Genomic DNA, 115,343 nt, shown 5'->3' on the forward strand with positions numbered 1-115,343 from the left:
GATCCGCCAGACCTTCACCACATGCGTGCCTGCCGAAACGCCTGGGAAGCGCACAGTGAGGGTGCGGGCATTGTCCTCAACCGCCCGGCTCCAATCCCGCTTGGCCTGGGTGTCGGGCGCATTGGGAGCTGGCGTGAGCAAATCGGTGAGGATTTGCACCGGCTGGTCATCGATCGACACGCCAACCCGCAACTTGCCATCCGCGCCCGTCCCCAGTGTCGGCACCAGGATCAGCCGCACGCCTAGATCTCGCGCTTTCGCCACCGGCACGGCATATTCCACGCGAACGCCATCCTCCGGCGTGGTCGCGGGTCGCCCCTGCGGCAGCGCTAGCACTGCGCCCTTGGTCCGCCCCAGATGCGGAATGGCACGCCAGGCCAGCCCCTCGCCGCCCACCGCTCGGACATAGTCGCTCGCCTCGATCGCCGCCGCATCGCCGGCACCCGGCCTTCCCGCGAAGCGGAGCACACCCGCGGTGCCGGCCACCCGCTTCACCTCGGGCATCGCCTGCGCCTCCGGCTGCTGCCAATTGGTGTAGCCGATATGGGTCTGGAGCATCATCCCGTCCCATTTGCCGCCGGCTATGGCGTGATAGCGGTCGCTGAGCGCCTGGTCCTGCGTGAACGCGGCCTCGGCCTGGTCCGCAAATGCATTGGCGCGCGCATCCCCCGCCACGGCAAGGCGGCGGTTCCAGGCCACCGCGTAGTAGAGTCGGTACAGGTTCGCCATTGCTGCGATCGGATGCTCGGCCAGCTGGAAGAAGGCGTCTTGCCCTTCGGCCGGCACGCGCGCCCTGGCCTTGCGCATCGCCGCCTCCAACACGTCCCATTCGGCCACCATCGCGCCGAACTCGCCACCGTCGAGCCGGGGTCCTGTCCCCGCGCCCAACGCAAAGCTGCCCGCATCGATCAGCTCGGGCTTCCGCCGCGTCGCCAGCTGCGAATAGCGCGTCAGCAGCGCTCCGATCGCCTTGCCCTGCGCCGGACCGAACTGTTCCGCGGCCCACGCTGCCGGATAGGCCGCCAGCGCCTCGGGCGTCATCGCCTCGGGGTCCCAGGCCTGCTTCAGGAAGAAGCTCAGCGGATATTCCATCGGCTTCAGGTCGCCGACATTGACGATCCACAGCGCCCTGGCCCCGCGCTGCCAGGCGAGATCCATCTGCTGCCAGCTCTTCTCGATCTGGTTGGTGTTGAGCCACTTGTAGTTGCGCGGCCCACCGACATAATCGAAGTGGTAATAGACCCCGTAGCCGCCCTTCCGGGCTGCGCTGCCGGGATCGGGAAGCCGGCGGACCTGCCCCCAATTATCGTCGGCGAACAGCAGGATCACATCGTCGGGCACCTGCATGCCGTGGTCGTAATACTCCTGCACTTCCTTGTAGAGCGCCCAGACCTGCGGGGTCGCCGCGGCTGGCTTGCCGGTCACCTCGGCGATGATCTTGCGCTGGTCGGCGACGATGCCCTCGAGCAGCATGGTCGCGGTGCCCTCCGCCATCGGCTCGTCGCCATCGCCGCGCATGCCGACGGTGACCAGGCTTTCATAGCCCTGGCCGTCGCCCTTCGACATCATCCGCTCGATCCCGCCCCGCCAGAAAGTGCGCAGGTTCGCCGCGTTGCTCGAATAGTCCCACTTGCCCCCGGTCACCCCGCCGGCGGTGTTCCGGTGCCATTCGTCCTGGGCGCGCGTCATCGGCTCGTGATGCGAGGTGCCCATGACGATCCCCATCTCGTCGGCGAGGACCTTGTTCTGCGGGTCGTCGTCGTTGAACGCGCGCGGCGCCCACATCGCCGGCCACAGGTAATTGCCCTTTAGCCGCAGCTCGAGCTCGAAGATGTGCGCATAGGCCCTGGCATTCGCCCCGCCGAACTGCTTCTGCGCCCAGGTCGAGAAGGCCGGCGCCTCGTCATTGATGAAGAAGCCGCGATAGCGGACCTTTGGCTGGTCGCGCCGAGTGCCAGCAGTGATGTAGACATTCGCCCGCCTCGCCACCGGCACATCGGCGAACCAGTGCCAGGGCGAGACGCCGATCTTCTCCGAGATGTCATAGGCGCCATAGACCGCGCCGCGCCGGTCCGATCCGACGATCACCAGCGCGCGGGCCACGCCGGGTGCCGGATTATCGACTACGATCTGGCGGAAGGCTTCCCACTCGCCGGCGATGTCTCGCGCCGTGATCTTGCCCGAAGCCACCAGCGCGTCGATCGCCGGGCTCTGGCCGAGCACGCCGATCAGCACCACCGGGCCTTTCACGCCGCCCAGCGCCTGTATCCGCGCCGCCTTCGATCGGCTCACGCGTTCGAGATCGCCCGCGAATCCGTCGCCAGCATGGCGGACCGCCGGATCGGCCCCAGGATCGACCAGTATGCTCGCCGGCCTGCCGCCCTGGATCAGCGCGAAGCTAGCCTTGCTGGCGCTTGGGCAAACCGTCACGGCGCCTTCGCATGCCAGCGCCGGTATCGTGACGAACATCGCACCCATCATCGCCGCAACCGCAAGCCGGACCATCGCCCTCTCCGCTCTATTGTCTGTGTTATGCGCACATACACAGCTTCCCGCAAGCCGGACCGACAAGCAGCTTGCCCCGGCGCGCGCTTCCGGCGAAAACCTCGCCATGATCCTTTCAGACCGCTGGATTCGCGAACACGCCCTTGCCACCGGGATGATCGAGCCCTTTGTCGAGGCGCAACGCCGCGAAGGCTGCATCAGCTACGGCCTCAGCTCCTATGGCTATGACGCGCGCGTCGCCGACGAGTTCAAGATCTTCACCAATGTCGACTCGGCAGTGGTGGATCCGAAGGACTTCGCCGCGAACAGCTTCGTCGATCGCAAGACCGATGTGTGCATCATCCCGCCCAACAGCTTCGCGCTGGCCCGCACGGTCGAATATTTCCGCATTCCGCGCGACACGCTGGTCATCTGCCTGGGCAAGTCGACCTATGCGCGCTGCGGGATCATCGTGAACGTGACCCCGCTCGAGCCCGAGTGGGAAGGCCATGTCACGCTGGAATTCTCGAACACCACGCCGCTCCCCGCCAAGATCTATGCGAACGAGGGCGCGTGCCAGTTCCTGTTCCTGAAGGGCGACCAGCCTTGCGAGACCAGCTATGCCGATCGCGCGGGCAAATATATGGGCCAGCGCGGCGTCACCCTGCCCCGGCTCTGATTTCCTGATCCAAAGGAAAAGGCGTCGGAGGCTCCGGCGCCCTGTCTGTCGCTGTCGGCCGCGCCTGGACGCGGCCGTGCGGCGTTGCGCGCTTAGCGCGAGGTCAGCTGGAACGCGTTGACGCGTTGAAGCCCCTGGCTCGCGATCGCGTGCGACATGCTGACGCGATTGGCAGCGACATCCATCTCGACATCCTTCTGCGTCAGCACCTGGCGATAGAGGGTGCGGGCATCGGCGGTGCGCCCGGTCTGCGCATAGATAGCGGCGAGGTTGAGCAGCAGTTCGGGTGCGCCCGGATTGCTGCGCAGTTCGGCGGTGAGCTGGCGTTCCGCCTGATCAAGGTCGCCGCGGACGATCGCGGCACTGGCGACGGGGTCCCCGTTGTCACGCTGGGCCTGCGCGGGAAGCGCGGCGAGCGCGAACGGGGCGGCGACAAGGACAAAGAGCGCGGTGCGCATGACGCTTACTCCTTCTGTTACGTCACGGAGACTCTTTTGTGACGCTTCGAAGGCACTAGTGTTACACTTCCGTGACTCCTTCACAAGCGGAGATATGTTACAGTCAGGAGGGGTCGCCGATGCCGTGGCGCAAAAGAAAAGGCGGCCCCGAAGGACCGCCTTTCCTGTTTCCGTATCCGGCCCCGAAGGGCAGCAGATCAGAAGTCGTTGCGATACTGCTCGTTGCCGACAAAGCCGAGCTTGTTCACGTTCGAGCGCTTGATGATCGCAAGAACGCGGTCGACGACTTCGTAGCGCGCCTGCGGGTCGGGCTGGAAGTGCAGCTCCGGCTCGGGCGAGATTTGCAGCGTCTGATCCAGATACTGGCGAAGCGTCACGTCGTCGATCGGCGCGCTGTTCCAGTAAACCTGGCCCTGCGCATCGATATAGACCTTGTTCTTCTCCGGCTCGACCGGATTGTTCGTCGGCTGGTTCGACTGAGGAAGGTCGACCTTAACCGCGTGCGTCTGGATCGGGATGGTGATGATGAACATGATGAGGAGAACGAGCAGGACGTCGATAAGCGGCGTCGTGTTCAGTTCCATCATCGGTTCGCCGTCGTCGCGGCCACCGCTCATTGCCATTTATGTGACTCCTTACAAACGGTGCGCGTTAGACGTGGCCATTCGAACCCGGTTCGGGCTCGGAGATGAAGCCCACCTTCACGAAACCCGCCATCTGCATGGCGAAGATCGTGCCGCCGATGCAGCGATACGGGGTGTTCACGTCACCGCGGATATGCACTTCGGGAAGCTCGAGGCCAGCAGCGTTGACGCCGCCCTGCTTCTCGATTTCCTTCTTGAGCTTCTCCACCGCACGATCGACCAGCTCCTTGCTCGTCACCGGGGTCATGCCCCAGAAGACCTTGCACTGTCCGCCTTCGGCAGTGACCGAGAGCGAAACGTTCTCGGGCTTGGTGGTGGTCGGCTCGAACGCGACCTTAGGGAGCTGCAGCTTGACCGACTGAATCACCACGGGAACCGCGATGAGGAAGATGATCAGGAGCACCAGCATCACGTCCACGAGAGGCGTGGTGTTGATGTCCGAGATCGCGGAGCCTTCGTCACCGCCACCTGTGCTCATCGCCATTGTGGGTTATCCTATCCTTATCCGCTCCCGGGAAAACCCCGGGAGGAAGCGGGCCGCGCACCGATCCGGCACGCGGCCCAGTCCTTAAACTCAGGCGCGCGGCGCAGTCGTGGCGGTAGCAGCCGGCTTGGCAGCAGCGCCCTTCTTGGCGACGACCGGACGGACGCGGCCGTCCGAAGCCAGGTAGCCGAGCACATCGTTCGAGAACGCATTCAGCGATTCCGCGATCGACTTGTTACGACGCTGCAGGAAGTTGTAGCCGAGCACCGCCGGAACGGCGACGACCAGACCGAGCGCGGTCATGATCAGTGCTTCACCGACAGGGCCGGCAACGGCGTCGATCGAGGCCTGACCGGCAGCGCCGATCTTGATGAGCGCGCGGTAGATGCCGATAACCGTACCGAACAGACCGATGAACGGTGCGGTGGCGCCGACGGTCGCGAGGAAGGCCAGGCCGCCGTTGAGCGCCGAGTTGATGGTCGCTTCCGAGCGCGACAGCGAACCGTGCAGCCAGTCATGGGCTTCAACCGGATCGGTGAGCTCCTTGTACTGGTCCTGGGCGGTGAGGCCGTCGTCGACGATCTGGCGATAGGCCGAGTTCTTCTCGAGCTTCGCCGCGCCTTCGCGCAGGCTGTTAGCCGACCAGAAGCCGGCGCGCACGCGCTTGGCCTGGTTGATGATCTTCTGCTGCTCGAAAATCTTGGTGAAGAAGATGTAGAGCGAGACGAAGAGCATCAGCACCAGGATCGCGAACACGGTCTGCGAGATCAGGCCGCCTTCCTTGAGCGCCGGGATGAGGCCGTACGGGTTATCGCCCTTGGGCGCCGCTGCGGCGAGAATGGTCGTGAGCATTTCGGTTCTTTCCTCTAACTAAATAGCGCTTTTCCACAGGTGCCGGCGCGCCCGCGGGGAGCGCCAGCCAAACACACGGCCTTAGGACGGAATCTTCCAGGTGAAGCTGCCGTTATAGGGAGCCGGGATCTTGTTGCCTTCAGCATCCTCGGCCGGATTGAACCGGGCGCGGCGCTTGAGAAGGTTGCAAGCCGTGGTGTCGAGCACGGACGTGCCGCTCGAACCCGTCACGGTGCAGTTGGTCACCTTGCCCGACGCATCGACATCGAGGCGGAAGCGAACGGTACCGGCCTGCTCGGCGCGCAGCGCGGCGGCAGGATAGTCATCGTCCGTGACCCAGCTCTGCGGCGAACCGCGCGGCGTGAGCTTCTTGGCGACCGCAGGCGGCCTGGGCGGCTGCGGCGGAACCTGCGGAGCAGGCGGGGCCGGCGGAGCCGTGGTGGGCGGATTCGGCGGGATAGTCGGCGACGTCGGGAACGTCGCCTGCTGGGGCGGCGTCGGAACCAACGATGGCGGCGCCACGATCTGCGTCGGCGGCGGCGGCACCGGGGTATCCGGCGGCGGCGGCGGCGGCGGGATCTCCTCCGGCGGAGGCGGCGGTTCCTGCACGTCGAACGTGTTCAGCTTCTCAGCCTGCTTCTTGATATATTGATAAGCAAGGCCGGTGACGAAGGCATATCCCATGCCAGCCACAATCACCGCGACCAAAACGATCGCGACGACCCGACTGCCACTTACATTCCGGTCAGCGTAAGCCATTCGGCAACGTCACTCCTCTAATCCTGACATGCATCCTCATGCGACCGGATACGCGACCCGTGCACAAGTCTGCCCGCCGTGCGCTAATTGCGTCCTAGTCGGCAGCGGGCGAGTCTCTATCGCGCGGACCGGGGGGACGCAAACCCTTTGTCGGACAAACAGGGCGTACAATCGGGCGATGGCAGAATTATTTCTATATCGTTCATCTACAATCCGGTAATCCGAACGGCATGAACCGGACCCCTTCAGCCATATTTTATTGCGCGATTGCGCTGGCCGCACCCTTAGGTGCAGCCGCTAAACCCCAGCAAACACAGGCACAAACCGTCGCTGTCTTACCCAGCTACGCCACCCTGGCGAAGCAAGTGACGACGGCCCCGCTCATTATCGATGCCCGCATCCGCAAAGCGGATCGCCTGAGCGCCGAAGAATCACCCGGCCTGGCCGCCGGCATGGCCCGTTTCCTTGTCGAGGCAGACGTTTCCGCCCTGATTCGGGGCACCCAGGCGATGGCCTCGCGCATCACCTACACGGCCGATGTACCGCTCAATACCAAGGGCAAGGCGCCCAAGCTCGCCAAGCAGCGCGTGCTGCTGTTCGCCCGCCCCGTGCCGAGCCGGCCCAGCATGGTGCAGCTCACCGGATCGCAGAGCCAGATGCCCTGGGCGCCCGAACTCGACGCACAGGTCCGCGCGATCACGAAGGACGCACTGGCCTCCAATGCGCCGCCGGCGATCACGGGCATCGGCAATGCCTTCCACGTCCCCGGCACGCTGCCCGGCGAAGGCGAAACCCAGGTCTTCCTGCAGACCGCCGGCGGCGTGCCGGTGTCGCTCCAGGTCCTGCGCCGCCCGGGCGAGACGCCGCGCTGGAGTGTCTCATTGGGAGACATTGTCGACGATTCGGCCGGCGCGCCGAGCGCGAACACCTTCCTCTGGTATCGCCTGGCCTGCGGCTTGCCGCGCAGCCTGCCGGCGGAAGCTGTCGAGTCGGATGATGCCCAGAACGCCGCGCGGGCGCGGGAGGACTATTCCTATGTCCTGCGCGCGCTGGGGCCGTGTGCCTGACTTTCAATAATCCTCCCCGAGCGTGCTCGGGGAGGATTTAAGGTCAGCCCTTTCGCCCGCGCACCAGCGTGATCCCGATCGATTCGCCCTGCTCCGCGATCGCCAGCTTGACGATTCGCACCTCGACGAGGCGCACGCGCGGGTCGCCGACGAACAGCGTGTCGCAGATATGCTCGGCCACCGCTTCCACCAGCGTGAAGTGCACGTCCTTGGGCAGCGCGTCGGTCGCGGCGTGCTTCACGTCCATATAGTTCTTGGACGCCTTGAGCGGCGTGTCCGGCTCGAAGCGCTCGGGCAGGTCGATATCCACCGTCACCGAGATGCGCAGCGGCTGCGGCAGGTGCGTCTCTTCCGAATAGACGCCGGTGAGGAGTTCGACTTCCAGGTCGTGCACCTGGAGCTGCAGGGAATCGGGCAAGTGGCCTGGGCCTTTCAGGGGAAACAGGCCGCGGCCAATAGCAGATGCGTGCGCCTGCGAAACCCCGCCCCTCCCTCATGGGGCCCGCCGCATTATATTCAGTGTTGCGAAAGCGCCGATCGACGCTATTTCGCGCGGCCCCGATCCGCCGGTCGGGCGTTATGAAGGGAATGTATGAAGTGATCGCATTGCTGCCGCTCGAAACCGTGGATCCCCAGGCCGTCGAGACGCTTCTCGACCGTGCTTTCGGACCCAGCCGGCGCGCGCGCACTGCGTACAAGGTCCGCCTTGGCACTTCGCCGGTTCCCGAACTCAGCTTCGCCGCAGTGGCGGAGGATGGCAGCCTGCTCGGCTCGATCCAGTGCTGGCCGGTCGCGCTCGAATGCGATGGCGGAGGCAGCGTGCCGATGGTGATGGTCGGCCCCGTGGCGGTCCAGCCCGATCGCCAGCAGGGCGGCATCGGCCGGATGCTGATGGAGCGCATGCTCGAAGCGGCCGATGGCTCGTCCCTTCCGGGCGCCGATGCGCTGATGCTGATCGGCGATCCGGAATATTATGGCCGCTTCTTCGATTTCACTGCGGACAAGACCGGTTGCTGGCGCCTGCCGGGCCCGTTCGAATCCCACCGCCTGCTCGCCCGCGGCACTGGCGTCCCCGCCGGCCCGGGCATGGTCGGAGCCCGTCTTCGACGGGCGGCCTGAATAAAGCCGGGCTTCCCGGCCTTTGCCGGGAACAGATAAGCGGCAGCCCCTTCCAATGTAGGATTTTGTCTGCTTGGGTTTTCGGCATGGCCGATCGCGCGCAGCCTTTCCTTCGCATCCTTCGTTCGCAGGGACTGTCAGGAACCGGAAAACGGGCCCCCCGTAGCGTATGTTTCGTAAACTTCCGCGGCCCCGCCGCGCTGGCAGACTGAGGCGAATCGATGCCCTCCCCGCCCCCGCCCGACTTCGCCAGCCTGTCGCTCGCCGAGATCGCCCGACTCGCCGAGGCGAATCGCCTGCCCCCGGTCGAAAGCTGGAATCCCAGCCATTGTGGGCATAGCGACATGCGCATCGCCCGCGACGGCACCTGGTTCCATCAGGGCTCGCCGATCGGCCGTCTGCCGATGGTCCGCCTGTTCTCGACGATTCTTCGCCGCGAACCCGATGGCCGATTCGTGCTGGTCACGCCGGTCGAGAAGCTCGACATCGAGATCGAGGACGCGCCTTTCGTCGCGGTGGAGATGAAGCGCGAGGGCGAAGGCGAGGCGATGAAGCTGGCCTTCCGCCTCAACACCGGCGACCTGGTCACCGCCGGCCCCGAGCACGGGTTGCGATTCGAGGAGCGCGAGGATGGCCCCCGTCCCTATCTCCATGTCCGCGCCGGCCTGGAGGCGCTGGTCAACCGCAGTGTCTATTATGAACTGGCCGAGATCGCCCTCGCCAATGGCAGCGTGCCGCCGGGCGTGTGGAGCAACGGCGCCTTCTTCGCGCTGGAACCCGCCGCATGAGCCTGGCCGATCGGCTGCGCACCGCTCTCGCTGCGGATCATTCGCCGTTGCTGCTTCCCGGCGACCATTATGACTTCGATCCCGCAGTGATCGGCAATCCTGCCGCGGTGCTGATCGCCGTCACCGATCGCGCCGCGCCCGGCGTGATCCTCACCCAGCGCACCGAGACGCTGCGCCGCCACGCCGGCCAGGTCGCCTTCCCGGGCGGACGCATCGACCCCGAGGACGACGGCCCGATCGGCGCGGCGCTACGCGAGGCCCATGAGGAGATCGCGCTGCCGCCCAGCGCCGTGCAGGTCGTCGGCACGACCGACAGCTATCGCACCGTCACCAACTATGTCGTCACCCCGGTAATCGGCGTGGTCCCACCCGACCTGCAGCTCACCCCGTCCGAGGCCGAAGTCGCCAGCGTTTTCGAAGTGCCGCTGGACTTCCTGCTCGACACCACCAACCAGCGCCAGCAAGTCGCGCAATATCAGGGCCACGAGCGGCGCTACTACGAGATACTCTGGCAGGATCGCCGGATATGGGGGGCAACGGCGGCGATGCTGGTCAATCTGTCACGGCGGTTGCGATGGGCGGCATGATCCTGCCCGATGCCGAATGGCGCCACCGCGAAGGGCTGGCACAGCTGGTCGAAGTGCTGGGCGATGCGCGATTCGTCGGAGGGTCGGTGCGCGACACGTTGCTCGGCATTCCCGTTTCCGACGTCGATGTCGCGACGCCGCTTAGTCCACAGCGCGTGGTCGAGTTGCTCAAGGCCGCCCGCATCCGCGCCGTGCCGACCGGGATCGAGCACGGTACGATCACCGCGGTGCTGGAAAGCGGTCCGGTCGAAGTCACCACGCTGCGCCGCGACGTCTCCACCGACGGCCGCCGCGCCACCGTCGCCTTCACCGACGATTGGCGCGAGGATGCCGCGCGGCGCGATTTCACGATGAATGCGCTTTATGCCGATCCCGAGACGGGCGAGATCTTCGATTATTTCGGCGGCCTGGCCGACCTCCAGGCGCGCCACGTCCGCTTCATCGGCGATCCTCTGCAGCGGATCGCCGAGGATCACCTGCGCATCCTGCGCTTCTTCCGCTTCCTGGCGCGCTTCGGCGATCATGCCGATTCGGCGGCGCTCGAAGCCTGCACGGCGCGCTCGAAGGACCTGATGGCGCTCAGCCGGGAGCGCATCGCCGACGAGCTGCTCAAGCTGTTGGTTACCAGGGACGCCGTGGATGTCGTGGCGCTGATGATCGAGCGCGGCATTTTCGCGCCAGTGCTGCCCGAGATCGCCTCGGCTGACCGCTTTGCCCATCTCGCCGCGCGTGAGGCCGAGGCGGACGCTCCGCCCAGTGCGATTCGCCGCCTCGCCGCGCTTCTACCGCCGGATCCCGAGATTTCCGACGGGATCGCCGCGCGGCTCAAATTGTCAAACGCCCAGCGCAGGCGCCTCGTCGCTGCTGCGGTCGGGCCCGAAGGTGCGCCCCGCCCCGTCGCCTATCGCGTCGGTGCGGAAACTGCGCTCGACCAGCTGCTTTTGTCGGATCGCCCGATCGCCGATGCCCTGGAGATCCGCGACTGGCAGCCCCCGCGTTTCCCGCTCAACGGCGGCGCGATCGTCGCGCGCGGCGTCAAGGCAGGACCCGAAGTGGCGCGGCTGATGAAGCAGGTCGAACGGGATTGGATCGCCGAGGGCTTTCCGGACGAGGATCGCGTGTCGGTCCTGGCCGACCAGGCCGTGGCTCAGGCGCTACGCTCGGCGAACAGCGCATAGGCTGCCTCGCGCTCCAGCGCGCGCGAATAGAGGAAGCCCTGGCCATAGGTGCAGCCCAGCGCCGCAAGGGTCTGGGCGAGTTCGTTGGTCTCGATGCCCTCGGCGGTGGTCTGCATGCCGAGCGCCTGGGCGAGGCTGAGGATGGCGCGGACGATCGCGACCTTGTCGCGGTCGGCCAGCATGCCGGAGACGAAGCTGCGGTCGATCTTGAGCAGGTCGATCGGCAGCTTCTGGAGGTAGGCGAGATTGGAATAGCCCGTGCCGAAATCGTCCATCGCCAGCGTGGCGCCCAGGTCCTTCAATGCATTCATCGTCTGGGCGATGCGGTCCGGATCGGTGACGATGGCGCTCTCGGTGAGTTCCAGAGTGAGGCGCCGGCCCTCCACCCCGTGCCGGTCGAGCGCGCTCTTTACCATCGCCGGGATATGATCGCGCTGCAGCTGGATCGCCGAGAGGTTGACCGCGACCTTGAGGCCGCAATCGCCGCCCGCTGCCCGGTCCCAGGCGGCAATCGTTTGCGCCGCCTCTTCCATCGCCCAGCGGCCGAGCGGAATGATCAGGCCCGATTCCTCGGCGACCGGGATGAAGTCGTTGGGAGAAAGGGCTACGCCCTCCTCGTTGGTCCAGCGGGCCAGCGCCTCGAACGAAGTGATCTTGCCGGTCGCGAGGTCGCAGATCGGCTGGTAGCAGAGCGTCATCTGCCCATTCTCGATGGCTCGGCGCAGCTCCGTCTCGATGCCGAACTGCTCGCGGGCAATGTCGAAGGTGTGCACCTGGTAGATCTCGGTGCGGCCGCTCTTCTTCGCCCGCTTGACGGCGAACTGGGCGCTGCGGACCAGGTCTTCGGGATCGCCGTCATTGTCCGAACCGAGCGCAATGCCGATCGAGCAATCGACGCGGATCTCGAAGTCGGAGAGGCGGAACGGGTTGGCGAGCGCCGCCTGGATGCGCTTGGCGACGTGGAGCGCGTCGCTCGGCCCCTCGTCGAGGGTGAGCAGCACGCCGAACTCGTCGCCGCCCATCCGGGCCAGCGTGTCGCGGCTGCGCAGCGCGCCCTTCACCCGGCGGGCCACGGTGATCAGCAGCTCGTCGCCGGCGAGGCCGCCCATGCAGGCATTGACCCGGCTGAACCGGTCGAGATTGACCACCAGCACGGCGAAATCGGTGATGTTGTCGGGCGAAATGGCGTGCTCGAGCGCGTCGGAGAAGCCGGCGCGGTTGGGCAGGCCGGTCAGGCTGTCGGTCGCCATCTCGCGGCGCAGGCTGTACTCGGTGCGCAGCTCGGAGGTGTGGTCGACCAGCGTGACCATGCAGCGGGGAAAGGCGCGGCGGTCGGCGCGCTTGGCGAGCATCACCCGGAAGTGGCGGCAATCGACTTCCTCGCCGAACTGCCAGCTGATCTCGCACTGCATGTCGTTGGATTCGAGGAACTTGCGCAGCCGCGGCCCGAGCAGGCGGATCAGCGGCGATTCGCTGGCGACGGTGCCCAGCCCGGCGAGGCGGAAGGGGCGGTTGACCGCGTCGAAGACGAAGCCGTGCTCCTGCAGCTCGATCAGCGCCGCCGGCACCGGCAGCATGTCGAGCATCATCGCCGAGGCGCCCGGGCCGAAGACGAGCGGGTCCGGCTGCTGCGGCACGGGCAGCGGCGCCTCCACTCGGCTCTTTCTCGACCTGGCGAACATCGTCACCCTTCGGCCCTAGCCCGGATTGGTTAAAACCGCCTGAAACAACAGCGGTTTAGTGCCGCATCAGAAACGATTGTCCCTCGGAAAGCCATTCGGTGCCATCCGCCCCGCCGCACCGCGCGTCGCGCGCCAGGGCGTGAGGTCGGTCTCGGTACGCGTCCGGCCGCTCTCGCCGCCCATCGCCCAGCTCAACCCCTCGACCATCTTGAAGGTCCGCACGTCGCTCAACCCGCCGTCGCGGTAGCGCTGGAGCTGCACCCCCTGCCCGCGCGCCAGCTCGGCGACTTCGGAGAGCGGGAAGACCAGCAGCTTGCGATTGTCGCCGACCGCCGCCACCGCATCGTCCTCCGCGCCGATCGGCCGGACCAGCTTGAGATGCGCACCGGCACGCGGCGTCACCACCTGCTTGCCCTTGCGCGTCTCGGCGATCACATCCTCGGCCTTGACCACGAAGCCGCGGCCATCGTCCGCCGCCACGAGCAGTTGCGGCGCCGTGCTCGCCGGCAGCAAGGCGACGATGTTGCGGTCCCCCTCCAGGTCGATCATCAGCCGCACCGGCTCGCCGAATCCGCGCCCGCCCGGCAGCTTGTCGGCCCCCAGCGTGTAGAACCGGCCATTATCGGCTGCGAGGAGCAGCTTGTCGGTCGTCTGGGCGTGGAAGGCCAGGAAGGCCGCATCGCCTTCCTTGAACTTCAGCGCCTCGCCCGTCAGGTCCTCGACATGCCCCTTCATCGCCCGGATCCAGCCGCGCGCCGAGAGGATCACGGTGATCGGCTCGCGCTCGATCATCGCCTCGAGCGGGATCTCGCGCGCCGGCGCCGCTTCCTCGACCACGGTGCGGCGCTTGCCCAGCACCGTCTCCGGCCCATAGCGCTCGATCATCTTGCCGAGATCGCGCTTCATCCGGGTCCGCTGGCGGGCTTCGGAGGACAGCAACGTCTCGAGCTCGGCCTTTTCCTTCTCTAGCGCGTCCTGTTCGCGCTTCAGCTCCATTTCCTCGAGCCGGCGCAAGCTGCGCAGCCGCATGTTGAGGATCGCCTCGGCCTGGCGGTCGGTGAGTTGGAACTCGGCGATCATCACCGGCTTGGGCTCATCCTCGGTGCGGATGATGTGGATCACCCGGTCGAGGTTCAGAAAGGCGATGATATAGCCCGCGACCAGCTCCAGCCGGTCGGCGATCTTGGCAAGGCGATGCTCGGACTTGCGGCGGAGCACCACGAACTGATGCTCGATCCAGCCGAGCAAGGCCTCCTGCAGGCTCATCACCCGCGGCGTGCGGTGCTTGTCGAGCACATTGAGGTTGAGCGACACGCGCGTCTCGAGATCCGAGAGGCGGTAGAGGCTGTTGATCAGGTCCTCGGCGACCACAGTGCGGCTGCGCGGCTCGAGGACGATGCGGATATCCTCGGCGCTCTCGTCGCGGACGTCGCCCAGGATCGGCAGCTTCTTGTCGTTGATGAGATCGGCGATCCCCTCGATCAGCTTGCCCTTCTGGACGCCATAGGGGATCTCGGTGACGACGAGGTGCCAGCCGCCGCCCTTCTCGGTCACCTTCTCGATCTTCGCCCGCACCCGGAAACCGCCGCGGCCGGTGGTGTAGGATTCGGCGATCGAGGCCGGGCTGTCGACGACGATGCCGCCGGTCGGGAAATCCGGGCCCTGGACGTAATCGAGGACGTTCGCCGCCGGATTGTCGATCAGCGCCACTGCGGCGTTCATCAGCTCGGCGGCGTTGTGCGGCGGGATGCTGGTTGCCATGCCGACGGCGATGCCGGCGGCGCCATTGGCGAGCAGGTTCGGGAACAGGCCCGGGAAAAGCTCGGGCTCCTCGTCTTCGCCGTTGTACGTGGGGCGATAATCGACGGCATTCTCGTCGAGCCCGTCCATCAGGTCGATGGCGACCTGGGTCAGCCGCGCCTCGGTGTACCGGTAGGCAGCGGCGTTATCGCCGTCGATATTGCCGAAATTGCCCTGGCCGTCGACAAGCGGGTAGCGCAGCGCAAAGGTCTGGGCGAGGCGGACCATGGCGTCATAGACCGACTGGTCGCCATGCGGGTGGTATTTACCGATGACGTCGCCGACGACGCGGGCGCATTTCTTGTAGCCCGAGGCGGGATCGAGGCGGAGTAGCCGCATCGCCCAGAGCAGGCGGCGGTGGACCGGCTTCAGCCCGTCGCGGACATCGGGCAGCGAGCGGGCCGTGATCGTGGAGAGCGCATAGACGAGGTAGCGCTCGGAAAGCGCGCTATCGAAGGGAACGTCGGAAGGCGTGCCGGGCTCGGCGAGATCGGTATCCAGGGTCATTTCCCGCCCCGGATAGCAGCAGCCGAAGCAAAGCGCCAAGCCGGGCGATCGCGACATTCAACCAGATGGTTGGGCATTCCGATATTCAACCAAAGGGTTGAATGGCTAAGCGGCTGCTTTTTCATGATTTTAGTGAAGCGTCCGCCGAAAAAAGTTGTATCCCTTGACTCCCTTACGTGCGTGAGGAGGCCGGCGCAGCCAAGGGATCGGGACGCGGGTTCGGAGCAAAGAGCCATTTCGGAACCAAAGCAGAACATTTCCTACATTACCAGTGCTATACTTTATCGATTTCCAGCCCAGCCCGGGTTTACAACATTACCGAGGCGATATGGCCAAGCGAGCGAACAAGGAAGATTTCGCGCGAGTGCGCGCGGTATTCCAGCGGGAGGACAAGATGGGCGCGTCCTTCGAAGAGGCGGTCAAGAAGGCCGCTGCGCAGGAGCCCGAGGCGTTCAGGCGGATCATCGAATCTCCGGACGCCTGAGGACGGATCGATATTGGGGCGTGCCCCATGGACGGCCGCTTTGAGCACGAAGGCTGAACGGCCGAGATTGGGTGGGAAACGGACTGACCAGTTTTGGTGGGCCGAGCACGATAGCTGCGTTGATAGCAGTCGGCACCGCGATGGATGCCGACCCTCTTCTTGACATTCATTGGCAAGCGGCGGCCGCCTAAAAGCTGACGGTGCAACATTATGGGCAATAGGGTTGCGCACATAAATTATCGATGGGGCGCCTTGAGGCGATCTTGGATCTTTTTTGCACAATGCCTGTCTGGAGTTTGCACCAGGGTAGCACCATTCAGCTGGCATTTGTTAAGATGTTTGATTAGCCCGGAGGGGCGGAGGGGGCGAATCTAAATGAGTATGCGGGCGAAAGACGAAGACGCATACGTGAAGGGGCGGCGTTTCCCGTTCAAACTTGGCTCGCTGAACACTCTACTGCTTCTTGCGTGTGCAGTACTTACTGCCATTGTTTGCGGGTCAACGTACAAGGACAGTGTGGCAAAGGCCGAGAGCGACTACATCGATAAGGTGCAGGCCGATCTTAATTCCCTTGACGTGCAAGCGCCGTGGGTAACCGAGCGCATTAGCGCGCTAAAAATGCGCGTTGAAAGACGAGGGTGCGAAAAAAATACTTTTCTTAAGTGGATTTATCCTGATTTCTCTGAAGAGATGAAGCGCGTCTGCATCTCAAATGATTTGGCTGCTAAGGTGCTTGAAAGCGTTGCACGCCTACAGGCGCACCTCCCTGTCGCCGAAGCGAGTGATAAGAAACGTCGCGAGGCGGCCAGCAAAGTGGCCCAGCTACGGGATACGAAGCGAAATGGCATATCGTCCCCAAATTCACCGTACGCCATCGACGTTTTTTGGTGTGAAAGCGTCGACGGAATGTCGGCCGAGAATAGCATCAACAGTGCCATCGCCAACCAGATCACCAATGTGATTCGGCAGAATCACCTAGCAAATCGAACCAGGACTATAAAACTTAGCCCAGAAATTGTGCAATCGCCATATTATCAGCTTTATTACGGCAGAGGCGTTGTGGCGGGAATGGACCCAGAAGATTCGGCTATTTTAAATGTAATTAAAGATAAAGTTAGAGGGGTGGGCATCGATATGACGCTCATGCCATGGACGGGAGAGCATGATTTCTATTTAAGTATTTTTGCCTGCCATAACGGTAGGAAACTTGTCGAAGGTGACCTAACAAATATCGTTCATCCTGGCACGCGTTAGGAGGTTGCCTCTAGCGCGACCCCGTGAAGCGCTGGATTCGTCGGCATATAAATTACTGAAGGCGCGTTTGCCGACGGGCCGTTCGTAAGTCTGCGACACAGGCTTCCCCGACACAATATCATCGACACCCCGGCCTATTGTGCCGGGGTCCACTGCGCATCCCGAACAGCCTCGAGCCTCTTGCCTGCCTCCCGGTCAATCCAGGTACTGGGCAGGTTTGACGAGATAGAATTAGGGCAGGCGCTCGCCTTCTGGTCGCCATACCGCCACAATCCATGCCTTAATTCTTACCCTGCCGCGGCCCACCCGATAGTCCTTCCTGGACGCGATAATTTTTCACAGGCTATTACGGGATCGCCGGAACCGTTCCGTCTCCGAAACACAGGGGAACACGAACGAAAGTAAGCAAAAATGCCCAAGACTATTTTGCTCCTGGCCGCCGCGACTTGCCTTGTCGGCGCGAACACTGCCTTTGCCCAGGAAGCCGACCAGCAGGAAGCGCCCGCCAAGGCCTTTGCCGGCCCGCGCGCGGAAATCACCATCGGCGTCGACCAGAGCGGCGACGATGCCGTCTATGGCAGTGAACTGACCGGCATGCGCGTCGGCGGCGCCCTGGGCTATGATCTGGCCATCGGCAAGCGCGTCACGCTGGGCCTCGAAGCCGGCGTGGGCTGGATGGTCGCGGGCCACACCCGGGTCGGACCCTATCTGCCGGCGGTTACGGACACCTTCAAGATCAGCGCGGCGCACGACATGGATGTGTCGGCGCGGATCGGCTATGCGGTGAGCCCGAAGACGCTGATCTTCGCCAAGGCCGGCTGGGCGGACCAAGCCTATCGTGTCCAGCCGAGCGGTGGCGGCACCTATTACGGCAACAACAACGATTCCGGGGTGCGCGTGGGCGCGGGCATCGAGCAGAAGCTTACGCGCAACGTCTATGCCAAGGCCGAGTATCGCTATACGCGCTATGACGAGGACTATCAGCCGAACACGGATCGGCATCAGTTGCTGACCGGCGTGGGCGTGCGGTTCTGATTCACTGCATGGGGACGGGCTTGCCCCCGTCCCCATCCTTTCTTTGTTCACCAGCGGAGACTGAGGCTCAGAACCCCGCTGGCGGCACCAGCGCGCCGTGGGGGTCCTCGCCCATCGAGGCTTTTACTTCCGCGAGCAGCCAGTCGCGAAAGGCGCGGATCTTGGGCTGGTTGCGCTTGCTCTCGGCATACATCAGCCAGAAGCTGTTCCGATAATGCGCTGCCTGGGGCAAAAGCTGGACAAGCTGGCCGGAGGCGATCGCCGACAGCCACATCGGCGGGCTGAGGATGGAGACGCCATGCCCCGCGATCGCGGCGCTGCCGTCGAGGATCTGCGAATCGAAGCGGATACCGGCGTTCTGATCAACTTCGGGCGCCTTCCCCATCGCGGCGGCGAACCACAGATCCCACCAGTCGTCGCGAGAAGATAGCCGCGGCAGCGCGAGCAGGTCGGTTGGCGTGCGTACCGGCGGGTGTTTCGCGAGCAAGGCGGGGCTGGCGAAGGGCGCGAACGGCATGCGCATCAGGAAATGGCAGACAAGACCGGGCATCGGCCCCGGCGCACCACGGATTGCGATATCGGCTTCGCCCGCAAGGAGATCGACCATCTCGTCGCCGACGTGCAGGCGCACGGCCAGTTCGGGCCAGGCGAGCTGGAACGATCCGATCCGCGCCGCCAGCCAGTTGGTCGCCAGCGTGCGCGGCGCGGTGATCCGCATCACGCTTTCGCTTTCGGCATGCACCGCGGCGAAGGCATCGCCCATCGCATCGAAGGCAGTGGTGATCTGGGGCGCGATCCGGCGGCCGAGATCGGTGAGCATGATGCCGCGCCCGCTGCGCGCGAACAGCGGCGCTCCCACTCGCTCCTCAAGCAGCTTCATTTGATAGCTCACCGCCGCCTGGGTCATCCCCAGCTCTTCCGCGGCGCGGGTGAAATTGGCGTGGCGCGCGGCGGCCTCGAAGACGCGGACGGCGGCGAGAGGCGGAAGGCGGCGCATTGTTTCTTATAAGCATGGCTTATGTGTCATTGCCAAGGATTTGTTGGCCCGGCGGCGGGTTCGGGCGCAGATGGACTGGGTGCCGAACATGGCGCGTCGACCCAAGAGGAATTGGCCATGATGAAGTCCCTGATCGCCCTCGCCCTGATCCTTTCGCCGGCAGCGATCCCGCTGGCCGCCAAGGCCCAGCAGACCGAAGCCAGCGTACGCGTTTCCTATGCCGATCTCGACCTGGCCCGCACCGCGGACCGCGCGACGCTCGACCAGCGCCTCGCCCGTGCGGTCGACCAGGTCTGCCCGGCGGAGCGGCCCGGCTATCTGACTCCGGCGCCCGAAGCGCTGCGCTGCCAGGCGCTGGTCCGCCAGCAGATCGTCGAGGCCCGCCAGCAGGCGTTGGCCCAGCGCGGCGGCGCTACCGTCCAGATCTCCGCCAATCCCTGATCGATCCCTCGGACGGCGAAGAGGCGGGCGGCCTGCAACGCCGCCCGCCATTTCCTTTTATCCATAAGCCGAGCTGATGCCCCTGTGCGATTTCCCGAAAAGGGATGACCGGTGCAATCCTGACAGTTTGGGGCCGTCACAAAAAATGGTTACTCCTTGGGCAAGGAACAGGGAGATACCGATGCGAGTCGTTTGGGCATTGGCGGCGCTTGCGCTGCTCGCAGGATGCGACGACATCAATCGCGCTCCGGCGGATGCCAAGGGCCAGTCAGAATTCACGTCGGCGGCCAATGCCGAGGCCTTTGCCTCGACCGGCACCGGCTTCGACTATCGCTATGCCTATCGCCTGCCGGGCGCCAAGGTGAAGGGCGTGCTCCAGTCCAATGCCGATGCCTGCGACCGGATGGGCCCGGCACGCTGCCGCATCCTGGCGATGCGCTACCGCGTCGACGACGGCAACAAGACCCGCGCGGTGCTGACCATCCGCATCGATCCGTCCATTGCGCGCAAGTTCGGCGATGCCGTGACCGCGAATGTGGCGACCGCTTACGGCGTGCTCACCGACACCGAGATCAGCGGCACCGATTCCACGGCCACGGCACGGAGCGTCGCCGTGATCAAGCGGCTGCAGGACCAGCTCCAGAACGCCCGCAGCAGCGCCACGCCCGAAGGCCAGGCGCGTGCCGCCCGCCTGCAGAACGCGCTTTCCACCATCGCCGAAGTCGAGGCCAGCCAGGGCCAGACGCTGGCCAATGCGCCGATGCTGTTCACGTATGAATCGAGCAGCGCGCTGACCGGGCTCGGTTCGTCCGAGGCGAATTTCCACACCGCCGGCGCGACGCTGGAGAATTCGGTCGCCCAGCTCGTCCAGGTGCTCGCCAGCGTCGGGCCCTGGTGCCTGCTGATGCTGGCGGTGGTGCTGCTGCTGCGCTGGATCATCCATGGCCGCGCCGTGGGCCCCGATGCCGAGCCGCGCCGCGAGGACGGCTATGACGAGGTGCACAATGGCGGGCATGAGCATCGGCCGCGGGGCGACAACCGCAACCTGATCCAGCGCTGGTTCTCCCGCGACGACGAGGATGAGCACGCGCATTGAGGCCCCGGCACGGGCTTGTGCGCACGGATCTTTCGGCAAGCGGGAACGGCATCCGCCTCCCCGCTTGCATTTCGCCTCAATTATGTAATGTTATAACATATATATATTCGGGGAGAGATGCGATGCAGAGGCCGAATCGCTGGGTGTTGCTGGGCAGCGGCAGCCTGGCGGCGATCGTCGCGGTGGGCGCATGCATGATGTTGCTCGGATCGGAGCCGCATTATGTCCGCAAGGAAGCCGAGCCGCTGGCCACCTATGATATCCCCGAGCCACCGCCCTCGCCGGCGCTGGTCCAGCCACCGAGTGTCAGCGAGCCGATGCCGGCGACCGCCGCGATCCCGGTCAGCGTGCCGCAGATCGCGTACAGCTACACGCTCGGCTATCGGCTTCCCGCAGGCGCGATCGCCAGGGCGCAGCAGGCGCATCTGGACTTGTGCAACAGGCTGGGGCCGCGCTGCCAGCTCGTCTCGATGCAGCGTGCGAGCAACGATGACGGCGTTTCCCAGGCGAGCCTGAAGCTGCGGGTGGCCAGCATGCTTGCGCAGAAGGTGTCGGCGGACTTCACCCGGCTGGTCGGCGATGCGGGCGGGCGCGCGGTCGATACCCAGATCTCGGCGGAGGACGTCTCCAAGGACCTGGTCGATACCGGCGCGCGGATCCGCCAGCGCGAGATCCTGGTGTCGCGCCTCACCGAGATGCTGCGCGGGCGCGCCGGGCGGGTGAGCGAGCTGGTCGAGGCCGAGCGCAGCGTGGCGCAGGCGCAGGAGGAGCTCGACCAGGCCAAGGGCTGGATGGGCGAACTGCAGGGCCGCGTCGCCTATTCGGACTTCACTCTCGGCTACACGCCGGTCACCGCGCCGGTGGCCGCGCCGAGCCGGCAGGGATTCTTCGGCCAGATCGGCGACGCGGTGGTGCAATCGGGCGCGGTGATCGCCGGCGCCGCACGCACCCTGTTGCTGCTGGCGATCTTCGTGCTGCCCTGGCTGATCCTTGGCGGGATCGCGGCGTGGCTCGCCCGGCCGCTCGTCCGAAAATGGCGAAGTGCCGGTTTGGCACCGGTTGACGAGGATGCCTGATTGCGCCCCCGGAACCCATTGGGTATAGCGCGCCTCTCGCCCCGGCACGCGCGGATTTCCCGTGCCGCCGGGGCAATGACTTTCCAGGGGAACGAACACCCGATGGCACGCCGCCGGCAGATCTACGAAGGCAAGGCAAAGATCCTCTACGAGGGTCCGGAGCCCGGCACCTTGATTCAGTATTTCAAGGACGACGCAACTGCCTTCAACGCCCAGAAAAAGGGCACGATCAACGGCAAGGGCGTGCTCAACAACCGGATCAGCGAGCACATCTTCACGCTGCTCGCCGGCATCGGCATCCCGACGCACTTCATCCGCCGCCTCAACATGCGCGAGCAGCTGATCCGCCAGGTCGAGATCGTGCCGATCGAAGTCGTGGTGCGCAACGTCGTCGCCGGCAGCCTGGCCAAGAAGCTCGGCATCGAGGAAGGCACCCCGCTGCCGCGCACGATCGTCGAATATTACTACAAGGACGACGCACTCGGCGACCCGCTGGTCACCGACGAGCACATCCTGTGCTTCGGCTGGGCGAGCCAGGAAGAGCTGCACGACATGGCCGACATGGCCATCCGCGTGAACGACTTCCTGTCGGGCCTGTTCGCCGGCATCGGCATCCGCCTGGTCGACTTCAAACTCGAGTTCGGCCGGATCTGGGACAATGACTATAGCCGCATCATCCTGGCCGACGAGATCAGCCCGGACGGTTGCCGCCTGTGGGACATGACCACCGGCGAGAAGCTCGACAAGGACCGCTTCCGGCGCGACCTGGGCGGCGAAGTCGAAGCCTATCAGGAAGTCGCGCGCCGGCTCGGCCTGTTCCCGGAGGGCGAGGATTCGGCGGTGCTGGACCTCGAGAGCCACCGGAAGCGGCGCGGGAAGTAAGCTTTCTTGCCGTTCGACATGTCGGCATGTCCCCTCCCTTGCAGGGAGGGGAGCAGCGAGCGCCATACGAACATCGCTACGCGCCAATTTTCGGATTGCGATCATGAACTGGCGAGGCCATAGGCCCTGCCCATGAAGCTCCGCATCATCGTCACCTTGAAGAACGGCGTGCTCGACCCCCAGGGCAAGGCCATCCAGCACGCTTTGGGCGGCCTCGGTTTCGAGGGCGTCGAGGACGTTCGCGCCGGCAAGATCTTCGAGCTCGAGCTCGCAGACGGCACCAGCGACGAGGCCATCGACGAGATGTGCCGCAAGCTGCTCGCCAACACCGTCATCGAGAATTACCGGGTGGAAAAGCTGTGAAGACCGCAGTCATCGTCTTTCCGGGCTCCAACTGCGATCGCGACATCGCAGTCGCGCTGGAAGCGGTGACGGGCGTCAAGCCGGCCATGGTGTGGCACGGCGAGAGCGAGCTCCCCCAGGGGCTGGGCCTGATCGCCCTGCCCGGCGGCTTCTCCTATGGCGATTACCTGCGCTGCGGCGCGATCGCGGCGCGCTCGCCGGTGGTCCGCGCGGTGGTCGAGGCGGCCGAAAAGGGCATGCCGGTGATCGGCATCTGCAACGGCTTCCAGGTGCTGACCGAGACCGGTTTGCTGCCCGGCGCGCTGATGCGCAATTCAGGCCTCAACTTCGTGTGCCGCGACGTGCCGCTGACGGTCGACAATTCGCAGTCGATCTTCACCTCGGGCTATAGCGCGGGCGAGCAGATCACGATCCCCGTGGCGCATCACGACGGCAACTACTTCGCCGATGACGCGACGCTCGACGCACTCGAAGGCGAAGGCCGGGTGGCGTTCCGCTATGCCGCCGATATCAACGGCTCCGCCCGCAACATCGCCGGCGTCCTCAACAAGGCCGGCAACGTGCTGGGCATGATGCCGCATCCCGAGCGCCGCATCGAAGCCGCGCATGGCGGCACCGACGGGCGCCGGATGTTCGAGGGCCTGCTCGAGGCCGTGGCTTAAGCCAGGCTTTTCGGATTTCCGACATCCCTCGCCCCGGACTCGCTCCGGGGCCCGCCCAGCCGCACGCGCGACACAAGTGCTCGCGGCGCGGTGGACCCGACACGGGACCGGAACTAGGGTTGGAATCAACCGGGAATCCGGATCAGTGCATCGCGGCGCCGAGCGACGACGCGGCTAGGCCGGGCGCCGGGAAGGACAAGGGCCGCTTGCCGGCCGCGGTCCGGAAACGCGCAGCCTGCTCGGCAAGCATCGCGACTTCGGTGGTCAGGTTGCGCGCGGCGGCCGAGGTCTCTTCGACCATCGCGGCGTTCTGCTGAGTCGACTGGTCCATCGTGCCGATCGCACTGCTGATCTCGCTGATCGCGGACGACTGGGCCTGGTTGTCGGCGGCCATCTGGTTGAGCAGTTCGTGGACGCCGTTCACATCGCCCGAGATGTTGGCGAGCGCGCCATCGACCTTCTCGACCATCTCCACCGCCGCGACGATATCGACCTGGGTGGCGGTGAGCTGTTCGCGGGCGCGGCCGGCTTCCTCTTCCGCCCGCATCGCGAGCGCGCTAACCAGGTCGGCGACGACTGCGAAGCCGCGGCCCGCCTCGCCGGCGCGGCCGGCTTCGACCGCGGCGTTCATCGCGAGGACTCGCGTCTGGAAGGCGATCTTGTCGAGGCCCTCGATCACGCTGTCGATGCCCTTGGCGCTGTCATTGACGCGGTTCATCGCCTGCACCGCCTCGTCGACGACCTGGCGGCCGCCCGAAACCGTGGCGGTGGCGCCATCGGCACGCGCGACCGTGCGGCCCGCGGCTTCGGCAGTGGCGCGCAGGCGCTCGTTCATCTGGCTGATCGCCGCGGTGGTCTCTTCGAGGCTGGCGGCATTTGCTTCGGTGCGGCGCGCGAGCGTCTCCGACGCCTGGGCGATCTCGCCCGAGCCGCTGCGGATCGCGGCGGTGCTGTCGGTCACCGCGCCGAGCAGCGTGCGCAGCGAGGCGAGCGCGTCGTTGAAGTTGTTGCGCAGGCCGGCATAAGCGGCGGGATAGTCCTCGGCGATATCGGCGGTCAGATCGCCCTCGGCGAGCTTGCGCAGGTTGGCGGTCATCCCGCAGACGATCTGGCCATGCTTTTCAGCTTCCTGGTTCGCGCGGATCTGCGCCCGGGCATTGTCACGGAAGGTGTGCATCGCCTTGGTCATCCGGCCGACGCAGTCCTTGTACTCGGTGAACTGGATCGGGCTGTCGAGGTCGCCGGCGGCAAGTGCCTCCATGCGCAGAACGGTGGTGACATAGGGCGTGGCGATCGCGTGGCGGCACCACAGGCCCGTGGCGGCCGCGACGAGCGTCGCGAGCAGGCCGACCCAGATCGCGCTGTCCGGCGCGATCAACAGCGCATTCGGCGTGAGCGCGACGAGCACGGTCATCGCGATGACGACGATCAGCAGCTTGAGACGGATGGGAGCGTTGGCGGTAAACCACTGCATGGAAATTCTCTCACAGGGAGCGCAACAACATGGTTGCCAATTCCCTCCTTATAGAGTCTTCCCGTGAAAAATTTGCCGCCAGCTCAACTATCTATCAAAATGAAACCATTAGTCGCAAATGCATCCGAAATGGTCCGTAACTAATCGTTACGTTCGTGCTTCGACCCATTCGAGGAGGTCGCCCATCACGCTTTCCTTGCCGAGGTCGGCGAGAAGATCGTGATAATGACCTTCGTAGAGCTTGAGCGTCTTGTCGTTCGATCCGGCGGTCTTCTGGAAGAACTCGCTGCCGTGATAGACAGTCGCGCGATCCGCCGTGCCGTGCAGGATCAGCAACGGAATGGTGATCGTCGGAAATTCGTCGTGCAGCCGCTCGTCGGCGCGGACCAGCGCGGCGACGGTCGCGGCAGGCTGAACCTCGTCCTTGATGTACGGATCGGCATCGAGCGCAGAGACATGGGCGGGATCGCGCGAGAAATCCTCGTTCTTGAGCTTGAGCACGCCCAGACGCGGCGCGATGTGGCTGAGTCCCTTGATCGCGGCGAGCGCGAAGCTGGGTGCGGGCACCTGATACGCGAAATCCTCGCAGATGAAGCCGGCAAGCTCGGCCTGGTTGTCGAGCACATAGGTCGCGCCGACGACGCCGCCGGCGCTATGGCCGAGCAGGAAGGTCTTGAGCCCCGGATGGCGCGACTTGGCGATCGCCACCGCGCCGCCGAGATCGTCGGTATATTCGCCGATATTCTCGACATAGAAACGCTCGCCGTCCGAGCGCCCACGCCCGCGCAAGTCCGGCGCATATACGGCGAAGCCCTGCGCGACGAGCTGTTCGGCGACCCATTTATACTGGCCGCCATGCGCGTTGAAGCCGTGGCAGATCACGACGACGGCGCGCGGCCTGTCCTCGGGCAGCCAGACGCGCAGGAAGATGTTCACATGGCCGGTGCTGCCGAAGGTCTCTTCCGTAGTCGCGGTCATGCTGCCCTCCCAAAGGTTCGCCTGGAAGGATGCCAGCGTTCGCGCGGGCCGTCAGCTACCCCTTCGGGTATTCGCAGGCGCTTCGCGCCACGCCGGAAAGAGGGGGGTGGTGCGCGCGAGGACCAGCAGCGCGCTGGGCCAGAACATCGTGTTCCACAGGTCCTTCCAATTGCCCCACAGATCGATGCGCGTGTGATAGGCGATCGCGTCGCGCAGATCCCAGGCCTCGCCGAGCAGCGCGACGGCGCCCGCCACGGCCCAGGGCTTCCAGCTCCGGAGCGGCCAGCGAAAGACGAGCGCCGCGCCGAGGAACAGCGCGAGCCCGACATAGATGTGGAGCGCATCCTTGGCGAGATCGACGTGATGCACCAGCCAGAGCTTGACCGTCTGGAGCGGGCTCATGCGTTCAGACCCGGGTGGCGAAGGGCGTGAAGTTCGTACCCTTGTCGAACACGTCGACACCTTCGCGGCGCTTGAGGAAGCCGACGACGATATAGGTGACGGGCGTCAGGATCACTTCCCAGGCGACCTTGAGCGCCCATTGCGTGAAGAGCACCTGGATGACGAGCGTGGTGGTCCAGCCCTCGGCGAAGAGGAAGGCGAGCGGGTAGAAGATCAGGCTGTCGATGCCCTCGCCCGCGATCGTCGAGCCGATGGTTCGGGTCCACAGCATCTTGCCGCCGGTCCACAGCTTCATCCGCGCGAGGACATAGGAGTTGACGAACTCGCCGGCCCAGAAGGCGCAGACAGAGGCGAGGACGATGCGCGGCACCTGGCCGAAGATCGTCTCGTATGCGGCCTGGTTGCCCCAGCTCGGCGCAGGCGGAAGGGCGACGACGACCCAAGCCATCAGCGCCATGAACAGCACCGCGCCGGTGCCTGCCCAGATCACCCGGCGGGCGCGGGCATAGCCGTAGACCTCGGTCAGGACGTCGCCGATGACATAGGAGACGGGGAAGAACAGGATGCCTGCGCCGAACGGCCAATAGCCGTTGTACAGGGGAAGCCATATCTGCGAGACCTTCCCCGCGCCCAGCACGTTCGACAGCAGGATGATCGCGACGAACGCGGCCATCACGAAGTCGTAATAGCGGAACTGGCCGCCCTGCAGCGAATTCGCGGCGACCTGCGCCGGCTTCCGGTCCCCCTGGATCATGCGTCGTTTATGATCGCGGTTCCGCTGGCTTGCAATCCACGCTAGGGGCGATCCGCGCGCGCCCGTAGCTCAGTTGGATAGAGCACGTGCCTTCTAAGCTCGTGGTCGCTGGTTCGAATCCAGCCGGGCGCGCCAATTTTCAATGGCTACGACCTCCTGTTCTACTCCTCGTCCGCCTAGGTAACGCATGGGTAGCTGCCCAGCCGGGGTCGGACACCGGTGCTGGCGGTCAAGCTGGGGGCTTCGCCTGGATTCGTGAGCCGGGAAAGGATCGACGCTGTGATCGTCGGCCCTTTCCTGCTCGGAGGGATCGTCACCCGCGACGGCCGAGTTCTGGCGCGGCGGGAAGTCCCCTCACTTATCTGGACGGCCTGCTCAGGCTCACCGAACGCTCTTGCGCTGCACCAGATTGAATATCCCGAGCAGCACCACGGCTCCGACGAACGCGATGATCAACCCGGTCAGTGAGAACTCCTGCACGCTTCCCCGGACGCCGAAGAGCGGACCGGACAGCCAATTGCCTATGACTGAGCCTACACAGCCGACAACGATATTGAGGACGATGCCCATCGAGGCATTGCGGCCCATCACCATGCTCGCGAGCCAGCCGGCAACGCCGCCGACGATCAATGCGATAATCCAACCCACTGCAACTCTCCCTGTCCTAGACTGGAAAGAGCAATCCGCAGAGATCAGCTTTGTTCCGCGGCCGCAACGCTCGCCGACGCGCCCAAGGCAGATATCTCGCGCCTTTGCGCGCCGCAGTGCCCCCGAGATTCAGTGCACCCGAACGCACGGCGCACACGAAGAGAGCCAGGCGGGAGGGCCGTGACTGTCACGGAGCCTGGTAGCCCAGGGCGCGAAGCTGCAACCGGCCCTTGCGCGGATCGTGCGCGAAGAACAGCCCACCCCTCGTCGCCGCATTTCCGGCCACATAGTCGAGCGTCGCGGTCGCCGTCTCCGAAACGGCCCCTTTGGTAAGCACGCCCTCTATCGACACGGCCGCCGCCGTGCCGCTCGTGCGGTTGGCCGCCTCGAATTCGACCAGGAAGCCGCGATCGGTCGCGACGACCCGCTTCGCCTCCACCACGATCGATGGTGGCTGGTGACTTTCGCCCTGCAATGCCTCGCGGCCGATCACGAATGTGACCAACAGGAGCAGCGCCAGGCCGATCGCGGCGGCGATCCATTCGAGCGTGGAAGTCCGGGCGCGCGCGTCAGCCATATTCATCCCAGCTTCCTTCAGACCACGAGCCGCGCGATCGCAGCGCCGATCGCAGAGGGAAACGCAAGCACGACCACTGTTTGCAACAGCGTCGTCATAGGGGCACCGTCGATGCTGCCGAAGGTCCACAGTACATAGACGCTGACGAGCAGCGCGATGGCGTAGCCGGGAATAGTGAACGCCAGGAAGAGCCGCAAAGGGCCATAGCCCTTCGGGGCATCTTCCTGCCCGGCCAACCCGACCGCGAACACCAGCGCATGCAGCAACGCCAACGACAGCAGGACCAGTGCCAGCCCATGCCAAGCGGTCATCTTGTAGCTGATCAGCATCATTTCCTCGGTCGGCGCGACATTGAACGCAAGGAACAGCGCGCCTGCGAGCATCAGGAAGAGCTGGCCGCCATAGCTCGCCGAACGTTGCGCACGCTCCGCATCCTCCTCGACCCGCCCGTCACCCAGTTGCTTGCGCGCGATCATCGCGCCGAAACTGGCGGGAACGCATTGGATCGCGATCTGCCCAACCAATTCGTCGAGCGGCATCGCATTGGTCAGCAGGCCAAAGGCAGCGAGTACGATGCCGGCACAGACAATTCCGACGGCATAGGCAGCGAGCGCATCAAGTATGTCCTCGATCAGCGTGGCTGTCCTCTCGAAGCCGCCGAAGCGCGAGAGGAAGACAAGCACGACGAAGTTGAGCGCGATGAAGAGAAGCAGGCGCAGTGGCTCGACGAACAGCCCGATCGCCCACATTTCCATGGTCATCAAGAGCGGCAGGCCGAAGATCACCGCCCCGGCGAAAGCGCGTGCAAGCCCAGCTGCATATTCGCGGTTGAGGGCAGATGCAGTCGCCATCCCCTCCGAATGCTGACGAGACGGCATTGTTCCGCCACCGAACCGAAGACGCGGCACAGGCCTAGTCAAGGCTTGTCCTTGCCCAAGCTGCTACTGCCCTCGCTCCAGGCCTTATGCGTGGCTACCGCAACCAAGCGAGGCGAGCGGCTTTTGTGGGGACTGGGCCGCACGTTGCACGGTCGACGGCGACCTCGCCGCCGCGCGCCGAGGCCGTTCCCAGCCAAGCGCTGCCCTTCTGGCGCAGCCCGCAGCCAAGGTCGATGCGCACGACATCGGGCTGAAAATCGCCACAGATGGCTCCGATGTCGGAAAAATCATCGAGGATGCCCCGCGCCGCGGGACGTATGCGCTAGCACCGACAGACGGACAAGGCATCCAGAGCCCCGCTCCGGGGGTGCTTGCGGTGCTCAGGGAAGCACCTCCGGGAGCGGAAAACGCCGCGTCAAGTCTCGGGCGACGCCGTGCTCGCCTGTTCCTGCGCCGCTCCGGCGGCGTCGAGCAGGCTCTTGGCGGTCTTTGCAGCGGCATCCGCAGTCATGGTTACCGCAACGCCGTCCGGCCCGTCCAATATCACCAACCCTTCCTCCGCACTCGCAGTGCCAGGCTCGGTCTGAGGCTTCGGGACGTCAGTTGTCATTGCGGGACCCTTCAGGCGGGAGAGGAGGTCATGTCGATGTAGAGATAGTCGGGATCGAACTGCCCGCGGGTCGCCAGCCGTTCGGGGTCGAGGATCTCGACCAGCGAGGAGCGGAACACGCACAATCCTTGCTCACGCAGCGCCCGCATGACCCGGTTCACATGGACGTTGGTAAGGCCGCAAATCTCCGCGAGGTCGTTCTGGGTGATACCGAGAGCAAAACGCCGCCCGTCACTTAGCCCGGCGCAGACGAGCCGCGCATTGATCTCGCAGAGGAAGTGCGCGACCCGCCCCATCGCGTCGAGCCGGCCAAGCCGGAACAGCCAGGCGCGGTGGATCGCGGCGTCGATCAGCGTAGCGAACCAAAGCTTGCGCGCCATTTGCGGCAGTTCGCGCTCTATCGCTTCGAGCGCGGCATGCGGCACGATCGCCAGCTTCGCAGCCGTCATGGTGGCGACATCGTGATCGAGCGTGCGGAGCGGATAGGCGTGGAGATCAACGAAGTCCCCGGGCACATGCACCGCGACCAGCTGCCGCATGCCCTGATTGTCGTCGACATGCCGGCTGAGAAGGCCATCGACGAGCAGAGTGCTCTCATGGAGCCTCTCCCCGGCGCGCACGATTACCTTGCGCGCGTCGACGGTTCGAATCCTGGCAATCGAAGCCTCCAGTCGCGCCCGCTCAGCGGGCTCCAGTTGGACTCCCCGGCGGTTACGAAGAAAGCGATCGGTGTACATTCTGTCTCCCGCAAGTCCGGATCGCAGCGGGAGCGATTGGATCCCGTGTGTCCTAAAACGGGCAAGGGGTGGAGGCGTTGCGATCGCGCGCCCGACAATCGTGCTGACACAGGTTAGTTTTTCAAGGCACGAGCAACTTACACAGACTGCCCAAGGTTACCGCTGCACGTACCCGCTTTTGGCGTCGCTGAGGCCTGCCCGACAGGCGAGCTGCGTCTTGCCCAAACGACAAGGATCTCCAGCATGGCCAAGAAACCCGCTCCATCCACCACGATGGCTCCGGCAGGCGAGACGCTTGTTCCCACGGGTACCGATATCGGCGGCGAGTCCCTGCCAAAGGCCGCACGCATGCCGGCCGACGCAATGGTAACCGCTAGCTATGCCGAAGCACAGGGCGATGGCGGCGAAACCCACCAGAGTGCGGGAGCTGATGTCGCGACACTCACCACCCAGCACGGAATCCCCGTCGCCGACGACCAGAACACGCTCAAGCAAGGCCAGCGCGGCCCCGCCTTGCTAGAAGATTCACACTTCCGCGAGAAAATCTTCCACTTCGATCACGAGCGCATCCCCGAGCGCGTAGTCCATGCCCGCGGCTATGGCGCGCACGGCTTTTTCGAGCTGGCCGACAGCCTCGCCGATGTCAGCCGCGCCGACATCTTCCAGCGCGTCGGCGAGCGGACACCAGCGTTCGTCCGCTTCTCGACCGTTGCCGGCTCCAAGGGCTCGTTCGACCTGGCGCGCGACGTACGCGGCTTCGCCGTCAAGCTCTACACCCAGGAGGGCAATTGGGACCTGGTCGGCAACAACATCCCGGTGTTCTTCATCCAGGATGCGATCAAGTTCCCCGACCTGATCCATTCGGCCAAGCCCGAGCCCGACCGCAACTTTCCCCAGGCGCAGACCGCGCACGACAATTTCTGGGACTTCATCAGCCTGACACCCGAGAGTTTACACATGATCATGTGGACCATGTCGGACCGGGCGATCCCGCGCTCGTTCCGCACGATGGAGGGCTTTGGCGTCCACACCTTCCGGCTGGTCGATGCGAAGGGCAAGTCGACCTTCGTCAAGTTCCACTGGAAGCCCAAGCAAGGCCTGCAGTCGGTCGTCTGGAACGAGGCGGTCAAGATCAACGGCGCCGATCCCGACTTCCACCGCCGCGACCTGTGGGACGCGATCAATTCGGGCGACTTCCCCGAATGGGAGCTGGGCGTCCAGCTGTTCGACGATGATTTCGCCGACAAGTTCGATTTCGACGTGCTCGATGCGACCAAGATCATTCCCGAGGAGCTGATTCCGGTCCGCGTCATCGGGCGCCTGGTGCTCGACCGCGTGGTGGACAATTTCTTCGCCGAGACCGAACAGGTCGCGTTCATGACGCAGAACGTACCGCCCGGCATCGACTTCTCGAACGATCCGCTGCTCCAGGGCCGCAACTTCTCGTACCTCGACACCCAGATTAAGCGCCTGGGCGGGCCCAACTTCACCCATATCCCGATCAACGCGCCCAAATGCCCGATGGCCCATTTCCAGCAGGATGGTCACATGGCGATGCGCAATCCCAAGGGCCGCGCGAACTATGAGCCCAACAGCTGGGGACCCACCGATGGCGGTCCCCGGGAGGATCCGACTCGCGGCTTCACCAGCTTTGCCGAGGACGCCGACGGTCCGAAGCAGCGCGTCCGCTCGGAGAGCTTTGCCGACCATTACAGCCAGGCACGCCAGTTCCTCATCAGCCAGACCGGAATCGAGCAAAAGCATATCGGCGATGCCTTGGTGTTCGAACTGAGCAAGGTCGAGCGTCCGGACATCCGGTCACGCGTCGTGTCCCACCTGCTGAATATCGATGCCGATCTCGCCAACACGGTTGCGGACGGGCTCGGCCTGCAGCTCCCCAAGGCCGCGGTTGCCGCGCGCAAACCGATCGCCGACCTGCCTCCGTCCGACGCGCTCAGCATCGTCAAGAACGGTCCTACCAGTTTCAAGGGCCGCAAGCTCGGCATCCTGCTCAGCGACGGTGCCGACACCGCGATCTTCAAGGCGCTGCTCAAGGCAGTCGAGACCGAGGGCGCAGTCTATGAAGTGATCGCGCCCAAGATCGCCGGCGTAACGCTTGCCGACGGCACCACGGTGGCGGCGAAGCACAAGATCGATGGCGGCCCGTCCGTGCTTTTCGACGCCGTCGCGGTACTGGTCTCGGCAGAAGGCGCGGCGTTGCTCTCGCGCGATGCCGCAGCCAAGGACTTCGTCACCGATGCATTCGCGCATTGCAAGTTCATCGGGATCAGCCCCGATGCCCAGGCGATATTCGTGGCCGCCGGCATCGCCGACGATCTTGATGAGGCTTGCCTTCCGCTCGGCAAGGCCGGCGACGCGGTGACGTTCGTCGAAGCATGTCGAGCGCTGCGATTCTGGCCGCGGGAGCTCGCTGTCGATCTCGATGCCGCTACGGCGAGTTGATCCCGCGAAGGAGACAATCGGCGACCCAGGCGGCGCGTCCACGGGCGCGTCGTCCGGAACTAAGCAGCGGGGTGCGTGTGTGCTGCAAGCGCAATTGTGCTTGGCAGCACATTCAAATGGAAGCTGTCGTTATGATCCACCAGAGCCGATGAAACGCGCGCGCTTGACGGGGTTGGCACGCGCTGCACGCGCCAATAAACTGCTTAGAGAGCTGTACCCCAAGTGCTGGTTTACCGCCGCCCGGCGCAGCCGAACGGTGGCATTACCGGTCAGCTGGCGACGCCAGTATAACGCGCATATTCTTCTGCATAGCGGCGCGTGATGCGCGCCTGGTCCTCGGCGTCAGCCGACTGCGCCAATTCGCTGAACCACGTCCCCTCTTCGGAATAGACATGATGCGCGACCGCACCCTGGATATGGTCGAGCTTGTCGAGATAATCCCCGCTCATAGGATCGAGGCGCTCGAGCAGGCCCATCTCCATCTTCGCGGCCGACTGTTCCTGATAGGCGAGTTCGGCATGTCCGACCTGATGGTCTGCCGCGAGTGCCGGATAGACCGCCGCCTCCTCCGCGATCGAGTGACCGGTCAGCAAAAGGCCGAGCTTATCCTCTTCGGCGCGGCGTGAGCTGGCGTCGGTGGCCGCTTTCACGGCAGCGAACTGCGCCTCGATCTGGCGATGGTGCGAAAGGATCTGGGAGAGCCAATCGCCCGGCTTCGCCAAGCTCTCAGCCTTGGCGCGTGCCTTGGCACGGGCTTCTTCGCTTTCGGGCGGGGTGATCGCCGCTATCGCCTTGTCCAATATCGACATTTTCCGTCCTCCAGCGCCGATTATTCGGCTTAGACTCAACCGGCTGCACCGCACGACGTTCCCTGCTAACGACTCGCAAGAATACGAGAAAAATCAAACGGATAACCTTGAGATTTCGACATGGAAGCACCCGAATCGGTTACATCGCCGCCCGTGCCTCCCCGGTGACCTTTCGCACGAGATCGACAACCGACGTGGCGGCGAAGCGCTGCATGATCCGTGCGCGGTGAAACTCGACGGTGCGTGGGCTGATGTCGAGGCGCCGGGCGATAACCTTGTTGCTTTCGCCTTCCTGCAGGGCGAGCACCACTTCACATTCCCGGGGCGTAAGCCTGGACGACAGCGTAATCAGCTGATGATCGGTCAGGGTTACGGGCTGAGGCCGAGTTGCATGCGCGCGCGCAGTGATCAGCCAGCCGGCCGCCTCGTTCTCGACTTCAAAGGCCTCGACCGCGACGTGCATTTCAACCGGAAGCTCGAGCTCCCCGGCCGGGGCCGCGTTGGCAACGCCGTTCCAGCTGCCATTTAACGCGATGGCCGCCATGGCGGCAGGCGCATCGATCCCGAGCGCCCCGAGCATCGTCACGCCGTGCGTGACGCCAGCCACACAGGCGGCGTCCCCGGCGAAGAGCACGGCGATTGCAGGATTGAAGAAGCGCAGGAGAAAGTCCCCGCCGCAAACCGCGACGCCGATCGATGAACAGGTGATTGCCGCGTGCAGGATCGTAGCCGGAGAATAGTCGGCAGGCGCCGCGAAGCGTAAATGCGCAATACTAGAAATAAAGATCCCCTCTAGCCGCGGAGCTGTCCGCCAGTTCCATTTTTGATGATGAATCAAATATTTGGACTGGTAGTTCTACGAGTATCAGCATGAAAAGGTTGCGGCTAAGCGCGAACTATTCCGGGGGGACCTGATTCCAGGAGACCGGTTCTAATGTTCGTTTCGCACTTGGCGTCCGCCACCCGTGCCACCAAGCGGCTCGCGCTTCTTGGTAGCGTCTCCACCGCCGCAGCAATGCTGCTTCTGCCGAACAGCGCAGCAGCGCAGACCACCAACTGCTCGCAAACCGGCACCACGATCACTTGCGTTGACGGCGCAGCCACCGTCCTGACCGCCACGACGACACCGGGCAACGCAACGATTGCGGGCCCTGGCCTCGTGACCGCCGATGTCACAGGCCCGGCGACGACGACCTATACCGCGACGGGCCCGATCTCGACCACCGGAGTGACCGCAGTCAACCTGACCTCCACGGGCGGGGCGCTCGCCTTCATCCCTGCCGGCGCCAGCACGCCGGTCAACATCAACGTCACCGGCGGTGCAGCAGCCAACGGCGTCACGCTCAACACTGCGGCCCAGCCCGCCGCCGTCACGGTCGGCAATATCGCGACCAGCGGCACGAATTCCTTTGGTGTCCTGTCGACGGCAGGCGGCGACCTCACGCTACGCACCGGCAACATCACCCTCACCGGCGCGAACGGCACCGCGATCGACGCAGGCGCCCAGACCGGCAACATCTCGACCACCGCAGGCAATATCACCGCGACCGGCCGCGGCATCCGTACGGTGTCGACGACCAACGGCACGAACACCATTGTCGTCGGCAATGTCGTGGCAGGCGATCGCGCCATCCTCGCCAATGGCGGCACCGTCTCGGTCACGAGCGGCAACATTACGACCTCGACCAACGGCGCCACCACGCCCGGCGGCTACGGCATCGCAGCGCAGGGCTTCACCGGCAACGTCACCGTCCGCACCGGCACGATCAGCACGGTCAACGGCGCTGGCATCATCGCCAACGCCTTCAGCCCGACTGGCGCCATCGACATCGGCGGCTGCCCGAGCGTCAGCACCACCGGCGACAACGCAACCGCAGTCTCGGCCCAAGCCCAGGGCACCGGATCGGTCACGGTCAATTGCGGCGCGCTCTCGACGACCGGCCTCAACAGCAACGGCGTGTTCGCGACGTCCGTCGGCGGCAACATGGCCGTCAACATCACTTCGGCGACGACTTCCGGGGTCGGATCCTATGGCGTCACTGCCAACACGATCGGCGCCGGCACCGTGACCACCAATGCAGGCGTGATCACCACCACCGGCAATGGCGGCACGGGCCTCTACGTCCGTGCGGCTACGGGGGCGATCGACGCCGGCTACGGCAATATCACGACATCCGGCGTGGCCGCCGGCGCCAACAGCGCCAGCGCGCTCGATCTCGCCTCTACCGGCACGATCAACCTGCGCGGTAACGGTGCGACGCTTCGCACCAACGGCGCCGGCGTGACCGCCGCCGTCGTCACCGGCGCAGGCGTCACCGGCAGTCTGGGCAACGTGACCACGACGGGTGCTGGCTCGCAGGGCGCGATCATCACCTCGACAGCGCCGGTCAACTTGACCGTCGGCACCGTGGGGACGACCGGCAACGGCCTGACCGTCAATGCCGGCACCAACGCCGTCACGCTCACGACGGGCACAGTCACCGCGACCACGGTAGGTGCCACCGGTACGGTCGTAAACGCCACCGGCGCGGTGAACTTCACCGGCGGCAGGCAGGCGGCCAACGGCGCCAATGCGCTTCGCATCACCGGCGGTGCCGGCGCGATCAACGCCACCGTTGCCGGAGCCGCAACCACCGGGACCGGAACGGCGGTCGTCATCACCGGCACTGGCCCGGTGACGTTGGCCAACAGCGGCACGATCACCACCACCGGCGCCAATTCCGACGGCATTAACGTCGCGACGACCGGGACGATCGGCATCACCGGCGGCCAGGTATCGACGACCGGAGCCAACAGCCGCGGCATCGTCGCCAATGGCGGCGGCGCAGTCACTGTCTCGGGTGCCGGCGTGACCACCACGGGCGCCACCGCGAATGCGATCGTGGCGAACAGCACGGCGAGTTCGGTGGGCGTGTCGCTTAGCGGCACCATCAGCTCGGCCAGCCTCGACGGCGTGAACATCACGGCGGCGACCACGGCCAATCTCGCGCTGACCTCGGGCACGCTCTCGGGCCTCAACAACGGTGCGACGATCACCTCCGGCACGGGCACCATCGTAACCAATGCCGGTACGATCAACGGCTCCAACTATGCCCTCTCGGTCGCAGGCGGCGCAGCGACGCTCAACAACAGCGGCACGATCAACGACCGCATCCTGCTGACCGCCAACGGGGACACCGTGAACAATAGCGGCACCTTCAACGCGAACAGCAACAGCGACTTCGGCGCCGGTGCCGACGTCTTCAACAACAGCGGCACGCTGCGCGTGCTCAGCTTGGCGACGACAGCCGGCACGGTCACGCTGACCGGGCTGGAGACGTTCAACAACAGCGGCCTCATCGACCTGCGCAACGGCCATGTCGGCGACGTGCTGGTCCTGCCGGGCAGCTATGCGGGCAGCGGCGCGGCGCAGCTCGGGGTCGACGTGAACCTCGCCACCTTCACCGGCGACCAACTGCGTATCGGCGGCGCGGCGACGGGCACCACCATTGTCTCGATCGCGGCGCTCAACACGACGCCGGCGGTGCTCAGCACCGGCGCGGGCGCGCTGGTGGCGCAGGCCGGCGCGGCGTCGTCCGCAACCGCCTTCACTCTGGATGGCGGCAGCGTAGATCAGGGGCTGATCCAGTACGGTATCGTCTATAACCCGGCGACCTTCGCCTACAGCCTAGTCGCCACGCCGGGTGTCGGCGTCTACCGCGCCTCGCTGTTCGCCGAAGGGGTTCGCAACCTCTGGCTGCAGTCTGGCGACAGCTGGTCGGGCCATATGCGCGAACTGCGCGACAACATCGCGGCCAGTGGCCCGGGCGGTGCCGGTGGTCGCGTCTGGGCCCAGGTGCTCGGGCAGGTCGAGCAGCGGGGCAGCAACCGCAGCTTCGCGTTCAATGGCGTCACCACCCCGGTCGATCTGAGCTACAAGCAGGACTATTTCGGTGGCCAGATGGGCATCGATCTGGGCGGTTCCGCCGGTGAAGGCGGCTTCGCCTTCGGCCTGACCGGAGGCTATCTCAACTCCAACCTGAACTTCGCCAACTCGCCCGACAGGATCAATTTCGATGCGGTCAATGGTGGCGTCTATGCCAGCCTCAATGCCGGCATCTTCTTCATCAACGCGCTGGGCAAGTACGACTATTACTGGGGCGACAATGTCAGCATCTCGGGGCGCTACACCCAGAAGCTGAACGGCGCGATCTACGGCGGCAAGGCGGAGGCGGGCTTCCGCTTCGGCAGCAAGCTCTGGTTCGAGCCGGCGGCGAGCGTCTCCTACACGCATTCCGATTTCGACGATTTCGGCGGCACGTCGGGCAATTTCGCCTTCAACGATCAGGACGGCGTGCGCGGCCGCGCGGGCGCGCGGATCGGCTTCACCAGCGATATCGGCCCGGCCAAGATGACGCTCTATGGCGGCGGCAACTACGTCCATGAGTTCAAGGGCCAGGACCAAGTCACCTTCACCAGCGGCGGCCAGACCGTCCGGTTCGGCAACCAGCGGCTGAGCGACTATGGCGAAGGGCTTCTGGGCCTGAACATCGGCTCGCAGCACGGTGCGATCAGCGGCTTCTTCGAAGGTCGCTACGCCGATGGCGGCGACTATGAGGGCTATGGCGGCCGCGCCGGGGTTCGCTTCCGCTTCTGATCCTTCCACAAGCGTGGGCAGTTGATGGGCCGCCTCGCAAGAGGCGGCCCATTGGCTTTCCCGTCTCCGTCCCCTGCCCTCGCCATATGCTCACGCCGCGGGGAGCAGGCCCATGGCCGCCCGACCTTCTATGCTCGCGGCCCGGACGCGGATGATGGGACGCGAACCTCGGCCGGCGTTGGGACGAGCCATTCTTGGAGCACCAAGAGCAGAGCCGCCATGACGACCGGGCCGATGAACAAGCCGACAAGACCAAGCGCCGCCAGTCCGCCAAAGGCTCCAATCAGCGCGAGGATGAAGGGAAGCTTCACTGCCGAGCCGATCGCCGCCGGCTGCACGATATTGTCGCCGAGCAGCATGACGATCGTCGCCCCGGCAAAGAGCAACAGGCCCGCAGCGGTGGCGCCGCTGCCGATCAGGATAAGCGTGGCCAAGCCAAAGGCTGCCCAGGCGCCAAACGGAACAAGTGCCAAGGTGATGGTGAGGATGGTGAAGAGCAACGGCTGGGGGACCCCGGCGATGGCATAGCCGCAGCCGATCAGCGCACCTTCGCCAAAGGATACAAGCAGCGTGCCATTGACCGTCGAGCGCACGGCCTGGGTCATGCGATCGACGAAATCCTCGCCAAATCCTCCGAACATCCGGCAGGCAAGCGTCTGCGCCTTGGCTGCAAGCTGCTCGCCGCGCGCCAGAATCGCCGTCAGCAGGACCAGGGTGATCAGGAACAGCACGGAATCGCGCGCGACCTCGGCGGCTGCCGAGCGCATCCAGGCTAGCGCCGAACCGCTGCTCAGCATGGTCACGATCGCGCTCGTGCCGCTCGCATTCGCCAGATGCGCCTGCCACCATTTGCTTACCGTGCCGCCGATCAGCGGTAGCCCGCCGAGCCAACTCGGTGCCGGCACGCCGTAATGCTGGGCATGCTGAAGCCAGGCGAAGGCAGCCTGGCTCTCCTGCGCGAGGGAGAGAGCGGCAAACGAAAGGGGAAGGACCACGAGCAGGCCGGTCGCAAGCGCGAACCCGACAGCGATGGCGCCGGGGCGATGCGGCCAGCGGGAGAGTGCCCGTCGAAACAGCGGCCATTCCGCGATCGCCAGGATGAACGCCCAGGCAATCGGCGTGAGGAACGGCAAGGCGATCCAAGTGGCGAGCGCGACAATGAAGACCGTGAAATAGAGCTGCCGGGTTCGGGCGCCCGAACGCGTCCTTGACTGAGTCATGCGGTTCTCGATGTCGATATTTCCAAGCGGCCTCGCCTCGCGTTCAGCGGGCGAGATCGGCTTTTGTTCATTCCGGACGGCCAAGGCGCATGCGGCGGCTTCCGCACGACGGCACCGCAAGCTGGAAAGGCCTCTCACGCCCTTCCCGCCGCACTTGGCGCACTAGCCGCCGGTCACGCGCCACACGACATTGCCGCCATCGTCGGCGATGAGCAGCGCGCCCTTGCTGTCGATCGCGACGCCGACAGGCCGGCCTTGCGCCTTGCCGTCTTTGCCGATGAACCCCGTCACCACGTCGACTGGCTTGCCGACCGGGCGGCCACCGGCAAAGGCGATATAGACCACCTTGTAGCCATTGAGGTGACCGCGGTTCCAGCTGCCATGCTCGCCTACAAAGGCACCGCTGCGATATCGCTGGGGCATGGCCGTGGCATTGGCGGTGAAGGCCATGCCGAGCGGCGCTACATGCGAGCTCAGCGCATAATCGGGCGCGATCGCTCGGGCGACGAGATCGGGCCGCTGCGGGCGGACCCGCGGGTCCACGTGCTGGCCGTAATAGCTGTATGGCCAGCCATAAAAGGCGCCATCCTTCACCGACGTCATATAGTCTGGGACGAGGTCGGGCCCGAGCTCGTCGCGCTCGTTGACCACGGTCCAGAGCTGGCCGGTAGACGGCTCGAACGACAGGCCATTGGGGTTGCGCAAACCCGTCGCATAGGGCCGGTGCGCGCCGCTCAGCCGATCGACCTCCCAGATGCGCGCGCGCTCCTGCTCGGCTTCGATGCCATTCTCCGCGATGTTGCTGTTCGAGCCGATGCCAACATAGAGCTTGGAGCCATCCGGGCTGGCGACCAGGCTCTTGGTCCAGTGATGGTCGATCGGGCCGCCGGGTAGCTCGGTCAGCACCACTGGCTTGGCGGTGATACTGGCCTGGCCGGCTTGGTACGGGAAGCGCAGGATCGCGTCGGTGTTCGCGACATAGAGGTCGCTTCCGACCAGAGCCACGCCGAACGGCGCGTTCAAATGATCGATCAGGACCGAGCGCAGCTCGGGCTTCCCGTCCCCGTCTGCGTCACGCAGCAAGGTGATCCGGCTCTCACCCTTGACCTTGGAATGCCCGAAGCTCTGGATGAAGCCGACCACTATATCCTTGGGGCGGCTGACCGGCCCCTCGGGTGCCTTGGCTTCGACGGCGAGGATGTCGCCATTGGGCAGCGTGTAGACCTGTCGGACATTGTGGAAGTCCGAGGCGAAAGCCGAAATCCTCAAGCCCGCTGAGACTGTCGGCTTCGCACCGTTAGCCCAGGGCTCGACGGAAGCAACGTGCATCGGCGGAACCAGATATTGGTTGATCGCCGGCAGCTTCGGGTTGGGACCGAGCTGATCGTCGGTGTTACCGCCGCCGCCGCTGCACGCAGCCAGCAACAAGAGCCCGGATACCGGGAGGAGCGCCTGGGCCTTCATGCCACCACCTCCGCGCGCACCGAGTAGCCGATCCAGCTCGCGACCAGCACGAGAACCGCGGTGACCGCGGATAGGATGATCCCGGTCGGCACCACGGACGTCCAGGCGTCCCGGCTATGGACGAACGCATTCACGATCGCCGTCACCAGCATCACGATCGTCAGGACCGAATGCAGCGCGGAGCGACGACGCGCGCCCCGCCCGATCACAAGCACATCGACGATACCGGCTATACCCGCCGCCACCGCCATGAAGATGCCACCCACGATGAGCCAGACCGAGAAATTGGCCCACTGCATGTTGGCGCTATCGGCATAGGCCCAGTCGCTGAAAAAGGCAGCGACGAAAAAGGCCAGCGGGAAAGCGGCGAGGATGCCGTGCAGCGGCACGAAGACGCGCGCCGCACCAGGATGATATCGCGCCAAAGAAATACCTCTCCAGAAAAGGTCAGGCCCTCAACGCGCTACAGCGATTGCAGGTCCGTCGAATTCGATGTGCCCGAAGTTGCGCCGCTCTGCCGTCGCGCATCGAATGGCCCGATCATCCGTTGGATTGGCGAAGGAGATCGCGTGTGGAGATCATAAAGCTCGCGCCTGGCGTCCTGGCGGACGACGACACGGACTGCATCAAGATCAACGAGACCCCTGACGGCAGATTCTCGCTCGTCGCGTCCGCGCTGATGGATTGCGGCGATGGCGAAAGTCCGGAGTCCGTCGCACTGGTGAGCAGCGAGCCCTATGCGACCTATGAAGCCGCGGAGGCGGCAGGCCTCGCATGGGCGGAATCGCACTGCGTCGTGACGCTCTACATCGAGACGGGCGGAAACCAGGAGCCGGTCCGGCCAACAACCGAATGAAGCTGGGAAGATCGGCGATGCAGCGCTGCAATCACGGTTGCCGCGCGCGGGGCACGCTGGCCGTGCGGGGAGTTGCGGATTTTGAAACGCCCATGGAACGCGCCGGCCTGCCGCGAATTGAGAGCCGGCACCCCCTGCACGAAGGAGAACGACATGAGCATCGAAGGGCAGATCAAGGAAGCCGCCGGTTTCGTGAAGGAAGAGATTTACGAGCACGGCACTTCACCCGAGAGCAAGGCAAAGGCCCAGGAAGGCCGCGACCTGCGCAACGAGGGCCGCATCGAAGACGGCAAGGCGCCCAAGACCACGGAGCCTGGCACCGACGCCTGACCGGACCTCCGTCGCAATCAATCATGCGCCGCTCCTGACGGGGCGGCGCTTTGCGTTTCACGCTCGCTCGCGCCCGATGTCAGCTAAAATCGGCGGTGTCCGCCGGAAGCATCGCCACGAAACGCCCCGACGCTATGCCTTGCGCCGCGAGCCCTGCAGCGAGGCGCAAGGCGGGATCGTCGCGTGGCTCGTCGGTGAGCTTGAACGTGCCCCAATGGATACCGACGGCGGCGCGCGCGCCGAGATCGCCCATGATGCGGATGGCCTCTTCGGGATCGGTGTGCTGCGCCGCCATGAACCAGCGCGGGTCATAGGCGCCGATCGGCAGGAGTGCGAGATCGGGCGCACCGAAGCGCTCGCGCATCGCGCGGAAGATGTTGCCGGTACCGTATCCAGTGTCGCCCGCGAAATAGACGAGGCTCTCCCCTGCTCGCACCATGAACCCGCCCCACAGCGCCATGCGCCGGTCGAGGATGCCTCGCGAGGACCAGTGGGTGGCTGGCACGATATGCGCCTCGGCCCCAGGCCCGATTTCGAACCGGTCGCCCCAATCCCCCGCCGCGAGCAGCGCGCCGGGCAGGTACCGGCGCACGATCGCATCGTTGCCAAGCGGCGTGACGATCAGCGGAGGATGGCGTGCGTGCAGCGCCCGGAGCGTCGCGATATCGAGATGATCGTAATGATTGTGGGACAAAAGAACCGCGTCGATCGGCGGCAGGTCCTCGAGCCGCACGATTGGCGCGGTGCCCCGCCTGGGACCGGCAAAGGCCAGCGGGCTGGCACGGTCAGACCATACCGGATCGGTCAGGAGGTTGAGGCCTGCCAGCTGGATGAGCAGTGTCGCGTGCCCGATCATCGTTACCCGGAGCCCCTCGATCCTCGCATCGGGAACGATGGGCGTGACCGGGACCATACGCGGCCAGGGGTTGTCCGGGATCGAACTCCGCCAGCGCAGCATATCCGCCGAGAGAGCGGTCGGTATCGGGTTCACCGGGATTGAAGAAGCGCAGTCCGTCGAAATGGTCGGTGACGGGTCCTTGATAATAGGGATTGCGCGGCATCAGCACCCGCCTTTGGCTGCGCGCGCGATCTCGGCGGAACCGATGATGCGCTTGCCCGGCATGCCTTGGAACGTCGCGTCGACCAGCAGCGCGGCGACGATCGACGCCGGGTTGATGCGGGCGCTTGCTGGCAGGATTGGCGCGGCGATGCGCAACAATGTAGCGATCCCCTGCTCCATCGGACGATGCCCGCTGCGATCTCCCCCGAGAAAGCCCGGGCGCGCGATCGTCAACGAAGCGAAGCCGAGGCCATCGATGGCATCTTCCAGCTCGCCCTTGGTGCACGTGTAGCGAAAGGTCGACCGCGCATTCGCTCCCGCCGAGGAAACCAATCCGAAACGGGTCGCGCCGCGTTCACGGACGAGGCGCGCGATGGCGAGCGGAAAGTCGTGGTCGATGGCACGGTAGGCGGAAACCGATGGCGTCTGCGCGCGGGTCGTGCCGATCGCGCAGAGCGCGGCATCGACCGTCCACCAGTCGGCATCGGGCTGGACCCTATCGATCGCGACGATCGGATTGAACAGTTTCGGATGCTCGGGAAGCCTCCGCCGCGTCGGCGCGGCCACTCTAGTTACGCTGGCATCCGCCAGCAGGCGCTCCAGCATCGCGGCGCCGACCAGGCCAGTGGCGCCTGCCAGGAGAAACGTCTTCATCAGGGATCTTCTAGGGCGGCGTTGGCGAGGATAGAAGGCCTGCTATTCGCGCCATGGCAAGGGAGGCCGGACACCCCAAGGACGGCCGGCCTCCGCGCGATCAGATGGCGCTCGGCTCGCGCTGATACGCCGCGCGGTCGCGGTCGATCTGGTCGACGCCATAGGGCTCGGCCTTCTCGTCGAAGCTGGTCCAGCCCGATTGGCGATAATCGCTGCCGCGCGTGTCCGCGCTGACGCCGCGATTGCCGTCGAGCACAGCTTCGGTCTCGCCGACCAGCGCATCCTCGACCCGCGCGCTGACGAGCGTGCCGCCGCGGCGTACGCCCTCGGCATAGACGCCGGCTTCCTCATCGCTGTGGCCCGCATTCTTCAGTGCGCCGACGATACCGCCGGTCGCCGCGCCGCCGACGCCGCCAATGGCAACGCCGGCTGCGGTCGATGCAAGCCAACCCGCGGCAACGATCGGTCCGAGTCCAGGAATTGCAAGAAGGCCGAGACCGGCAAGCAGGCCGCCGACGCCGCCGATCGCCGCACCGGCCGAGGCGCCGCGCGTGACATCGCCATTGTCGTTGATGCCGTCATTGTCGGCGCGGTCAGCGCCATGGGTGCCATGGGCATTGTTCGCGACGATGCTGAGATCGTCATGGGGAACGCCGATACGCTCGAGTTCGGTAACCGCGGTCTGGGCGTCCGAATAATCGTCGAACAGGCGTGTGATGGTCCTGGTCATGTTCAATACTCCTGAATGCGGTGGATCAGCGCGAAGTGACGTTGCCCTTGAAGTCGAGCATCACCTTCACGGCATGGCGGCGCTTCATCGCGCGGCCCTGCCAGACGCCATCGTCGTTCTTGCGAAGACCGCTGATGTTGGTGAACCCTGCCTTGGCGATGCGGCCGCGAGCCTGGCTTTGGGTGAACGAGCTATGTCCACGGGCCGGCGTTGCGACCGCATGGACGCGGCTGTCCTTGATGGCGGGGTTATGCGGCGAGGACTGACGGTCCTGCGCGATCGCGCCAGTGCTGACGGCGGCGGCCAGCACGGCAAGAAGATAAAGCTTCATGGGGATTCCTTTCGATGGACAGCGCGCCGCGCGGCGGCGGGCACGCGCCATCATTCGATCGAAGTCGACGAGCGCGTTCCCCATGCGGCGGATTGTGGAGCTATAACCCTTTGAAATCGAAGGCGGACGCATGCGGCACGAAATAAATCGGGGCACCGCGCCCGCCGGCAGCCGACACACGCCTATAGCATCTCGATCGCGACGCAGCCTGGCCGCACCGAGAGTATCTCGCCGAGACGACCGAGGATCTCGGCAGGCAGGAAGACCTCGGCGAAAGCCCGATTCTCCTGGACAAAGGCGGCAGTTTCCGTCTGGGAACGGCGATCATGCCGGGCAAGCGCAGCATCCAGGCGAGCTCCAGTTGCGATGGGCGGACCGGCATCCTTGGCGCTCTCCGCAAGATCGACATCGGCGTTCAGGCACCCTTGTTCGACCGACCATAGGCCACCCGCGTCTCTAGCCTGCCTAGGAAGCGAGTGCCGAGACGGAGGTTTTCGGATCGTCCAGCCCCGCGATGCCGGTCGAGGCAAACCCCGGCCATTCAATCGCTGATGCCAAACCGAACCTGCCCGCACCTTCGCGGTTTCACATGCAAAAGCGTTGCAGTGCCGCATTCCCTGGAACGGCATCATGCCCGGTCGCTTCACTTATGAAGACACAATGCGGCAAGGACTTCGCCCAGCAGCCCGAGGATCAATCAACCTGATAATCGATCGGCTTGAACGACCCGTTGTTCGACTGAAGCGCCGAGCATGCCGTCAGACCGATGACGAGATCCTCGACCGCTCTGAAGACGATCCGATCCCCTGCCCTGCTCAAGGGCGGTTCGACGCGCAGCTCGCCGGTGGTCCCGTCCACGGGCACGTTCATGAAGCAGTTGAATGCAATCGGGATGTCGTCCGGCACAACACCATAGGGCGCCAGTGCAGCCGCGAGATTGCCGAAACAGCCCCGGTGCGGATTTGTGTCGCCATAGATGATCCGGAAGGTGTCCTTCGAGCAGGGCGTAAGCAGGAAGTCGTGCCGCCCGACATCGTCTTCGACGATCTCGAGCAGCACATTGCTCCGGTTCGAATAGAGCTTGTCGCCGGTGGTCAGGTAGATGCGGCTGGCATAATCGAGCGTCCGTCCCGACGAGATCACCTCGCGCACATCGTCGCGGCGAAAGGCGAGCAGATCGGCGACCTGCTCCCCTGTCGGATCGATGACCGTCAGCGTCTGACCCCTGGCGACTTCGAACGCGACACCCGAGCGCGGTGCGATCCTATGCAGCATCGCGGATCCTCCCACGGCCCGAGAATGGGCAAACCCAGTCAGGACCCACTGCGCGCCCGCTATATTGCCGTGCTTCGGAGATCGTACCGTGCCGCGCCAGCATGGGATTTTCGCTTCCCGCCGCCGCGATGTCACGATCCATGATCGACGCGCGCAGCTTCTCGTAGCGGCCCTGCTCGCGAAGCTGTTCGAACTGGTCGTGCAGATTGAACGCCAGCGCGGGCCGCTCGAACCGACGCGCCGGGCGGCTCGCCTGCGGGTGCAGCCCAACGACGAAGAATGCCTCGCCGCCGAAGCTCAGCGAGAAATGAGGCTCGTCGGGCGACGAGCTGACACGCGGGTCGGGCTGCTGCCCAAGCCACTCGTCCTTGTCGGTCAGCGACTGAACTCGTGCCCACAGGTTCTTCTCAAATCCAACCTCGTCAAGCCCTGCATCTTTCTCGAACAGCACGACCAGTGACTGAAACAGGATCGGATCGGCGCGATAGGATTGTGCAAGGTCGAGCAGGCTCGGCATGATTCGCAGGTCGTCCCATGCCGAGCGGATGTCGTTCCCGATTACGAAGCGCATCTGCTGCTTCGCCAGCGCAGATTTCGCACCGACGCACGGAAAGTCGGATGCTCTGACGAATTGTTGGAAGGCAAGCGCGAGCGGATGGTCGACGTCATTCGAAGCTTTGTTCATGCCCCTTCCAACGCGCGCCGGAAGGCTCAGTTCAGCGATAAGAACGCGCACATAATCTGGATCAACACGATTTTTCGGTCGCTGCTCAAGGAGTTGGGGGACAAGTCGGGACGAACGTACACAGCGGAACGAACCGCTCCCGACGCTGTTGAGCGCCCGTGCCAGACGCGATTGCTGGCAGTTGCCGCATCCGGCGCCAGGGGGACTATGCGCATCGACATTCCAAAGCCGGGTGAGTCTCTCGCAAGCGCTGCGACGCGCGCCCTGGTGCCCGTTGGCGCGGTAGCGGCCATATTGGCGGAGGCGCTCGATGCCGGCCAGGTCATGTTCGTCGCATCGGACGAACAGCGGGCGGAGGCCGTAGCTGCCGCGCTGCACCGGGCAGCGCCGCATGCCGAAGTGATCCACTGCCCGTCGAGCGACGCGCTGCCTGGCGATTCCGCACCCGCCTCACCCGCCAATGTCGGCCGCCGCGTGGCCGCGCTGCGCCGCCTGCGCCAAGCGAACCTCGACGGCCAGCGCATCATCGCGCTCATTACCACTGCGGAAGCTGCGGCGAATGTCGTCTCCGCGCCTTCCCGATTCGATGCAGCACCGCCTGCGCTCACGGTCGGCGAAGCGCTCGACGTTGAGGCCCTCACAGCGACATTGGAGGAGATCGGCTATTTCCCCGACGACCGCGTAGACGAACCTGGGGAGATGGCGGTTCGCGGACAGGTAATCGACTTGTTTCCGGCCGATGCGGCGCTCCCAGCGCGCATCGAGATCGAGGATGGGCGGATTGTCGCCATCCGCGCGTACGACCCGGCAACCCAGCTTGGCAGCAACACGCTTGATACGCTCGAGATCGGCCGTGTCACCGAGCCCCCGCTCGGCGAGGACTATACCTCCCTGTTCGACCATCTGCCAGGCGCCGCGATTGCCGGCGATCCGGACGCGGAGAAGCGCCGCGATCGGTTCATAGCGCTGGCACGTGATCCGGCCGGTACCGGCCGCGCTGGCCCCGTGATAGATCGCACCGCTTGGGACAAAGCGCTTTCGGGCCGGTCGATCATCGACCTGGAGGCGGCAGGCATCGCCGAAGCGCCCAGGTTCGTCGAGGGCAAGGTGCCGTTGCGTACCTTCGCGCGTGCAGTCGCAGCGACGTTTGCCGAAGGCGGTCGCGTCATCGTACTGGGCGCTCCACGTGACCTGCGCTTCCTGAATTCGCGCCTCACCAAGGCGCTGGGGCATGCCCCGGTGGTGCTGTCGCAGTGGTGCGACTTCGAAACGGTGCCGTCGGGCACCTGCGCGTTACTGGAAATGCCCGTCGAACGCGGGTGGACCGCTCCAGGCGTGCTCGCTGTATCTGCCGGCGATCTGTTTGGGAGCCGTGCGATCGTGACGGATGTGTCGCGCGGCAACTTGGACATGCTGCGCCACCAAGGCGGTGAGATCCGCCTCGGCGACGTCGTCGTGCACGAGGACTTTGGTATCGGCATCGTCGTGGGACTGGAACCGATGGAAGCCGATGGCGAGGATCTGGGCGATGCGCTGGTGCTCGAATATGCCGGCGGCGCACGCCGCATGATGCCGGTGGGCGATGCCGATCGCTTGTGGCGCTATGGCGCCGACGCCGATGCAGTGACGCTCGACAAGCTCGATGGCTCGAGCTGGGAGAAACGCCGCGGCGCGATCGATCTCGCCATTGCTGAAAGCGCACGCGGGCTGACTGCCCTCGCAGCGGAGCGCGACGGACGATCGGCGCCCATGCTTGCCCCCGAAGCGGCCGCCTATGAGCGGTTCTCGTCCGGCTTTCCCTTCACCGAGACGCCCGATCAGGCGCGCGCGATCGCCGCAGTGCGCGACGAGCTGGCGTCCGGCAAGCCGATGGACCGCCTCGTCGTCGGCGATGTCGGCTATGGCAAGACCGAGGTTGCGATGCGCGCGGTCGCGCTTGCGGCGTTGGCGGGAAAGCAGGCGATCGTCGCCGCGCCCACGACAGTGCTGGTCCGCCAGCATCTGGAGAGCTTCCGCCGCCGCTTCGACGGCACGGCCATCGTCGTTGCCGGCCTCTCGCGCTTGTCGAGCGCGGCGGAGAAAAAGGCAGTCAAGGCCGGGCTGGCCGACGGCTCGGTCCATATCGTCATCGGCACCGGCGCGGTGGCCGGTGCCGAATATAGCGACCTTGCGCTTGTCGTGATTGACGAGGAGCAGCGCTTTGGCGCCGCCGACAAGGCGAAGCTACGCGGCCTGTCGGCCGATTGCCACATCCTCACCCTCACGGCGACGCCGATCCCGCGCACGCTGCAGACCGCGCTGGTCGGCTTGCAGCAGGTGTCGGTAATCGCCACGCCGCCGGCACGCCGTCAGCCGATCCGTACCAGCATTGGCGGATTTGAGCCGGCGACCGTCCGTACGGCATTGATGCGAGAAAAGGGCCGAGGCGGGCAAAGCTTCGTGGTGGTCTCGCGGATCGAGGACATGGCGCAGATGGCGGAGAAGCTGGCAGCGCTGGTGCCGGACCTTCGCCTCGTTCAGGCGCACGGCAAGATGCCCGCCGGTGAAATCGATGAGGAAATGGTCGCATTCGCGAGCGGAGGCGGCGATGTGCTCCTTGCCACGAACATCATCGAAGCGGGGCTGGACGTTCCGCGCGCGAACACGATGATCGTCTGGCGCGCCGACCGCTTCGGGCTATCCCAACTGCACCAGTTGCGCGGTCGCGTCGGACGCGGCAGCCGCCGAGGACAAATCCTGCTGCTGACCGATCCCGATGCCACCATCGCCGAGGCAACCCTGAAACGCCTGCGCACGCTCCAGGCATTCGACCGACTGGGCGCGGGCTTTGCGATCAGCGCCCGCGATCTCGACATGCGCGGTGCCGGCGACCTGTTGGGCGACGCGCAAATCGGACATATGAAGTTGATCGGTGTCGACCTGTACCAGCATTTGCTCGGCAGTGCGCTCCGCACCGCAAGCGGTGAGACGGTCGACAATTGGACACCCGAGCTCCATCTCGGCGTCGCGGGCCGGCTCCCCGAGAGTTGGATACCGGAGATCGATACTCGGATCGGCCTATACGGGCGGTTGGCGCGCCTGATCGACGGCGCGACCCTGAACGCGTTCGAGTTCGAGATAGAGGATCGGTTTGGTATTGCGCCGGATGAAGCGCGGCAACTCCTCAACCTCACGAGGGCAAGGCTATTGGCGCGCGATGTTGGGATCGCGCGGGTCGATGCGGGGCCGGCCGCGATTGCGCTCACCCCACGCGCCGGCACGAATATCGCAACGGTCGGAACCTCGCTCGAGGACCGTAATGGCCGCCTTGTTCTAGCGGAGCGGATCGAGGACGCGGACGCGCGCCTGGATCGGGTTCGCTACCTGCTCGAAGAACTGGGGAGCGGCGGTCCCGATTGACGACGAACCGGGGCGAACGGCTGGCAACCGCGCCTTCTAATGGCCACGTTGTCCGCCGCTGCGCCCGGGCGCCGTATCCAAGAGCGATCCCGGACTATCGGCCGTTAAGACCCTCGCACGCCAGGACCGGCTCTCCTGGCGGATATCCGGGCGCATCGGTTCGTGGTCAATTCCGACCATCCCGGCCCGGACCTGCACGATCTCGTCCTGTCACGGCTATCTGGCCCGGGGCACCGCCCAATCATCGCCGTGCCGGGAACAAGGACATATCATGGCAGAAAAATCAGAAATCGATGCAGCTCCTCATCCAGTCGGACAAGATGGACATGATCGCGGTCAAGTCCCTGAGTGAGCAAGCGCAGCTCACTGGTTGCCTTTTTTTGGCCCTTCCGTCGGAAAGCAAACCGTCGCCAGCTGGCTTGGCCGGTTTTCCAAGGCACGCCTTGGGCCAAGCGCGGTATCACCCCAATGTATATTGACTTAGTTTCGCGATGCGTTTTGTGTCGAATCAAGGGGGATTCTACATGGTCGGTACTGCCAAGTCGTCCGCTGTTCTCTGCACGGCCAATGGTCGTTCGCATGGTCTCAGGCGGATGATCGGCCGCCATCGTGCGGCGACCGCGCTGATCGGGAGCCTGGCCGCGACGATCCTCCTCGCAACCCCCGCAGCAGCGCAGGACACGCATGGCGGGCGCGGCGGACAGGGCAATTCCGGCGGATCACCGGCGGGCGGCACGAGCAGCACCAGCGGCGCGGGCGGCGTGGGCGGCGCCACCAGCGAAAGCTATGAGGGTGCGGGCGGCGGCGGCGCTGGCGCGACCGGAGGGGCCGGCGGCAACGCCTCCGACGGCAGCCCCGGCGGCGCCGGCGGCGCGACGGCGGGCGCATCGGGCGGCGACGGTGTCGGTGGCGGGATCGGCAGCCGGGCAAGCGGCGGCGGCGGCGGCGCACACGGCGCGGTACTCTCCGGCGGGCCGGGCACCGCAGTTACTGGCGGCAATGGCGGCAATGGCGGCGGCTCGAGCGACGGCGATGGTGGTGGGGGCGGCGCGGGCGGCTATGGCGCAGTGACGACTGGCACCGGCACGATCTTCTTCAACAATGCGATCACCGGCGGCAATGGCGGCAATGGCGGCTATGGCTATTTCTACGGCGGCAGCGGTGGCGACGGTGGCATCGGCCTGCTGCTCACCGGCACCGGCGCCACGGTCTCGATCAGCGGCGCGGTCACCGGCGGCAATGGCGGCACCGCGGGCAACTTCGTCGCCTCCGGCTGCTGCGCCAATGGCAGCAACGGCGCCGGCGGTATCGGCCTTATCGGCAGCAACGTGGCCATCGTTCTCCACGCCACTGTAGGCGGTGGTCTGGGCGGCGACGGCGTCACCCGTGCCCTGGCGATGCGACTGGGAGGCACCAACCAGATCGCGCTTGCCAGCGGCTGGGGCCTGGTCGGTGGCATCGAGATCGCCGGCACCAGCCTCGAATTCGTGCAGGGCAACAACCAGACGCTGTCGAACGACATCTTGGGCGTGGGCAGGCTGATCAAAAGCAGCATCGGCAACCTGACGCTAAGCGGCAACAACAGCTATGCCGGGGGCACGGAGATCCGCGGCGGCACGCTCACCATGGGGAGCGCCAATGCGATGGGCACGGGCAGCGTCACGCTCAACGGCGGCACGCTCGACATCGGCAGCCAGACCGTCAATCTGAGCCGCGCAATCACTGGAACCGGCACCGTCAGCGCGTCCGGCAGCGGCGCGCTGGCCATCAGTCCCGGCGCGTCGGTGACCTTCGGCAGCGCCGGCGGCGCGATCACCTCCAACCTTCCCCTCAGCGTTGGCAGCACGAGCACCCTGACCCTGTTAGGCAACAACAACCTGACGGGCGGCATCGCCCTCTCCGGCCGGCTGGTGATCGGCGAGAGCGGCGCGGCAGGCGGATCGGGCAACACGATCACCAGTTCCGGCGCCGTGATCGACTATGCCGACAATGTTACCAGCGCCGCAGCGATCCTGCTTTCGGCCGACCCGACCAGGCTCGACGTGCTCGGCACGGGCGTGGCGACGCAGAGCGGAGCGATCTCGTCGAGCGCAGGCACGCACGGGATCGAGAAGATCGGCACGGGCACGCTGATCCTGAGCGCGGCCAACAGCTACACCGGGGCGACAATCGTCACTGCGGGCACGCTTGGACTTGCCTTAGACGGCGCCGCGGGCACCGGGGCGATCCAGCTGGCGAACGGCACGACGCTCCTTAACGCATCGTGCGGCTGCACGACACTCACGCTTGCCAACGCGATCCAGATTGCCTCGGGCGGCACAGCGACGATCGACACCGACGGCTACGAGACGGTGCTCGCCGGCAATATCACCGGCGGCAACCTGGCCTTCACCGACACCATCGGCGGGGGCACCACCTATCTCACCGGCACCAACAGCTATGGCACTACGCATGTCGCCGGCGGCGCGACGCTGATGGTCGGCAATGGCGGCACTACCGGCACGCTCGGCTCCGGCACGATCACCGTCGATGCGCTCGGCATGCTCGCCTTCAACCGCTCGGACACGGTGACGCTCGCCACCGCGGTGACCGGCGGCGGTTTCCTCGGTCAGTTCGGCAGCGGCACGCTGATCCTCACCGCGAACAACAACTATGCCGGCGGCACGATCCTCCAAAATCCTGGCGGCACCGTGCAGGTAGGCACCGGCGGCACTACCGGGTCGCTCGGCAGCGGCCAGATCGTCATGGGCGGCGGCACGCTGGTCTTTAATCGTTCGGACGACATCGCGGTCGCGGACGACATCGCCGGCAACGGCCTAGTCACCAAGCTTGGCGCCGGCACCTTGACGCTGAGCGGCGACAATAGTGGCTATGGGGGCGTGATCTCGATCCTCGCCGGCACGGTAGCCACCACCCAGACCGGGCTCGGATTCGGCGCGATCGAGATCGACAACGGCGCGCAGCTCACCGCGCTGGACGATGTCAACGCGCTCTATATGACGATCCTCTCCGGCGGCGCCACGATCGACACCGGCTCGCATTTCATCGCGCTGCTCGGCGACCTCGATTTCCAGGGCGCGCTCACCAAGACCGGCTCGGGCATGCTGGTCCTCGTCAACGCCTTCGGCTCCAGCACCGGCAGCGGCGACATCAACGTCGACCAGGGCACGCTCGCGCTGGTCAGCGACGGCGCGGCCGGCGCCGGCATCATCCGGCTCGCCAACGGCACCACGCTTCAGAACGCATCGTGCGGCTGCTTCGACCTCAACGTCGACAACGCGATCCAGATCGCGCTCGGCGGCATTGCGACGATCGACGGCGCCGATGCCAATGTGAACCTGAACGGCGCGATCAGCGGTGGCGACGTCCACTTCATCAACAGCGAAACCACGCCCACCTATGGCAGCGCATTCCAGCTCAATGGCGCGAACAGCTATGACAGGACGTTGATCGGCGCCAATACCGCGGTGATCGTCCATGATGGCACGCTGGGCACCGGCGATGTCGTGTTCGACGCCACGCCGTCCGACCCGGGCCTCCCGGCCGCGCTCGTCTTCCAGAACGCCGCCGATTACAGCTATGCCGGCACGATTTCCGGCGAGGGGATCGTCAGCATCGAAGCGGATCCGCTTGCGAGCGTGACCCTGAACGGATCGAACACCGGCACCGCCAGCTTCACCGGATCCGTCGAAGTGATGAGCGGCCGGCTGGCGATTAACGGCAATTTCGGCGACGTGGTGGCCAACGCCGCAACGATGACGCTCGATGGCGGCACGCTGGGCGGCAGCGGCACCTTCCATGGCAGCGTGGCCATCGGCAATGCCGCGCTCAATCCCGGCAACAGCCCAGGCACGCTCGCCATCGCCGGAAACCTGACGCTCGGCGGTGCCACCATCCTCAATTACGAGTTCGGCGCGCCAGGCACGGTGGGCGGTGCCAGCAACGACCTGGTCACTGTCGGCGGCAATCTGACGCTCGACGGCACGCTCAACACCACCGCTTCCGGCGCCGACTATGGCCCGGGCTATTACCGCCTGTTCAACTATGGCGGGTCGCTGACCGACAACGGTCTCGACATCGGCTCAATCGCCGACGGCCTGTCGGCGCAGGTGCTCACCAATATCGGGGGGCAGGTGAACCTGCGCCTGGGCGGCTCGCAGGCCATCCAGTACTGGGATGGCGCCGACATGGGCACGACCACCGGCGTCGCCGGCGGCGCGGGCACCTGGAGCGGCAGCAGCGCCAACTGGACCGGCCCGACCGGCTACGCGATCAATGACAGCTGGGAAAGCCAGGTCGGTGTGTTCGCGGGCAGCGCCGGCGGCACCGTCACCGTGGACGGCACACAGAGCTTCGAGGAACTACGCTTCGAGACCGACGGCTATGTGCTGAGCCCGATCGATAGCAACGCACGGCTGAACACGACCGGCGGCTTCTCGATCGTCGACGTCGCGAGCGGCGTCACCGCCGATATCGGCGTGGTGATCCAGGGCGGCGCCGGCATCGACAAGATCGGCACCGGCACGCTGATTCTCTCGGCGGCCAACGCCTATAGCGGTGCGACCGATATCGCCGCGGGCACGCTGCGGCTGGGCATCGACGACGCGCTGACTGATCCGACCGCCCTCACCATTTCGTCCGGCGCCGCGCTCGACCTCAACGGCTTCTCGACCCATATCGGCTCGCTCGCCGGCACGGGCGCCGTGATCCTCGCCGGCGGGCGGCTCGACATCGGCTACAACAACAGCTCGACGATCTTCGGCGGCACGGTGACGGGCGCTGACGGCGGCACGTCCACCTTCACCAAGAACGGCAGCGGCACGCTGACCGTGAGTGGCTCCATCGTCCTGGGCAATGGCGGCGGCGTCTCGAGCTCCTTCGCACAGGTCAATGCCGGCACGCTGCAGATCGGCGGCACCGGCAGCCTGAGCGCGGACCTGATCCAGAATTTATCGACGATCGAGAATAGCGGCACGATCACTGCCTATTCCAATTTCCAGGCCTTCAGCACCCTGACCAACAACGCCACCGGCGTGATCGACGGTAACGTCCAGAATTTCAGCACCCTCGACAATTACGGAACGATGGGTTCGCTGCAGTCGCACGGCGGCACCGCGACAAATTACAGCACCGGCGTGATCAACGGCAACGTCCAGACCTTCGCCAACTTCATCAGCACCGGGATCATCAACGGTTCGATCAGCAACTTCTCCACCGCCCTGGTCGAGAACCAGGTCAATGGTGAGATCGGCAACTTCCAGGTTGGTGCGACGGTAACGCTCACGGCGGCGGTCACCGGGATCACCAATTATCAGGGCGTACAGGGCGCACTGTTCGATCTCGGCGGCTTCAGCACGACGGTCGGTGGGCTCAGCGGTGCGGGCACGATCCAGTTGGGGAACGCCACGCTTACCGTGGACAACGCCCTTGCCGCTTCGTTCGATGGTGAGATATCGGGCAGCGGCGGGCTGACCAAGGCCGGCACGGGCACGCTGACGCTGGTCGGCGCCAGCAACTATGGCGGCAATACCGTGATCACCGGCGGCACGCTGATGCTTGCCGACGGCGCGACGATCGGCGGCGGCGCAATTTCGAACAGCGGCACGCTCGCCTTTGACGGCATGGCTGACCGTAGCTTCGGCAATATGATCACCGGCAATACCGGCATCGTCATCAAATCGGGGAGCGCCCTGCTGAGCCTGACCGGCACCAACAGCTATGGCGGTGGTACGCAGGTCCATGCCGGCACGCTGGGCTTCGACAACGGCTCCGCGCTGGGCAGCGGCCAGGTGCAGCTCGCCGACGGCACTGCGCTGCGCAACCAAGGCGGCGCGTCGGCGCTGGCGAACGCCATTACGGTGAGCGCCGGCGCCGCCACGCTCGAAGGCGTTGGCGGATCGAGCACCGTGCTGAACGGCGCGATCAGTGGCGGCGATGTCCGCTTCGCGGTTTCGGGCGCAGGCACGGCGAGCTTCACGCTGGGCAGCGCCAACAGCTATGGCGCGACGGCGATCGGCACCGGTGCGACGCTCAATATCGCAGGAGGAACGCTGGGAAGCGGCGAGGTGACGCTCGAATCCGCAGGCTCGACGCTCAACTTCGCCAATGGCGGCAATTACACCCATGCGGGCGTGATCTCGGGCAATGGCCAGATCGGCGTGAACGTCGCCGCGGGCGCCACTTTGACCCTGTCGGCCTCGAATAGCGCAACGCAGAACTTCACGGGCACCGTGACGGTCAACAGCGGCCGGCTCGCGCTGAACGGCGATTTCGGTGATGTGGTCGCCAACGATGCGAACCTGACGCTCAACGGTGGCATGCTCGGTGGCAGCGGCACCTTCCATGGCAATGTCAGCTTCGGCAGTGCCTCGCTCAATCCGGGCAACAGCCCCGGCACCCTCGACATCGCCGGCAATCTGACGCTGAGCGCGGCCACCACCCTCAACTATGAACTGAGCCAGTCCGGCGTGGTTGGCGGCAGCGTGAACGATCTGGTCAATGTCGGCGGCAATCTGACGCTCGACGGCACGCTCAACGTGACCGCGCTCGCCGGCTTCGGCGAGGGCTATTACAGGCTGTTCAACTATGGCGGCTCGCTCACGGATAACGGGCTGGCAATGGGCGGCTTGCCCGCCGGCTATGCCGCCACGCTGCGCACCAATATCGGCGGGCAGGTGAACATCCTGTTCGCCAGCAGTCCGCAGTCGATCCAATATTGGGATGGCAGCGACCTGGCCGGCGGATCCACAGCCACGGGCGGCGATGGAGGCTCGGGCAACTGGAGCGGCACCAGCACCAACTGGACCGCACCGACCGGCTATGGCGTCAACGGCAGCTGGCGCAGCCAGGTCGCAGTGTTCGGCGGCGCCTCGGGCGGCGCGGTGACCGTGCAGGGAGCCCAGGCCTTCCAGGAGCTGCGCTTCACCACAGGCGGGTATACGATCACGGGGACGACCGCGGCGGACGGGTTGGCGACGACGGGCGGCTTCTCGGTGGTCGATGTCTCCACCGGCCTGGGCGCCACCATCAACGCTTCTATCTCGGGCACCGGCGGCCTGACCAAGACCGGCACCGGCACGCTCAGCCTGGGCGGGGTGAACGGCTATACCGGCACCACCACGGTCTCGGCTGGCGCGCTCAACCTGCTCGCCGGCGGCTCGATCACCGGCAGCGTGGCCAACCAGGCGAGCTTCGCCAATGCCGGCACCGTGACCGGCGCGGTGCAGAACGACGGGACCTTCACCAACAGCGGCACCGTAACCGGAGCCGTGCAGAACAACGCCACGCTCACCAGCACCGGCACGCTCGCCGGCGGGCTGAACAATAACGGCGCCGCGTCGCTCGCGGGCACTGTCGGCACGGGACTCGCCAACAACGGCACTGTCACCTTCACTGGCACTGCGACGGTCGCAACGCTGCAGCAGGGCGCAGGCGGCGGCTTCAACCTCGCCGGCTTCGGCGTGTCGCTCGGCGCGCTGAGCGGTGCGGGTGCGATCACCCTGGGAAGCGGCGCGCTGAGCGTAGGTTCGGCGGGCGGCAATTCGTCCTTTGGCGGCACGATCACGGGCGCCGGCAGCCTGACCAAGACCGGCACCGGCACGCTGATACTCACCGGGGCGGCGACGTATACCGGCGGCACGACGATCGCGGGCGGCACGCTCCAGATCGGCAATGGCGCGACCACCGGCTCGCTTTCGGGTGCGGTCGCCAACAATGGCGTCCTCGCGATCAGCCGCAGCGACGCGGTGACGCTTGCCAATGCAATGTCGGGCACCGGCGGCTTCGTCCAGGCGGGCACCGGCACCACCACGCTGACCGGCGCCAACAGCTATTCCGGCGGCACACTCGTCTCGACCGGCCGCCTGCGCGGCGACACCGCGTCGCTCCAGGGCAATATCCGGATCGACGGTGCGCTGGAGTTCGCCCAGGCGGGCGCTGGGACCTATGCCGGCAGCCTCTCCGGCGCCGGCCTGTTCGACAAGACCGGAATCGGCACGCTGAGCGTCACCGGCAACAACGCGACCTTCACCGGCGCGACCAATGTGATCGCCGGCGGCCTAGCGCTCAACGGCCTGTTGTCGCGCTCGGTCATCACGGTTAGCAACGGCGCGACGCTGAGCGGCACCGGCACGGCGGGCGGCGTCATCCTGCAGAGCGGCGCGACGATCGCGCCGGGCAACAGCGTGGGCACCTTCAACGTCGCCGGCAATTTCCAGTTCATGACCGGCTCGCTTTACCTCGCCGAGGTTCAGGCCAGCGGCGCGGACCGGATCCAGGCCACCGGCACGGCGCAGCTGGCCGGCACGCTGCAGGTCATCAACCTAGGCGGCAATTACGGCATCAACAGCACCTTCGTGCTGCTCCATGCCGACGGCGGGGTGAGCGGCACCTTCGCTACCACCAACCTTGCCAGCTTCGGCTTGGCCTATCGCCCGAAGATCATTTACACGGCGAACGAGGTGCAGTTGCTCCTCGCGCCCAACCAGCTCTCCGCCGTGCTCGGCACCGGCGTGCCGCTGACCTACAACCAGACGAGCACGATTGCGCGACTGGACGCCGCCGTCGTCACCGGCGGCTATGACCCGACGCCGCTCGGCACGCTCTACAGTCTGGCGCCGGCGGCGATCCCCGCGGCACTCGACCAGCTCTCGGGCGAAATCTATGCGGACGCCACGCGCGCCGCGCTGGAAGACGAGCGGCTGGTGCGTGAAGCGGTGATCGGACGGCTCGCCGAGGCCGCCGATCTCGGCCTTGCCGGCAATGGCAGCTGGGGCCAGGCGATCGGCAGCTGGGGGAGCGTCGACAGCGACGGCAATGTCGCCGGTTATGACGTGAACCGCACCGGCTTCCTGATGGGCATCGATGCGGGCGACGCGACCGAAGAAGGCTCGTGGCGCGCCGGCGTGCTGGGGCAATATACCCGTATCACGGTGCCCGCCTCCGCCCGCGGCAGCCGCGCGACGATCGACCGGACAGGCGGCGGCTTCTATGCCGGCGCGGCGATCGGCGGCCTGCGCATCCGTACCGGCGCCACGCTGTCGGTGCTCGACCTGAAGGCACGGCGCACGATCGCGGTGCCGGGGCTCGACACCAGCGAGCGCGGCAAAGCGCGCGGCGTGATGCTCCAGACCTTCGCCGAGCTCAGCTATCGGATCGAGGCCGGCACCCACGGCTTCGTTGAGCCCTATCTCGCCGGCAGCGTCAGCAGGGTCAGCTTCGGCCGCTTCGCCGAGAACCCGGGACCGGTGGCGCTGATGGTCAAACGCCAGAAGACTGTCCTCGGCATCGCTGAGCTGGGCATGCGCGGCGAGCTCCCGCTGGTCGGCGGAGACAAGGGCGGGATCCGGCTGGGCGGCAATATCGGCCTGCGCGCTGCCTTTGGTGACCGCACCGTCAATCCGGTCATTGCGCTGGCGGCGGCGCCCACGCTGGGATTTAACGTCCATTCGGCGGCGATCGACCGGTTCGCGGCGGCGGCCGACCTCAACCTCACCGCGGACCTCAGCGACACGATGAGCCTGCGCCTTGGCTATAGCGGCGTGCTGGGCGGCAATGCCCGCGAACATGGCGCGCGCGCGACACTCAGCTTGAGGTTCTGAGTCACGGGCGCGGCCGGCCTCCTTTCAAGAGTGTTTCAACCGGCTAGGAGAGCGTTCACGAACACGCCGCGGGGGCTCCTGCGGATCGTGTCCTGGGTGCGGGATCGCCCTTGAGCGCTTGGGGGTTTCCCCCGATTGCGCGTTCGGGGTCCGGAGCGGGAAAAAGCCCGGATGGCACGCACTCCCCTCCTGCCAAGCGATCTCGGCCAGAAGCGGACGATCCTGGCCGCGGACCGCACGCTGATGGCGTGGATCCGCACTTCGCTTTCGATGCTGAGCTTCGGCTTCACGATCTACAAGGTGCTGCAGGCGCTGGCGGACCATAACCAGATCGCCAATTCGAACAGCCCGCAGCGCGTCGGCCTGTTCCTCGCCGGGATGGGCACCTTCACCATGGTGATGGGCACGATCGGCTATTGGACGACGCTCAGGGACTTGGAGCGCATCGATAAGTTCCGGCTGGGACGGCCGGTGCTGGTGATCGCACTCGTGATGTCCCTCGCGGGCATCGGGCTGTTCTGGACGATCGCTGCCCGGCTTGTCTGAACCCAAAACGGGCGCCCCAGCTGCCAGGACGCCCGTCAGGCACCAGCTCGGGCGTCGAATCCAAGCGGCACAGGGATATATGCCGGCGCGACTGTCGGGTTGAGGTCACGCCGGCACCGCGCGATCTGCGCGCGACATGCGTGTGGAGGCGAGCGGGGTGCGACGGAGGCCGAGGATCGGGCGACGAAGGCCGCCCGCTGGCCACAGGGCCTATTTCTTGCCGCCGCGCCAATAAAGCAGGCCGGCGACGATCGCGGCCGAGCCGATGCCGATCGCGGCGCCCATGCCGATCTGCTTGGCATCGGGCTTCCAGCGCTTCGTGGCTTCGACGATGTCCTTCACGGCCTGCAGCGCCTCGCTCCCCTCCTGATGGTCGTGGGGGGCCTCCTCGATCGGATAGGGCGACTGTGCTTCCGGCGGTTTGGGCGGGGTCTTGCTCATGATCTTCCTCTAGTGGCGCAAGCCTGAACGCGAGGCTAATGCGGCGGTTGCACCCAAAGATGCAAGCCGTCACAAGCCGGGAATGAACCCGCTTTACGCTCAAATGGGCACCACCATCTTCGAAGCGATGTCCGCACGGGCGCGCGCGACCGGGGCGATCAACCTGGGCCAGGGCTTTGCCGACGGGCGCGGGCCCGAGGCTGTGCTCGAGGCGGCGGGGAAGGCGGTGATCGAGAAATCGAACCAATATCCGCCGATGATCGGCCTGCCCGAGCTGCGCGGCGCAGTGGCGGACCATTATGCGCGCCACCAGGGGCTGAACCTCGCCGCCGAGGAAGTCGTGGTCACCTCGGGCGCGACCGAGGCGCTGGCCGCGGCGATCTTCGCCTGTGTGAGCCCCGGTGACGAAGTGATCTGCTTCCAGCCGCTCTACGACGCCTATGTGCCGCTGATCCGCCAGGCGGGCGGCGTGCCCAGGTTCGTGCGGCTGAGCCCACCCGAGTGGAAGATCGACAAGGCAGCGCTGGAGGCCGCCGTCTCGGCCAGGACCAAGGTGCTGCTGCTCAACAACCCGCTCAACCCCGCCGCGACGATGTGCAGCGCGGACGAGCTCGCGATGCTGGCCGACTTTTGCGTCTCCCATGACCTGATCGCGATCTGCGACGAGGTCTGGGAGCACGTCACCTTCGACGGCGCGCGGCACCTCCCCCTGATCGGCTTTCCCGGCATGCGCGAGCGGACGGTGAAGATCGGGTCGGCGGGCAAGATATTCGCGCTGACCGGCTTCAAGCTGGGCTGGATCTGCGCAGCCCCTGCCCTCGCCCGCATAATCTCCAAGGCGCACCAGTTCCTGACCTTCACCACGCCCCCCAATCTGCAATGGGCGGTAACGGAAGGGCTGGCGACGCAGGATAGCTGGGTGCAGGCGGCGCGGCACCGCTTCCAGCATGGCCGCGACCGATTGAAGGCAGGGCTGGAAGGCGCAGGCTTCGCGGTGCTGCCGAGTGCGGCGACCTATTTCCTGTCGGTGGACCTGACCGCATCGGGCATCGGCCTGGACGACGTGACCTTCGCCAACAAGCTGATCGACGAAGCGGGCGTCGCCTCGATCCCGGTTTCGGCCTTCTATGCCGAGGACGCGGTGACCAGCGTGGTGCGCTTCTGCTTCGTCAAGGAAGACGCGACTTTGGACGCGGCGATCGACCGGATCGTCGCAGCGCGCGGCTCCTTTGGCCGATAGATAGCCCCGCTTCGGCGCAACCAGGCAACTTCGGAGGATCGCTGCCCGTTAGCCGGCCGCGGGACATACTGGAGTTGTACCATGCGTAATATGAAGTTTCTCATGCGCGGCGCCGCGGTTGCCGCCATCCTGATCGCGACGCCGTCGCTTGCCCAGAGCCGTATCGACCGGGCACGCACCGCCGTCACCGAAGCCACTGCCAAGGTGGAAGCTGCCCAGACTGCCGGTGCCGACAAATATGCACCGGATGCCTATGCGCGTGCCGAGGAATCGCTCCGCACCGCCAAGGACCAGCTGGCGCGCGACCACCGCGATTCCACGATCAACGAAGCGCGCCGTGCCTCGAGCCTGGCCGACGCGGCGCTCGCCGAGGCCGAGCAGAACAAGGGTGCGCAGATTGCGGCCGAGCGCGACGCGCGTCGCGATGCCCAGGCGAGCGCGGCGGTAGAGGCGAGCCAGAAGGAAGCGGCGCAGGATGCCGCGGTGGCGGCGCAGACCGACGCCCAGGCCGCGAATGCGCGCGCCGATGTGGCGACCCAGGCGGCGCAGTCGGCAGCAGCCGATGCAGCGGCGGTGCGTGCGGCGGCGGCGACCCAGCCGGTCGCGACCACGATCGAGACCACGACGACCCAGCCGGTCGCCACGCGCAGCTATTCCTCGACGCGCAAGACCACGACGGTGAAGAAGGCCGCGCCGGTGAAGAAGACCAGCACTACTACGGTCTCGAAGCCGACGGCCACCACCACGACCAAGACGACGGTGACGACCGCGCCGCGTTAAGCGCGGTCAGATCTTCTCGATCACCCCGCGCTCGGTGATGTACCCCGTCACCAGCCGCGCGGGGGTCACGTCGAATGCCGGGTTGGCGGCGGGGGAATCGGTGACCCGAACGGTTACGATTTCCCCGTCCCCGCCAGGTCCACTCAGCTGGGTAAGTTCGTCGGCGCTGCGTTCCTCGATCGGGATGTCGGCGCCGCTTTCGGTGTTCGGATCGAAGGTCGTGTAGGGCAGCGCCACATAGAAGGGCACATCGTTGTCCGCGGCGGCGAGCGCCTTCAGATAGGTGCCGATCTTGTTGCAGACATCGCCGTTGCGCGTGACGCGGTCGGTGCCGACCACCACTGCATCCACCTGCCCCTTCATCATCAACAAGCCGCCGGCATTGTCGGCGATCACCGTATGCGGGACGCCGTGGTTGCGCAGCTCGAACGCGGTGAGCAGCGCGCCCTGGTTGCGCGGGCGGGTCTCGTCCACCCAGACATGGACCGGGATACCAGCATCGTGTGCGAGATAGATCGGCGCCGTGGCGGTACCGTAATCGACCGTCGCCAGCCAGCCGGCGTTGCAATGGGTGAGGATGTTGAGCGGGCGATCCGGGTTTTTGGCGTGAAGCTCGCGAAACAGCGCAAGGCCGTGCTCGCCGATCGAACGGCAAAGCTCGGCATCCTCGTCACAGATTGCGTCGGCCCGCTTGAAGGCGGCTTCGGCGCGCTCGCCCTCCGGAAGATCGGCGACTGCCGTGCGGACCGCATCGAGCGCCCAGCGCAGGTTGATCGCGGTGGGGCGGGTCTCATGGAGCTTTTCGTACGCTGCCTGCAGGCTGGCATCGCTCGGATCGATCGCGAGGGCCATCGCATAGCCATAGGCAGCGGTGGCGCCGATCATCGGGGCGCCGCGTGTCCACATCTCTCGGATCGCCACGGCGGCGGCATCGACGTCACGCAGCTCTACCCATTTCACTTCCCAGGGTAGCTTGCGCTGGTCGAGGATCACCACGCCCGTGCCGTCTTCGGTGCGGCGGATCGAGCGGGTGGAATGGCCTTCGAGGATCATGGCAACACTTCCGCGAAAGAATGGATATCGGCCGATCCGCCTTCGCGGTCGATCAGCAGCGCCTGGAGGCCGGCTTCCCGCGCCGCATCGACCTCGGCCGGCATGTCGGAGACGAAGAGCAGGTCGGACGGCGCGAGATCGAGCGCATCGACGATCTTCGTATAGGAATCGCTGTCGCGCTTGGGCCCGGTGGTGGTGTCGAAATAGCTGGTGAGCAACGGCCTGAGGTCGCCGGCGACCGAATGGCCGAAGATCAGCTTCTGCGCGGCGATCGAGCCGGAAGAATAGATGTGGACCTTGAGGCCGGCCCCGGTCCAGCGGCGTAGCGCCTCAGGCGTGTCCGGGTAAACATGGCCCTTGAGCGTGCCGTCCACATAGCCCTGCTCCCAGATCAGCCCCTGGAGCGTCTTGAGCGGGGTTTCCTTGCGGTCCTCGTCGATCCAGCGGATCAGGGTCGCGGCCGGGTCATCGCCCGGCACTTGCGTCAGGATCGGTGCGACGACTTCGGGATTGCCCGCAACGAAATCCGCCAAATGCGTGCGTGCATAGGGAAAGAGTTCGTCGGCAACGAAGCTGATGCTGCTGGTCGTGCCTTCGATGTCGAGGAGGATTGCTTTGGGGGTGTGGGTCATCTTTTTCCTGTCGTCATCCCCGCGATGGTGGGGACCCAGGGTTCCGGGCGACGTCGTTTTTGGCTCTGGATCCCCGCCTTCGCGGGGATGACGGGGAAGAGTTAGGCCTCAACCGGCTCATGCCGCGGAAAACGTTCGGCAATCTGGTCGCCGGTGAAGTTGGCGATCCAGCCATCGGCATTGGTGAACAGACGGATCGCCGTGAAGCGGGGCGAAGGCCCCATGTCGAACCAGTGGCGCGTGCCTGCCGGTACCGAGATCAGATCGCCCTCCTCGCACAGCACTGCGTAGACATTCTCGCCCTCGCGCAGCGTGAACAGCCCCTCGCCTTCGACGAAGAAGCGGACCTCGTCCTCCGAATGACGATGCTCGGAGAGGAACTTGGCGCGCAGGTTCGACTTCTCCGGGTGATCGGGGACCATGCGGATGACGTCGACCGATTGATAGCCATTCTCGGCCTTCAACCGCTCGACTTCGGGCGCGAAGGCTTCCAGCACGGCGTCCTGGTCCGAATCGGCGGCAAGCGGACGCGAGGGCCATTGCTCGAAGCGCACGCCGATCGGCGCAAGTGCAACGGCGATCTCCGCCGCGTCCCGGGTATCGATGCGCGGCGCGCCGCCCGCTTCGTCGAATATCCGCAGATGGGTCATCGTTTCCATGCCCTTTCGGCCAGTTCGGCAGCGATCAGCCATTCGGTGCCTTCGAGCACGCGTTCGGCCTCGGCCAAGTCCTTGCCCCAGGCGTAGAGCCCGTGGCTGCGGATGAGATAGGCGGGTGCGGCGTTTGGCGCCAGCAGCGCGAGACGGATCGCTTCCTCGATCACTGCCATGTCCTGGCTGTTGTCGACGATCGGCAGGCGGATCTCCGCCTCGTGCGTGGTGTTGCCCGGGAAGACCTTGAGCATCTCATGGCCGGCGAATACCCATTCGTGGGCATCCGTCGCGCGGCTCATGCCGACAGCCTCGGGCGAATGACCGTGGAGGACGGCGCCGACGTGCGGGAACAGTCGGTAGATCGCGAGGTGAAGCTCGGTCTCGGCCGAAGGCTTGCCGGGAGTGAGCCCCTTACCTTCCAGGTCCACCCGCATGATCCCATCGGGCGTCAGGCGGCCCTTGTGCCAACCCGACACGGTAACCGCGACGCTGCCATCGTCGAGGCGGATCGAGTAATTACCTGCGGTGGCAGGCGCCCAGCCGCGCGCGTCCAGCCGGCGGCCGACTTCGACCAGGCCCTGGGCAGCATCTTCGAACGACATCGTCATGGGAGCGGGCTTAGCCGATCCATGTGACAGGGAGACAACAGATTTATTCGGGTGCCGCCATCTCAGACTTCGTCATACTGAACTTGTTTCGGCATCCAACCAACCACCAGCGATGCCGCCTGCGGCACGTTGGACCCTGAAACACGTTCAGGATGACGATTGAATGGGGTGCGTGCAGGCTCCCTATTTGGAGCCGCGACGCCCGATCGGCTGGACGATCTCACGCGCCGGGCCGGTAACAAAGGTCGCGGGCTGCACCTCGGGTCGCGGGGCGTCGCCGGGCAGCGTCACCATGTTGAACGCCTCGCCGCCAAGATTGCGGGCATCGGCCATCAGCAGCGGGGTGGAGGGGCCCGAACGCTCGGGGTTCGTCACCGGCTCGTCCGTCACCATGACGTCGCCGCCCAGCTCGGTGAGCGTGTAGAGCTGCCTGGCGAAGGCCGCGGGAAAACGGATGCAGCCATGCGAGGCGGGATAGCCCGGCAAATGGCCGGCATGCAGCGCGATCCCATCCCAGGTCAGCCGCTGCATGTAAGGCATGGGCGCGTTCGAATAGAGGTTCGAGCGGTGGAACATCTTCTTCTGCAGGATGGTGAAGGCGCCTACCGGCGTCTCGTGTCCGTTCGAGCCGGTGGAGACCGTGCTGACGCCGACCAGATTGCCGCCGCGATAGATATAGGCGCGCTGGTCCGGGATGCTGACCACGATCGAGACCGGATCCCATTCGCTGGTGCTCGCCTTGATCAGCTGCGGCTGCTCGTACCACGCCCATTGCCCGTTGCGCAGCGCTTCGGGCGCGACCTGCATCGTGTCCGATGCGGCGACCTGGGCTACGGCAGGAGTGATGGGAAGAATCGAGGCCGAGGCCAGGAGAAGGACGGCAAAGGTGCCGGAACGCATCAAACAGCTCTCCGAATCACGAGCCAGGACGGCTCAGGGCGATTCCTTAACGAAATTAACCTAATTTCGTGCCGCTGCCGAATCGGAGATAATTCGGGTGTGCAAATCGCTGGCAATGTTCCGGATTTTGGCGAGCCTTCGGCGAACCGGGCAGAGGATGCGGCGAGTCGCTCAACTTGGGACAGATGTTAAGCAACGCGCTCACCATCTGTCTGATATAAAACTCCCTCAGGGGCAAAGTAGCGGGCATTTTGAATTCTATGCACAGTCTCGAGACGATTCAGTCGCGTCGCGCCTTGTTGAAGACGGCGCTGGTAATGGCGAGTGGCGCGGTGGTTTCAGCCTGCGCCTCGCGCACGATCGAAACCGCGATGGCACCGGCATTGCCGGCTCCCGTTCCGGTACCGGCGATCCCCAAAGCACCCGAAGTGCTCGCCGCCCGCACGCCGGGCGTGCCAGCGGGTATCCGCCCCGAACTGTTCAAGAAGGCCGTGGCGGCGCTCAACCGCCATTCGATGCGCATCCCCTCGCACGACCGGATCGCGATCGCGGATTTCGCCTCGCCCTCGTACAGCCCGCGCTTCTTCGTGGTGAACATGGGCTCGGGCCAGGTCGAGCGCTTCCTGGTCGCGCACGGCGTCGGTTCGGACCCTAATCACACCGGGCTGCTCCAGCGCTTCTCGAACGAAGTGAATTCGGAAGCGACCTGCGAAGGCGCGTTCCTGACCGCCGATTATTATGTCGGCAAGCATGGCGACTCGCAGCGCCTGCTCGGGCTCGACCCGACCAACAACAACGCGCTCGACCGCGCGATCGTGGTCCACTCGGCCTGGTACGCAAATGCCGACATGATCGGGAAGCACGGCAAGCTCGGCCGCAGCCAGGGCTGCTTCGCAGTGGGCGAGACCGAACTGGCCAAGCTGTTCGAGCGGCTCGGGCCGGGCCGGATGATCTACTCCGCCAAGGTCTAGTTCTTCGGCAGACCGGGCCCCGGGCCGGTGCCGCACGGGAAGGGCGGCGCCCAGCACGGATATCCGAAGCTGAGCTTCGTCGCGTAGCGCGCGATGGGCTTTTGCGGCCATGTGCCCGGCAGCATCACCTCCGCCTTTCCACTGCCCTTGGGCCAGGTGGCGATGCTGGGCGGCGTGACGCCGTACCATTGCGCATCGCCTTCGAACGGCCGCTTGAAGGCAATCGCCGTCACCCGGTCCCCCATCCACAGCTGGTGATAGTCCGCCGGGCTGCGCTGGGCACCCTTTGCATCCACCACAGCCGAGCGGGCGAAATAGATGTCCTGCCAGGGCGCATCTGGCGCGACAAAGGCGAGCGCCTTGGCGGGTTCCTGCGGCTCGGCCGGGCGCGGCACGATGCGAAAGCTGGCGAGCAGGACCAGCGCCACCACCACCACCAGCCCGCGCAGGTCGCGCCAGGTGAAGAGCAGCCAGGTGAACAGGGCCGCCATCGGGAACAGCCACTTGAAATAATGGGCGTTGAAGAAGCGCCACATGCCGCTGGGCACCAGATCGACATAGGCAAGCATCGTTGTCGTGTAGATCAACGCGGACAACGCCATGCCGAGGGCGAGCCAGCGCGCCGGTCCCTGCAGACGCCACACACCTAGGATCAGCCCGGCGGCACCCGTGAGCAGCCAGGGCAGTTCGCGCAGCAGGCCGGTCTCGCCGGGGAACCAGGGCGACGGATCGACGAGCAGGATGCTCGCCTTCCAGCCGAGATCGGCGAAGGCGAAGCCGTAATCGCCCGACAGGATCATATAGTCGGTGAGGCGCCAGCCATAGATTGCGAGATAGAGCGCCGCGTACGGCACGAACGCCGCGGCCGCACCGCCGATCGCCTTGCCGAGGTCGAGCCAGCGCTTCTCCATCAGCACGGGGCGCCAGAGCGCGAAGCCGCCGATCACGACGCTGATCACGATGTCCGCCGGACGGACCAGCGCGATCGCCATCAGCAGCGTACCGAGCAGCCAGGGCCGGCGCCGCTGGCCGAACATCATGTCGGCGGCCTCGGCGAAGGCGAGCCAGATGAACGCGGCGGACATCGTCGTCGTCCACGGCTCGAGCCAGAATTTGGAGATGCGCAGGTCGCCGATCGTCGCGGCGAGGAACAGCAGTCCCGCGGCGAAGCTCCCCACCCCGAAGCGCGCGCAGACCCGCCAGAAGCCCCAGAAGGCCGCGGCGTAACAGAGCAGGTTGATCGGCACGAACGGCGTCGGCGCCCAAGCGAAGGGCGCACCGGCGAGCGGATACAGCAGCGGGTACCAATGCAGGTCCGGGCTTAGATCGAAGCGCAGCAGCGCCTTGGCCGACTTCAGATATTGCTGCTGGTCATGCCAGCCGCGCCACCAGGGCCCCGCGGGCGCGAAGAACTTCAGGTTGATCTTGAAGACCGTATAGGCGGCGAAGACGACCATGACGGCCCGCACCGGACGATCGTCGAATTGGCGGCGGATCCAGTGGAGCATCGGGCGCCGGTAGAGGCTGTGCGGGGTTGGCACAAGCCGACCGGAGCGACTAGGGGTGTGACGTGATCGAAACATATCCGGCTGCAAGACGGAGACGATGAGCAAGTCCCACCCCTTTTATTCGATCCACCGCCAGGGGATGATCCGTGCGGGCGTCTGCACGCCGGTGACTACGGTGGGCGATCCGCGCGCCAATGCCGAGCAGACCATAGCGCTGGCGCGCGAGGGTGATGCGCAAGGCGCCGACCTGCTCGTCTTTCCCGAACTCAATGTCACCTCCTACGCGATCGACGACCTGCATCTGCAGGACACGGTGTGCGACGCGACCGAAGCGGGGATCGGAGCGATCGTGGCGGCCAGCGCAGACCTGACGCCCGTGCTGCTGGTCGGCGCGGCGCTTCGACGCAGCGGGCGGCTGTACAATTGCGCGGTCGCGATCTCCCGCGGGCGCATCCTTGGCGTGGTGCCCAAGTCCTACCTCCCCAATTACCGCGAATATTATGAGAAGCGCTGGTTCGCGCTGGGCGCGGGCCTTGCCGGGCTGGAGATCGACGTGGCCGGGCAGACCGCGCCGTTCGGCACCGACCTGATCTTCGCTGCCGAGGAGCTGCCCGACTTCGTCTTCCACGCCGAGATCTGCGAGGATTACTGGGCGCCCCTGCCCCCTTCGACCGAAGGCGCGCTCGCAGGCGCGCTGGTGCTGTGCAACCTCTCCGCTTCCAACATCACTATCGGCAAGGCCCGCGAGCGGGCGCTGCTGTGCGCGGCGCAATCGGCGCGGGCGGTAGCGGCCTATGTCTATTCCGCCTCGGGGCCCGGCGAGAGCACTACCGATCTCGCCTGGGACGGCCAGGGCATGATCCACGAGCTGGGCGAGCTGATCGCCACCACCGAACGCTTCGAGCTCACCACCGAAGTGGTGTGCGCGGACATCGACCTGGAGCGCCTCAGGCTCGAACGGATGCGCATGGGCACGTTCAACGACTGTGCCGCCGCCAATGGCGATCCCGAGACGCGTTTTCGTCGCATCACTTTCCAGCACCAGCCCGATTTTGCCAACAAAGGGCTGCTCCGCACGCTGCGCCGCTTCCCCTTCGTGCCCAACACCCCTGCCAAGCTGGAGGAGGATTGCTACGAGGCCTTCAACATCCAGGTGGAGGGGCTGCGCAAGCGGCTCGCCTCGACGGGATCGAAGCACCTCGTCATCGGCGTTTCGGGCGGGCTCGATTCCACCCATGCGCTGATCGTCGCGGCCAAGGCGATGGACCGGCTGGGCCGGCCGCGCACCGACATCCTCGGCTTCACCATGCCGGGCTTCGCGACCAGCGACGAGACCAAGTCCAACGCCTGGGCACTGATGGATGCACTGGGCGTGACCGGCGCCGAGATCGACATCCGGCCGGCCGCGATGACGATGCTCGAAGGCATCGGCCACCCCTTCGCCGACGGCGAGCCAGTCTATGACGTGACCTTCGAGAACGTCCAGGCGGGGCTGCGCACCGACTATCTCTTCCGGCTGGCCAACCAGCGCCAGGGCTTCGTGCTCGGCTCCGGCGATTTAAGCGAACTCGCGCTCGGCTGGTGCACCTATGGCGTGGGCGACCATATGAGCCATTACGGCATCAATGCCGGCGTGCCCAAGACGCTGATCCAGTATCTGATCCGCTGGAGCGTCCAGTCCGGCCAGTTCGCCGGGGAGGCCGCACAGGTGCTGACCAGCATCCTGAACACCGAGATCTCGCCCGAGCTGGTGCCCGCCGATGCTGACGGCAAGATGCAGAGCACGCAGGACCGGATCGGCCCGTACGAGCTGCACGACTTCTTCCTGCATTACACGATCCGGCACGGGCTGAAGCCCTCCAAGATCGCGTTCCTGGCCTGGCATGCCTGGAAGGATGCCCAGGCGGGACAATGGCCGATCGGCTTCCCCGAGGATGGGCGCCACCAGTACGACCTGGCGACGATCGCCAAGTGGCTGGAGGAATTCCTGTTCCGCTTCTTCCAGACCAGCCAGTTCAAGCGATCCGCGCTGCCGAATGGCCCGAAGGTCTCGGCCGGCGGCGCGGTGAGCCCGCGGGGTGACTGGCGCGCGCCTTCGGACGGGGTGGCGCGGCCGTGGATCGATCAGTTGAAGAGCAACCTGCCCTAAACGGTGCGATCCCCGCTCGACGGCCTGTTGCGCAGCTCTAAGACTGGCGTGCTGGCAAGGGGGATCACCGTTGGACGGGAATGCAGGCACGGCGCTGGGACTGGCGCCGTTCGAAACAGACTGGTTCCTGCCGGACTATCGGCCGGTGCGCTGCGGCGACAGGCAGATCCAGATCGCTCGCGGCGTGATCGCGCAGGGCTATTGGGGCCCGACCGTGTTCATGGCCGAGATGCCGGTGCTGCTGCGCGGCAGCGAGACCTGGATGTCGTGCACGCCACTGGAGGTTGAAAGCCAGACGATCGGGCTGGCGCTGGCGCGCGGGCATGTGGTGATCATGGGTCTGGACATGGGCTGGGCCGCTGCCGCGGCGGCGCTGAGCGAGGAAGTGACTCGCGTCACCGTGATCGAGCGCGACAGCTACGTGCTGGCGCTCCACGAGAGGCTCGACCTGTTCGCCCAGCTGCCGGAGCAGGCGCGGGCGAAGCTGCGCATCCTCCAGGGCGACGCGCTGGAATGGCGGGCGGATGTGCCGGTCGACCTGCTGATGCCCGATATCTGATTGCCGCTGGTGAGCGACGGCCGGGTGGAGGAAGTCCGCCGGATGCAGGCGAATGTGCGGGCCAAAGCGATCTATTTCTGGGGACAGGAGCTGGAGATCGCCCGCCGTGCCCGCGCGGCGGCGCGCGCGCTCGATGCCGAAGGGATCGAAGCGGTGATCGGCGATTTCGGCCTGCCGCTGGTCGGGCCCGGCTATCCCGGCCATGCCGCGCTGGTGGCGGCTGCAGCCCAGCGCTGGATGCGCGACCGTTGGCTGCCAATCCCCTGAAAACCAGGCATCACTGAAGCTTCCTTAACCACTGCGCGCCTAGGGTGCGCGCATGATCCGGGGGATCCGCCTGCTGCTGGCATTTTGCGGCGCCGCGCTAGTCGCGACGACGGCCCCTGCCCGCGCCCAGATATTTTCCGGCGAGACCGTCTCGATCACGGGCGATGCGCGCATCGTCGCGGCGGACGGCGAGACGAGCTGGATTGGCGGCGGTCTGGGCAAGACGCGTTTCGACGGCAGCGCGGACCGCGACCTCCAGGTCGAACCCCGGCTCGCCGAAGCCGACCTGATCTGGCAGCCGCGCTTCAGCTGGTCGCTCAGCGGCACGGTGGTGGCGATCGCACAGCAGGGGCAGGAGCATGCGGTGGACCTCAGCGAGGCCGCCCTCACCTTCAAGCCGATGCTCCCCGGCTCGGCCAGGCTGACCGTGCGCGCCGGGCTCTATTGGCCTGCGATCTCGCTCGAGCATTCGGGGCCCGAATGGGCAGTGACCGACACGATCACGCCGTCGGCGATCAACAGCTGGATCGGCGACGAGATCAAGACCGGCGGGGTGGAGGCGACGGTGACGGCGCCGCTCGGCGGCCAGCGCGTCGCGGCGACCTTCGGCGTGTTCGGGCTCAACGACACCTCGGGCACCTTACTCGCCTTTCGCGGCTGGGCGCTGCACGACGAGAAGGCGACCGCCTTCGGGACGCAGCCCCTGCCCCCGTTGCGCGGCATGATGGCATCGGTGCAGGCGCCGGTGACGCGCCCGGTGATCGAGATCGACAACCGACCGGGCTGGTATGCCAAGCTCGGCTGGTCGCCGACTTCGAGCTTCGAACTGGAATATTTCCACTATGACAATCGCGGTGATCCCGAGGCGGTAACCGATACGCTGCAATGGGGCTGGCGGACGCGGTTCGACAATCTCGGTGCGCTGTTCACGTCCGGGCCGCTCACGCTGAAGGCGCAGGCGATGCAGGGGCGCACCGAGATGGGCTTTCCCAGGCCGGATGCGCGCTGGGTCGATACCAGCTTCCGTGCGGCCTATCTGCTCGGGACCTGGGCCTTCGCGCGCGGTTCGGTGTCGGCGCGGCTCGATGCGTTCGGGACGCGCGGCGAAGGCAGCGTGCTGGGCGCGCCGAGCTCGGAGGATGGCTGGGCCGTAACGCTGGGCGGCCGGCGCGAGATCGGCAGGCACCTGAGCCTGCTCGCCGAGTTCCTGCACGTCGACAGCACCCGGCAATATCGCACCAATCTGGGCCTCGCCGCCCGCCAGCGGCAGAACCAGTTCCAGCTCGCGCTCCGCGTCCACCTTTGAACAACGGCTTGTTTACGCGGGCTTGCTAGGGAAAGCTGATGCGATCGCTATTTGCCTGTTCCGCCCTTGCGCTTCTCGGCGCCGCTGCTCCGGCCCCGCCGCCGGCCGCGGGGCTCACCGTCTATGTGCGCGGGCCGGGCAACCAGCCGATCCGCGACGCGGTGGTGACGCTGCACCTGGTCGGACGCGCGACGCCGCCGGCCCAGGGTGGAGGCGACTTCCAGGTCGATCAGAAGGACATCCAGTTCCACCCCTTCGTGCTGGTGGTGCCGGTGGGCGCGAGCGTGTCCTTCCCGAATCTCGACCCGGTGCGGCACCATGTCTATTCCTTCTCGCCGGCCAAGAAGTTCGAACTGAAGCTCTATGCCAAGGAACAGGCGCGCACCGTGACCTTCGACAAGGCCGGGATCGTCGCGCTGGGCTGCAATATCCATGACCAGATGAGCGCGTTCATCGACGTGGTCGACACGGCCTATGTCGTGAAGACCGATGCGACGGGAAATGCCGTGTTTGCCGACCTGCCCGCCGGCCAGGTGAAGCTCGACGTGTGGCATCCCTATCTGCGCGCGCCGGGCAACATGGTCTCCAGCCAGGTCGCGGCGGGCGGAAGCCAGACGGTGAACGTCACGCTGCGCACGCCGCCGCGGATGACCGGGTCGAGCCATTATTGAGATGAAGCTCCGCCTGCCTCGCTTCCGCCATCTGCGGACCAAGCTGACCGTGCTCTATGCCGGGCTGTTCGGGCTCGCGATGGCGTGCGCCTCGATCGTGCTGTTCGCGATCGTCGAGCGCAATGCGACGCGGCAGGTGGAAAGCGAACTGGTGGCGAGCGGCACGGTGTTCGACCGGCTCTGGGCCCAGCGCACCGCGCAGCTGGGCGGTGCCGCGGGGCTGGTGGCACGCGACTTCGGCTTCCGTTCGGCGGTGGCGACCAATGACGGCGAGACGATCGGATCGGCACTCGACAACCTGCGCCAGCGCATGGGCGTGCCGATCGCGTTCCTGATCCGCGCAGATGGCCACGTGGTCGGCCTGTCCAATCCGAGGGCAGTCGCGGATGCCGGCAAGCTGTGGCAGGCGTTCGATGCCGGCGAGATGACCGGCGTGGTGGAGCTGGACGGCGCCGCGCGCCACGTCATCGCGACGCCGATCCTGGCGCCCGATCTGCTCGGCTGGGTGGTATTCGCGACCAACCTGGATGCGGCCGAGATGCAGGGGCTGCAGCGCCTCTCGTCGATCCCTATCGAGGCGGCGGTGTTCCAGCACCGCGCCGACGGCTGGTTCAACGCCAGCCGGCGGACGCCCGCGGATGCCGCCATCGCGTCGTTCATCGCCCAGGCGGTGGACGATGGCGACAAGCCGTCCAACGTGACGACGCCGCAGGGTACTTCGGTGGCGCTCGCCAAGCCGCTGCCGGTGCTGGCCGGTGCGCCCCAGAGCGTGCTGGTGATCCGCTATCCGCTCGACAAGGCGCTCGCGTCCTATCGCCAGCTCCAGCTCGCCATTGCGCTGACCGGCCTGTTCGGGCTGTTGATCACGATCCTCGCCACCTGGCGCATGGCCCAGTCGATCACCCGGCCGGTGACGCTGCTGAGCGCGGCGGCCGAGCGGCTCGCGGCAGGCGCCGAGGCGGTGGTTCCGGTGGAAGACAATGACGAACTCGGCCAACTCGCCGAGACGTTCAATCGCATGGCCGCCGGCATCGCCGAGCGCGAGCGGCGCATCACCCATCTCGCCTTCAACGACGTGCTGACCGGGTTGCCCAACCGGGCATTGTTCCAGGAGCATCTCGAGCTCGAGCTCAAGAGCCGCGAGCGCAATGGCGGCACGATTGCGCTGCTTTGCGTCGACCTGGACGACTTCAAGTCGATCAACGACACGCTCGGCCATCCGATCGGCGACGAACTGCTGCGCCGCGTCTCGGAGAATCTCGCCGCCGCGATGAGCAAATGCTTCATCGCGCGGCTGGGCGGCGACGAGTTCGTGATCGTCGCCGAACCCGAGGATGCCGAGGAAGTCGAGCGCATTGCCCGCAAGGCGCTGGCGACGATCGAGATGCCGGTGGTGATCGAAGGCAATAGCGTGACGACGGGCGCGAGCATCGGCATCGCCCTGGCCCCCCATGACGGCGAGGACGCGCGCACGCTCCACAAGAATGCGGACATGGCGCTGTATCGTGCCAAAGAGCTGGGCCGGCGGACCTTCAGCTTCTTCGAGGAATCGCTCAACGAACGCGCCCAGGCACGGCGCAAGATGGAGAGCGACCTGCGCGTCGCGATCCAGGAGGGGCAGTTCGAGCTGTATTTCCAGCCGCTGTTCGACCTGTCGAGCAACCGCATCGGATCGTTCGAGGCACTGCTGCGCTGGCACCACCCCGAGCGCGGGATGGTCTCGCCGGTCGAGTTCATTCCGACTGCCGAGGACACCGGGCTTATCGTCGAGATCGGCGCCTGGGCGCTGCGCGAGGCCTGCGCGCACGCGGTGCGCTGGCCCGAGCATGTCCGTGTCGCGGTCAATGTCTCGTCGGTGCAGTTCCGCCGGCCGGGGCTTTCGGAAGTCGTGCTCCAGGCACTGCTCGCCAGTGGGCTCGATCCGCGGCGGCTGGAGCTGGAGATCACCGAATCGATCTTCCTCGAAGGCACCGACGCGACGCTGAAGGTGCTGCATTCGCTGCGGGCGCTCGGCGTGCGGATCGCGCTCGACGATTTCGGCACGGGCTATTCGTCGCTCAGCTATCTGCAGAGCTTCCCGTTCGACAAGATCAAGATCGACCGCTCGTTCATCCAGGACCTGCTGACCCGGCCCGGAGCGACGGCGATCGTCCGCGCGATCACCGACCTGGCGCAGGCGCTGGGCATGGAGACGACCGCCGAGGGCGTGGAGGAGAGCGACCAGCTCGCCGAACTGCGCAATCATGGCTGTTCATCGGTGCAAGGCTATCTATTCAGCCGACCGATCAACCCGCGCGCAGTGACCCAATTGCTGCGCGATGAGAATCCCGGCTGGCAACACCAGCGCGCAGCGGGATAATTGCGACTATCTGAGTGATAGCGTTACCACTGCTTGACCTGTATATCCTTCCCGACAACGCTGACAAAAATAGCGGGAGAGGGAATATGAAGCTGCACCGCCACGAATTTGCGGGTTCGTTGATCGCCCTGGGCATTGCCCTTGCCGCCGCGGCACCCGCCGCCGCGCAGGACCAGCCCCGGACCTGGCTCGACGCCAGGCGAGCGCCCGACGAGCGGGTGAAGGCCGTGCTCGCCCAGATGACCGACGACGAGAAGCTGACCCTGGTCTTCGGCTATTTCGGCACCGATTTCCCGCCCAAGAACGGCTACAAGGCCCCCGCCGAGGCACGCCCCGGTTCCGCGGGCTACATCCCCGGCATCCCGCGGCTGGGCATTCCCGCGCAGTGGCAGACGGATGCGGGCGTCGGTGTCGCCACCCAGGGCGGTGCGGCGAAGAAGCGCGGGCGGACTGCCCTGCCCTCCGGCCTTGCCACCACGGCGAGCTGGGACGTGGGCCTGGCCACCGCGGGCGGCGCGATGATCGGCGCGGAGGCGCGCGCTTCGGGCTTCAACGTGATGCTCGCCGGCGGCGTCAACCTGATGCGCGAGCCGCGCAACGGGCGGAACTTCGAATATGGCGGCGAGGATCCGCTGCTCGCCGGCACCATGGTGGGCGCGCAGATCGCGGGCATCCAGTCGAACCACATCATCTCGACGGTGAAGCATTATGCGATCAATGATCAGGAAACCGATCGCGACACCGGCAACTCGATCATCGACCAATCGGCCGCGCGGACCAGCGACCTGCTCGCTTTTCAGATCGCGATCGAGAAGGGCGATCCCGGATCGGTGATGTGCTCGTACAACCGCGTGAACGGCACCCATGCCTGCGAGAACCCCTGGCTGCTCACCGACGTGCTGCGCCACGACTGGGGCTATAAAGGTTTCGTGATGTCGGACTGGGGCGCGACGCATTCGACCGCGCCTGCGGCCAATGCCGGGCTCGACCAGGATTCGGGCTTCCCGTTCGACAAGGAACCCTATTTCGGCGCGCCGCTGAAGGCCGCGATCGCGAAGGGTGACGTCTCCAAGGCCCGCCTCGATGCGATGGCGGGCGCGATCCTGCATGCGATGTTCGCTAGTGGCCTTTTCGACAAGCCGGTGACCGAGGCGCCGATGGACCTCACCCCGGCGATGCTCGCGACGAGCGCCGAAGTGACCCGCAAGGATGCCGAGGGCGGCGCGGTGCTGCTCCAGAACCAGGGCGCGATCCTGCCTCTCTCGCCGGCCATAAAGAAGATCGTCGTGATCGGCGGGCATGCGGACAAGGGCGTGCTCGCGGGTAGCGGCTCGTCGCTGGTCTATCCGGTTGCCGGCAATGCCGTGCCCGGGATCAAGCCGACGAGCTGGCCGGGGCCGGTAATGTATTATCCCGACGCACCGCTGGCCGCGATCAAGCGCCAGGCGCCGAATGCCGAAGTCGTGTTCGCCGATGGCAAGAGCACGGGCGATGCTGCCAAGCTGGCAGCGGGTGCGGACGTCGCAATCGTCTTCGCGACGCAATGGGCAGGCGAAGCATTCGACGTGTCGCTGACGCTCGAGGACGGCCAGGACAAGCTGATCGCCGCGGTCGCCAAGGCCAATCCGAAGACGGTGGTGGTGCTGGAAACAGGCGGGCCGGTGCTGACGCCGTGGCGCGACCAGGTCGCCGGCATCCTCGCCGCCTGGTATCCGGGCACCCAGGGCGGCAGTGCGATAGCCAACCTGCTGTTCGGCAAGGCGAACCCCTCCGGGCATTTGCCCGCGAGCTTCCCTGCAAGCGTGGACCAGTTGCCCAAGCCGAGCGCGCCTAACAAGGACGACACGACCTATGGCGAAGGCGCGACGGTCGGCTACAAATGGTATGACGCCAAGGGACTGACCCCGGCTTTCCCCTTCGGCCATGGCCTGAGCTACACCAGCTTCGCCTATTCGGGGCTGGCGGCACGTGCCGAGGGCGGCACGATCGAGGCGAGCTTCACGATCCGCAACACCGGCGCGCGCAAGGGCAAGGCCGTGCCGCAGCTCTATGTGGCGGGTACTGGCTGGGAAGCGCCGAAGCGGCTGGGCGCCTTTGCCAAGGTAGCGCTAGCGCCGGGCGAAGCGAAGAAGCTGACCTTGACCGTCGATCCGCGACTGCTCGCCAAGTTCGACGGGGTGAGCAACAGCTGGAAGATCGCGGGCGGGACCTATCAGGTGGTGCTGGGGACTTCGGCACGCGATGTGGTGGCGACGGTGGCGGTGACGCTCGAGGCCCGGACGATTTCGGTGGGGTGGCGGCCTTAAACGGGCCTGGCTCGATCTCCATTCCGTCATCCCGCGAAAGCGGGGATCCAGAGTCACGCAGGATATCGCGTTGTTACCCTGGATCCCCGCCTTCGCGGGGATGACGGCTAAAGAACAAGGCGCCGCCCTTCGCGCGCGCTCTCCCGCGCCATCTCGATGATCCGCAAGCCCAGCACCGCGTCCTCGCCGCTCACCGGCGCCGGCGCACCCTCGGCGATTGCCCGCGCGATGCCGGTGTAGAAGCCGCGATAATCACCCGTCTCGGTCGGCACGATCTCGCTGCCGCCGTCGGCGCGGGTGAGCTTGCCGTGGAACTGCGCTTCCTCGTCGCCGACCCCGGGATCGGAGTAGCGCGCGCCTTCCTTCACCCGCACCTCCTGCGGATCGAGGCCGTGCTTGACGAAATCCGCCCTGGTGCCGTGCAGCCAGAAGCGCGGGCGCGGCGTGACGAAGGTGCGGCCGGCGGAGAGCACCACGCGGCGCGATCCGTAGAACAGGGTCAGCTCGAAATAATCGTCGGCCCGCCCGCCTGGCCGCTGGACGGCGATGTCGGCGAACAAGGCCTCGGGCGCGCCGAACAGCTGGAGCGCCTGGTCGATCAGATGCGGCCCGAGATCGGCGAGGATGCCGGCACCGGCCTCGGGGTCTTCCTTCCACACGTCCGCGACTTCGAGGCGGAAGCGGTCCCAGCGCAGTTCGGCGAGCATCACCTCGCCCAGCGTGCCGCTGTCGAGCAGCTTGCGTACGGTGACGAAATCGCCGTCCCAGCGGCGATTGTGGAAGGCGCTGATCAGCAGGCGCTTGTCCTTCGCCAGCGCGATCAGCGCTTCACCGTCCGCGGTGTTGGTGGCGAAGGGCTTGTCGATCACGACATGCTTGCCCGCTTCCAGCGCGCGGCGCGCGAGCGGGACATGGGTGTCGTTCGGCGTAGTGACCACGACCAGCGCGATGCTCGGATCGGCGAGCAGTGCGTCGGCGGTGGTGACTGCAACATCCGGATACCGTTCGTGCACCTGGCCGGCGCGCGAGGTGGCGATGGCGGCCAGCTCCAGCTCAGGGACCGCATCGATCAAAGGCGCGTGGAAAGCGAGACCGCCCAGCCCATAGCCGATCACTCCGGTGCGGATCATGGCGATACTCCTTTATACTTCTGCCAAGCCATTTACGTCATCCCGGCCTTGCGCCGGGATCCCATTTCTTCTGCAGGCGAATGCCGCGGGACCCCGGCTCCAGGCCGGGGTGACGGAGGTCAATATGGGCCTGCAGCTGAAACAGGAAGAGGAAGCGTGATCCCGACCAGAAAGCCGGGATTAAGGAGGATGTTCAGATCGCGTATGTCGCCCGCTGCGGCCGGCTGAGCATCGCATTGGCCGCCTCGTCGCCGAGGAAGCGCTCGGCCACCGGATCCCATCTGAGCCGCCGGCCGGTCTTCATTGCGATATGGTGGAGCAGGCAGGTCGAGCAGGCGCGGTGGCCGATCTCGGCGGGGGCGCTGACCGGCACGCCCTCGAGGATCGCATCGAGCCAGTTCCGGTGCTGTTCCGGCGCCTTGTAGAGATGCACTTCGTTCGGGCCGATCACGCTGTCGAGTATCCTCGCATCGCTGGCGGTGAGCGGGATGTCCGCGGGCTTGGAAGGATCGGAGGACGAGACCTGGCTGGTGCGCTGGACAAAGACCCAGCCCTTGTCGCCGATGAACTTCACTCCGTTGGGCAGCGCACCCGAGATCGTCATCGTCACGCCGTTCGCATAACGGGCATGCGTCTCGAACGGGCCATGGACGTTCCACAGGCCGGACTTGGGGAACGCGGCGCTGCCCCAGATCTCGACTGGGCCGCTATGCTCCATGTCCATGCCCCAATGGGCGATATCGACATGATGCGCGCCCCAGCCGGTGATCATGCCGGCGCCGAACTGCTCTATGCGCAGCCAGCCGGGGCGATCCTCGAAGCTGGCCTGCGGATGGACGCCGATCTCGGTGTAGGGGATCTCCGGCGTCGTCCCGAGCCAGGCGTCGTAATCGAGGTTGGACGGGATCGGCATCGACGGCGCCGCGGGCCCCGAAGGGTCGCCGGGCAGGCCGATCTCGACATGCTCGAGCTTGCCGATCCGCCCGTTGCGGACCAGCTCGCAGGCGCGGTGGAATTGCGGCCAGGGGTCCTGCCCGCGCTGCTGCGAGCCGATCTGGAGGATCTTGCCGGACTTCTTCACTTCGTCGGCCATCCGCCGACCCTCGGCGATGGTCAGCGAGGCAGGCTTCTGGAGATAGACATGCTTGCCCGCCTGTACCGCACGCACGGCGAGCGGGGCGTGCTGGTGATCGGGGGTGGAAACCAGCACCGCGTCGATGTCGCTTGCGGCGAGCAACTCGCGATAATCGGTATAGCCGCGGGTGCCGGCGTAGCTCTTGCCGGTGCTGGCGGCATAGCGGTCGTCGACCAGCTGCATGCCGGCGCCGAGCCGCTTGGTGTCGACATCGCACACCGCGACGATCTGGGCGTCGGGGTGCTTGTGGATCTCCTTCATGTCGTGAGCCCGGCTGATCCGCCCCACCCCGATCGCGCCGATCGTCACGCGGTTCGAGGGCGCGTTCCGGCCGAACACGCTGGCGGGCACGATCATCGGCGCAGCGATGGCCCCCAAGGTCTGGCGTCTGGAAAGCCGCATGCCCCTCTCCTCCTCGTGTCAGGCCGTGACCGGCCGCGTGGCGTTCTTCTGTGCGGCGAGCACCAGCTCGGCGGCGAGCAGCGCCTGGTCCTGGTCTTGGGCCACGCTGCTGCGCTCGACGACATCGGCGACGAACTGCGGGCCGAACGGCAGATGGACCTTGGAGCAGTCCATGTAGCGCACGCCCTGCTTGTCGCAGATCAGCAGGTGGTTGCCGCCGGGCCGGCCGGCGACATCGACGTATTTGCGCAGCTCGATATAGCCCTCGGCGCCCAGGATAAAGAGCCGGCCGTCGCCCCAGGTCGGCAGCCCATCGGGGGTGTACCAGTCGACGCGGACATAGCCGGTGCCACCGTCGCCGGTGAGCATCATGTCGCCGAAATCCTCGAACCCCGGCTTGTCGGGCCACTTCAGGTTGCCGGTCTGCGACGCGACGACATGCGCGGTCTTCGAGCCGGTGTAGAACAGGAACTGATCGGCCTGGTGGCTGCCGATATCGGTGAGGATGCCGCCATAGCGCGCCTTGTCCCAGAACCAGTCCGGACGGCCCGCACCGACGCGGTGGGGGGCGAGGTTGACCGTCTGGATCACCTTGCCGATCTGGCCCTGCTGGACGAGCAGGCCGGCCTGGACCGCGGCGCGCACTTCGAGCCGCTCGGAATACATGATCGCGAACTTGCGCTTCGTCTCGGCGATCGTTCGGCGGACCTCCGCTAGCTGGTCGAGCGACGTGATCGCCGGCTTGTCACCGAGATAGTCCTTGCCCGCTCGCATCGCGCGGATGCCGAGCGGCGCGCGCAGGTCCGGGATCGGGGCCCCGACGATCAGCTCTATCGACTTGTCGCCGAGGATCTCATCCTCGCTGCGCGCGAGCTTGACCGCATTGCCATAGCGCTTGCGGAAGGTATCGACCTGCTTGGGATCGGCCGCGTAAAAGGCCTTGAGCACGCCGCCGCCGCGGAGCATCGCGTCGGTCATCGAATAGATATGGGCGTGGTCTAGCCCGATCACGCCGAAATCGAGCTTGTGCCTCACCCCCGGCTCGGGGCCGATCGGCGCGGCATTCTCCGACGGAGCGTTGCCCGAGCTTTGCGACTGGGCAAGCACTTCGGGCGGCAGCATCGCGGCGATGCCGGCAATGCCCAGGATCGAACGGCGGTCCATGTCGCGCTCCCTCACTTGGCCGGCGTGGCGGCGGTCTTCCAGTTGATCACGTGATAGGTCGCCGGCGTGTCACCGACATTGCGCAGCGCATGCGGCGAATTGGAAGCGTTGAAGATCACCGAGCCAGGGCCGAGACGCTCCCATTTGCCGCCGGACAGCGTCTCGACCATGCCCTGGTCGATGATCACCAGCTCCTCATTGGGATGCTGGTGCGGCGGGTGCGAGGCGAGGCCGGGGTCGAGCGTGGTAACGTGCATCTCCAGCTCGACGAGCGTCGCGGTAGGCTGGCGGACGAGGGTGCGGAGCGCGCCGACGTCGGTCTTCTGGACCGCGAGCTTGTTCCAGTCCCACACCGCCGGGCCGAGCACGGCCTGGTTCTGGGCGAGCGCGCTGGCGCCCCAGCCGCAGAGCATCGCGACCGCGGCGATGCCGAAATCCCTGCGCGTGATCCGCATGTCCCTCTCCTTTTTGGAGAGCCTATATCAATTGTACGAGTTTTGAAGTCCTATTTCTCGAACACCGCCGCTGCGCCGCCATTGGCGGCGAGGTCGAGCGTCAGCGTCTGCCCGTCCGCGACTCGCTTCTCGGTGAAGACCGGCGCATCGGGCTTGGCCCCGTCGGTCCACAGCCGCATCGCCGCACCCCTCTTGCCGAGGAACTCGAGCGGCACGGTGACCTTGCGCGCGGTCTCGCTGTTCATCGCGCCGAGGAACCAGCGGCTGCCCTTGCGGCGGGCGAGGACGATATACTCCCCGGTCTCGCCGGCGAGGTAGCGGGTCTCGTCCCAACTCCCCGGCACCGCCTTGATGAAGTCGAAGCCGGCGGGGCTGGCGGCATAGGTGTCCGGGCTGTCCGCCACCGCGGCGAGCGGCGAAAGGAAGACGACGTACATCGCCAGCCCATGCGCGCGGCTCGTCTGGACGAAGGGCAGGTCATTGCGGATGCGGAAGGCCTCGGGCGTCACGTTGCGGAAACCGCCCGGCGTATAGTCCATCGGGCCGATCAGCCCGCGGGTGAAGGCGAGCGTGACGTTATGCCGCGAAGTGTCGCGCCGACTCCACTTGTTGTACTCGGCGCCCATCACGCCTTCCTGCGTCATGAAATTGGGCCAGGTGCGCATCAGCCCGCGCGGCGGATAGGCGCCGTGGAAATCGACCATGAGGTGGTGGCGTGCAGCGGCACCGAGCAGGCGGGTGTACCAGTTGACCATCCACTGGTCGTCGCGGTCCATGAAATCGACCTTGATACCGGCAATGCCGAGCTTCTCATACTCGGTAAGCGCATCTTCCATCTGCTCGTCGAGCGCCTGCCAGTGCGTCCACAGCCAGAGGCGGACCTTCTTGGATCTGGCATAGTCCGAAACTTCCTGGAGGTTGATGGTCTCGGACCATTTGGTGATGTCGACACCCGGGCGCCGCACCCCGCCGCCGCCGGCGCCGGCATACCAGCCCTCGTCGATCATCGTGTAGGGCAGCCCGCTGGCCGAGGCGAAGTCGATCAGCGCCTTGGCGACCGCAGTGGTGCTGCGCTGACCAGGGAGCGCGGCGATCACTGGCCCATTCCACCAGTCCCAGCTGGTCAGGCCCGGCTTGATCCAGCTGGTGTCCTCGATCCGGCTCGGGGTGGAGAGGTTGGAGACCAAAGTGGACTCGTTCAATTTGCCGAGCTGGTCGGCGAGCATCACCACGCGCCAAGGAGTGACGATCGGACTGCCGATGCGCGTGTGCACCGCGATGCGATAGTCGTCGAGCGAGGGCGAGAGTTTGACCTGCAGCCCAGGCCCGCCATCGCCGCGGCCGGTGAGGTACATGCCGGCGAAGTCGAGCAAATCCGCCTCGGCGATCACGAAGGCAGCCTTGCCGGTCTCGCAGGCGAAGGGGACATCGAACAGATTGTGCTCGCGCAGGTGCGGCACATCGACGGGGTCGAACTCGCCTTCATGGCTCGAGCCGAACTTGCCGACATTGAAGCCCCAGCATTTGTAGCTGGGCGGGAAATAGAAGCCCGTGCGGTCATAGCGCACGATCGCCGCCGCGGTTTGCGGCTGGACGGGCACGACGGTGCGGAAGGCGACGCCGTCGTCATAGGCGCGCAGCACCACATCGAGCTTGCGCTTCGCCCCGCCCTTTTCCTGGAAATGGACGGTGAGCTGGTTGTAGTGATCGCGGCCTTCCGAGGCGTTGCCGGCGACGATCGGGTAGCGCGTGTCGGCCGCGGCGGTCTCGGAGCCGGTGATCGCCAGGCCATAGCCGAGCGTGTCTGCATCGAGATCGAGCAGGATCGGGGACGGGGCGATGACGATACTGCCGGCGCGCGAGATCGCATAGACCGGCGTGCCGGAGCCGCTCAGCTGGAGCGAGATGCGGTTGCTGCCGTCGGGCGAGGCCGCGGTCAGCACCTGCTGCGCGGAGGCGGGCACCGCGGCGAGCAGCGCCAGCGCGGCAAGGACCAGCCTCACGCCTTGTGCGCCTTCAGCACCGGGGCGAGCAGCTTCTCCATCGCGGCATAGCCCGCTTCGGTCGGGTGGACGCCGTCATAGGCCAGGCCCGGCTTCATCGCGCCCGCCGCATCGGCCAGGACCGGCGTGTAATCGACCCAGGTCGCGCGGGCGCGGCGGGCATAGCTGGCCAGCCAGGCGTTGATCGCGCGGATCGGCTCGACCGTCTCGACGCCGGGCCGCCACGGGAAGCGCCCCGCCGGCGGCACCGATGCAAGCAGCACCTTGATGCCGTTGGCCTGGGCGAGTTCGGTCATCATGCGCAGATTGTCGCAGCTCTGGCTGACGGTGATCTTGCCGGTGTTGCCGGCGATATCATTGGTACCGGCCATGATATGGATCAGCCGCGGCTTGAGCGCGATGACGTCGGCCATCATGCGCAGCACCATCTGCGGCGTGGTCTGCCCGCTGATCCCGCGGCAGACCCGGCCGGAGGTGAAGAAGGCAGGGCGCTTGCTCTGCCAGCCCTCGGTGATTGAATCGCCCATGAAGACGATGTCGACCTTGCGTCCCGAGGCGGTCAGCAGCTTGTTGTCGCTGGCGTAGCGGCCGAGCCAGGGCCAGTCTTCCTTGAGCTGGCGCTGGCGCTTGTCCTCCCAGCTCTCCTGCGCCCGGGCGGTGCTGGAAGCGACGGGGAAGAACAGCATCCCGGCAAGGAATCCACGGCGAACGATCGGCATCACGGCGTCTCCGGCATCGGACGGTTACCGGCAACCTGCCCTTCCGAACAAAAGCCCGCAAGTTATCGCAGACAGGGCCGTTTAGGGGAACGACCCGGCATTGTGCGCGAATGACCGGATCGCGTTCGAAAGCGTACCGCGCACCAGTTCGTTTCCTTGCCGCCGGACGGGTAAAACCGGGGGTCCGGCGGCAAGTGAACGGCTTTCTCTCTCAGTGGGCCGAGGCCATCTCGCCCTCGGCACGGACCACCGGCGCACGACCGGCCGCGATCGCGAACACGCACAGCGCGACATAGCAGGCCGCCGGCAGGATCAGCGCGAAGGCATAGCCATGGGCGCCGGAGATCAGGCCGACCAGCAGCGGCAGCACCGCGCCGCCGACGATCGCCGTGCACAGCAGCCCCGAGGTCGATTCCGCGCTCGCGCTCGAACGCTCCAGCGTCAGCGTGAAGATCACCGGGAACATGATCGAGTTGAACAGGCCGATCGCCAGCGCGACGAAGCCGGCGGTGACACCGCCCACCGCCACGACATAGAGGCACATCGCCGCGGCAATCGCCGTGAACAGCGCGAGCAGCTTGTGCGCCTTGACCTGGGTGAGCAGACCCGAGCCGATCAGGCGGCCGACCATCGCACCGCCCCAATAGAAGGCGACTGCCTTGCCGGCTTCCTGGAGCGAGACGCCGGGCACGCCGTCGCTACCCATCAGATAGCCGAGCAGCGGCACGTTGAACGCCGCATCCGACTGGCCCCAGATCGTGTTGGCGTTGAGGAACAGCGCCATCTGGGTACCGATCGACACTTCCGCGCCGACATAGAGGAAGATGGCAAGGCCGCCGAGCAACGCCCATTTGGACGAGAAGGCGGAGAGCAGGCCCGCACTCGAAGCCGGCGCCGGCGCCGCTTCGGTGACGACGCGGCGGCTCAGATAAAAGAATACCGCCAGCGCAGCGATCAGGCCGCATATCCAGAAATAGGCCGAGTCGATGCCGGCCAGCGCGTCGGCGCGAATCTCGGGCGTGATCACCGTGCCCGACTTCACTTCGACGCCCTTGAGGAAGAGGTGTGCGCCGAGCAGCGGGCCCAGGAAGGTGCCGACCGAGTTGAAGGTCTGGCTCAGCACCAGCCGGAAATGGCTGCCCTTGGGATCGCCCAGCGCCGCGGCGAGTGGGTTCGCCGCCACCTGCAGGATGGTGATGCCGCTCGCCAGCACGAACAGGCCGAGCAGGACGAGCCAGTAATTGGCGGCGTTTGCGGCGGTGAGCATGATCAGGCAGCCCGCGATCATCGTGACCAGCGCCGCGATGATCGAAGGCACCGCCTTGAGCTTGCTGACCAGGGCGGCGGCGGGCAGCGAGACGACGAAATAGGCGAAGAAGAACGCGAACGCGCTCGCCTGGGCCTGGAAATCGGTGAGCGTGAAGATGCCCTTCACCGCGGCGACCAGCGGATCGACCAGCGAGGTGATGAAGCCCCAGGCGAAGAAAAGCGTGGTGACGGCGGCGAAAGCCAGCGTCGTCTGCGTCGAACGTGCGGATGCCAAGATATCTCTCCCTGCGGACTTCGCCCGCTCCTTCGGATGGCGAGCGTTTGAACTAGGGTGGTCCGACAACGTTGCCACTGTCAAGGCGCTGCGACGAAAGGTTTGAATTCGGCGCTCGCCAGCCGGGCCTGGTTTGGCATAATAGCAAGCGGCGATTCAGGTCGCCCGGCCCATGGGCGGCCGCGAAGGAGATTTGCGAGTGATCAAGGTGTTTTCGGGACGGACGGCTCGCCGGGCTGCATGGACCGCGCTGCTGGCCGGAATTGCGGCGCCCGTCGTTGCGCAACAGGTCGCGCCTGCGCCGCAGGCAAGCCCTGCGCCCGCGCTCCAGGCCGTCCCCGTGCCGCCGTTCGTTCCCAACCCGCCGGTGGTGCTGCCGGTGCTCACCGCTTCGCAGGCGGCGGAGCTCGCGCCGGTCCTCACCGAAGCCGGCTTCGCCCAGGGCCTGCGCCGCGTCGGCGATCCCACCCCGAGCTTCAAGGACAACGAGACGCTGGTCCGCGCCGCGCTCGATTATGCCCGCGCAGTGCATTCGGGCCGCCTCGCCGAGGCCGACTTCGATCCCAATTGGGGCCTGCGCCCCACCGCATATGATCCCCTGCCCGCCTTTGCCGAAGCGGTGAAGCAGAACCGGCTGGGCGCGTGGCTGCGCCAGCTGCCGCCGCCCTGGGCGGGATATGACACGCTCCAGGCCGGCCTCGCCACCTATCGCAAGATCGTCGCGAATGGCGGATGGAAGCAGCAGGGGGCGGGTCCGGACCTTGCCGTCGGCGCCAGCGGTGCGCGCGTGGCTGCGCTGCGCACGCGCCTCGCGGTGGAAGACCCGCAGGTCGTCGCCACCGGCGCCGCCTTCGATGCCGAGCTGAAGGATGCCGTAGTCCGCGCCCAGCGCCGCTACGGGCTCAACCCCACCGGTGTGGTTTCGTCGGGGACGCTCGCCGCGCTCAACGTGCCGGCGCAGGACCGGGTCGGCCAGATCATGGCGAACATGGAGCGCTGGCGCTGGCTGCCGAGCGAGCTGCCGGCCAAGCGCATCCAGGTGAACATCGCCGCCGCGGTGCTCACCGTGTTCGAGGGCGATGCCCCGATCGCATCGATGAAGGCCGTCACCGGCCGCCCCGGCAACGAGACGCCGATGCTCCAGTCGAAGATCCACTCGATCGTGCTCAATCCGCCCTGGAACGTGCCGACCGGCATCGCCCAGAAGGAGCTGTGGCCCAAGGGTGAGGCAGCGCTGAAGGCGCAGGGCTACAAGATCATCGGCACCGGCGCGAACCGGCGCCTGCAGCAGCAGCCCGGCCCGAAGAGCGCGCTCGGCCGCTACAAGTTCGACTTCCCGAACAACTATGCCGTGTATCTGCACGACACGCCGTCGCAATCGACCTTCTCGAGCTTCAGCCGGCTGGCCTCGCACGGCTGCGTGCGGCTGGAGAAACCGGGCCCGCTCGCCCAGCTGCTGCTGCGCAACGATCCGAACTGGCAGCCCGATCAGATCAACGCCGCGCTCGCTAAGGGCGACACGCTGCGCGTGAGCCTGCAGGAGCAGGACCAGGTCTCGGTCTATCTGCTCTACTGGACCGCCTTCGCCAATGCGAACGGCACGATGAACTTCCGCGGCGATCCCTATGGCTGGGACAAGGATCTCGCGGCAAAGATCGAGAAACGCTCCGCGATTACTGCGGCTGCCGTTTCCGCACGTTGAGAAAAGGGGAATAGCAATGAAGATCCGCACTTTCGCGCTGCTGGGCGCCGCCGGCCTGGCGCTCGCCGCCTGCTCCGGTAAAAAGTCCGAGGACACGACCGCGAACGAGACGATCGTCGCGAACATCGGCGAGCCGGACAACTACACCAATGTGACGATCAGCGAGCCGGCCCCGCCGGTGACGAGCAACGCTGCCACCACGCCGCCGCCGGTCGCCGATCTTGCTCCCGACGCGCAGACTCAGGACGATGCCGACGCGACGGGCATGACCGCCAAGGTCGACCGCAACGCCAGCGAAGGCCAGCCGGCGAACTAACCCTCACCGCCATTCCCGCGAAGGCGGGGATCCAGGGCAACGGAGCGACGTCCTGCTCGGCTCTGGATCCCCGCCTTCGCGAGGATGACGGAATAATTCAATCCTGGGTCCGGATGCAGAGCGCCACCGCGCCGCCGGCCAGCGTGCCGCCCGCCAGGATCAGCAGCCAGATCATATAGCCCGTCTTCTCCGGCGCCAGCGCGAGCGCCAGCAGCGGCGCGACCATTGCCGGCAGCGTGTTGGTCAAGTTGAGGATGCCCAGGTCGCGGCCGCGATGCTCGGGGGTGGGCAGCAGCTGCATCGCCATCGCCGAATGGATGGCGAGGAACACGCTCAATCCCGACATCGCCAGCGCATGGCCGATCGCCGCCACGCCCCAGCTGTCGGCAAAGGCCATGGTGGTGAGCCCCGCCGCCATGCCCACCGCGCCGGCGGCAAGGAACGGCTTGCGGCGCAGTATCCGGTCCGAGAACTTGCCGGCCAGCAGGGTCAGCATCACCGCGACGATCGTCGATCCGGTCATCGTCGCGACGATCGGGCTGGCCTCCACGCTGGTCTTGCTGATGTCCTCGCGGTCGAGCACCGCCAGGAAATAGAAAAAGCCATAGGTGGCGAGGCCGTTGCCGGCGACTTGGAACAGGATGCGCGAGGCCCAGGCGAGGGTAAAATCGAAGCGGCGCAACTCGCGCTGCGGCGCGGGCGGCGGCGGGGGCAGCGCAGCGCCTTCGCGGGCGAGCAGCAGGAAGGGCGCGGTCATCGCCGTGAACAACAGGCATAGCAGCGCATAGCGCACCGCGTCGCTGCCCAGCCCCGGCAGCGTGACCAGCACCGCCGACATCGCTCCAATCGGATGCGCGATGCCGGTGAGGCCGGCGACCACGCCCTTCTGCTCGTCGGGGATCTCATCCGCCATCACCGCGGCGATCGGCGCGAACATCATGTTGATGCCGATCTGGATGCAAGTGACCGCCACGAGCAGGCTCACCGGATCGGCGGAGACGAGCAGCAGGCCGTAGGAGGCACTGAGCACGCCCAGCCCGACGGTGATCCAGGGCCGCCTGGTGCCGCGGGTGCGCCGGGTACGGTCGCTCAGCGCGCCGAAGACGATATTGGCGACGCTAGCCACTGCCGCGCCGCCCAGTGCGCCGGCGCTGAGCAGCTGCACCGCATGGCCGCCGCCTGCCAGCGCCGCCTTGAGCGGCAGCAGCACCATGACGAACGGCATGAAGCTGACGAACATGCCCGAATAAGCCAGCGCATAGAGCAGGATGAAGCCGCGGCCGGGGGAAGCGAAACGCATGGGCGGCGGACCATCGTTCCCAGCGGGAACCGAGTCAACGTCTGCGGCCAGGACCAAGTCCACGCCGCGGCGGGGCGGTCGAATCACGCACCACGAAATCGAACGGCAGCAGGTGGCGGCCATTGCTCCCCTCGCCGCGCGCCTTGCTCGTGATAAGCAGCTCTGCGGCCTTGGCGGTCATCGCGGCGATCGGCTGGCGGATGGCGGTGAGTGCGGGCACGCTCATCCGCACCGTCGGCGTATCGTCGAAGCTGACCACGGAGATGTCGCCGGGCACCGCCAGGCCGAGCTGGCCGGCGGCATGGAGCACGCCCAGCGCCATTTCGTCGCTGCTCGCGAGGATGGCCGTGGGCGGCACCGGGAGCCCGGCCAGCGCCTGGAGCGCGGTCACCCCGGCCTCATAGGTGAAGTCGCCAGGCTGGAGATATTCGGGTGCGACCTTCAGCCCGCGCGCCTCGATCGCGCTGGTGAAGCCGTGGAGCCGGTCCGGGCTCATAGCGTACTCGGGATGGCCCTGGACGTAAGCGATGCGGGTATGGCCGAGGTCGAGCAGATGCTCGGTCGCGCGGCGCGCCGCCGCCTCGTCGTCCATATAGACGGCATAGCCCTCGCCCTCGCGGTGCGAGCCGAGCCGCGCGAAGACCATGCCGCCGCGGTGGAGGAGATCGGTGATCCGATCATCCTCGCTGTGCGGCGGCGTGAGGATCACGCCGTCCGGATGGAGCGCGGAAAGTGCGGCTTGGACCTGCGCCTCGAGCTGGTCGGAATGCGAATCGACCAGCTCGAACAGCATGCGATAGCCATGCTCGGCGCATTTGAGCATGCCGCCGAACAGCATCTGATCGACCCAGTCATTGCCGCGCCGCGACTGCCAGCCCTCGACCGTCGGGCGCTCGTCGTTGAAGGCGAGGATCAGATAGGAGCGCGATCCGCCCAGCCGCCGCGCGGCGAGGCTGGGGACATAGCCGAGCTTGTCGATCGCGGCCTGGACGCGGGCCTGCACCCCGACGGTGACATTGGGGCCCTTGTTGATGACGCGGCTCACCGTCTGCAGCGAGACTCCCGCCTCCGCCGCCACGTCCTTGATCGTGATCGCGCGCTTACGCGGCTGCATGGGCAGGTCGCGCGAGATCGACCTTGTCGGCGCGGCAATGCGCATCGATGAACTGCTGGTGGGTCGGCAGCTGCTGGACGAAGGCGGCAAGCTGGTCGCGACCCTTCTCCATCCCGGCCCAGAGCGCGGCTTCGTCGATCCGGTCGACCAGCGGGTGATAGGTGCGCGGGCGGATACCCATGCCGTCGAGCACCGAGAACCAGCTGACCGATCGGAACAGCTCGTCCAGCCCTTCCCGCAGCGTCCCGTTGGTGCGGAACAGCTCGACGCGCTCCTTCAGGCTGTCCGGCCATTCCATGTCGCGCACCTTGCGCCAGAAGGGCGTGTCGTCACGCGCGCTGGCCGAATAGTGGAGCACGATGAAGTCGCGGATCTCCGTATAGTCCGCCACCATCCGGCGGTTATATTCGTCGGCCAGCGCGGGATCGCAGTGGCGGTCGGGCAGGAAGCGGAAGAAGAAGTCCATGCCACGATAGATCAGGTGGATCGCAGTCGATTCCAGCGGCTCGATGAAACCCGAGGCCAGCCCGAGCGCGAGCACGTTCTTGTGCCAGATCTGCTGGCGCACGCCGGTCTTGAACGGGACGACCATCGGCCCGGCGACGACTTCGCCTTCCACCTTGTCGAGCAGGATGCGTGTCGCTTCCTCATCGCTCATGAACTCCGACGAAAAGACATGGCCGTTGCCGGTGCGGTGCTGCAGCGGGATGCGCCAGCGCCAGCCGGCGTCCTGCGCCTCGGCGAGCGTATAGGGTCGCGGTGGGCCGACATTCTCGGTCTGCGCGGCGATGGCGCGGTCGCAAAAGAGGTAATTGGACCAGTCGGTATAGCCGGTGCCCAGTGCCTTCTCGATCAGCAGCGCGCGGAAGCCCGAGCAATCGATGAAGAAGTCCGCCTCGACCGTGCGCCCGTCCTTGAGCGTCAGCGTCGAGACGAAGCCGCGATCGTCGAGCGCGACATCGGTGACGATCCCCTCGGTCCGCTTCACCCCCCGGGCCTCGGCATGGCCGCGCAGGAACTGGGCGACGCGCTTGGCATCGACGTGGAGCGCATAGGCGGCGCTGGCGATCGGGGTGTTGCGCGCCTTGAACGGCAGCATGAACCGCCCCTCGCGCGCCATCACGGTCGCGGGCGCGAAATCCTGGAGCGGATAGTCGTGGCCGGAGAGCGTCGCCTTGCGCCAGCATTGGTAGAAGTCGCTGAGCTCTATCCGCTGGCCGACATCGCCGAACGGATGAAAATACCCCTCACCCTTCCTGTGCCAGTCGTTGAACTCGATGCCGAGCTTGAAACTGGCCTGCGTCGCGCGGACGAAATCCTGCTCGTTGATGTCGAGCTTGGCGATCAGCTCGAGGAAGGGCGGGATCGTGCTCTCCCCCACGCCGATCGTGCCGATATCGTCGCTCTCGACCAGTTCGATCTCGAAGAGCTTGCCCTTCATGTGATGCGCCATCACCGCGGCTGCGATCCAGCCGGCCGTGCCGCCGCCGACGATGCAGACCTTACGCAGCGCGTCGGGGTTGTTCATGCGGATGTCCTCACGGGCTCGGCAGCGGCACCATCGACCGTTGCGAGGAATTCGGAATGGGTAGGCGTGTCGGCGACGGTGCCGCGGATCGCGGCCCGCATCTGCTCCAATGCACGCGCCAGCTCGGCGGGATCGACCGCCGCGACGCCGGGATCGATCCGTTCGGGCAGATGCTCGAACCCGCCATAGATGGCGAGCCAGGATGCAGGCGAGAACATCTCCCAGCGATAGCGCAGGAACGCGCCGCGCGCGCGCCAAAGGTCGAGCTTGGCATTCAGGCTGTCGGGCAGTCTCATGTCGCGGCAGGCCTGCCAGAACGGGCCTTCGCGCGTGCTCAGACGATAATGGAGGATGATGAAGTCGCGGACGCGCTCCATCTCCTCGGCGGATTGCGCGTTGTATTCCGCAATCACCGCCGGATCGAAGCCCTTGTCGGGGAAGAGCTGCTTCAACCGCTCGACGCCCGTCTCGATCAACGCGATGCTCGTCGACTCAAGCGGCTCGAGAAAGCCCGAGGCAAGGCCAAGCGCGACGCAGTTCTTCGCCCAGGCGACGTCGCGGCGGCCTGGCGTGAAGCGCAGGCGCCGCGGCTCCATGGTCGGCTTGCCGGGCACATTGGCGAGCAGTTCAGCGCGCGCATCCTCGTCACTCTGGAAGTTGCTGGAAAAGACGATGCCATTGCCCTCGCGGCTACGCAGCGGAATCCGCCATTGCCAGCCTGCGGTGCGCGCGGTGACGGTGGTGCAGCTCGGTGGCTCCCCTACCCGCTCGCTTTGCACTGCGAAGGCGCCGTCGCAGAGCAGCCAGTGCGACCAGTCCTGAGTGCCGACACCCAGTGCCTCGCCGATCAGCAGGCCGCGAAAGCCCGAGCAGTCGATGAAAAGGTCGCCCTCGACGCGCTCGCCACCGTCAAGCGTCACCGCTTCGATGAAGCCGGTCTCGCCGTTCAGCCCGACATCGGTGATCCGCGCATCGATGCGCAGGACGCCCGTGCGCTCGGCAAAGGCACGCATATGCGCCGCGAACAGCGACGCATCGAAATGGAGCGCCCAGTCGAACACCGAGAGCTGACTCGGTGGATTGGGCACGGGCACGCTGGCATGGCCTTCGCGCGCGAGCATGGCGCCGAGCGAATATTCCTCCAGTGGCGCAGCCTGGCCGGCGTTGCGGGCCTTGAGCCAATAATGATGGAAATCGACGCCGCGCAGGTCCTGCCCGAAGCGGCCGAACGGATGAACGAAGCTCGCTCCCGGCTTCCAGTCGACGAAGCGGATGCCGAGCTTGGCGGTCGCTTCGCAGGCACGCATGACTTCGGCATCGGTCATGCCGAGCGAAGCGTAGAAGCGGCGGATGGTCGGGATCGTCGCCTCGCCGACGCCGATCGTCCCGATCTCGGAGCTTTCGATCAGGGTGATCCGGGTGCCCGTCCCCGCGAGATAGGCGCCCAGCGCCGCCGCCGCCATCCAGCCTGCGGTGCCTCCGCCGACGATGACGACGCGCTCGATCGCGCCGCTGGCCATACCCCCATTAGTCATTGCGTCATTCTGATCGTCTCGGGCGGGTTCGCAAGCGAAACCACGTGGTCCCGTTCCTTGAAGAAAAATGGGCCGGCAGCCTCTGGGAGACCGCCGGCCCAGGAGGGTTGGCTCTTAGAACCGGTAGCGCACACCCACCGAGTAACGCGGCTCGAAGCGGTTCTGCGAATGGAACTGCTGCGAGTCCTTGTCGAACTGGAAGTAATAGCGCTCGCGCTCGCCTAGCAGGTTCGAGACGTTGCCGTAGAGGGCGAACTGTTCGGTGACATTGGCCGTGAGGTTCACGTCCACATAGTCGCTGGCCTGCTGCATCACCGGGATGTTGCGCTGATCGACCGCGGGCCCCGGATCGACGTCATAGCCGAGACCCATGTTCGCGAGGCGGTCCGTACGGTGGTTCCACGCGACGCGGGCCTGGAAGATGTCGTCCTGATACCAGGCGACCAGGTTGATCTGGTGCTTGGAATTATCCTGGAACGGCAGCTTCCCGCCATCGAGCCCCCGCGCCGACTGCGAGGAGTCGGAGAAGGTGTAGTTGGCATCGATGCCGAAGTTGCGCAGGAACGGCGCGTTCGGGAACAGGTCGGTGAAGGCCAGCTTGGCGCCGACTTCAACGCCCTGCAGATTGCCGCCCGCACCCTGTGCCGGCTGCGTCACAGGCACCGTGCGGCGGATCACGCCGTCGGCATCCGGATAGCGGCCGGTCATCGTGGTCGCAGTGGTCACGAAGCTCTCGATGTCGAGCTTGAACAGGCCGACATTGAGCATCGAGGCACGGCCCAGATAATATTCCAGGCTGATGTCGTAGTTGTTCGAGCGCCACGGGTTCAGATACGGGTTGCCGCTCGAGCTGGCGCCGGTGACCTGACGGACGCCGAGCGGCGCCGCGGTCGGGTTGGTCGGCGTCGGGCCCTGCGAGTCCGCCGTGCTGATCGTGAGACCGCCGCCATAATTGCCGAGATCCAGCGGGATCATGGTCTTGGCGAAGGCCGCGCGCAGGCGGATCTTGTCGCTGACGTCATAGGACAACGTCACCGTCGGCAGCCAATCGGTGTAGCTGCGGCGGGTAACGTTATCGCCTACATCGAGGTTGGTATCACCATATGCCCGGGTATCGCCGGTCAGGTTCTGCTTCACGTCGATGCTGGTCTTGATGACCTTCACGCCGACATCGGCCTTGAACCCGCCGCTCTTCCAGTTGGTGTTGATGTAGGCGCTCTCTTCGATGAGATCGACGTCATAGGTGTTGCCCGGGACGATGACTTCGTCGGCACCGCCGAACACGCGCGTCATGAACGACTTGATGTCGTCGAAGTCCTTGGGATCGACCACCCACAGGCCCGGCATGCCGTTGACCACGCCGCCCCAGTTCGTCTGGAAGCTGACATTGTTATAGGCATTGAGCGCGGTCGGGCGGTTGACGGTATAGCCCTGGAAGCAGGTCGGCGTGTTTGCCGCCGAGGCGCCGCAAGGCGAAGGCGAAGCCGCCGCGGGCAGTGCCGCATTATAGCCCGGGTTGGAGACGAACTCGCCCGCGGAGCATTGCGGGTTGTCCATCACCACGTCGATCGCCTTCCACTGCGCCGAACAGCCTGCGGCCGTGGCTGCGCCGTTGCCGCCATAGAAGTTCGAGAACAGGTGGAAGTTCTTGATCTGGGTCGAGCGATCCGAGCGGCGCACGCCGACATCGACGCGGCCGAGCAGGCCGAACAAGCCGCCGTCCTGGAACTCGTAGCTGCCATCGGCGCGGAACACGCCGAGATCGGAGCTATTGTCCTGATTGCCCTCGGACGAGAAGGCCGCAACAGCATAGCTGTTGAGATTGGCCATATAGTCCTTGAGCGACTTGCCGGCGCCTAGGCCGCCGGAGATCGGCGTGTCGAAGCCGCTGAAGGTTGGGTTGCCGCCACGCAGGTCGAGATGGAGCAGCGGGTCCTGGCCATAGCCCAGCGGGTTCGGATCGACGTAGCGGCCGCCATTCGAGCCGACCACGCCATTGGTGTAGCGCGACGCCGGATACTGGGCCGCGATGTTCGCTGGATAGAACGGCCCGCGGGTCAGGTCGTTCGGGTTGCGGAACAGCGTGAAGGCCCGGTTGCCCGCGCGCCAGTTGCTGAGGTCGCCCTGTACCTGGCCGTTCATGCTGCGCAGGTGCGCGTCCGAGCGCAGCGCACGCGCGCTGAACTTGAACGGACCGCCGGTGTCATATTCGAGCTCGAGGTTATAGTTGGTCGATTCCTCGTGCGCTGTGCGGTTCACCGAGAAGGAATTGAACCACCAGACATTGAGGTCATACTGATCGACGTCGAGCCAGGGCTGACCGTTGCCGCCGGTCTGGCCCGAGGGCGCGGACTGGGTCGGGGTGGTCCAGGTCAGGCCGTTCCAGCGGTTCGAGATGTTCACGCCCGAGGCGCGGTTGTGCTCGACCAGCTCGGTGTGGAACACTTCGCCCGTCAGCGTCCAGCCTTCGGCGAACTTGAGCTGCACGGCGCCGTTGATGCCGAAGCGGTTGCGCTCGACTTCGCGGCTGAACAGCTCATAGCCGTGCGGCGCGATCCAGTTGGCGCCCGCGCCACCCCAGTCGTTGTTGCCGAACGCGCTGCCGCCGATGCCCGCATAGTTGTTGCCGAGATGCGACTGGCTCTGCGTCGCCCCGACCATCACGCCGATCGTATCGTTGCGCCAGCTGAACAGGCCGCTGATCAGATAGTCGTTCTTCTTGGTATAGTCGCCGCGCGAATATTCGGCCTGGTCGGCCAGCGTCAGGCCTTCCTTCAGGTCGAACGGACGGCGGGTGCGCAGGTCGACGGTGCCCGAGATGCCCGACAGCGCGTTGCGCAGGTCCTGCGACTTGTAGACCACCACGGCGTTCATCAGCTGGGCGGGAATGTCGTTCAGGTTCGGCTGCGCGGTGCCGAGATTGCCCGGGCTCAGATACTGCTCGCCGTTGAGCAGCGTGATCACCTGCGGCAGGCCGCGGATGTTGACACTCGAGCCTTCGCCGGCGTCACGCTTGATCTGCACGCCCGAGATGCGCTGCAGCGCGTCGACCACGGTGACGTCCGGCAGCTTGCCGATGTCTTCCGAGGAGATCGCGTCGACGATCGCGGTCTCGGTGCGCTTGATGTTGATCGCGCTCGCCTGCGAGGCGCGGATGCCGGTGACGACGATCTCTTCGCCCTGGTCCTGCGCGTCCTGCGGCACCGCCGTATCCTGGGCCCAGGCCGGCGCGACCAACGCGGTCGACGCCAGCAAGCCGGCCATCACACTGGAAAATCCCTTCATTCCCTTGTCCTCCCACTCTGTTTTCACACCCCGGCGCATCTACGCGCGCCTCACCCGGTGCTTGTCTCAGGGCGCCAGTCGGCGTTCCTGCAAATCCGCCGCGCCCGTGAGCACCGGTTGACCGGCATCTCGCGCAATCGCGACACGATAGGTTCCCGCCGCCAGGTGCCATCCCGGCTGGGCGGTGTCGTAGTCCGCGACGATGCGCGGCTCTGCGATCAGGGTGACGCGGCGCGTCTCGCCAGGCTTGAGCGTCACCCGCTCGAAGCCGGCCAGGCGCAGCGGACGGCTTCCGCTCGCCGGCGTCACGTAGAGCTGGGGCACGTCGGCGCCTTCGCGCTTGCCGCGATTGGTGACGTCGAAGCGCACCGTCAGCGAGGCCCCGCCCTCGACCTTGAGGTTGGCATAGGCGAAGCGCGTGTAGCTCAGGCCGTAGCCGAACGGGAAAGCCGGCTTGTGCCCCTGCCGGGCATACCAGCGATAGCCGACGTCCGAGCCTTCCTTATAGTCGATCACGAAGGGCTTGATCGCACGCGCATCCTGCCCGCGATCGGGTGAAGCCTTGACCTGGTCGAAGCCCGGCACGGTCGGCCGCGGCGCCTGGTCGATCGATGCCGGAAAGGTGATCGGCAGGCGGCCCGAGGGGTTCACTTCGCCGAACAGCACGCGCGCCACCGCCTCGCCGCCGCGCTGCCCGGGATACCAGGCGGCGAGCACCGCCGACACCTTGTCGAGCCAGGGCATCAGCACCGGGCCGCCGGTGTTGAGCACCACGGCGGTGCGCGGATTGGCCGCGGCGACCGCGGCGATCACGGCGTTCTGGTTGCCCTGCAGCTCGATCGTCTCGGGATCCTCTGCCTCGGTCGTCCACTGGGTGGCCCAGACGATAGCCAGGTCCGCGTTCCTCGCCGCCGCGGCAGCAGCGGTCGGGTCGCTGCCATCGACGAAATCGACACGCGCCTTGGGGGCCAGCGCGCGGATCGCCGCGAGCGGCGAGGAAGCGTGCCACGTCACGCGCACGAAGGACGCGGCCGGGCCATTCTTGAGGGGTATCTCGAGTGGAATACCGCCGTTAGAGCGGACCTGTGACGAGCCGCCGCCGGAAAGCACGCCGATATCGGCATGACCGCCGATCAGGACGATGCGCTTGGCCGACTTGGCGAGCGGAAGGAGGTTCCTGTCGTTCTTGAGCAGCACGATCGCCGCCTCGGCCGCACGCTGGGCGACCTCGGCATTCTTCGCATTGTCGATCGGCTGCACCGTCTCAACCACGGCTGCATCCATCACGCCGGTCGCGAACATGCTGTTGAGGATGCGCCGGGCCATGTCGTCGAGCCGCGCCTGGGGCAGCTCGCCGCTCTCCACGGCTTTCTTCAAATCGCCGCGGAAGAAAATGTGCGTGTCGAGCTCTCCGCCCGACTGCTGGTCGAGCCCGTTGCGCGCCGCCTTTACCGTCGAGTGGACCGCACCCCAGTCGGACATCACATAGCCCGGATAGGCCCAGTCCTGCTTCAGTACCGTGTTGAGCAGGAACGCGTTCTCGCAGGCGAAGTCGCCGTTCACCGACATGTAGGCGCACATCACCGAGCCCGGCTTGCCGCGCTCGATCGCCAGCTCGAAGGCGAGCAGGTCGCTTTCCCGGAATGCAGCCTCGCTGATCTTGCCGTCGCTGACGAAGCGGCCGGTCTCCTGCGCATTCAGCGCGAAATGCTTGATCGTCGAGACGATGTGGTTCGACTGGATGCCGCGGATCGACTCGCCCGCCAGCATGCCGGCGAGCAGCGGGTCCTCGCCCAGATATTCGAAGTTGCGGCCGCCCCAGGGATCGCGCGTCAGGTTGATGCCGCCGGCGAGCATGACGTTGAAGCGCTTGGCCCGCGCCTCGCTGCCGATCATCGCGCCCCCTTCATAGGCGATCTTGGGGTCGAAGGTCGCGGCGAGCGCCAGGCTGGAGGGGAGCGCCGTGGCGGTGTCGCCCTTGCGCTGCTCGACCTGGTTGGCGACGCCGAGGCTGGCATCGGTCTCGCGCAGCGCAGGGATGCCCAGCCGCGGGATCGCCGGCTGCTGCCCGGCGGAAGGGATCATGTCGGTCGGTGCCGCGGAATCCTTCGCGAGCGGCGGGAACCATGTGTATACAAGCGCCAGCTTCTCCTCGAGCGTCATCGCCGCGAGCAGCATTTCCGCGCGGGCGGCCGCGGGTAGCTTGGGATCGGACCAGGGACGAGCGGGATTGGCCGTGGGATCGGCGGGGTTCGACACAGCGGGTGCGACGATGCCCTGCGCATGCGCTCCCATGGCCCCCACGAGCGCGGTGCTGGCGAGCAACGCCGTATAGCGCGCCACGTACCGCAGACTGACCAGCATCAACTTCTCCCCTTCGGCGCGCGCAAAGGCACCGTGCACGCCGCGAGGCGCGCCAGTTCATCCGATCCAACCTGAGGGAGCCTTTTCCGACAACGCTGTCGGTTTCAGCGACAAGACAAGCCCACGACGCCTCATGGCGCGCACGGCAGCCTGTTCCAACACCCCTCTGTCCGCGGAGTCTTACGCTCCAATGATGGGCTTAAAGCACAGATTGAGAGCGTTCTCAAGAACGTTCTCAATTTTGTTACATGGGAAACGGGATGTTAGCGCAACCATTTGGGAGAATGGGACAATTACCCCCGAAACGGGTTATTTCCCGGCGTAGCGGACGGCGGTCTCGCCAGCGCGCGCAAGCTCGCCGAACAGCGCAGCTTCGCGGGCGCGCCAGACCGGCACAAAGGCCCGCGGAAATGCCCCGACCAGCACGCCCAGGCCAAGTTCGACGGGGAGGATCGAATTGCCAAGTTCGGCGACGTCGGCGGGGACCTGCGCCCCGCCCTGTCCGTCCGAGGCAACTTCGATCTGCGCCACCGGCATCGCACTGCCGCGGCGGATCGGACGGGTGTGCAGGACGAGCATCTTGCCCCCGCGCGCGACGCGCAGGCGCGGACCGCCCTCGCCTTCGGCGGTGGTTGTTGAGAGCTTGGCCCCGTCGCGATTGACCGACCAGATCAGCCGATAGCGCGCGGCCATGCTGGTGGCCGGCACCGGCACGGCGAACTTGTTGTCGAGCACCCAGTTCTGCCCATCGACATCGACGAACAGCACCGCATGCTGCTCCTGATCGGCATTGTCCCACACGATCGCGATGCGCATCGCGCTTTCGGGCAGGCCGAGGTCGCGGAGGGCGAAATATTTGGTGAGCGCGTAATCCTCGCAATCACCGCCGCGCGCAAACATCTCCGCGGGCGTCTCCCAGCGATCCGCCATACCCCAATTGGCGAGATCCGAGACATAGGGAAGCTTGTTCACCCGCGCCTGCACAGCGACGACGGCCTCACCCTTGGGCAACCCGCGCAGCGACTGGAAGCCGACGCGCCAATCCGGGCGGCCGCAATCGCCCGGCATCTCGTCGGCGGGCATCATGCAATGGACAGAAGGCCTTGTGGCCGCGACAGCCTCGCGCGCCTCGCGGGCGAGCACATCGGTCCAGCGCGGGGCATCGGCGAGCCGCAGCGCGACTTCTCGATTCGCCGAATCGCCGGCATCCTTCGACGCGGCAAACGCAGACTGCCCCACAACCAGCGCCGCGCAAGACAGCACCAGTCGCGCTGTTGATACGCGACGCAACACCCCACCCCCGGTTGAAACCAGAGAGAGGAATAGGCCGGGCACTCCTAAGGCCAGACTAACGAAGACCTAAGTACAAGCCACTGATTATGGTTAGGAATTATGGTTAATTGAGGGTTTGATCGCGCCGGCCAGAGCGGCCAGCGCCCGGCGGTGGTCGTCAACAATGTCCAGCGGCTCGGCGAACTGCTCCGCCAGGGCTATACCGCGATCGTCATCCAGCTCGACGAGACCAATCTCGATCTGGAGGAGGAGCTGGCCGGCCAGTGATCGCCAGGCCGGAGACGGAAAGGGAAGGCCGGGGCGAAAGCCCGGCCTTTTCTACTGGCCTTGGCCGCCCTGCTCGAATGCCCGTGCCCGGCATGCACTGGGACTCTCGCCGAAACGGTGGCGGAACAGCCTGCTGAGATGCGCCGCGTCGCTGAACCCGAGCCGCTCGGCGATGTCGCCGATCCGCTCGGTACCCGGCGACGCGACCAGTGCCGCATGCGCCGCCTCGAGCCGAAGCTTGCGGATATAGGCCTGCACGCCGCCCTCCTCTTCGAACAAGCGATGCAACGTCGAACGCGAGACGCCGAGGCGGCGGCACAGGCTCGTGCTGTTGAGCCCGATCGAGCCGAGATTCTGCTCGATCTCGCCCCGGGCACGCAGCGCCAGCGGCTGCGTCGAGCGTTCCGCGTTGGCGCTGGCCCCTTCCCCCACCGCGCGCATCGACAAAGCGAGCATGTCGATCAGCGTCCGGGCAACCCGCGCGGAATCGCTTTCGGGAATTGATCCGAGGCGATCGGCAAGCTGGAGGAGATGGCTGTGGAGCAATGCCGCCTCCATGCGCCCGATCACTCGGCCGTGCAGGCGCTTGACCAGGCCGATCTCGCGCTCGGCGCGGGCACGCGGCACCGCGAACTGGATCGATCGGCTTTCGCTGAGCATCACCGTCGAAACTCGCTTCATGTCGAGCATCACGATCTCGCCGGCCTCGGCCAGGAACGGAACGCCGGCCGCGTCGCCCTCGGCACTGCCTTCGAGCAACACGCTGACGCCCAGCACATCGATCCCGTCCTCGGCAATGCGCTCCGGCGTGCGCTCGAACCGCCGGGCGGTGCCCCGGGCATAGGATACCGGCACGCCGTCGAGCACGACGGTTTCCGCCGTGGTGTGGAACGGGCCTATCGGTATCGAATCGAACAGCGACGCCACGCTCGGCCACCCACGCGCCGCCCACAGCTCGTGACGGTCGGCAGGCGGGAATCCCGCAGTCGTATAGTGGCCGGTTCGAATCCCGCGTGGCGGCTTCATGAGTTTCCGAAGATTTGCGACCAAGCCGTTCGCCGGCCTTTATCGAGTTTTTCCAACGCGGTGCTAGCACCGCTTGAGAGCCGAATCCACTTGATGCACATCAACTTTATTATAGGTGAGCCAAAGTTTGCGTGGATCGTTGTTCGCGCTAGAACGACGAAGGACAGGGCATGACCCGGCAATTTCAGGGCACGCGCCAGCTTCACGGGAGCACAGGCCGATATGCATGGACCAGGTGATTTCGAATTATCGCGGCGCGGCGTGCTCGTCGGCGGAGCAGCCTCGGTGGCGGTGACCGCCGCCCCGCCGGGGGCCAGCGCCGCACAGGATGCAGCTTCGGCCGGCGCCGGCACGCAGGTGCTGGCGAAGGTGAACTTCCAGGTGAACGGCAAGCCGCGCACGCTGGAGCTCGACACGCGCACCACGCTGCTCGACGCCCTGCGCGAGCATCTCAAGCTCACCGGCACCAAGAAGGGCTGCGATCACGGCCAGTGCGGCGCCTGCACGGTGCTCGTCGAGGGGCGGCGGATCAATAGCTGCCTCAGCCTCGCGGTGATGCACGAAGGCGATGCGATCACCACGATCGAAGGCCTCGGCACGCCCGAGAAGCTTCACCCGATGCAGGCAGCCTTCGTGAAGCATGACGGCTACCAGTGCGGCTATTGCACGCCGGGCCAGATCTGCTCGGCGGTGGCGGTGATCGACGAGATCCGCGCCGGTATCCCCAGCCATGTGACGGGAAACGTCGCGGGCAAGCCGGCGATGAGCCCCGAGGAAATCCGCGAGCGGATGAGCGGCAATATCTGCCGCTGCGGCGCTTATTCGAACATCGTCGAGGCGATCGGCGAAGTCGCCGCCCGGAGGAAGGCATGAAGGCGTTCAGCTATGAGCGGGCGCACAGCCCCGCCGAAGCCGCCGCTATCGTCGGCCGCACCCAGGGCGCGCGTTTCATCGCGGGCGGCACCAACCTCCTCGACCTGATGAAGCTTCAGATCGAGACGCCGACGCATCTGGTCGACGTAAACCATCTCGGGCTCGACCGGATCGAGGCGACGTCGGACGGCGGGCTGCGCATCGGCGCGCTGGTGCGCAACACCGATCTCGCCGCCGACAAGCGCGTGCGCAAGGATTATGCCCTGCTCTCCCGCGCGCTCGTCGCCGGCGCATCGGGCCAGCTGCGCAACAAGGCGACGACCGCGGGCAATCTGCTCCAGCGCACCCGCTGCCCCTATTTCTACGACACCAACCAGGCCTGCAACAAGCGCAAGCCCGGCAGCGGCTGCGCGGCGATCGACGGGGTCAGTCGCAGCCTGGGCGTGATCGGCACCAGCGATGCCTGCATCGCCACCCATCCCAGCGACATGGCGGTGGCGATGCGCGCGCTCGACGCCGTGGTGGAGACGGTGCGCGCCGACGGCGCGACCCGGGCGATCCCGATCGCCGACTTCCACACCTTGCCGGGCGATACGCCGAACGTGGAGAACAGCCTTGCGGCCGGCGAGATGATCACGGCGGTGACCCTGCCCCAGCCGATCGGCGGCACGCATATCTATCACAAGGTCCGCGACCGGGCGTCCTACGCCTTCGCGCTGGTTTCGGTGGGCGCCATCCTGAACAACGACGGCAGCGGCCGCGTGGCGTTCGGCGGCGTGGCGCCCAAGCCCTGGCGGGTCGAGGCAGCCGAAGCGGCGCTGGCCCAAGGTGCGAAGGCGGCGGCCGCGCTCGCCTTTGCCGGCGCCAAGCCGACCGAAGAGAATAAGTTCAAGCTGGTATTGGCCGAGCGCACGCTCGCCGCCGCCATTGCCGAAGCGAAGGGCTGAGCCATGAAGTTCGACACGCCCGCCGGCACCAATCCGATCGACCAGCTCAAGTTCGTCGGCAAGCCCACCCCGCGCATCGACGGGCCGCTCAAGACCAGCGGCCTGGCGCCCTATGCCTATGAGCATCACGACGTACCCAACCCGGCCTATGGCTTCGTCCTGGGCTCGGCGATCGCCAAGGGGCGGATCACGTCGATGGAGCTCGGAGACGCCAAGGCAGCTCCTGGCGTGCTCGCCATCGTCACCGCCGACAATGCCGGCAAGCTGGGCAAGGGCGAGAACAACACCGCCAGGCTGCTCGGTGGTCCGGAGGTCGAGCATTATCACCAGGCGGTGGCCTTGGTCGTCGCCGAAACCTTCGAACAGGCCCGCGCCGCCGCATCGCTGATCCGCGTCGAGTATAGCCGGGCCAAGGGCAGCTTCGACCTGGCCCGCTCGATGGAGTCGGCGACCAGCCCCGGCGGCAAGCCCGACAGCAAGCTCGGCGATTTCGACAAGGCCTTCGCGGCCGCCCCGGTCCAGTTCGACGAAACCTATTCCACGCCCGATCACAGCCATGCGATGATGGAGCCGCACGCCACCATCGCCGCATGGGATGGCGACAAGGTCACGTTGTGGACGGCCAACCAGATGATCGACTGGGCGGTGCGCGACATCGCCAAGACGCTCGGCCTGCCCAAGGAGAAGGTGCGCGTCATCTCGCCCTTCATCGGCGGCGGTTTCGGCGGCAAGCTGTTCCCGCGCGCGGACGTGATCCTGGCGGCGCTCGGCGCGCGGCAGGTCGGGCGCCCGGTCAAGGTCGCGCTCCAGCGCCCGCTGATCTTCAACAACGGCACGCATCGCCCCGCGACGATCCAGCGCATCCGCATGGCCGCGGGGCCGGACGGCAAGCTGACCGCGATCGGGCACCAGGAATGGTCGGGCGATCTGCCCGGCGGCGGGCCCGAGAACGCCACCGCCCAGACGCACCTCCTCTACGCCAGCCCCAACCGCCTGATCGCGACGCGGCTTGCGGTGCTCGACTTGCCCGAAGGCAATGCGATGCGCGCACCGGGCGAAGCCTCCGGGCTGATGGCGCTCGAGATCGCGATGGACGAAATGGCCGAGAAGCTCGGCATGGATCCGATCGAGTTCCGCGCGGTGAACGACACGCAGGTCGATCCCGAAAAGCCGAACCGTCCCTTCTCGCAGCGCCAGCTGATCCAGTGCATGCGCACCGGCGCCGAGAAGTTCGGCTGGAGCAAGCGCGGCACCCGGCCCGGCCAGGTCCGCGACGGCCGCTGGCTGATCGGCATCGGCATGGCCGCGGCCTTCCGCAACAACATCAACATGAAGTCCGCCGCGCGCGTCCGTCTGAACGCCAGGGGCGTGGTCACGGTCGAGACCGACATGACCGATATCGGCACCGGCAGCTATACGATCGTCGCGCAGACCGCCGCCGAGATGATGGGCGTGCCACTCGACAAGGTGGTGGTGAAGCTGGGCGATTCCAGCTTCCCGGTCTCTGCCGGCTCGGGTGGGCAATGGGGCGCGAACAGCTCGACCGCGGGCGTCTATGCCGCCTGCGTGAAGCTCCGTGAGGCGGTAGCGCAGAAGCTCGGATTCAACTCGGCCGACGCGGAATTCGCCGGCGGCAAGGTGAAGAGTGGCAAGCGCAGCGTGCCCCTTGCCGACGCGGCCAAGGCCGGCGAGCTCGTCGCCGAGGACGCGATGGAATATGGCGACCTCGCCAAGAAGGTCCAGCAGTCGACCTTCGGCGCGCATTTCGTCGAAGTCGGCGTCGATGCCGCCACTGCGGAGATCCGCATCCGCCGCATGCTCGCCGTGTGCGCGGCGGGCCGCATCCTCAATCCGACCTCGGCGCGCAGCCAGGTGATCGGGGCGATGACGATGGGCGCCGGTGCGGCACTGATGGAGGAGCTGGTGGTCGACAAGCGCTTCGGCTTCTTCGTCAACCATGACCTGGCCGGCTATGAAGTGCCGGTCCACGCCGACATGCCCCACCAGGACGTTATCTTCCTCGAGGAAACCGATCCGACCACCTCGCCGATGAAGGCCAAGGGCGTCGGCGAGCTCGGCATCTGCGGCGTCGCGGCGGCGGTGGCGAACGCGGTCCACAATGCCACCGGCGTGCGCGTGCGCGACTATCCGGTCACGCTCGACAAGCTGCTCGCGGGGATGCCGGAGTTCGCGTGACGGGCAACACCCGCCCCTTCCATCGTCATCCCCGCGAAGGCGGGGATCCAGAGTCGCAGAGCGATGCGCGAAGTAACACTGGATCCCCGCCTTCGCGGGAATGACGGTGTATGTGCTTCACCTCTCCGCCAAAGTTACGCGCCACTTGCAATGTAGGATTTCGCCTGCTGGACTCACGCGGCCGGCTCCAAGTCCGGCCGCTCTTTGACCTTGTTGGAAAGATAGGATCCTGCACCCGCAAGGATGTTGCAAAACACCCAAACTTCTCACCGCATTTGTCCCTGCACTGCGCGATGTTCGTGAAGTTTGGACCGCTTCTCGCGTGTACTTCGGGCCCTTTGCCGAGTCGTCGCAACACGCAACGTAGGAACTATCGCCCCGCCGCCGTCCGCGCCCAGGATAGCGCCCGGTCGGCGACTTCCTCCCAGCCGTCCTCGTTGCACAGCCAGTGCGAGCGGCCCGGGAATTCGTGGAACATCGTGTCCACCGGCGAGCGCAGGTGCCGGCGGTAGTTGATACGCACCATCGGCGCGGGCACGGTGCGGTCCTTCTCGCCGGCGATCAGCAGCAGCGGCGGGCGATCGGGATTGTCCCAGCGCAGCTTGCTGCCGATGCCGAGCAGCGCCTGGAAGAAGATCCGCCCCGGTGTGAGCACCACGAACTTTTCCCAGGCATAGGGCTTCTCGGCTTCGGGCAGGGTCTGAGCAAAGCCGGTGGAGAAACCCTTGAGGCTCATGCGCAGTGCGCGGTTCCAGCTGTTCCATGCCGTGAACACGGGCAGCGAGGTCCACACCGCCAGCGGATGCGCCGGCACGCCGAACGGGGGCGCCGGGTCGATCGCCACGGCCGCGGCGCCCAGCCCGCGATCGGCGAGCAGCTGGACGATCAGCCCGCCGAAGCTGTGCCCCATCAGGATCGGCGGATGCGGCAGCGCTTCGATCAGCGCGGCATAATGATCGACGATCTGGCCGAGCCCGAGCTTGCCCAGCGCCGCATCGGGCGCCCGGCGGAGTTCGTCCACCGGGCGATCGAGATAGGGCCAGGGCGGCGCCAGCACGGTCATGCCCGCCGCTTCGAAGCGCTGGCGGAAGCGGTCCCACGAGCTTGGCGTCAGCCAGGCACCGTGGATGAGCATGACCGTATCGGCCATTCGGTACTCCAGACTAGAGGGGCCGTGCCGGTCAGCCCTTGATGAAGGCGAGCAGGTCCGGATTGATCACGTCCGCATGCGTGGTCGCCATGCCGTGCGGATAGCCCTTGTAGGTCTTGAGCGTGCCGTTCTTGAGCAGCTTGGCCGAGAGCGGACCGGAATCGGCATAGGGCACGACCTGGTCGTCATCGCCGTGCATCACCAGCGACGGCACGTCGATCTTCTTCAGGTCGTCGGTGAAGTCGGTCTCGCTGAACGCCTTGATGCAGTCGTAATGGGCCTTGATCCCGCCCATCATGCCCTGGCGGTACCAGTTGTCGATGGTCCCCTGGCTGATCACCGCGCCCGGCCGGTTGAAGCCGTAAAAGGGGCCGGTCGGGAAATCGATGTAGAGCTGGGCGCGATTGGCGAGCACGCCGGCGCGGATACCGTCGAACACTTCGATCGGCAGGCCGCCGGGGTTCTTCTCGGTCTTGAGCATCTGCGGCGGCACCGAGGCGATCAGCACCATCTTGGCGACGCGGCCCGGCTTGGCGCGGGCGACATAATGCGCGACCTCGCCACCGCCGGTCGAATGGCCGACATGCGTGACGCCCTTGACGTCGAGATGCTCGACCAGCGCCGCGACGTCGGCGGCATAGGTGTCCATCTCGTTGCCCGTGTCGGTCTGGGTCGAGCGGCCATGCCCACGCCGATCATGCGCGATCACGCGGTAGCCCTTGAGCAGGAAGAACATCATCTGGCTGTCCCAGTCGTCCGACGTGAGCGGCCAGCCATGATGGAACCAGACCACCTGGCCGGTCTTGGGACCCCAATCCTTGTAGAAGAGTTCGGTGCCGTCCGCGACTTTGAGAATACCCACGTTCTTGTCTCCTGCGTTGGGGGAAGGGCTGGCACGGAGCGGGAGAGGCAATGCCGAGACCGCCGCGATCGCGGCGGCTGCCGTCAATAGCTCGCGGCGCGTGGCTTCGAGACGTTCGTCCATCGGTGATTCTCCCGCCAAATCTGCTTCTACCCCTCCCATGACCGGGGATCGCCGGAAATCCCGCGCCGGTAGCCAAAGCCTACTCTTTCGGGGTACTCCAGCCGCCCGCGCTTTCGTGCTAACCTTCCGCTTTCCCGAGTTTCGCATGAGAGGGGACCGTCTTGCGACTTGCCTTGCTCATCGCTGCCATCCTCCTCTCCTGCTGCGCTGGGGCCGCCACCGCGGACGCGCCGGGCCAGGGCATCTCGCGCTATCTCCACGCCACCTGGACGAGCAAGGACGGCATGCCCGCCATGGTCCAGGCGCTGGCGCAGGGACCGGACGGCTATATCTGGGTGGGTACCGGCAACGGGCTCTACCGGTTCGACGGGGTGACCTTCGAATATGTCTCGCCGGCCGCCGACCATCCGAAGGGATCGATACCGGTCAGCGCGCTGCTGGTCACCCGCTCCGGCGAGGTCTGGGCGGCCTATGCCGGCGGCGGCGGCGTGGAGGTCTATCGCGGCGGGCAGATGGTCCGCACCGGGATGCCCGACGCTCCGGGCGAGATCACCGAGCTTCGGCAAGATTCGGACGGCGCGATCTGGGCCGTCGGCGGTCGCACCCACAAGGCGCTGAAGCGCTATCGGAACGGTCGCTGGGAAGCGATCGACGAGCGCTACGGCGTTCCCAACCGCGATTTCATCTCAAGCCTGGCCGTTGCGCGCGACGGATCGGTGTGGGTCGCCTCCGAAAGGGAGCTCTTCATCCTGCGCCGCGGCGCGCAGCGCTTCGAGCCGGCAGGCCTCAAGCTCGGCTTCGGCGCTAATCTCGCGCGCGATCCCGAGGGGAATATGTGGCTGGCGGATTCGAACGGCACCCGGATGCTGCCCGATTATCCCGCCGGCGCGCGCCAGGCGCGTAATCCCGTGGTCTTCCCCTTCGCCGGCCCGGTGCGCCGCACGGCAATCCTGTTCGACCGGGAGGGCAATCTATGGGGATCGAGCTTCACCAGCGGCATCTTCCAGATCGACCACGCCGCGGAACAGGCCAGCGCCCAGGGCGCCGTTTCCCAGTATCGCACCGAGCAGGGCCTGACCTCCAACCAGGCGGTGTCGCTGCTTGAGGACCGCGAGGGCAATATCTGGATCGGCACCGAGCTAGGGCTCGACCAGTTCCGCCCCGCCAACCTGTTCCGCATCGAGCCGCCGGCAGCGGGCGCGGCCGAAGGCTATCTGGTGGCGGCAGACGATGCCGGTACGGTCTGGCTGGCGAGCGGCCCGTCGCTCTATCGCGCGTCACCGGGCCAGGAACCCAGCCTGGTCTCGAACGGCTATCAGGAAATCCAGGCGCTGTGCCGGGGCGGCAAGGGCTCGGTGTGGCTGAGCACGCCCGACAGGATGATCCGGCTGCGCGGCGGGCAGGCAGTGGAGACGCTTGCCCTGCCCGGTGCCGGCGCGACCTTTGGCTGTGCCGAGGACCGGCTTGGCCGGCTCTGGGTGGCGCGCTTCCAGCACGGCGTGCTCGTGCGCCGCGGCAATGGCTGGCACGAGGCACCCCTGCCCCTGCCCGGCCGGCCGCAGGACATCGTGATCGACCGTGACGGCAATCCGGTGATCATCCTCGATCGCAAGTCGATCGTCCGTGTGATCGGCAGCAGCGCGCGCGGCTGGACCAACGACCAGATCGGCGTGTCCGGCCTCACCGGCGTCTTTGGCGGGCACAGCGGCATGCTGGTGGCGGGTGGCAACGGGTTGGCGCGCCTGCGGAATGGCCACTTCGAACGCCTGGTCATCGCCGACCATCCCTGGCTGCGCGGCGTCCGCGGCATGGTGCAGACTGCTGCGGGCGAGACCTGGATGGTCAACAATACCGGGCTGATCAAGCTGCGCACCGCCGATCTCGACCGCGCCTTCGACCATCCGCGCGATCGGATCCCGCACGACCTGTTCGACGAGCAGGACGGCCTTTCCAGCCGCACCCAGCGCAACGACGGGCTGCAGATCGACGCCGGCGGCGACGGACGGCTCTGGTTCCTTACCCGGCAGAGCGTGATGCGGATCCACCCCGCCCGCCTGTTCCGCAACGCCGTCGTCCCGCCGGTGGCGATCCGCTCGCTGACCGTCGACGGCCAGCGCCATGTCGATCCGACCCGGATCACCCTGCCCAGCGGCAAGACAAATTTGTCGATCGATTATACCGGGCTCAGCTTCTCGGTGCCGAGCCGGGTGCGCTTCCGTTATATGCTGGAGGGAGTCGACAAGGGCTGGGTCGATCCCGGCACGCGCCGCCAGGCATTCTACACCAACCTCGATCCCGGCACGTATCGCTTCCGGGTGATGGCATCGAACAATGACGGGGTGTGGAACCCAAATCCGGCCACGCTGGAATTCGCCATCCCGCCTACCTTCCTGCAAAGCCCCTGGTTCGCCCTGCTCTGCGCCGTGGTGCTGGCGGCATTCTTCCTGCTGCTCTACCAGGTGAAGGTGCGGACCATGGCCGGGCATATGCGGGCACGCATGCGCGAGCGGCTCGCCGAGCGAGAGCGGATCGCGCGGGAGCTGCACGACACCCTGCTCCAGGGCGTGCAGGCGCTGGTGCTGCGCTTCCAGATCGTCGCCGACGACATCTCCCCGGAAGATCCGACGCGACGAACGCTGGAGGAAGCGCTCGATCGCGCCGACTCGGTGCTCGCCGAGGGGCGCGACCGCGTGCGCGACCTGCGGATGATCGGCGGCTCGGACGATATCGAGCACATGATCCTCGAGATCGCGCGCAAGCAGGTCTTCTCGCCCACCACGCAGATCGCCGTGGTCACCGAAGGCGAGCCGCGCCCGCTCGATCCGCTGGTGTGGGACGAAGTCGCGCGGATCGCCAACGAAGCGCTGTTCAACATCTGGCGCCACGCCCAGGCGCGGCAGGTCGCGATCCGGATCGGCTTCCAGCCCGATGGCTTTTCGGTGCGATTCCGCGATGATGGCGTGGGAATACCCGAACAGGTCTTGCGCGAGGGCAGGCGAGAGGGGCATTTCGGCCTGCCCGGAATGCAGGAGCGTGCCCGCAAGATCCAGTCGCGGCTGGTGGTGCAGCGCGCCCCCGGGGGCGGCACCGAAGTGAACCTGATCGTCCCCGCGACGATCGCCTATTCCACCACGCGGCGCAGCAAGTGGCGCGGCCTGGTGACTGGAGGCAGAATTGGCTGAAGCAGCAGTGGCAACCCGCACCGTGCGCGTGATGGTGGTCGACGATCACCCGATGCTGCGCGAAGGCATCGTCGCCGTGGTCGAGCGCCAGGCGGACATGGAGATCGTCGGCGAGGCGCAGGGCGGCGCCGAAGCGGTGGAGCTGTATCGCACGCTCCAGCCCGATGTGACGCTGATGGACATCCAGATGCCCGGCATGGACGGGGTGGAGACGATCGAGGCGATCCGCCGCGACTTCCCCGCCGCGCAATTCGTGGTGCTCACCACCTATCCGGGCGACACCCATGCGCTGCGGGCCTTGCGCGCGGGTGCGACTGGCTATCTGCTCAAGAGCTGCATCCGCAAGGACCTGCTCGACACGATCCGCGCCGTGCATGCCGGCCGCCGCGCGATCGCCGCCGATGTCGCCCAGGAAATAGCGCTCCATGCGTTCGACGACCGGCTGAGCGAGCGCGAGACCGATATCCTGCGGCTGGTGGCGGAGGGGCATCCCAACAAGCAGATCGCCTGGCGGTTGACGCTCTCCACCGACACGGTGAAGGCGCATCTGAAGAACATCTTCGCCAAGCTCGACGTCGCCGATCGCACCCACGCCGTGATCGTCGCGGCGCGGCGGGGGTTCATCGAGATCTAGCCCCCCTACATCACGCGCAGCGCCGACTCGTCAAAGTTCACGAAAGGCCACGCCGGAGCCGCCCAAACTTCTCGATCTTCGTGCAATACAGGCATGAAGCGCGCGATAAGTTCGACGCGGTCCGCAAGATCTGTGCGCGTGCGGGACCCTATCTTTCCAACAAGTCAAAGAGCGGCCGGAACATAGCCCCGACCGCGCGAGCCCAGCAGACGAAATCCTACATTGCAAGCCAGGCCGCCGACCCGGCGAACGCCAGGCCTAGTGTTCCCGGAACGAGGACCAGAAGCTTCCGAGCAGCGGCTCCAGCGCATAGTCGAGCGCAGTGCGCTTGCGCAGCGGGATTAGCACCTGGACCGGCATGCCGGCACGCAGCGCGAAGTCCTTGCCGCGCACGCCCCGGATGATCTGCAGCTGCTCATAGGGCACGACGATCTCGCCGGTGAAATAGCTCTGTCCCGATTTCTCGTCGTTGAAGCTGTCGGCGGAGAGCCGGGTCACCTTGCCTTCGAGATTGGGCAAAGTCCGCTCGTGCAGTCCGGAGAATTTCACCAGCGCGCGCTGGCCGACATGGAGGTCGTCGGCATCGTCGGGCGCCACGCGGGCCTGGATCACCAGCGGCGCGCGCTCGGGCACCACGTCCATCAGCTTCTGCCCAGGCGCGATCACCCCGCCCGGCGTGAACACCGACAGGCCCACCACTGCGCCTGTCGCCGGCGCACGGATCGCGGTGCGCTCGAGCTGGTCGCGCGCGGCAGTCCATTTGGGGAGGATCTCGCCCAGGCTGGTCTCCACCTCGCGCAGGTCGGACGCAGTGCGCTCGCGGAAGGTCCGCTCGGCCTCCAGCACCTGGAGCTCGCTCTCGCGCGCGGCGCCGCGCGTCTGGGCGACACTCGCGGTATATTGGCCGCCCTCTCCCTGCAGCTGGGCGCGGGCACGCTCCAAATCGCGCATCCGGGTCTGCGAGACGAAGCCCTTGTCGGCGAGCGGCTTCAGCGCGGCGATCTGATCGTTGATGATGCGCAGCTGTTCGCTGGTGGCGACGGCCTGCTGGCCGTAGCCGCGGCCCTGCTCGCCCGACTGGGCGACGCGCTGGCCGAGCGCTCCGCGTTGCGCCGAGAGCACGGCGGCGCGCGCCGAAAGCTCGGTCTGCTGCAGGCGAAGCGCCAGTTCCGCCTCGGCGCGATCCTCGGGTTGCAGCGCAGCGAATTGCGGCGGCGCGACGATGGTCGTGCGGCCGAGCTGTTCGGCCTCCAGCCGTGCACGCTGGGCGAGCAGCCGGATCGCCTGCGAGGCAAGCGCCCGCTCCTGTGCACTCACTTCGGCGGCGGCGAGCTGGACGAGCAGCTGCCCGCGCTCGACGCGCTGCCCTTCGCGGACATAGATCCTGCCGACCACCCCGCCGTCACGGTGCTGGACCGACTGGCGCTGCCCCGAGACGACGAGCGTGCCCGGCGCATAGGCGGCGGCATCGAGCCGCATGAAGGCAGCCCAGCCGAGGAACAGCACGAAGAACAGCGCGGCGATGATCAGCCCCGCGCGGATATCGCCACGCGGATCGGCACCCGCCGGCGCGGCTGCCATGCGCGTTTCGCCTGCAACGGGAAGCAGCGTCATGCTCATGCCTTGCCCCCCGCCGTGGCCGGCACGCGGCGCACCGTCTGCGGCGCGATCTTGGGCAGGATCTCGTCGCGGGTGCCGAACATGTCGATCCGACCCTCGCGCAGCACCAGGATCTTGTCGATCACCGGCAGGATGCCGAGCTTGTGCGAGACGATCAGCACGGTGCGCCCCTCGGCCTTGAGCGCGGCGATCGCCGCGACCAGCGCCTGGTCGCCTTCCTGGTCGAGATGGGCATTGGGCTCGTCGAGGATCAGGATCGCCGGATCGCCATAGACGGCGCGGGCAAGCCCGATGCGCTGCGCCTGCCCTGCCGACAAGCCGCGCCCGCCGAGCTTGAGCGGGTGGTCATAGCCGTTCGGCAGCCGGCGGATCAACGCATCGGCGCCGACCTTGCCCGACGCGGCGATCACCGCGGCATCGATCGTCGCGCGATCTTCCCCACGTTCGCCGGCGAAGCGGGCGATGTTCTCGGCGACGGTGCCGGCGAACAGCACCGCATCCTGCGGCAGATAGCCGAGATGACGGGCCAGCGTTTCCGGGTTCCAGTCGCGCGCATCGGCGCCGTCGAAGCGGATCGTG

General features: G+C 66.2%; 95 protein-coding genes and 1 tRNA gene (2 of these 96 running past the window's edge). 40 read left to right on the forward strand and 56 right to left on the reverse strand.

Annotated features, from left to right (window positions below; all coding sequences use genetic code 11):
• Positions 1 to 2,505, reverse strand: the 5' portion of a protein-coding gene (locus tag AC1RPL_RS02905; protein ID WP_493067752.1) for a glycosyl hydrolase 115 family protein. 72 nt of this gene lie to the left of the window's left edge; only the first 2,505 of its 2,577 coding nucleotides appear in the window; it begins with the start codon at positions 2,503 to 2,505; its stop codon lies off the left edge, out of view.
• Between the two features lie 106 nt (positions 2,506 to 2,611).
• Between AC1RPL_RS02905 and dcd the strand changes: the two genes are divergently transcribed.
• Positions 2,612 to 3,163: a dCTP deaminase gene (dcd, locus tag AC1RPL_RS02910; protein WP_493067753.1), complete on the forward strand. Its 552-nt coding sequence runs from the start codon at positions 2,612 to 2,614 to the stop codon at positions 3,161 to 3,163.
• 92 nt (positions 3,164 to 3,255) lie between these two features.
• On the opposite strand, the gene AC1RPL_RS02915 is transcribed toward dcd, so the two are convergent.
• The 5 genes from AC1RPL_RS02915 to AC1RPL_RS02935 all read right to left on the reverse strand — a co-directional run bounded on the left by AC1RPL_RS02915 (position 3,256) and on the right by AC1RPL_RS02935 (position 6,360).
• On the reverse strand, positions 3,256 to 3,621 hold the full coding sequence (locus AC1RPL_RS02915; protein ID WP_493067754.1) for a tetratricopeptide repeat protein: 366 nt from the start codon (positions 3,619 to 3,621) through the stop codon (positions 3,256 to 3,258).
• A gap of 197 nt (positions 3,622 to 3,818) precedes the next feature.
• Positions 3,819 to 4,244, reverse strand: a complete 426-nt coding sequence (locus tag AC1RPL_RS02920) for an ExbD/TolR family protein (protein WP_493067755.1) — start codon at positions 4,242 to 4,244, stop codon at positions 3,819 to 3,821.
• A gap of 28 nt (positions 4,245 to 4,272) precedes the next feature.
• Positions 4,273 to 4,749 carry an ExbD/TolR family protein gene (locus AC1RPL_RS02925; protein ID WP_493067756.1) on the reverse strand — a complete coding sequence of 159 codons (477 nt, stop codon included), beginning with the start codon at positions 4,747 to 4,749 and terminating at the stop codon, positions 4,273 to 4,275.
• A 90-nt stretch (positions 4,750 to 4,839) separates the two neighbouring features.
• Positions 4,840 to 5,601, reverse strand: a complete 762-nt coding sequence (locus AC1RPL_RS02930; RefSeq protein WP_493067757.1) for a MotA/TolQ/ExbB proton channel family protein — start codon at positions 5,599 to 5,601, stop codon at positions 4,840 to 4,842.
• An 81-nt stretch (positions 5,602 to 5,682) separates the two neighbouring features.
• A complete protein-coding gene (locus tag AC1RPL_RS02935) occupies positions 5,683 to 6,360 on the reverse strand; it encodes an energy transducer TonB (RefSeq protein ID WP_493067758.1) in 678 nt (225 codons plus the stop codon).
• A gap of 452 nt (positions 6,361 to 6,812) precedes the next feature.
• Between AC1RPL_RS02935 and AC1RPL_RS02940 the strand changes: the two genes are divergently transcribed.
• On the forward strand, positions 6,813 to 7,427 hold the full coding sequence (locus tag AC1RPL_RS02940) for a hypothetical protein (RefSeq protein WP_493067759.1): 615 nt from the start codon (positions 6,813 to 6,815) through the stop codon (positions 7,425 to 7,427).
• Between the two features lie 43 nt (positions 7,428 to 7,470).
• On the opposite strand, the gene AC1RPL_RS02945 is transcribed toward AC1RPL_RS02940, so the two are convergent.
• A complete protein-coding gene (locus tag AC1RPL_RS02945) occupies positions 7,471 to 7,845 on the reverse strand; it encodes a dihydroneopterin aldolase (RefSeq protein WP_493067760.1) in 375 nt (124 codons plus the stop codon).
• A 179-nt stretch (positions 7,846 to 8,024) separates the two neighbouring features.
• On the opposite strand from AC1RPL_RS02945, the gene AC1RPL_RS02950 reads away from it, so the two are divergent.
• From AC1RPL_RS02950 to AC1RPL_RS02965, 4 genes are all read left to right on the forward strand, one after another.
• On the forward strand, positions 8,025 to 8,546 hold the full coding sequence (locus tag AC1RPL_RS02950) for a GNAT family N-acetyltransferase (protein WP_493067761.1): 522 nt from the start codon (positions 8,025 to 8,027) through the stop codon (positions 8,544 to 8,546).
• A 221-nt stretch (positions 8,547 to 8,767) separates the two neighbouring features.
• The gene (locus tag AC1RPL_RS02955; RefSeq protein ID WP_493067762.1) at positions 8,768 to 9,334 is read left to right on the forward strand and encodes a DUF1285 domain-containing protein; all 567 of its coding nucleotides are present in this window, start codon (positions 8,768 to 8,770) and stop codon (positions 9,332 to 9,334) included.
• Positions 9,331 to 9,921 (forward strand): CoA pyrophosphatase, encoded by a 591-nt coding sequence (locus AC1RPL_RS02960; RefSeq protein WP_493067763.1) that lies wholly within the window; start codon positions 9,331 to 9,333, stop codon positions 9,919 to 9,921. The genes AC1RPL_RS02955 and AC1RPL_RS02960 overlap by 4 nt, the downstream gene beginning before the upstream one ends.
• Positions 9,909 to 11,099 (forward strand): CCA tRNA nucleotidyltransferase, encoded by a 1,191-nt coding sequence (locus tag AC1RPL_RS02965; RefSeq protein WP_493067764.1) that lies wholly within the window; start codon positions 9,909 to 9,911, stop codon positions 11,097 to 11,099. The genes AC1RPL_RS02960 and AC1RPL_RS02965 overlap by 13 nt, the downstream gene beginning before the upstream one ends.
• Here the strand turns inward: AC1RPL_RS02965 and AC1RPL_RS02970 are convergent.
• The gene (locus tag AC1RPL_RS02970; RefSeq protein ID WP_493069071.1) at positions 11,069 to 12,685 is read right to left on the reverse strand and encodes a putative bifunctional diguanylate cyclase/phosphodiesterase; all 1,617 of its coding nucleotides are present in this window, start codon (positions 12,683 to 12,685) and stop codon (positions 11,069 to 11,071) included. The two genes, AC1RPL_RS02965 and AC1RPL_RS02970, sit on opposite strands and share 31 nt — an antisense overlap.
• A 162-nt stretch (positions 12,686 to 12,847) precedes the next feature.
• Positions 12,848 to 15,088, reverse strand: a complete 2,241-nt coding sequence (gene parC / locus AC1RPL_RS02975; protein ID WP_493067765.1) for a DNA topoisomerase IV subunit A — start codon at positions 15,086 to 15,088, stop codon at positions 12,848 to 12,850.
• A 328-nt stretch (positions 15,089 to 15,416) separates the two neighbouring features.
• On the opposite strand from parC, the gene AC1RPL_RS02980 reads away from it, so the two are divergent.
• The 3 genes from AC1RPL_RS02980 to AC1RPL_RS02990 all read left to right on the forward strand — a co-directional run bounded on the left by AC1RPL_RS02980 (position 15,417) and on the right by AC1RPL_RS02990 (position 17,861).
• The gene (locus AC1RPL_RS02980) at positions 15,417 to 15,572 is read left to right on the forward strand and encodes a hypothetical protein (RefSeq protein ID WP_493067766.1); all 156 of its coding nucleotides are present in this window, start codon (positions 15,417 to 15,419) and stop codon (positions 15,570 to 15,572) included.
• Positions 15,573 to 15,947: 375 nt separating this feature from the next.
• Positions 15,948 to 16,826 (forward strand): hypothetical protein, encoded by an 879-nt coding sequence (locus AC1RPL_RS02985; RefSeq protein ID WP_493067767.1) that lies wholly within the window; start codon positions 15,948 to 15,950, stop codon positions 16,824 to 16,826.
• Positions 16,827 to 17,237: 411 nt separating this feature from the next.
• Positions 17,238 to 17,861 carry an outer membrane protein gene (locus AC1RPL_RS02990; protein ID WP_493067768.1) on the forward strand — a complete coding sequence of 208 codons (624 nt, stop codon included), beginning with the start codon at positions 17,238 to 17,240 and terminating at the stop codon, positions 17,859 to 17,861.
• Between the two features lie 67 nt (positions 17,862 to 17,928).
• Here the strand turns inward: AC1RPL_RS02990 and AC1RPL_RS02995 are convergent, their stop codons facing one another.
• Complete coding sequence (locus tag AC1RPL_RS02995; RefSeq protein WP_493067769.1) at positions 17,929 to 18,858, reverse strand: LysR substrate-binding domain-containing protein; 930 nt, start codon at positions 18,856 to 18,858, stop codon at positions 17,929 to 17,931.
• Positions 18,859 to 18,975: 117 nt separating this feature from the next.
• Here AC1RPL_RS02995 and AC1RPL_RS03000 point away from each other — a divergent pair, with 117 nt between their 5' ends.
• The 6 genes from AC1RPL_RS03000 (at position 18,976) to purQ (ending at position 23,378) form a co-directional block, all read left to right on the forward strand.
• Positions 18,976 to 19,299: a UrcA family protein gene (locus tag AC1RPL_RS03000; RefSeq protein ID WP_493067770.1), complete on the forward strand. Its 324-nt coding sequence runs from the start codon at positions 18,976 to 18,978 to the stop codon at positions 19,297 to 19,299.
• Between the two features lie 181 nt (positions 19,300 to 19,480).
• Positions 19,481 to 20,395 (forward strand): hypothetical protein, encoded by a 915-nt coding sequence (locus AC1RPL_RS03005; protein ID WP_493067771.1) that lies wholly within the window; start codon positions 19,481 to 19,483, stop codon positions 20,393 to 20,395.
• A gap of 122 nt (positions 20,396 to 20,517) precedes the next feature.
• Positions 20,518 to 21,471 carry a DUF4349 domain-containing protein gene (locus AC1RPL_RS03010; protein WP_493067772.1) on the forward strand — a complete coding sequence of 318 codons (954 nt, stop codon included), beginning with the start codon at positions 20,518 to 20,520 and terminating at the stop codon, positions 21,469 to 21,471.
• A 102-nt stretch (positions 21,472 to 21,573) separates the two neighbouring features.
• Entirely contained in the window at positions 21,574 to 22,353 is a 780-nt protein-coding gene (purC, locus tag AC1RPL_RS03015; protein WP_493067773.1) for a phosphoribosylaminoimidazolesuccinocarboxamide synthase, read from the forward strand.
• A gap of 132 nt (positions 22,354 to 22,485) precedes the next feature.
• Positions 22,486 to 22,716: a phosphoribosylformylglycinamidine synthase subunit PurS gene (purS, locus tag AC1RPL_RS03020; protein ID WP_493067774.1), complete on the forward strand. Its 231-nt coding sequence runs from the start codon at positions 22,486 to 22,488 to the stop codon at positions 22,714 to 22,716.
• Positions 22,713 to 23,378: a phosphoribosylformylglycinamidine synthase subunit PurQ gene (gene purQ / locus AC1RPL_RS03025; protein WP_493067775.1), complete on the forward strand. Its 666-nt coding sequence runs from the start codon at positions 22,713 to 22,715 to the stop codon at positions 23,376 to 23,378. The genes purS and purQ overlap by 4 nt, the downstream gene beginning before the upstream one ends.
• Before the next feature lie 142 nt (positions 23,379 to 23,520).
• Here purQ and AC1RPL_RS03030 read toward each other — a convergent pair whose 3' ends face one another.
• From AC1RPL_RS03030 to AC1RPL_RS03045, 4 genes are all read right to left on the reverse strand, one after another.
• The gene (locus AC1RPL_RS03030; protein ID WP_493067776.1) at positions 23,521 to 24,852 is read right to left on the reverse strand and encodes a methyl-accepting chemotaxis protein; all 1,332 of its coding nucleotides are present in this window, start codon (positions 24,850 to 24,852) and stop codon (positions 23,521 to 23,523) included.
• A 147-nt stretch (positions 24,853 to 24,999) separates the two neighbouring features.
• Complete coding sequence (locus AC1RPL_RS03035; RefSeq protein WP_493067777.1) at positions 25,000 to 25,830, reverse strand: alpha/beta hydrolase; 831 nt, start codon at positions 25,828 to 25,830, stop codon at positions 25,000 to 25,002.
• A gap of 51 nt (positions 25,831 to 25,881) precedes the next feature.
• Entirely contained in the window at positions 25,882 to 26,232 is a 351-nt protein-coding gene (locus tag AC1RPL_RS03040; protein ID WP_493067778.1) for a hypothetical protein, read from the reverse strand.
• A 4-nt stretch (positions 26,233 to 26,236) separates the two neighbouring features.
• Positions 26,237 to 26,986, reverse strand: a complete 750-nt coding sequence (locus AC1RPL_RS03045) for a queuosine precursor transporter (protein WP_493067779.1) — start codon at positions 26,984 to 26,986, stop codon at positions 26,237 to 26,239.
• Positions 26,987 to 27,044: 58 nt separating this feature from the next.
• Here AC1RPL_RS03045 and AC1RPL_RS03050 point away from each other — a divergent pair.
• Positions 27,045 to 27,121 (forward strand) — tRNA-Arg (locus AC1RPL_RS03050).
• 246 nt (positions 27,122 to 27,367) lie between these two features.
• Here the strand turns inward: AC1RPL_RS03050 and AC1RPL_RS03055 are convergent.
• From AC1RPL_RS03055 to AC1RPL_RS03075, 5 genes are all read right to left on the reverse strand, one after another.
• A complete protein-coding gene (locus tag AC1RPL_RS03055) occupies positions 27,368 to 27,634 on the reverse strand; it encodes a GlsB/YeaQ/YmgE family stress response membrane protein (protein ID WP_493067780.1) in 267 nt (88 codons plus the stop codon).
• Between the two features lie 187 nt (positions 27,635 to 27,821).
• Positions 27,822 to 28,211 carry a hypothetical protein gene (locus AC1RPL_RS03060; protein WP_493067781.1) on the reverse strand — a complete coding sequence of 130 codons (390 nt, stop codon included), beginning with the start codon at positions 28,209 to 28,211 and terminating at the stop codon, positions 27,822 to 27,824.
• Positions 28,212 to 28,228: 17 nt separating this feature from the next.
• Positions 28,229 to 29,089, reverse strand: a complete 861-nt coding sequence (locus AC1RPL_RS03065) for a TIGR02587 family membrane protein (RefSeq protein WP_493069072.1) — start codon at positions 29,087 to 29,089, stop codon at positions 28,229 to 28,231.
• Between the two features lie 415 nt (positions 29,090 to 29,504).
• The gene (locus tag AC1RPL_RS03070; protein ID WP_493067782.1) at positions 29,505 to 29,699 is read right to left on the reverse strand and encodes a hypothetical protein; all 195 of its coding nucleotides are present in this window, start codon (positions 29,697 to 29,699) and stop codon (positions 29,505 to 29,507) included.
• Between the two features lie 11 nt (positions 29,700 to 29,710).
• The gene (locus AC1RPL_RS03075) at positions 29,711 to 30,436 is read right to left on the reverse strand and encodes a Crp/Fnr family transcriptional regulator (RefSeq protein ID WP_493067783.1); all 726 of its coding nucleotides are present in this window, start codon (positions 30,434 to 30,436) and stop codon (positions 29,711 to 29,713) included.
• Between the two features lie 243 nt (positions 30,437 to 30,679).
• On the opposite strand from AC1RPL_RS03075, the gene AC1RPL_RS03080 reads away from it, so the two are divergent.
• Positions 30,680 to 32,899: a catalase gene (locus AC1RPL_RS03080; RefSeq protein ID WP_493067784.1), complete on the forward strand. Its 2,220-nt coding sequence runs from the start codon at positions 30,680 to 30,682 to the stop codon at positions 32,897 to 32,899.
• A 269-nt stretch (positions 32,900 to 33,168) separates the two neighbouring features.
• Here AC1RPL_RS03080 and AC1RPL_RS03085 read toward each other — a convergent pair whose 3' ends face one another.
• Entirely contained in the window at positions 33,169 to 33,708 is a 540-nt protein-coding gene (locus tag AC1RPL_RS03085) for a hemerythrin domain-containing protein (protein ID WP_493067785.1), read from the reverse strand.
• A 139-nt stretch (positions 33,709 to 33,847) separates the two neighbouring features.
• Positions 33,848 to 34,546, reverse strand: coding sequence for a response regulator transcription factor (locus AC1RPL_RS03090; RefSeq protein ID WP_493067786.1), 699 nt, complete (start codon positions 34,544 to 34,546; stop codon positions 33,848 to 33,850).
• 96 nt (positions 34,547 to 34,642) lie between these two features.
• On the opposite strand from AC1RPL_RS03090, the gene AC1RPL_RS03095 reads away from it, so the two are divergent.
• Entirely contained in the window at positions 34,643 to 38,344 is a 3,702-nt protein-coding gene (locus AC1RPL_RS03095; protein ID WP_493067787.1) for an autotransporter domain-containing protein, read from the forward strand.
• 128 nt (positions 38,345 to 38,472) lie between these two features.
• On the opposite strand, the gene AC1RPL_RS03100 is transcribed toward AC1RPL_RS03095, so the two are convergent.
• The 3 genes from AC1RPL_RS03100 to AC1RPL_RS03110 are packed head-to-tail and all read right to left on the reverse strand — an operon-like array spanning position 38,473 to position 41,453.
• A complete protein-coding gene (locus tag AC1RPL_RS03100) occupies positions 38,473 to 39,702 on the reverse strand; it encodes an AI-2E family transporter (protein WP_493067788.1) in 1,230 nt (409 codons plus the stop codon).
• Between the two features lie 24 nt (positions 39,703 to 39,726).
• Entirely contained in the window at positions 39,727 to 41,028 is a 1,302-nt protein-coding gene (locus tag AC1RPL_RS03105) for a PQQ-dependent sugar dehydrogenase (protein ID WP_493067789.1), read from the reverse strand.
• Positions 41,025 to 41,453, reverse strand: coding sequence for a DUF2231 domain-containing protein (locus AC1RPL_RS03110; RefSeq protein ID WP_493067790.1), 429 nt, complete (start codon positions 41,451 to 41,453; stop codon positions 41,025 to 41,027). Before AC1RPL_RS03110 ends, AC1RPL_RS03105 begins: the two co-directional genes overlap by 4 nt.
• A 146-nt stretch (positions 41,454 to 41,599) precedes the next feature.
• On the opposite strand from AC1RPL_RS03110, the gene AC1RPL_RS03115 reads away from it, so the two are divergent.
• Positions 41,600 to 41,884, forward strand: coding sequence for a hypothetical protein (locus AC1RPL_RS03115; RefSeq protein ID WP_493067791.1), 285 nt, complete (start codon positions 41,600 to 41,602; stop codon positions 41,882 to 41,884).
• A 153-nt stretch (positions 41,885 to 42,037) separates the two neighbouring features.
• Positions 42,038 to 42,214 (forward strand): hypothetical protein, encoded by a 177-nt coding sequence (locus tag AC1RPL_RS03120; protein WP_493067792.1) that lies wholly within the window; start codon positions 42,038 to 42,040, stop codon positions 42,212 to 42,214.
• Positions 42,215 to 42,293: 79 nt separating this feature from the next.
• Here the strand turns inward: AC1RPL_RS03120 and AC1RPL_RS03125 are convergent, their stop codons facing one another.
• The 6 genes from AC1RPL_RS03125 to gntA all read right to left on the reverse strand — a co-directional run bounded on the left by AC1RPL_RS03125 (position 42,294) and on the right by gntA (position 46,949).
• The gene (locus AC1RPL_RS03125) at positions 42,294 to 43,127 is read right to left on the reverse strand and encodes an MBL fold metallo-hydrolase (protein ID WP_493067793.1); all 834 of its coding nucleotides are present in this window, start codon (positions 43,125 to 43,127) and stop codon (positions 42,294 to 42,296) included.
• Positions 43,128 to 43,274: 147 nt separating this feature from the next.
• Positions 43,275 to 43,928: a Rossmann-fold NAD(P)-binding domain-containing protein gene (locus AC1RPL_RS03130; RefSeq protein WP_493067794.1), complete on the reverse strand. Its 654-nt coding sequence runs from the start codon at positions 43,926 to 43,928 to the stop codon at positions 43,275 to 43,277.
• A gap of 100 nt (positions 43,929 to 44,028) precedes the next feature.
• A complete protein-coding gene (locus tag AC1RPL_RS03135; RefSeq protein ID WP_493067795.1) occupies positions 44,029 to 44,658 on the reverse strand; it encodes a hypothetical protein in 630 nt (209 codons plus the stop codon).
• A 25-nt stretch (positions 44,659 to 44,683) separates the two neighbouring features.
• On the reverse strand, positions 44,684 to 44,989 hold the full coding sequence (locus tag AC1RPL_RS03140; RefSeq protein ID WP_493067796.1) for a hypothetical protein: 306 nt from the start codon (positions 44,987 to 44,989) through the stop codon (positions 44,684 to 44,686).
• A gap of 693 nt (positions 44,990 to 45,682) precedes the next feature.
• Positions 45,683 to 46,264: a DUF1989 domain-containing protein gene (locus tag AC1RPL_RS03145; protein ID WP_493067797.1), complete on the reverse strand. Its 582-nt coding sequence runs from the start codon at positions 46,262 to 46,264 to the stop codon at positions 45,683 to 45,685.
• Complete coding sequence (gene gntA, locus AC1RPL_RS03150) at positions 46,254 to 46,949, reverse strand: guanitoxin biosynthesis heme-dependent pre-guanitoxin N-hydroxylase GntA (RefSeq protein ID WP_493067798.1); 696 nt, start codon at positions 46,947 to 46,949, stop codon at positions 46,254 to 46,256. The genes AC1RPL_RS03145 and gntA overlap by 11 nt, the downstream gene beginning before the upstream one ends.
• 207 nt (positions 46,950 to 47,156) lie before the next feature.
• On the opposite strand from gntA, the gene AC1RPL_RS03155 reads away from it, so the two are divergent.
• The 3 genes from AC1RPL_RS03155 (at position 47,157) to AC1RPL_RS03165 (ending at position 60,493) form a co-directional block, all read left to right on the forward strand.
• Positions 47,157 to 50,348, forward strand: coding sequence for a DEAD/DEAH box helicase (locus AC1RPL_RS03155; protein ID WP_493069073.1), 3,192 nt, complete (start codon positions 47,157 to 47,159; stop codon positions 50,346 to 50,348).
• Between the two features lie 524 nt (positions 50,349 to 50,872).
• The gene (locus AC1RPL_RS03160) at positions 50,873 to 59,947 is read left to right on the forward strand and encodes an autotransporter-associated beta strand repeat-containing protein (protein ID WP_493067799.1); all 9,075 of its coding nucleotides are present in this window, start codon (positions 50,873 to 50,875) and stop codon (positions 59,945 to 59,947) included.
• Positions 59,948 to 60,118: 171 nt separating this feature from the next.
• Positions 60,119 to 60,493, forward strand: a complete 375-nt coding sequence (locus AC1RPL_RS03165) for a YidH family protein (RefSeq protein ID WP_493067800.1) — start codon at positions 60,119 to 60,121, stop codon at positions 60,491 to 60,493.
• A gap of 210 nt (positions 60,494 to 60,703) precedes the next feature.
• Here AC1RPL_RS03165 and AC1RPL_RS03170 read toward each other — a convergent pair whose 3' ends face one another.
• A complete protein-coding gene (locus tag AC1RPL_RS03170) occupies positions 60,704 to 60,934 on the reverse strand; it encodes a hypothetical protein (protein WP_493067801.1) in 231 nt (76 codons plus the stop codon).
• Positions 60,935 to 61,016: 82 nt separating this feature from the next.
• Here AC1RPL_RS03170 and AC1RPL_RS03175 point away from each other — a divergent pair, with 82 nt between their 5' ends.
• Positions 61,017 to 62,174, forward strand: coding sequence for an aminotransferase (locus AC1RPL_RS03175; protein ID WP_493067802.1), 1,158 nt, complete (start codon positions 61,017 to 61,019; stop codon positions 62,172 to 62,174).
• Between the two features lie 81 nt (positions 62,175 to 62,255).
• Entirely contained in the window at positions 62,256 to 62,954 is a 699-nt protein-coding gene (locus AC1RPL_RS03180; RefSeq protein WP_493067803.1) for a hypothetical protein, read from the forward strand.
• 6 nt (positions 62,955 to 62,960) lie between these two features.
• Here AC1RPL_RS03180 and mtnA read toward each other — a convergent pair whose 3' ends face one another.
• From mtnA to AC1RPL_RS03205, 5 genes are all read right to left on the reverse strand, one after another.
• Positions 62,961 to 64,007, reverse strand: a complete 1,047-nt coding sequence (mtnA, locus tag AC1RPL_RS03185; RefSeq protein WP_493067804.1) for an S-methyl-5-thioribose-1-phosphate isomerase — start codon at positions 64,005 to 64,007, stop codon at positions 62,961 to 62,963.
• On the reverse strand, positions 64,004 to 64,639 hold the full coding sequence (gene mtnC, locus AC1RPL_RS03190; protein ID WP_493067805.1) for an acireductone synthase: 636 nt from the start codon (positions 64,637 to 64,639) through the stop codon (positions 64,004 to 64,006). The genes mtnA and mtnC overlap by 4 nt, the downstream gene beginning before the upstream one ends.
• 101 nt (positions 64,640 to 64,740) lie before the next feature.
• Positions 64,741 to 65,289 (reverse strand): 1,2-dihydroxy-3-keto-5-methylthiopentene dioxygenase, encoded by a 549-nt coding sequence (locus AC1RPL_RS03195; RefSeq protein WP_493067806.1) that lies wholly within the window; start codon positions 65,287 to 65,289, stop codon positions 64,741 to 64,743.
• Positions 65,286 to 65,900, reverse strand: coding sequence for a methylthioribulose 1-phosphate dehydratase (locus AC1RPL_RS03200; protein WP_493067807.1), 615 nt, complete (start codon positions 65,898 to 65,900; stop codon positions 65,286 to 65,288). Before AC1RPL_RS03200 ends, AC1RPL_RS03195 begins: the two co-directional genes overlap by 4 nt.
• A gap of 183 nt (positions 65,901 to 66,083) precedes the next feature.
• Complete coding sequence (locus AC1RPL_RS03205) at positions 66,084 to 66,800, reverse strand: L,D-transpeptidase family protein (protein ID WP_493067808.1); 717 nt, start codon at positions 66,798 to 66,800, stop codon at positions 66,084 to 66,086.
• A gap of 260 nt (positions 66,801 to 67,060) precedes the next feature.
• Here AC1RPL_RS03205 and AC1RPL_RS03210 point away from each other — a divergent pair, with 260 nt between their 5' ends.
• A complete protein-coding gene (locus AC1RPL_RS03210) occupies positions 67,061 to 67,771 on the forward strand; it encodes a murein L,D-transpeptidase catalytic domain family protein (RefSeq protein WP_493067809.1) in 711 nt (236 codons plus the stop codon).
• Here AC1RPL_RS03210 and AC1RPL_RS03215 read toward each other — a convergent pair.
• Positions 67,768 to 69,279 carry a hypothetical protein gene (locus AC1RPL_RS03215; RefSeq protein ID WP_493067810.1) on the reverse strand — a complete coding sequence of 504 codons (1,512 nt, stop codon included), beginning with the start codon at positions 69,277 to 69,279 and terminating at the stop codon, positions 67,768 to 67,770. The genes AC1RPL_RS03210 and AC1RPL_RS03215 overlap by 4 nt on opposite strands.
• Positions 69,280 to 69,376: 97 nt before the next feature.
• On the opposite strand from AC1RPL_RS03215, the gene AC1RPL_RS03220 reads away from it, so the two are divergent.
• From AC1RPL_RS03220 to AC1RPL_RS03250, 7 genes are all read left to right on the forward strand, one after another.
• A complete protein-coding gene (locus tag AC1RPL_RS03220; protein ID WP_493067811.1) occupies positions 69,377 to 71,428 on the forward strand; it encodes an NAD(+) synthase in 2,052 nt (683 codons plus the stop codon).
• A gap of 70 nt (positions 71,429 to 71,498) precedes the next feature.
• Entirely contained in the window at positions 71,499 to 71,987 is a 489-nt protein-coding gene (locus tag AC1RPL_RS03225) for a hypothetical protein (protein WP_493067812.1), read from the forward strand.
• Positions 71,988 to 71,996: 9 nt separating this feature from the next.
• A complete protein-coding gene (locus AC1RPL_RS03230) occupies positions 71,997 to 72,254 on the forward strand; it encodes a hypothetical protein (protein ID WP_493067813.1) in 258 nt (85 codons plus the stop codon).
• Between the two features lie 52 nt (positions 72,255 to 72,306).
• Complete coding sequence (locus tag AC1RPL_RS03235; protein ID WP_493067814.1) at positions 72,307 to 73,560, forward strand: porin family protein; 1,254 nt, start codon at positions 72,307 to 72,309, stop codon at positions 73,558 to 73,560.
• A 38-nt stretch (positions 73,561 to 73,598) separates the two neighbouring features.
• A complete protein-coding gene (locus AC1RPL_RS03240; RefSeq protein WP_493067815.1) occupies positions 73,599 to 74,231 on the forward strand; it encodes a methylamine utilization protein in 633 nt (210 codons plus the stop codon).
• Position 74,232: 1 nt separating this feature from the next.
• On the forward strand, positions 74,233 to 76,590 hold the full coding sequence (locus tag AC1RPL_RS03245; RefSeq protein ID WP_493067816.1) for a putative bifunctional diguanylate cyclase/phosphodiesterase: 2,358 nt from the start codon (positions 74,233 to 74,235) through the stop codon (positions 76,588 to 76,590).
• An 86-nt stretch (positions 76,591 to 76,676) separates the two neighbouring features.
• The gene (locus tag AC1RPL_RS03250) at positions 76,677 to 78,896 is read left to right on the forward strand and encodes a beta-glucosidase family protein (protein ID WP_493067817.1); all 2,220 of its coding nucleotides are present in this window, start codon (positions 76,677 to 76,679) and stop codon (positions 78,894 to 78,896) included.
• 107 nt (positions 78,897 to 79,003) lie between these two features.
• On the opposite strand, the gene AC1RPL_RS03255 is transcribed toward AC1RPL_RS03250, so the two are convergent.
• The 7 genes from AC1RPL_RS03255 to AC1RPL_RS03285 all read right to left on the reverse strand — a co-directional run bounded on the left by AC1RPL_RS03255 (position 79,004) and on the right by AC1RPL_RS03285 (position 87,447).
• Positions 79,004 to 80,026 carry an oxidoreductase gene (locus tag AC1RPL_RS03255; RefSeq protein WP_493067818.1) on the reverse strand — a complete coding sequence of 341 codons (1,023 nt, stop codon included), beginning with the start codon at positions 80,024 to 80,026 and terminating at the stop codon, positions 79,004 to 79,006.
• 193 nt (positions 80,027 to 80,219) lie between these two features.
• Positions 80,220 to 81,563, reverse strand: coding sequence for a Gfo/Idh/MocA family protein (locus AC1RPL_RS03260; RefSeq protein ID WP_493067819.1), 1,344 nt, complete (start codon positions 81,561 to 81,563; stop codon positions 80,220 to 80,222).
• Positions 81,564 to 81,581: 18 nt separating this feature from the next.
• The gene (locus AC1RPL_RS03265; protein WP_493067820.1) at positions 81,582 to 82,727 is read right to left on the reverse strand and encodes a Gfo/Idh/MocA family protein; all 1,146 of its coding nucleotides are present in this window, start codon (positions 82,725 to 82,727) and stop codon (positions 81,582 to 81,584) included.
• 11 nt (positions 82,728 to 82,738) lie between these two features.
• On the reverse strand, positions 82,739 to 83,182 hold the full coding sequence (locus AC1RPL_RS03270) for a cupin domain-containing protein (RefSeq protein ID WP_493067821.1): 444 nt from the start codon (positions 83,180 to 83,182) through the stop codon (positions 82,739 to 82,741).
• 50 nt (positions 83,183 to 83,232) lie between these two features.
• The gene (locus AC1RPL_RS03275; RefSeq protein ID WP_493067822.1) at positions 83,233 to 85,185 is read right to left on the reverse strand and encodes a glycoside hydrolase family 97 protein; all 1,953 of its coding nucleotides are present in this window, start codon (positions 85,183 to 85,185) and stop codon (positions 83,233 to 83,235) included.
• Positions 85,182 to 85,904: a GDSL-type esterase/lipase family protein gene (locus AC1RPL_RS03280; protein ID WP_493067823.1), complete on the reverse strand. Its 723-nt coding sequence runs from the start codon at positions 85,902 to 85,904 to the stop codon at positions 85,182 to 85,184. The genes AC1RPL_RS03275 and AC1RPL_RS03280 overlap by 4 nt, the downstream gene beginning before the upstream one ends.
• Before the next feature lie 211 nt (positions 85,905 to 86,115).
• Entirely contained in the window at positions 86,116 to 87,447 is a 1,332-nt protein-coding gene (locus AC1RPL_RS03285; RefSeq protein ID WP_493067824.1) for an MFS transporter, read from the reverse strand.
• Between the two features lie 199 nt (positions 87,448 to 87,646).
• Between AC1RPL_RS03285 and AC1RPL_RS03290 the strand changes: the two genes are divergently transcribed.
• Together AC1RPL_RS03290 and AC1RPL_RS03295 are read left to right on the forward strand one after the other, a co-directional pair.
• Positions 87,647 to 89,149: a L,D-transpeptidase family protein gene (locus AC1RPL_RS03290; protein ID WP_493067825.1), complete on the forward strand. Its 1,503-nt coding sequence runs from the start codon at positions 87,647 to 87,649 to the stop codon at positions 89,147 to 89,149.
• A 16-nt stretch (positions 89,150 to 89,165) separates the two neighbouring features.
• Entirely contained in the window at positions 89,166 to 89,465 is a 300-nt protein-coding gene (locus tag AC1RPL_RS03295) for a hypothetical protein (protein WP_493067826.1), read from the forward strand.
• A 97-nt stretch (positions 89,466 to 89,562) separates the two neighbouring features.
• Here the strand turns inward: AC1RPL_RS03295 and AC1RPL_RS03300 are convergent, their stop codons facing one another.
• The 8 genes from AC1RPL_RS03300 to AC1RPL_RS03335 form a co-directional block, all read right to left on the reverse strand.
• Positions 89,563 to 90,765 (reverse strand): MFS transporter, encoded by a 1,203-nt coding sequence (locus AC1RPL_RS03300; RefSeq protein ID WP_493067827.1) that lies wholly within the window; start codon positions 90,763 to 90,765, stop codon positions 89,563 to 89,565.
• 34 nt (positions 90,766 to 90,799) lie between these two features.
• Positions 90,800 to 91,879 (reverse strand): LacI family DNA-binding transcriptional regulator, encoded by a 1,080-nt coding sequence (locus tag AC1RPL_RS03305; protein WP_493067828.1) that lies wholly within the window; start codon positions 91,877 to 91,879, stop codon positions 90,800 to 90,802.
• Positions 91,866 to 93,407 (reverse strand): tryptophan halogenase family protein, encoded by a 1,542-nt coding sequence (locus AC1RPL_RS03310; RefSeq protein WP_493067829.1) that lies wholly within the window; start codon positions 93,405 to 93,407, stop codon positions 91,866 to 91,868. The genes AC1RPL_RS03305 and AC1RPL_RS03310 overlap by 14 nt, the downstream gene beginning before the upstream one ends.
• Positions 93,404 to 94,942, reverse strand: a complete 1,539-nt coding sequence (locus tag AC1RPL_RS03315) for a tryptophan halogenase family protein (RefSeq protein WP_493067830.1) — start codon at positions 94,940 to 94,942, stop codon at positions 93,404 to 93,406. Before AC1RPL_RS03315 ends, AC1RPL_RS03310 begins: the two co-directional genes overlap by 4 nt.
• A gap of 114 nt (positions 94,943 to 95,056) precedes the next feature.
• Positions 95,057 to 98,227 carry a TonB-dependent receptor domain-containing protein gene (locus AC1RPL_RS03320; RefSeq protein ID WP_493067831.1) on the reverse strand — a complete coding sequence of 1,057 codons (3,171 nt, stop codon included), beginning with the start codon at positions 98,225 to 98,227 and terminating at the stop codon, positions 95,057 to 95,059.
• A gap of 66 nt (positions 98,228 to 98,293) precedes the next feature.
• Positions 98,294 to 100,591 (reverse strand): beta-glucosidase, encoded by a 2,298-nt coding sequence (locus AC1RPL_RS03325; RefSeq protein WP_493067832.1) that lies wholly within the window; start codon positions 100,589 to 100,591, stop codon positions 98,294 to 98,296.
• Positions 100,592 to 100,900: 309 nt separating this feature from the next.
• Positions 100,901 to 101,830 (reverse strand): transglutaminase-like cysteine peptidase, encoded by a 930-nt coding sequence (locus AC1RPL_RS03330; protein WP_493067833.1) that lies wholly within the window; start codon positions 101,828 to 101,830, stop codon positions 100,901 to 100,903.
• A gap of 372 nt (positions 101,831 to 102,202) precedes the next feature.
• Complete coding sequence (locus tag AC1RPL_RS03335; protein ID WP_493067834.1) at positions 102,203 to 103,078, reverse strand: helix-turn-helix domain-containing protein; 876 nt, start codon at positions 103,076 to 103,078, stop codon at positions 102,203 to 102,205.
• A 321-nt stretch (positions 103,079 to 103,399) separates the two neighbouring features.
• Here AC1RPL_RS03335 and paoA point away from each other — a divergent pair, with 321 nt between their 5' ends.
• From paoA to paoC, 3 genes are read left to right on the forward strand one after another with little or no spacing between them, the layout of a single operon-like run.
• Positions 103,400 to 104,050 (forward strand): aldehyde dehydrogenase iron-sulfur subunit PaoA, encoded by a 651-nt coding sequence (gene paoA / locus AC1RPL_RS03340; protein ID WP_493067835.1) that lies wholly within the window; start codon positions 103,400 to 103,402, stop codon positions 104,048 to 104,050.
• Entirely contained in the window at positions 104,047 to 104,997 is a 951-nt protein-coding gene (locus AC1RPL_RS03345; RefSeq protein WP_493067836.1) for an FAD binding domain-containing protein, read from the forward strand. The genes paoA and AC1RPL_RS03345 overlap by 4 nt, the downstream gene beginning before the upstream one ends.
• A gap of 3 nt (positions 104,998 to 105,000) precedes the next feature.
• Positions 105,001 to 107,193, forward strand: coding sequence for an aldehyde oxidoreductase molybdenum-binding subunit PaoC (gene paoC / locus AC1RPL_RS03350; protein ID WP_493067837.1), 2,193 nt, complete (start codon positions 105,001 to 105,003; stop codon positions 107,191 to 107,193).
• Between the two features lie 370 nt (positions 107,194 to 107,563).
• On the opposite strand, the gene AC1RPL_RS03355 is transcribed toward paoC, so the two are convergent.
• Complete coding sequence (locus AC1RPL_RS03355; RefSeq protein WP_493067838.1) at positions 107,564 to 108,343, reverse strand: alpha/beta hydrolase; 780 nt, start codon at positions 108,341 to 108,343, stop codon at positions 107,564 to 107,566.
• Positions 108,344 to 108,374: 31 nt separating this feature from the next.
• Positions 108,375 to 109,205: an alpha/beta fold hydrolase gene (locus AC1RPL_RS03360; RefSeq protein ID WP_493067839.1), complete on the reverse strand. Its 831-nt coding sequence runs from the start codon at positions 109,203 to 109,205 to the stop codon at positions 108,375 to 108,377.
• A gap of 296 nt (positions 109,206 to 109,501) precedes the next feature.
• Between AC1RPL_RS03360 and AC1RPL_RS03365 the strand changes: the two genes are divergently transcribed.
• Positions 109,502 to 112,510, forward strand: a complete 3,009-nt coding sequence (locus tag AC1RPL_RS03365; protein ID WP_493067840.1) for a sensor histidine kinase — start codon at positions 109,502 to 109,504, stop codon at positions 112,508 to 112,510.
• A complete protein-coding gene (locus tag AC1RPL_RS03370; protein ID WP_493067841.1) occupies positions 112,503 to 113,144 on the forward strand; it encodes a response regulator in 642 nt (213 codons plus the stop codon). Before AC1RPL_RS03365 ends, AC1RPL_RS03370 begins: the two co-directional genes overlap by 8 nt.
• A 258-nt stretch (positions 113,145 to 113,402) precedes the next feature.
• Here the strand turns inward: AC1RPL_RS03370 and AC1RPL_RS03375 are convergent, their stop codons facing one another.
• Positions 113,403 to 114,758 (reverse strand): HlyD family type I secretion periplasmic adaptor subunit, encoded by a 1,356-nt coding sequence (locus tag AC1RPL_RS03375; protein WP_493067842.1) that lies wholly within the window; start codon positions 114,756 to 114,758, stop codon positions 113,403 to 113,405.
• Between the two features lie 2 nt (positions 114,759 to 114,760).
• Positions 114,761 to 115,343: the 3' portion of a type I secretion system permease/ATPase gene (locus tag AC1RPL_RS03380; protein WP_493067843.1), read on the reverse strand. The gene runs 1,148 nt beyond the window's last position; the window shows 583 of its 1,731 coding nt (coding positions 1,149-1,731); its start codon lies off the right edge, out of view; its stop codon occupies positions 114,761 to 114,763.

The sequence above is a fragment of the Sphingomonas sp. GW821-FHT12D09 genome (assembly GCF_058807215.1).

Coding starts and splice junctions, on each gene's coding strand:
- dcd (WP_493067753.1), top strand. CDS start 2,612: ATGATCCTTTCAGACCGCTGGATTCGCGAACACGCCCTTGCCACCGGG.
- AC1RPL_RS02915 (WP_493067754.1), bottom strand. CDS start 3,621: ATGCGCACCGCGCTCTTTGTCCTTGTCGCCGCCCCGTTCGCGCTCGCC.
- AC1RPL_RS02920 (WP_493067755.1), bottom strand. CDS start 4,244: ATGGCAATGAGCGGTGGCCGCGACGACGGCGAACCGATGATGGAACTG.
- AC1RPL_RS02925 (WP_493067756.1), bottom strand. CDS start 4,749: ATGGCGATGAGCACAGGTGGCGGTGACGAAGGCTCCGCGATCTCGGAC.
- AC1RPL_RS02930 (WP_493067757.1), bottom strand. CDS start 5,601: ATGCTCACGACCATTCTCGCCGCAGCGGCGCCCAAGGGCGATAACCCG.
- AC1RPL_RS02935 (WP_493067758.1), bottom strand. CDS start 6,360: ATGGCTTACGCTGACCGGAATGTAAGTGGCAGTCGGGTCGTCGCGATC.
- AC1RPL_RS02940 (WP_493067759.1), top strand. CDS start 6,813: ATGGCCCGTTTCCTTGTCGAGGCAGACGTTTCCGCCCTGATTCGGGGC.
- AC1RPL_RS02955 (WP_493067762.1), top strand. CDS start 8,768: ATGCCCTCCCCGCCCCCGCCCGACTTCGCCAGCCTGTCGCTCGCCGAG.
- AC1RPL_RS02960 (WP_493067763.1), top strand. CDS start 9,331: ATGAGCCTGGCCGATCGGCTGCGCACCGCTCTCGCTGCGGATCATTCG.
- AC1RPL_RS02965 (WP_493067764.1), top strand. CDS start 9,909: ATGGGCGGCATGATCCTGCCCGATGCCGAATGGCGCCACCGCGAAGGG.
- AC1RPL_RS02970 (WP_493069071.1), bottom strand. CDS start 12,685: ATGCTCGACATGCTGCCGGTGCCGGCGGCGCTGATCGAGCTGCAGGAG.
- parC (WP_493067765.1), bottom strand. CDS start 15,088: ATGACCCTGGATACCGATCTCGCCGAGCCCGGCACGCCTTCCGACGTT.
- AC1RPL_RS02980 (WP_493067766.1), top strand. CDS start 15,417: ATGGCCAAGCGAGCGAACAAGGAAGATTTCGCGCGAGTGCGCGCGGTA.
- AC1RPL_RS02985 (WP_493067767.1), top strand. CDS start 15,948: ATGAGTATGCGGGCGAAAGACGAAGACGCATACGTGAAGGGGCGGCGT.
- AC1RPL_RS02990 (WP_493067768.1), top strand. CDS start 17,238: ATGCCCAAGACTATTTTGCTCCTGGCCGCCGCGACTTGCCTTGTCGGC.
- AC1RPL_RS02995 (WP_493067769.1), bottom strand. CDS start 18,858: ATGCGCCGCCTTCCGCCTCTCGCCGCCGTCCGCGTCTTCGAGGCCGCC.
- AC1RPL_RS03000 (WP_493067770.1), top strand. CDS start 18,976: ATGATGAAGTCCCTGATCGCCCTCGCCCTGATCCTTTCGCCGGCAGCG.
- AC1RPL_RS03005 (WP_493067771.1), top strand. CDS start 19,481: ATGCGAGTCGTTTGGGCATTGGCGGCGCTTGCGCTGCTCGCAGGATGC.
- AC1RPL_RS03010 (WP_493067772.1), top strand. CDS start 20,518: ATGCAGAGGCCGAATCGCTGGGTGTTGCTGGGCAGCGGCAGCCTGGCG.
- purC (WP_493067773.1), top strand. CDS start 21,574: ATGGCACGCCGCCGGCAGATCTACGAAGGCAAGGCAAAGATCCTCTAC.
- purS (WP_493067774.1), top strand. CDS start 22,486: ATGAAGCTCCGCATCATCGTCACCTTGAAGAACGGCGTGCTCGACCCC.
- AC1RPL_RS03030 (WP_493067776.1), bottom strand. CDS start 24,852: ATGCAGTGGTTTACCGCCAACGCTCCCATCCGTCTCAAGCTGCTGATC.
- AC1RPL_RS03035 (WP_493067777.1), bottom strand. CDS start 25,830: ATGACCGCGACTACGGAAGAGACCTTCGGCAGCACCGGCCATGTGAAC.
- AC1RPL_RS03040 (WP_493067778.1), bottom strand. CDS start 26,232: ATGAGCCCGCTCCAGACGGTCAAGCTCTGGCTGGTGCATCACGTCGAT.
- AC1RPL_RS03045 (WP_493067779.1), bottom strand. CDS start 26,986: ATGATCCAGGGGGACCGGAAGCCGGCGCAGGTCGCCGCGAATTCGCTG.
- AC1RPL_RS03060 (WP_493067781.1), bottom strand. CDS start 28,211: ATGGCTGACGCGCGCGCCCGGACTTCCACGCTCGAATGGATCGCCGCC.
- AC1RPL_RS03065 (WP_493069072.1), bottom strand. CDS start 29,089: ATGCCGTCTCGTCAGCATTCGGAGGGGATGGCGACTGCATCTGCCCTC.
- AC1RPL_RS03070 (WP_493067782.1), bottom strand. CDS start 29,699: ATGACAACTGACGTCCCGAAGCCTCAGACCGAGCCTGGCACTGCGAGT.
- AC1RPL_RS03075 (WP_493067783.1), bottom strand. CDS start 30,436: ATGTACACCGATCGCTTTCTTCGTAACCGCCGGGGAGTCCAACTGGAG.
- AC1RPL_RS03080 (WP_493067784.1), top strand. CDS start 30,680: ATGGCCAAGAAACCCGCTCCATCCACCACGATGGCTCCGGCAGGCGAG.
- AC1RPL_RS03085 (WP_493067785.1), bottom strand. CDS start 33,708: ATGTCGATATTGGACAAGGCGATAGCGGCGATCACCCCGCCCGAAAGC.
- AC1RPL_RS03095 (WP_493067787.1), top strand. CDS start 34,643: ATGTTCGTTTCGCACTTGGCGTCCGCCACCCGTGCCACCAAGCGGCTC.
- AC1RPL_RS03105 (WP_493067789.1), bottom strand. CDS start 41,028: ATGAAGGCCCAGGCGCTCCTCCCGGTATCCGGGCTCTTGTTGCTGGCT.
- AC1RPL_RS03120 (WP_493067792.1), top strand. CDS start 42,038: ATGAGCATCGAAGGGCAGATCAAGGAAGCCGCCGGTTTCGTGAAGGAA.
- AC1RPL_RS03125 (WP_493067793.1), bottom strand. CDS start 43,127: ATGGTCCCGGTCACGCCCATCGTTCCCGATGCGAGGATCGAGGGGCTC.
- AC1RPL_RS03130 (WP_493067794.1), bottom strand. CDS start 43,928: ATGAAGACGTTTCTCCTGGCAGGCGCCACTGGCCTGGTCGGCGCCGCG.
- AC1RPL_RS03135 (WP_493067795.1), bottom strand. CDS start 44,658: ATGACCAGGACCATCACACGCCTGTTCGACGATTATTCGGACGCCCAG.
- AC1RPL_RS03140 (WP_493067796.1), bottom strand. CDS start 44,989: ATGAAGCTTTATCTTCTTGCCGTGCTGGCCGCCGCCGTCAGCACTGGC.
- AC1RPL_RS03145 (WP_493067797.1), bottom strand. CDS start 46,264: ATGCTGCATAGGATCGCACCGCGCTCGGGTGTCGCGTTCGAAGTCGCC.
- gntA (WP_493067798.1), bottom strand. CDS start 46,949: ATGAACAAAGCTTCGAATGACGTCGACCATCCGCTCGCGCTTGCCTTC.
- AC1RPL_RS03155 (WP_493069073.1), top strand. CDS start 47,157: ATGCGCATCGACATTCCAAAGCCGGGTGAGTCTCTCGCAAGCGCTGCG.
- AC1RPL_RS03160 (WP_493067799.1), top strand. CDS start 50,873: ATGGTCGGTACTGCCAAGTCGTCCGCTGTTCTCTGCACGGCCAATGGT.
- AC1RPL_RS03165 (WP_493067800.1), top strand. CDS start 60,119: ATGGCACGCACTCCCCTCCTGCCAAGCGATCTCGGCCAGAAGCGGACG.
- AC1RPL_RS03170 (WP_493067801.1), bottom strand. CDS start 60,934: ATGAGCAAGACCCCGCCCAAACCGCCGGAAGCACAGTCGCCCTATCCG.
- AC1RPL_RS03175 (WP_493067802.1), top strand. CDS start 61,017: ATGAACCCGCTTTACGCTCAAATGGGCACCACCATCTTCGAAGCGATG.
- AC1RPL_RS03180 (WP_493067803.1), top strand. CDS start 62,256: ATGCGTAATATGAAGTTTCTCATGCGCGGCGCCGCGGTTGCCGCCATC.
- mtnA (WP_493067804.1), bottom strand. CDS start 64,007: ATGATCCTCGAAGGCCATTCCACCCGCTCGATCCGCCGCACCGAAGAC.
- mtnC (WP_493067805.1), bottom strand. CDS start 64,639: ATGACCCACACCCCCAAAGCAATCCTCCTCGACATCGAAGGCACGACC.
- AC1RPL_RS03195 (WP_493067806.1), bottom strand. CDS start 65,289: ATGACCCATCTGCGGATATTCGACGAAGCGGGCGGCGCGCCGCGCATC.
- AC1RPL_RS03200 (WP_493067807.1), bottom strand. CDS start 65,900: ATGACGATGTCGTTCGAAGATGCTGCCCAGGGCCTGGTCGAAGTCGGC.
- AC1RPL_RS03205 (WP_493067808.1), bottom strand. CDS start 66,800: ATGCGTTCCGGCACCTTTGCCGTCCTTCTCCTGGCCTCGGCCTCGATT.
- AC1RPL_RS03210 (WP_493067809.1), top strand. CDS start 67,061: ATGCACAGTCTCGAGACGATTCAGTCGCGTCGCGCCTTGTTGAAGACG.
- AC1RPL_RS03215 (WP_493067810.1), bottom strand. CDS start 69,279: ATGCTCCACTGGATCCGCCGCCAATTCGACGATCGTCCGGTGCGGGCC.
- AC1RPL_RS03220 (WP_493067811.1), top strand. CDS start 69,377: ATGAGCAAGTCCCACCCCTTTTATTCGATCCACCGCCAGGGGATGATC.
- AC1RPL_RS03235 (WP_493067814.1), top strand. CDS start 72,307: ATGATCCGGGGGATCCGCCTGCTGCTGGCATTTTGCGGCGCCGCGCTA.
- AC1RPL_RS03240 (WP_493067815.1), top strand. CDS start 73,599: ATGCGATCGCTATTTGCCTGTTCCGCCCTTGCGCTTCTCGGCGCCGCT.
- AC1RPL_RS03245 (WP_493067816.1), top strand. CDS start 74,233: ATGAAGCTCCGCCTGCCTCGCTTCCGCCATCTGCGGACCAAGCTGACC.
- AC1RPL_RS03250 (WP_493067817.1), top strand. CDS start 76,677: ATGAAGCTGCACCGCCACGAATTTGCGGGTTCGTTGATCGCCCTGGGC.
- AC1RPL_RS03255 (WP_493067818.1), bottom strand. CDS start 80,026: ATGATCCGCACCGGAGTGATCGGCTATGGGCTGGGCGGTCTCGCTTTC.
- AC1RPL_RS03260 (WP_493067819.1), bottom strand. CDS start 81,563: ATGCGGCTTTCCAGACGCCAGACCTTGGGGGCCATCGCTGCGCCGATG.
- AC1RPL_RS03265 (WP_493067820.1), bottom strand. CDS start 82,727: ATGGACCGCCGTTCGATCCTGGGCATTGCCGGCATCGCCGCGATGCTG.
- AC1RPL_RS03270 (WP_493067821.1), bottom strand. CDS start 83,182: ATGCGGATCACGCGCAGGGATTTCGGCATCGCCGCGGTCGCGATGCTC.
- AC1RPL_RS03280 (WP_493067823.1), bottom strand. CDS start 85,904: ATGCCGATCGTTCGCCGTGGATTCCTTGCCGGGATGCTGTTCTTCCCC.
- AC1RPL_RS03295 (WP_493067826.1), top strand. CDS start 89,166: ATGAAGATCCGCACTTTCGCGCTGCTGGGCGCCGCCGGCCTGGCGCTC.
- AC1RPL_RS03300 (WP_493067827.1), bottom strand. CDS start 90,765: ATGCGTTTCGCTTCCCCCGGCCGCGGCTTCATCCTGCTCTATGCGCTG.
- AC1RPL_RS03305 (WP_493067828.1), bottom strand. CDS start 91,879: ATGCAGCCGCGTAAGCGCGCGATCACGATCAAGGACGTGGCGGCGGAG.
- AC1RPL_RS03310 (WP_493067829.1), bottom strand. CDS start 93,407: ATGAACAACCCCGACGCGCTGCGTAAGGTCTGCATCGTCGGCGGCGGC.
- AC1RPL_RS03315 (WP_493067830.1), bottom strand. CDS start 94,942: ATGACTAATGGGGGTATGGCCAGCGGCGCGATCGAGCGCGTCGTCATC.
- AC1RPL_RS03320 (WP_493067831.1), bottom strand. CDS start 98,227: ATGAAGGGATTTTCCAGTGTGATGGCCGGCTTGCTGGCGTCGACCGCG.
- AC1RPL_RS03325 (WP_493067832.1), bottom strand. CDS start 100,591: ATGCTGGTCAGTCTGCGGTACGTGGCGCGCTATACGGCGTTGCTCGCC.
- paoA (WP_493067835.1), top strand. CDS start 103,400: ATGCATGGACCAGGTGATTTCGAATTATCGCGGCGCGGCGTGCTCGTC.
- AC1RPL_RS03345 (WP_493067836.1), top strand. CDS start 104,047: ATGAAGGCGTTCAGCTATGAGCGGGCGCACAGCCCCGCCGAAGCCGCC.
- paoC (WP_493067837.1), top strand. CDS start 105,001: ATGAAGTTCGACACGCCCGCCGGCACCAATCCGATCGACCAGCTCAAG.
- AC1RPL_RS03355 (WP_493067838.1), bottom strand. CDS start 108,343: ATGGCCGATACGGTCATGCTCATCCACGGTGCCTGGCTGACGCCAAGC.
- AC1RPL_RS03375 (WP_493067842.1), bottom strand. CDS start 114,758: ATGACGCTGCTTCCCGTTGCAGGCGAAACGCGCATGGCAGCCGCGCCG.